General features: G+C 68.6%; 101 protein-coding genes (1 of these 101 cut by a window edge). 63 read left to right on the forward strand and 38 right to left on the reverse strand.

Features of this window, described 5'->3' with window-relative positions; translation table 11 throughout:
* Positions 1–2 precede the first annotated feature (2 nt).
* The 6 genes from QSJ95_RS09345 (at position 3) to QSJ95_RS09370 (ending at position 5,652) form a co-directional block, all read left to right on the forward strand.
* Positions 3–923: an electron transfer flavoprotein subunit alpha/FixB family protein gene (locus QSJ95_RS09345; protein WP_285641872.1), complete on the forward strand. Its 921-nt coding sequence runs from the start codon at positions 3–5 to the stop codon at positions 921–923.
* 76 nt (positions 924–999) lie between these two features.
* Entirely contained in the window at positions 1,000–2,250 is a 1,251-nt protein-coding gene (locus QSJ95_RS09350; RefSeq protein ID WP_285641874.1) for an OprD family porin, read from the forward strand.
* A 234-nt stretch (positions 2,251–2,484) separates the two neighbouring features.
* Positions 2,485–3,015: an iron transporter gene (locus tag QSJ95_RS09355; RefSeq protein WP_009623170.1), complete on the forward strand. Its 531-nt coding sequence runs from the start codon at positions 2,485–2,487 to the stop codon at positions 3,013–3,015.
* Positions 3,016–3,075: 60 nt separating this feature from the next.
* Entirely contained in the window at positions 3,076–3,402 is a 327-nt protein-coding gene (locus QSJ95_RS09360; protein WP_058071771.1) for a cupredoxin domain-containing protein, read from the forward strand.
* Between the two features lie 13 nt (positions 3,403–3,415).
* The gene (locus QSJ95_RS09365) at positions 3,416–4,267 is read left to right on the forward strand and encodes an FTR1 family iron permease (protein ID WP_061562074.1); all 852 of its coding nucleotides are present in this window, start codon (positions 3,416–3,418) and stop codon (positions 4,265–4,267) included.
* On the forward strand, positions 4,264–5,652 hold the full coding sequence (locus QSJ95_RS09370; protein WP_285641879.1) for a 4Fe-4S binding protein: 1,389 nt from the start codon (positions 4,264–4,266) through the stop codon (positions 5,650–5,652). Before QSJ95_RS09365 ends, QSJ95_RS09370 begins: the two co-directional genes overlap by 4 nt.
* A gap of 118 nt (positions 5,653–5,770) precedes the next feature.
* On the opposite strand, the gene QSJ95_RS09375 is transcribed toward QSJ95_RS09370, so the two are convergent.
* The 6 genes from QSJ95_RS09375 to mhpA (QSJ95_RS09400) all read right to left on the reverse strand — a co-directional run bounded on the left by QSJ95_RS09375 (position 5,771) and on the right by mhpA (QSJ95_RS09400) (position 11,900).
* A complete protein-coding gene (locus QSJ95_RS09375; RefSeq protein WP_285641880.1) occupies positions 5,771–6,595 on the reverse strand; it encodes a SphA family protein in 825 nt (274 codons plus the stop codon).
* Between the two features lie 69 nt (positions 6,596–6,664).
* Complete coding sequence (gene thmT / locus QSJ95_RS09380; protein ID WP_009623158.1) at positions 6,665–6,859, reverse strand: 2-hydroxymuconate tautomerase; 195 nt, start codon at positions 6,857–6,859, stop codon at positions 6,665–6,667.
* Positions 6,860–6,974: 115 nt separating this feature from the next.
* Positions 6,975–8,219: an MFS transporter gene (locus QSJ95_RS09385; protein WP_064585029.1), complete on the reverse strand. Its 1,245-nt coding sequence runs from the start codon at positions 8,217–8,219 to the stop codon at positions 6,975–6,977.
* A gap of 92 nt (positions 8,220–8,311) precedes the next feature.
* A complete protein-coding gene (locus tag QSJ95_RS09390; RefSeq protein ID WP_285641882.1) occupies positions 8,312–9,151 on the reverse strand; it encodes an intradiol ring-cleavage dioxygenase in 840 nt (279 codons plus the stop codon).
* Between the two features lie 44 nt (positions 9,152–9,195).
* Positions 9,196–10,251: a maleylacetate reductase gene (locus tag QSJ95_RS09395; protein ID WP_285641883.1), complete on the reverse strand. Its 1,056-nt coding sequence runs from the start codon at positions 10,249–10,251 to the stop codon at positions 9,196–9,198.
* Positions 10,252–10,271: 20 nt separating this feature from the next.
* Entirely contained in the window at positions 10,272–11,900 is a 1,629-nt protein-coding gene (gene mhpA, locus QSJ95_RS09400; RefSeq protein ID WP_043318400.1) for a bifunctional 3-(3-hydroxy-phenyl)propionate/3-hydroxycinnamic acid hydroxylase MhpA, read from the reverse strand.
* A 295-nt stretch (positions 11,901–12,195) separates the two neighbouring features.
* Here mhpA (QSJ95_RS09400) and QSJ95_RS09405 point away from each other — a divergent pair, with 295 nt between their 5' ends.
* Positions 12,196–13,827: a sigma-54-dependent Fis family transcriptional regulator gene (locus QSJ95_RS09405; RefSeq protein ID WP_285641884.1), complete on the forward strand. Its 1,632-nt coding sequence runs from the start codon at positions 12,196–12,198 to the stop codon at positions 13,825–13,827.
* A gap of 66 nt (positions 13,828–13,893) precedes the next feature.
* On the opposite strand, the gene QSJ95_RS09410 is transcribed toward QSJ95_RS09405, so the two are convergent.
* Positions 13,894–14,334 carry a hypothetical protein gene (locus tag QSJ95_RS09410; protein ID WP_285642304.1) on the reverse strand — a complete coding sequence of 147 codons (441 nt, stop codon included), beginning with the start codon at positions 14,332–14,334 and terminating at the stop codon, positions 13,894–13,896.
* Here QSJ95_RS09410 and QSJ95_RS09415 point away from each other — a divergent pair.
* Positions 14,225–15,502: a putative porin gene (locus QSJ95_RS09415; protein WP_285641885.1), complete on the forward strand. Its 1,278-nt coding sequence runs from the start codon at positions 14,225–14,227 to the stop codon at positions 15,500–15,502. The two genes, QSJ95_RS09410 and QSJ95_RS09415, sit on opposite strands and share 110 nt — an antisense overlap.
* 1,096 nt (positions 15,503–16,598) lie before the next feature.
* Here the strand turns inward: QSJ95_RS09415 and QSJ95_RS09420 are convergent.
* Genes QSJ95_RS09420 through cydP form a run of 5 tightly spaced genes read right to left on the reverse strand, consistent with a single transcriptional unit; the run spans position 16,599 to position 19,938 of the window.
* Positions 16,599–16,898: a cyd operon YbgE family protein gene (locus tag QSJ95_RS09420; RefSeq protein WP_285641886.1), complete on the reverse strand. Its 300-nt coding sequence runs from the start codon at positions 16,896–16,898 to the stop codon at positions 16,599–16,601.
* The gene (cydX, locus tag QSJ95_RS09425) at positions 16,879–16,995 is read right to left on the reverse strand and encodes a cytochrome bd-I oxidase subunit CydX (RefSeq protein WP_009623142.1); all 117 of its coding nucleotides are present in this window, start codon (positions 16,993–16,995) and stop codon (positions 16,879–16,881) included. Before cydX ends, QSJ95_RS09420 begins: the two co-directional genes overlap by 20 nt.
* A 12-nt stretch (positions 16,996–17,007) precedes the next feature.
* Positions 17,008–18,144: a cytochrome d ubiquinol oxidase subunit II gene (gene cydB / locus QSJ95_RS09430; RefSeq protein ID WP_253410678.1), complete on the reverse strand. Its 1,137-nt coding sequence runs from the start codon at positions 18,142–18,144 to the stop codon at positions 17,008–17,010.
* Positions 18,145–18,154: 10 nt separating this feature from the next.
* The gene (locus QSJ95_RS09435; RefSeq protein WP_285641889.1) at positions 18,155–19,729 is read right to left on the reverse strand and encodes a cytochrome ubiquinol oxidase subunit I; all 1,575 of its coding nucleotides are present in this window, start codon (positions 19,727–19,729) and stop codon (positions 18,155–18,157) included.
* The gene (cydP, locus tag QSJ95_RS09440; protein ID WP_285641890.1) at positions 19,729–19,938 is read right to left on the reverse strand and encodes a cytochrome oxidase putative small subunit CydP; all 210 of its coding nucleotides are present in this window, start codon (positions 19,936–19,938) and stop codon (positions 19,729–19,731) included. Before cydP ends, QSJ95_RS09435 begins: the two co-directional genes overlap by 1 nt.
* Positions 19,939–20,120: 182 nt before the next feature.
* Between cydP and QSJ95_RS09445 the strand changes: the two genes are divergently transcribed.
* Positions 20,121–20,318: a YgaP family membrane protein gene (locus tag QSJ95_RS09445; protein ID WP_043272038.1), complete on the forward strand. Its 198-nt coding sequence runs from the start codon at positions 20,121–20,123 to the stop codon at positions 20,316–20,318.
* Positions 20,319–20,502: 184 nt separating this feature from the next.
* Positions 20,503–20,736 (forward strand): metal-sensing transcriptional repressor, encoded by a 234-nt coding sequence (locus tag QSJ95_RS09450; RefSeq protein WP_009623131.1) that lies wholly within the window; start codon positions 20,503–20,505, stop codon positions 20,734–20,736.
* A 20-nt stretch (positions 20,737–20,756) separates the two neighbouring features.
* On the opposite strand, the gene QSJ95_RS09455 is transcribed toward QSJ95_RS09450, so the two are convergent.
* The 3 genes from QSJ95_RS09455 to QSJ95_RS09465 all read right to left on the reverse strand — a co-directional run bounded on the left by QSJ95_RS09455 (position 20,757) and on the right by QSJ95_RS09465 (position 24,266).
* Complete coding sequence (locus tag QSJ95_RS09455; protein WP_009623129.1) at positions 20,757–21,551, reverse strand: sulfite exporter TauE/SafE family protein; 795 nt, start codon at positions 21,549–21,551, stop codon at positions 20,757–20,759.
* Positions 21,552–21,561: 10 nt separating this feature from the next.
* Positions 21,562–23,244 carry a bifunctional protein tyrosine phosphatase family protein/NAD(P)/FAD-dependent oxidoreductase gene (locus QSJ95_RS09460; protein WP_285641894.1) on the reverse strand — a complete coding sequence of 561 codons (1,683 nt, stop codon included), beginning with the start codon at positions 23,242–23,244 and terminating at the stop codon, positions 21,562–21,564.
* An 83-nt stretch (positions 23,245–23,327) separates the two neighbouring features.
* A complete protein-coding gene (locus QSJ95_RS09465) occupies positions 23,328–24,266 on the reverse strand; it encodes an MBL fold metallo-hydrolase (RefSeq protein WP_058070481.1) in 939 nt (312 codons plus the stop codon).
* 148 nt (positions 24,267–24,414) lie between these two features.
* Here QSJ95_RS09465 and QSJ95_RS09470 point away from each other — a divergent pair, with 148 nt between their 5' ends.
* Both QSJ95_RS09470 and QSJ95_RS09475 read left to right on the forward strand, forming a co-directional pair.
* The gene (locus QSJ95_RS09470) at positions 24,415–25,065 is read left to right on the forward strand and encodes a peroxiredoxin (protein WP_024128674.1); all 651 of its coding nucleotides are present in this window, start codon (positions 24,415–24,417) and stop codon (positions 25,063–25,065) included.
* Positions 25,062–25,460 (forward strand): ArsR/SmtB family transcription factor, encoded by a 399-nt coding sequence (locus QSJ95_RS09475; protein WP_009623122.1) that lies wholly within the window; start codon positions 25,062–25,064, stop codon positions 25,458–25,460. Before QSJ95_RS09470 ends, QSJ95_RS09475 begins: the two co-directional genes overlap by 4 nt.
* Before the next feature lie 45 nt (positions 25,461–25,505).
* On the opposite strand, the gene QSJ95_RS09480 is transcribed toward QSJ95_RS09475, so the two are convergent.
* Positions 25,506–26,273 carry an IclR family transcriptional regulator gene (locus tag QSJ95_RS09480; RefSeq protein ID WP_043318360.1) on the reverse strand — a complete coding sequence of 256 codons (768 nt, stop codon included), beginning with the start codon at positions 26,271–26,273 and terminating at the stop codon, positions 25,506–25,508.
* Between the two features lie 220 nt (positions 26,274–26,493).
* Here QSJ95_RS09480 and QSJ95_RS09485 point away from each other — a divergent pair, with 220 nt between their 5' ends.
* The 4 genes from QSJ95_RS09485 to QSJ95_RS09500 are packed head-to-tail and all read left to right on the forward strand — an operon-like array spanning position 26,494 to position 33,215.
* Entirely contained in the window at positions 26,494–27,621 is a 1,128-nt protein-coding gene (locus QSJ95_RS09485; RefSeq protein WP_285641899.1) for an efflux RND transporter periplasmic adaptor subunit, read from the forward strand.
* A 39-nt stretch (positions 27,622–27,660) separates the two neighbouring features.
* Complete coding sequence (locus QSJ95_RS09490; protein ID WP_043318362.1) at positions 27,661–30,795, forward strand: efflux RND transporter permease subunit; 3,135 nt, start codon at positions 27,661–27,663, stop codon at positions 30,793–30,795.
* A complete protein-coding gene (locus tag QSJ95_RS09495; RefSeq protein WP_285641914.1) occupies positions 30,792–32,189 on the forward strand; it encodes an efflux transporter outer membrane subunit in 1,398 nt (465 codons plus the stop codon). The genes QSJ95_RS09490 and QSJ95_RS09495 overlap by 4 nt, the downstream gene beginning before the upstream one ends.
* 33 nt (positions 32,190–32,222) lie before the next feature.
* Entirely contained in the window at positions 32,223–33,215 is a 993-nt protein-coding gene (locus QSJ95_RS09500; RefSeq protein WP_285641916.1) for a LysR family transcriptional regulator, read from the forward strand.
* Here QSJ95_RS09500 and QSJ95_RS09505 read toward each other — a convergent pair.
* Entirely contained in the window at positions 33,194–33,955 is a 762-nt protein-coding gene (locus QSJ95_RS09505; RefSeq protein WP_009623114.1) for a TetR/AcrR family transcriptional regulator, read from the reverse strand. The two genes, QSJ95_RS09500 and QSJ95_RS09505, sit on opposite strands and share 22 nt — an antisense overlap.
* 481 nt (positions 33,956–34,436) lie before the next feature.
* Here QSJ95_RS09505 and QSJ95_RS09510 point away from each other — a divergent pair, with 481 nt between their 5' ends.
* The 8 genes from QSJ95_RS09510 (at position 34,437) to QSJ95_RS09545 (ending at position 43,558) form a co-directional block, all read left to right on the forward strand.
* Positions 34,437–35,651: an acyl-CoA dehydrogenase family protein gene (locus QSJ95_RS09510; RefSeq protein WP_051879091.1), complete on the forward strand. Its 1,215-nt coding sequence runs from the start codon at positions 34,437–34,439 to the stop codon at positions 35,649–35,651.
* A 16-nt stretch (positions 35,652–35,667) separates the two neighbouring features.
* A complete protein-coding gene (locus tag QSJ95_RS09515) occupies positions 35,668–36,174 on the forward strand; it encodes a flavin reductase family protein (protein WP_009623110.1) in 507 nt (168 codons plus the stop codon).
* A gap of 101 nt (positions 36,175–36,275) precedes the next feature.
* The gene (mdeB, locus tag QSJ95_RS09520; protein ID WP_285641920.1) at positions 36,276–38,936 is read left to right on the forward strand and encodes an alpha-ketoglutarate dehydrogenase; all 2,661 of its coding nucleotides are present in this window, start codon (positions 36,276–36,278) and stop codon (positions 38,934–38,936) included.
* Positions 38,937–38,948: 12 nt separating this feature from the next.
* Positions 38,949–40,235 carry a dihydrolipoyllysine-residue acetyltransferase gene (aceF, locus tag QSJ95_RS09525; protein ID WP_285641923.1) on the forward strand — a complete coding sequence of 429 codons (1,287 nt, stop codon included), beginning with the start codon at positions 38,949–38,951 and terminating at the stop codon, positions 40,233–40,235.
* A 23-nt stretch (positions 40,236–40,258) separates the two neighbouring features.
* A complete protein-coding gene (locus QSJ95_RS09530; RefSeq protein ID WP_043272027.1) occupies positions 40,259–40,837 on the forward strand; it encodes a VOC family protein in 579 nt (192 codons plus the stop codon).
* A gap of 10 nt (positions 40,838–40,847) precedes the next feature.
* Entirely contained in the window at positions 40,848–41,732 is an 885-nt protein-coding gene (locus tag QSJ95_RS09535; protein WP_058070472.1) for a fumarylacetoacetate hydrolase family protein, read from the forward strand.
* Positions 41,722–42,099, forward strand: a complete 378-nt coding sequence (locus QSJ95_RS09540; protein ID WP_043318371.1) for a nuclear transport factor 2 family protein — start codon at positions 41,722–41,724, stop codon at positions 42,097–42,099. The genes QSJ95_RS09535 and QSJ95_RS09540 overlap by 11 nt, the downstream gene beginning before the upstream one ends.
* 97 nt (positions 42,100–42,196) lie before the next feature.
* Complete coding sequence (locus tag QSJ95_RS09545) at positions 42,197–43,558, forward strand: outer membrane beta-barrel protein (protein WP_285641930.1); 1,362 nt, start codon at positions 42,197–42,199, stop codon at positions 43,556–43,558.
* 60 nt (positions 43,559–43,618) lie between these two features.
* On the opposite strand, the gene QSJ95_RS09550 is transcribed toward QSJ95_RS09545, so the two are convergent.
* Complete coding sequence (locus QSJ95_RS09550) at positions 43,619–44,497, reverse strand: alpha/beta hydrolase (RefSeq protein ID WP_267852930.1); 879 nt, start codon at positions 44,495–44,497, stop codon at positions 43,619–43,621.
* Positions 44,498–44,556: 59 nt separating this feature from the next.
* Complete coding sequence (locus QSJ95_RS09555; protein ID WP_009623091.1) at positions 44,557–45,132, reverse strand: nuclear transport factor 2 family protein; 576 nt, start codon at positions 45,130–45,132, stop codon at positions 44,557–44,559.
* A 107-nt stretch (positions 45,133–45,239) separates the two neighbouring features.
* Here QSJ95_RS09555 and QSJ95_RS09560 point away from each other — a divergent pair, with 107 nt between their 5' ends.
* Positions 45,240–46,130, forward strand: coding sequence for a LysR substrate-binding domain-containing protein (locus QSJ95_RS09560; RefSeq protein ID WP_058070469.1), 891 nt, complete (start codon positions 45,240–45,242; stop codon positions 46,128–46,130).
* 12 nt (positions 46,131–46,142) lie between these two features.
* Here the strand turns inward: QSJ95_RS09560 and QSJ95_RS09565 are convergent, their stop codons facing one another.
* Entirely contained in the window at positions 46,143–46,304 is a 162-nt protein-coding gene (locus QSJ95_RS09565) for an FCD domain-containing protein (protein WP_009623085.1), read from the reverse strand.
* A gap of 46 nt (positions 46,305–46,350) precedes the next feature.
* On the opposite strand from QSJ95_RS09565, the gene QSJ95_RS09570 reads away from it, so the two are divergent.
* A complete protein-coding gene (locus tag QSJ95_RS09570) occupies positions 46,351–46,485 on the forward strand; it encodes a hypothetical protein (protein WP_024128678.1) in 135 nt (44 codons plus the stop codon).
* A gap of 79 nt (positions 46,486–46,564) precedes the next feature.
* On the opposite strand, the gene QSJ95_RS09575 is transcribed toward QSJ95_RS09570, so the two are convergent.
* Together QSJ95_RS09575 and QSJ95_RS09580 are read right to left on the reverse strand one after the other, a co-directional pair.
* On the reverse strand, positions 46,565–47,365 hold the full coding sequence (locus QSJ95_RS09575) for a TetR/AcrR family transcriptional regulator (protein WP_134163417.1): 801 nt from the start codon (positions 47,363–47,365) through the stop codon (positions 46,565–46,567).
* Positions 47,366–47,456: 91 nt separating this feature from the next.
* Positions 47,457–47,945, reverse strand: coding sequence for a flavin reductase (locus QSJ95_RS09580; protein ID WP_009623080.1), 489 nt, complete (start codon positions 47,943–47,945; stop codon positions 47,457–47,459).
* A gap of 728 nt (positions 47,946–48,673) precedes the next feature.
* Here QSJ95_RS09580 and QSJ95_RS09585 point away from each other — a divergent pair.
* From QSJ95_RS09585 to QSJ95_RS09630, 10 genes are all read left to right on the forward strand, one after another.
* Complete coding sequence (locus QSJ95_RS09585; RefSeq protein ID WP_281686497.1) at positions 48,674–49,618, forward strand: catechol 2,3-dioxygenase; 945 nt, start codon at positions 48,674–48,676, stop codon at positions 49,616–49,618.
* Between the two features lie 78 nt (positions 49,619–49,696).
* Entirely contained in the window at positions 49,697–50,524 is an 828-nt protein-coding gene (locus QSJ95_RS09590; protein WP_009623076.1) for an alpha/beta fold hydrolase, read from the forward strand.
* A 79-nt stretch (positions 50,525–50,603) separates the two neighbouring features.
* Positions 50,604–51,839 carry an LLM class flavin-dependent oxidoreductase gene (locus QSJ95_RS09595; RefSeq protein WP_009623074.1) on the forward strand — a complete coding sequence of 412 codons (1,236 nt, stop codon included), beginning with the start codon at positions 50,604–50,606 and terminating at the stop codon, positions 51,837–51,839.
* A gap of 31 nt (positions 51,840–51,870) precedes the next feature.
* Entirely contained in the window at positions 51,871–52,677 is an 807-nt protein-coding gene (locus QSJ95_RS09600; RefSeq protein ID WP_009623073.1) for an alpha/beta fold hydrolase, read from the forward strand.
* A gap of 78 nt (positions 52,678–52,755) precedes the next feature.
* Positions 52,756–53,550, forward strand: a complete 795-nt coding sequence (mhpD, locus tag QSJ95_RS09605; RefSeq protein WP_285641943.1) for a 2-keto-4-pentenoate hydratase — start codon at positions 52,756–52,758, stop codon at positions 53,548–53,550.
* Between the two features lie 128 nt (positions 53,551–53,678).
* The gene (locus tag QSJ95_RS09610; RefSeq protein ID WP_285641945.1) at positions 53,679–54,611 is read left to right on the forward strand and encodes an acetaldehyde dehydrogenase (acetylating); all 933 of its coding nucleotides are present in this window, start codon (positions 53,679–53,681) and stop codon (positions 54,609–54,611) included.
* Entirely contained in the window at positions 54,608–55,621 is a 1,014-nt protein-coding gene (gene mhpE / locus QSJ95_RS09615) for a 4-hydroxy-2-oxovalerate aldolase (protein WP_009619332.1), read from the forward strand. The genes QSJ95_RS09610 and mhpE overlap by 4 nt, the downstream gene beginning before the upstream one ends.
* A gap of 338 nt (positions 55,622–55,959) precedes the next feature.
* Positions 55,960–56,700, forward strand: coding sequence for an SDR family NAD(P)-dependent oxidoreductase (locus QSJ95_RS09620; RefSeq protein ID WP_009623069.1), 741 nt, complete (start codon positions 55,960–55,962; stop codon positions 56,698–56,700).
* Positions 56,697–57,785, forward strand: a complete 1,089-nt coding sequence (locus tag QSJ95_RS09625) for a zinc-binding dehydrogenase (RefSeq protein WP_285641956.1) — start codon at positions 56,697–56,699, stop codon at positions 57,783–57,785. The genes QSJ95_RS09620 and QSJ95_RS09625 overlap by 4 nt, the downstream gene beginning before the upstream one ends.
* Before the next feature lie 102 nt (positions 57,786–57,887).
* A complete protein-coding gene (locus tag QSJ95_RS09630; protein ID WP_009623060.1) occupies positions 57,888–58,775 on the forward strand; it encodes a SphA family protein in 888 nt (295 codons plus the stop codon).
* Positions 58,776–58,823: 48 nt separating this feature from the next.
* Here QSJ95_RS09630 and QSJ95_RS09635 read toward each other — a convergent pair whose 3' ends face one another.
* A complete protein-coding gene (locus QSJ95_RS09635; RefSeq protein WP_043272022.1) occupies positions 58,824–59,528 on the reverse strand; it encodes a GntR family transcriptional regulator in 705 nt (234 codons plus the stop codon).
* Positions 59,529–59,700: 172 nt separating this feature from the next.
* Here QSJ95_RS09635 and QSJ95_RS09640 point away from each other — a divergent pair, with 172 nt between their 5' ends.
* The 8 genes from QSJ95_RS09640 (at position 59,701) to QSJ95_RS09675 (ending at position 69,453) form a co-directional block, all read left to right on the forward strand.
* Positions 59,701–60,534 (forward strand): fumarylacetoacetate hydrolase family protein, encoded by an 834-nt coding sequence (locus QSJ95_RS09640; protein ID WP_285641959.1) that lies wholly within the window; start codon positions 59,701–59,703, stop codon positions 60,532–60,534.
* Between the two features lie 75 nt (positions 60,535–60,609).
* Complete coding sequence (locus QSJ95_RS09645) at positions 60,610–61,530, forward strand: VOC family protein (protein ID WP_285641961.1); 921 nt, start codon at positions 60,610–60,612, stop codon at positions 61,528–61,530.
* Between the two features lie 105 nt (positions 61,531–61,635).
* The gene (mhpA, locus tag QSJ95_RS09650) at positions 61,636–63,267 is read left to right on the forward strand and encodes a bifunctional 3-(3-hydroxy-phenyl)propionate/3-hydroxycinnamic acid hydroxylase MhpA (protein WP_285641963.1); all 1,632 of its coding nucleotides are present in this window, start codon (positions 61,636–61,638) and stop codon (positions 63,265–63,267) included.
* Positions 63,268–63,332: 65 nt separating this feature from the next.
* Positions 63,333–64,685: an outer membrane beta-barrel protein gene (locus QSJ95_RS09655; protein WP_285641964.1), complete on the forward strand. Its 1,353-nt coding sequence runs from the start codon at positions 63,333–63,335 to the stop codon at positions 64,683–64,685.
* Between the two features lie 30 nt (positions 64,686–64,715).
* Positions 64,716–65,960, forward strand: a complete 1,245-nt coding sequence (locus QSJ95_RS09660) for an MFS transporter (protein WP_058070461.1) — start codon at positions 64,716–64,718, stop codon at positions 65,958–65,960.
* A 229-nt stretch (positions 65,961–66,189) separates the two neighbouring features.
* Positions 66,190–66,963, forward strand: a complete 774-nt coding sequence (locus QSJ95_RS09665) for an ABC transporter ATP-binding protein (protein WP_285641967.1) — start codon at positions 66,190–66,192, stop codon at positions 66,961–66,963.
* A gap of 42 nt (positions 66,964–67,005) precedes the next feature.
* Complete coding sequence (locus tag QSJ95_RS09670; protein WP_285641969.1) at positions 67,006–67,965, forward strand: quinone oxidoreductase family protein; 960 nt, start codon at positions 67,006–67,008, stop codon at positions 67,963–67,965.
* A gap of 657 nt (positions 67,966–68,622) precedes the next feature.
* Positions 68,623–69,453: an SDR family NAD(P)-dependent oxidoreductase gene (locus QSJ95_RS09675; RefSeq protein WP_052267898.1), complete on the forward strand. Its 831-nt coding sequence runs from the start codon at positions 68,623–68,625 to the stop codon at positions 69,451–69,453.
* Positions 69,454–69,489: 36 nt separating this feature from the next.
* Here the strand turns inward: QSJ95_RS09675 and QSJ95_RS09680 are convergent, their stop codons facing one another.
* Positions 69,490–70,086 (reverse strand): TetR/AcrR family transcriptional regulator, encoded by a 597-nt coding sequence (locus tag QSJ95_RS09680; RefSeq protein ID WP_285641976.1) that lies wholly within the window; start codon positions 70,084–70,086, stop codon positions 69,490–69,492.
* Positions 70,087–70,255: 169 nt separating this feature from the next.
* Between QSJ95_RS09680 and QSJ95_RS09685 the strand changes: the two genes are divergently transcribed.
* The 4 genes from QSJ95_RS09685 (at position 70,256) to QSJ95_RS09700 (ending at position 76,571) form a co-directional block, all read left to right on the forward strand.
* Positions 70,256–71,740 (forward strand): flavin-containing monooxygenase, encoded by a 1,485-nt coding sequence (locus tag QSJ95_RS09685; RefSeq protein ID WP_285641978.1) that lies wholly within the window; start codon positions 70,256–70,258, stop codon positions 71,738–71,740.
* An 82-nt stretch (positions 71,741–71,822) separates the two neighbouring features.
* Complete coding sequence (locus QSJ95_RS09690; protein WP_058070455.1) at positions 71,823–73,268, forward strand: aldehyde dehydrogenase family protein; 1,446 nt, start codon at positions 71,823–71,825, stop codon at positions 73,266–73,268.
* A gap of 104 nt (positions 73,269–73,372) precedes the next feature.
* Entirely contained in the window at positions 73,373–75,184 is a 1,812-nt protein-coding gene (locus QSJ95_RS09695) for a DUF1302 domain-containing protein (protein WP_064582774.1), read from the forward strand.
* Positions 75,185–75,197: 13 nt separating this feature from the next.
* Positions 75,198–76,571, forward strand: coding sequence for a DUF1329 domain-containing protein (locus QSJ95_RS09700; protein WP_009623036.1), 1,374 nt, complete (start codon positions 75,198–75,200; stop codon positions 76,569–76,571).
* Between the two features lie 66 nt (positions 76,572–76,637).
* Here the strand turns inward: QSJ95_RS09700 and QSJ95_RS09705 are convergent, their stop codons facing one another.
* Positions 76,638–77,537 carry a LysR family transcriptional regulator gene (locus QSJ95_RS09705; RefSeq protein ID WP_285641985.1) on the reverse strand — a complete coding sequence of 300 codons (900 nt, stop codon included), beginning with the start codon at positions 77,535–77,537 and terminating at the stop codon, positions 76,638–76,640.
* A 153-nt stretch (positions 77,538–77,690) separates the two neighbouring features.
* Here QSJ95_RS09705 and QSJ95_RS09710 point away from each other — a divergent pair, with 153 nt between their 5' ends.
* From QSJ95_RS09710 to QSJ95_RS09760, 11 genes are all read left to right on the forward strand, one after another.
* Positions 77,691–78,344, forward strand: a complete 654-nt coding sequence (locus QSJ95_RS09710; RefSeq protein ID WP_285641987.1) for an NADPH-dependent F420 reductase — start codon at positions 77,691–77,693, stop codon at positions 78,342–78,344.
* A gap of 71 nt (positions 78,345–78,415) precedes the next feature.
* Positions 78,416–79,495 (forward strand): AraC family transcriptional regulator, encoded by a 1,080-nt coding sequence (locus QSJ95_RS09715; RefSeq protein WP_161796256.1) that lies wholly within the window; start codon positions 78,416–78,418, stop codon positions 79,493–79,495.
* 163 nt (positions 79,496–79,658) lie between these two features.
* A complete protein-coding gene (locus tag QSJ95_RS09720; RefSeq protein ID WP_285641990.1) occupies positions 79,659–81,464 on the forward strand; it encodes a DUF1302 domain-containing protein in 1,806 nt (601 codons plus the stop codon).
* 10 nt (positions 81,465–81,474) lie between these two features.
* On the forward strand, positions 81,475–82,842 hold the full coding sequence (locus tag QSJ95_RS09725; protein ID WP_285641992.1) for a DUF1329 domain-containing protein: 1,368 nt from the start codon (positions 81,475–81,477) through the stop codon (positions 82,840–82,842).
* Positions 82,843–82,852: 10 nt separating this feature from the next.
* The gene (locus QSJ95_RS09730; RefSeq protein ID WP_285641993.1) at positions 82,853–83,845 is read left to right on the forward strand and encodes an Ldh family oxidoreductase; all 993 of its coding nucleotides are present in this window, start codon (positions 82,853–82,855) and stop codon (positions 83,843–83,845) included.
* 567 nt (positions 83,846–84,412) lie between these two features.
* On the forward strand, positions 84,413–85,474 hold the full coding sequence (locus QSJ95_RS09735) for an LLM class flavin-dependent oxidoreductase (protein WP_197674138.1): 1,062 nt from the start codon (positions 84,413–84,415) through the stop codon (positions 85,472–85,474).
* Entirely contained in the window at positions 85,471–86,421 is a 951-nt protein-coding gene (locus QSJ95_RS09740; protein ID WP_009623025.1) for a hydroxymethylglutaryl-CoA lyase-like TIM-barrel protein, read from the forward strand. Before QSJ95_RS09735 ends, QSJ95_RS09740 begins: the two co-directional genes overlap by 4 nt.
* A 111-nt stretch (positions 86,422–86,532) precedes the next feature.
* Complete coding sequence (locus QSJ95_RS09745) at positions 86,533–88,140, forward strand: AMP-binding protein (protein WP_285641997.1); 1,608 nt, start codon at positions 86,533–86,535, stop codon at positions 88,138–88,140.
* A gap of 61 nt (positions 88,141–88,201) precedes the next feature.
* Positions 88,202–89,314 carry a flavin reductase gene (locus QSJ95_RS09750; RefSeq protein WP_267852919.1) on the forward strand — a complete coding sequence of 371 codons (1,113 nt, stop codon included), beginning with the start codon at positions 88,202–88,204 and terminating at the stop codon, positions 89,312–89,314.
* A gap of 46 nt (positions 89,315–89,360) precedes the next feature.
* Positions 89,361–90,701, forward strand: a complete 1,341-nt coding sequence (locus QSJ95_RS09755; RefSeq protein ID WP_058490104.1) for a spinster family MFS transporter — start codon at positions 89,361–89,363, stop codon at positions 90,699–90,701.
* 115 nt (positions 90,702–90,816) lie between these two features.
* Positions 90,817–91,494 carry a TetR/AcrR family transcriptional regulator gene (locus QSJ95_RS09760; RefSeq protein WP_285642003.1) on the forward strand — a complete coding sequence of 226 codons (678 nt, stop codon included), beginning with the start codon at positions 90,817–90,819 and terminating at the stop codon, positions 91,492–91,494.
* A gap of 51 nt (positions 91,495–91,545) precedes the next feature.
* Here QSJ95_RS09760 and QSJ95_RS09765 read toward each other — a convergent pair whose 3' ends face one another.
* The 8 genes from QSJ95_RS09765 to QSJ95_RS09800 form a co-directional block, all read right to left on the reverse strand.
* Positions 91,546–92,412 carry a fumarylacetoacetate hydrolase family protein gene (locus tag QSJ95_RS09765; protein ID WP_285642004.1) on the reverse strand — a complete coding sequence of 289 codons (867 nt, stop codon included), beginning with the start codon at positions 92,410–92,412 and terminating at the stop codon, positions 91,546–91,548.
* 64 nt (positions 92,413–92,476) lie between these two features.
* Positions 92,477–93,406, reverse strand: a complete 930-nt coding sequence (locus QSJ95_RS09770) for a VOC family protein (RefSeq protein ID WP_285642006.1) — start codon at positions 93,404–93,406, stop codon at positions 92,477–92,479.
* Between the two features lie 40 nt (positions 93,407–93,446).
* Positions 93,447–93,962, reverse strand: coding sequence for a flavin reductase family protein (locus QSJ95_RS09775; RefSeq protein WP_285642007.1), 516 nt, complete (start codon positions 93,960–93,962; stop codon positions 93,447–93,449).
* A 25-nt stretch (positions 93,963–93,987) separates the two neighbouring features.
* Positions 93,988–95,208: an acyl-CoA dehydrogenase family protein gene (locus QSJ95_RS09780; RefSeq protein WP_285642009.1), complete on the reverse strand. Its 1,221-nt coding sequence runs from the start codon at positions 95,206–95,208 to the stop codon at positions 93,988–93,990.
* 648 nt (positions 95,209–95,856) lie between these two features.
* Positions 95,857–97,215, reverse strand: a complete 1,359-nt coding sequence (locus QSJ95_RS09785) for a DUF1329 domain-containing protein (RefSeq protein ID WP_285642010.1) — start codon at positions 97,213–97,215, stop codon at positions 95,857–95,859.
* Between the two features lie 14 nt (positions 97,216–97,229).
* On the reverse strand, positions 97,230–99,116 hold the full coding sequence (locus tag QSJ95_RS09790) for a DUF1302 domain-containing protein (protein WP_285642012.1): 1,887 nt from the start codon (positions 99,114–99,116) through the stop codon (positions 97,230–97,232).
* Between the two features lie 3 nt (positions 99,117–99,119).
* Entirely contained in the window at positions 99,120–99,305 is a 186-nt protein-coding gene (locus tag QSJ95_RS09795) for a hypothetical protein (protein WP_134163419.1), read from the reverse strand.
* Positions 99,306–99,490: 185 nt separating this feature from the next.
* Complete coding sequence (locus QSJ95_RS09800; protein ID WP_285642014.1) at positions 99,491–101,377, reverse strand: acyl-CoA synthetase; 1,887 nt, start codon at positions 101,375–101,377, stop codon at positions 99,491–99,493.
* 219 nt (positions 101,378–101,596) lie between these two features.
* Between QSJ95_RS09800 and QSJ95_RS09805 the strand changes: the two genes are divergently transcribed.
* Together QSJ95_RS09805 and QSJ95_RS09810 are read left to right on the forward strand one after the other, a co-directional pair.
* Entirely contained in the window at positions 101,597–102,259 is a 663-nt protein-coding gene (locus QSJ95_RS09805) for a TetR/AcrR family transcriptional regulator (RefSeq protein WP_043271983.1), read from the forward strand.
* Positions 102,260–102,342: 83 nt separating this feature from the next.
* Positions 102,343–102,567 (forward strand): hypothetical protein, encoded by a 225-nt coding sequence (locus QSJ95_RS09810; protein ID WP_285642016.1) that lies wholly within the window; start codon positions 102,343–102,345, stop codon positions 102,565–102,567.
* A gap of 215 nt (positions 102,568–102,782) precedes the next feature.
* On the opposite strand, the gene QSJ95_RS09815 is transcribed toward QSJ95_RS09810, so the two are convergent.
* The 3 genes from QSJ95_RS09815 to QSJ95_RS09825 form a co-directional block, all read right to left on the reverse strand.
* Positions 102,783–103,985, reverse strand: coding sequence for an NAD(P)/FAD-dependent oxidoreductase (locus QSJ95_RS09815; protein ID WP_285642018.1), 1,203 nt, complete (start codon positions 103,983–103,985; stop codon positions 102,783–102,785).
* A 198-nt stretch (positions 103,986–104,183) separates the two neighbouring features.
* Positions 104,184–104,555, reverse strand: a complete 372-nt coding sequence (locus tag QSJ95_RS09820; protein ID WP_285642020.1) for a response regulator transcription factor — start codon at positions 104,553–104,555, stop codon at positions 104,184–104,186.
* 196 nt (positions 104,556–104,751) lie between these two features.
* The gene (locus QSJ95_RS09825; RefSeq protein WP_285642022.1) at positions 104,752–105,777 is read right to left on the reverse strand and encodes a GlxA family transcriptional regulator; all 1,026 of its coding nucleotides are present in this window, start codon (positions 105,775–105,777) and stop codon (positions 104,752–104,754) included.
* A 238-nt stretch (positions 105,778–106,015) separates the two neighbouring features.
* On the opposite strand from QSJ95_RS09825, the gene QSJ95_RS09830 reads away from it, so the two are divergent.
* Positions 106,016–106,690: a response regulator transcription factor gene (locus QSJ95_RS09830; RefSeq protein WP_276215348.1), complete on the forward strand. Its 675-nt coding sequence runs from the start codon at positions 106,016–106,018 to the stop codon at positions 106,688–106,690.
* Positions 106,691–106,712: 22 nt separating this feature from the next.
* Positions 106,713–111,839, forward strand: a complete 5,127-nt coding sequence (locus QSJ95_RS09835; RefSeq protein ID WP_285642027.1) for a trifunctional serine/threonine-protein kinase/ATP-binding protein/sensor histidine kinase — start codon at positions 106,713–106,715, stop codon at positions 111,837–111,839.
* Here the strand turns inward: QSJ95_RS09835 and QSJ95_RS09840 are convergent.
* The gene (locus tag QSJ95_RS09840; protein ID WP_285642028.1) at positions 111,825–112,574 is read right to left on the reverse strand and encodes an SDR family NAD(P)-dependent oxidoreductase; all 750 of its coding nucleotides are present in this window, start codon (positions 112,572–112,574) and stop codon (positions 111,825–111,827) included. The two genes, QSJ95_RS09835 and QSJ95_RS09840, sit on opposite strands and share 15 nt — an antisense overlap.
* Positions 112,562–112,864 carry the 3' portion of a MerR family transcriptional regulator gene (locus QSJ95_RS09845; protein WP_058491015.1) on the reverse strand. 120 nt of this gene lie beyond the right edge of the window, so only the last 303 of its 423 coding nucleotides appear in the window; its start codon lies off the right edge, out of view; the stop codon is at positions 112,562–112,564. The genes QSJ95_RS09840 and QSJ95_RS09845 overlap by 13 nt, the downstream gene beginning before the upstream one ends.

Raw genomic sequence — 112,864 nt, forward strand, 5'->3', positions numbered from 1 at the left:
TCCTGGTAATCGCTGAGCACAACAACGGCGTCCTGGGCGCTGCCACCCTGAACACCGTCGCTGCCGCGCAGAAGATCGGTGGCGATGTCGCCGTGCTGGTCGCCGGCCAGAACGTCGGCGCCGTGGCCGAAGCCGCCGCCAAGATCGCGGGCGTTGCCAAGGTGCTGGTCGCCGACAACGCCGCCTACGCCCACCAACTGCCGGAGAACGTCGCTCCGCTGGTGGCCGACCTCGGCAAGGGCTACAGTCACATCCTGGCCGCCGCCACCACCAACGGCAAGAACTACCTGCCGCGCGTCGCCGCGCTGCTGGATGTCGACCAGATTTCCGAGATCGTCGAGGTGCTCGGCGCCGACACCTTCGAGCGCCCGATCTACGCCGGCAACGCCATCGCCACCGTGCAGTCCTCGGCGCCGATCAAGGTCATCAGCGTACGCACCACCGGCTTCGATGCGGCGAGTGCCGAAGGCGGCAGTGCCAGCATCGAGGCGCTGGGCGAGGTCTTCGATGCCCGCAGCTCGACTTTCATTGGCGAAGAGCTGGCCAAGTCCGACCGCCCGGAGCTGACCGCCGCGAAGATCGTGGTCTCCGGTGGCCGCGGCATGGGCAACGGCGACAACTTCAAGCTGCTCTACGCCCTGGCCGACAAGCTGGGTGCAGCGGTGGGTGCTTCCCGCGCCGCGGTCGACGCCGGCTTCGTGCCGAACGACATGCAGGTCGGCCAGACCGGCAAGATAGTCGCGCCGCAGCTCTACATCGCGGTGGGCATCTCCGGCGCCATCCAGCACCTGGCGGGCATGAAGGACTCCAAGGTCATCGTGGCCATCAACAAGGACGAAGAGGCGCCGATCTTCCAGGTCGCCGACTACGGCCTGGTGGGCGATCTGTTCGAACTCGTACCGGAGCTGGAAAAGGCCGTCTGAGCCCCAGTCCACCCCTTGCCGGGCCGGAATCCGCCGGCCCGGCGTTTCGCCAACACCCTGCGAAGAAACAACAACAATGACTATTCGTCGACTCCCTGTGCTGGTCTCCGGACTGGCGCTGCTGCCCCCGTTCGCCCATGCCGAGTTCCTGGCCGACAGCAAGGCCAGCCTGGAAATGCGCAACTTCTACTTCAACCGCGACTACCGCCAGAGCGGCGCCAAACAGTCCTACTCGGAGGAGTGGGCCCAGGGCTTCCTGCTGCGCTACGAGTCCGGCTACACCGACGGCACCGTCGGCGTGGGCGTCGATGCCCTGGGCCTGCTGGGCTTCAAGCTCGACTCCAGCCCCGACCGCTCCGGCTCCGGGCTGCTGCCGTATTCCGCCAGCAGCGGGCGCGCCGCCGACGACTACAGCGACCTCGGCCTGACCGCCAAGCTGCGCGTCTCCCGCAGCACCCTGAAAGTCGGCACCCTGCTGCCCAAGCTGCCGGTGGTGCAGTACAACGACACCCGCCTGCTGCCGCAGACCTTCCAGGGCGCGCTGGTGGAGTCCAAGGAGCTCGACGACCTCGACCTGCAGGCCGGCCAGCTGCGCCAGGTCAAGCAGCGCGACTCGTCCAACGCCGAGGACCTCAGCGTCACCCGCGGCAACAAGCGCAACATCGACGCCGGCAGCCACCTCAGCAGCGACCGCTTCAACCTGGCCGGCGGCACCTACCGCTGGAGCGAGCGCCTGAGCACCAGCTACCACTACGCCAATCTCGAGGACCTCTACCGCCAGCACTACCTGGGCCTGGTGCACGTGCTGCCGATCGCCGCCGGCCAGTCGCTGAAGTCCGACCTCCGCTGGGCGCGCTCCACCGACGACCGCGGCAGCAACGTCGACAACCGCGCGCTCAACGCGATGTTCACCTACAGGCTCGACAACCACGCCTTCGGCCTGGGCTACCAGCGCATGTCCGGCGACACCGGCTTCGCCTACCTGACCGGCACCGATCCGTACCTGGTCAACTACGTGCAGATCGGCGACTTCGCCAACAAGGACGAACGCTCCTGGCAACTGCGCTACGACTACAACTTCGCCGCCCTCGGCCTGCCCGGCCTGAGCCTGATGACGCGCTACCTGCGCGGCGACAACGTCGACCTGCTCAACGGCCAGGGTGACGGCAAGGAGTGGGAGCGCGACACCGACATCGGCTACGTGGTGCAGGACGGGGCGCTGAAGAACCTCGGCTTCAAGGTGCGCAACAGCACCTTCCGCAGCAGCTTCGGCAACGACCTGGACGAGACGCGGCTGATCGTCAGCTACACCTTGCCGCTCTGGTAGGGCAGGGCCGGCCGAAAGGGGAGCGCCGCCTGGTGCTCCCTCTTCTGCGCCGGGCTGGCCTATCGGCAATCAACGCCGTGAGCGTGGAAGTGGACAGCCCTGGTCTTCCTGTCCTCGCCGCGCAGGTTTGCGGATTTACTTCAGGAATTCTTGATACAAATCATTCTCAATGGCGTCGTTTGGTCCCTAAATGCGAGCTCGCGATTCCTCATCTGTCGAGCCAAGGAGAAGACCATGCGAATCAACCGCGCCGTTCCCGTGATACTGGCGCTCGCCGCCCCGTTCGCGGCGGCCAAGGAGTACCCCATCGGCGCGCCGCAGGCCTGCGGCGGGATGGAGATCGGCGCGGTGTACCTGCAGCCGATCGAGATGGACCCGCCCGGGATGATGCGCGCCGCCGCGCAGTCCGACGTACACCTTGAGGCCGACATCGCCGCCACCGCCGACAACCCCAACGGCTTCCAGGAAGGCAGCTGGATTCCCTACCTGCGGGTGGCCTACGAGTTGCGCAAGGACGGCAGCGACCAGGTCCTCAAGGGCGACTTCCACGGCATGGTGGCCAGCGACGGCCCGCACTACGGCGACAACATCAAGCTGCTCGGCCCGGGCAAGTACCACCTGACCTACACCATCCTGCCGCCGTCGGAGGCCTCCATGTTCGGCCGCCACGTCGACAAGGAAACCGGCGTGGCGCCCTGGTTCGAGACCTGCAAGGTGGAATACGACTTCACCTACGCCGGCATCGGCAAGAAAGGCGGCTATTGATGCGCGGGCCGCACCCGTTGCGGGTGCGGCGTTACCTTCCCCGAGAGTCGCGAGGCCGTCATGTTGCGCTCGTTCTTCTGCCTGCTGGCACTGTCGTTCGCCGTTGCCGCGCAGGCAGCGCCGCTCCCCACCTATGAGTTGACCATCAAGGATGGCCACTTCACCCCCCAGACCCTGGAAGTACCCGCCGGGCAGCGCTTCAAGGTCGTGGTGCGCAACGCCGGCAGCGGGCCGGCCGAGTTCGAGAGCACGCCGCTGCGGGTGGAGAAGGTGCTCTCGCCGGGCGTCACCTCGTTCGTGGTGATCCACCCCCTGCGTCCCGGCCGCTATCCCTTCTTCGACGAATTCCACATGGACCTGCCGCAAGGCGAGATCGTGGCGCACTGACCGGGAGCCAAGCATGCTGCAATCCTTGTTCATCGTCTGGCGCGAGAGCGTCGAGGCGCTGCTGGTCGTCGGCATCCTGCATGCCTGGCTCTGCCATCGCCCGGAGCCGGCGCGTGGCCTGCGCATGCTCTGGAGCGGGGTAGGGCTGGGCGTCGTGCTGGCCTGCTCGCTGGCCGCGCTGTTCATGCTCGCCGGGGAGTGGCTGGCGGGGCCGTCCGGCGAATGGTTCCAGGCCGCCATGGTGCTCTGCGCCAGCCTGCTGATCCTGCAGATGGTGGTGTGGATGCACCGCCATGGGCGCGGCATGAAGCGCCAGCTGGAGCGGGACGCCGAGCGCAGCATCGCCGAGGATGGCGGCTGGGGCGTGCTGCTGCTGGCGATGCTGGCGGTGGCCCGCGAAGGCAGCGAGACGGTGGTGTTCCTCTACGGCATCGGCGCGCAGCAGGGGGCGGACTGGACCTGGTTCGCCCTGGGCGGCGTGCTCGGCTTCCTGCTGGCGCTGGCCACCTACGCCGCGTTGCAGTGGTCCTCGCGGATACTCACCTGGCGGCGCTTCTTCCGCGTCAGCGAAGTCCTCCTGCTGCTGCTCGGCGGCGCCCTGCTGATGGCGGCGCTGGACCGGGTGGCGGGGCAGGTCATGGCGCTAGACCTGCCCGAATGGTGCTACGGGCTGTTCGGCGATCCGCTCTGGGACACCTCCGCCTGGCTCAGCGACGGCCACGGCCTGGGCGCAGCCCTGGCCGGCTTCGCCGGTTACCGCGCCGCGCCCTCGCTGCTGGCGGTGCTGCTGTTGCCGGCCTACTGGGCGCTGGCGAGCTACCTGTGCCGGCGCGGTGAGCGCCGTGTCGAGACCCAACTGGCATGAACGGCGCGCCTTCCCTCTCGTTGGCCCGGTCGTTGGCCCGGCTGGGGGACGGCATGCGCCGGCATGCCGGGCTGATCCGCGCCCTGCAATGGGCCGTGGTGCTGTTCTACGCGGTGCTGCTGATCGTCCCGGCCTGCCTGGACCTGCCGCCGGCCCAGGCGCGCATGCTGGACAACCTGGCGGTGTTCGCGCAGTTCGTGTTCTGGGGCATCTGGTGGCCCTTCGTGCTGCTGTCGATGCTGCTGTTCGGGCGGCTCTGGTGCGGGCTGTTCTGCCCCGAGGGCGCGCTCAGCGAATGGGCGAGCCGGCACGGCCGCGGGCGCGGCGTGCCGCGCTGGATGCGCTGGGGCGGCTGGCCGTTCCTGGCCTTCTGCCTGACCACCCTGTACGGGCAACTGGTCAGCGTCTACGACTACGCGCTGCCGGCGCTGCTGATCCTCGGCGGCTCGACCCTGGCGGCGATGCTGGTGGGCTTCCTCTACGGCCGCGGCAAGCGCGTCTGGTGCCGCTACCTGTGCCCGGTCAGCGGCGTGTTCAACCTGCTCGCGCGGCTGGCGCCGGTGCACTTCCGCGTCGACGAGGCGCGCTGGCTGGCCAATGCCGGGCCGCACCTGCCGACGCCCAACTGCGCCCCGCTGATCGACATCCGCCGCATGACCGGCTGCGCCGACTGCCATTCCTGCGGCCGCTGCAGCGGCCAGCGCGGCGCCGTGGCCCTGAGCCCGCGCTGGCCGAACGAGGAAATCGTCGTCCACGGCCAGCGCACGGAAAGCCCCTGGCCGGCGCGCCTGCTGCTGTTCGGGGTGATCGGCCTGGCCATGGGCGCCTTCAACTGGACGCTCAGCCCCTGGTTCATCGCGCTCAAGCAGACGAGTGCGGAGTGGCTGGTGGAGCGGGGCATCCTCTGGCCGCTGGAGGCCAACGCGCCCTGGTGGGTGCTGACGCATTACCCGCAGAACAACGACCTCTTCACCTGGCTCGACGGCGGCGTGCTGGTCTTCTACGTGCTGGCCTGGGCGCTGCTCATGGGCACCTGGCTGACGGCGCTGCTGCGCCTGGCCGGCAAGCTGTCGGGGAAAGGGCAGGGGCTGCATGGGCACCTGGCCCAGGCGCTGATTCCCCTGGGCGGCTGCGGGCTGTTCCTGGGGCTTTCGGCCACCACCGTGAAACTGCTGCGCTACGAAGGGCTGGCCCTCGGCTGGGTGCAGCCGGCGCGGGCCCTGCTGCTGGCGGGCGCCTGTGCCTGGGCGCTGTGGCTGGGCTGGCGGATCCTCCGCCGCCGCGGCGTCGCGCCCCTGCGCCAGCCAGCCGCGCTGGCCTGCCTGGCGCTGGCCTGCGTGCCGGTGCTGGGCGGCTGGTGGTTGATGTTCTGGGGGTGGAGCTGAGGCGGCGAGGCTGAATCCTGATGTAGTTGGGGCTTCCCCTCTGCCGGGGACATGCACGCTTCGGCGATGGCGATGGAAACCTCCGGAGCGGCAACGCCCGCCGCCCCGGAGGCCCGGTTCAGAACGCCTTGGTCAGCACGGCCCGCAACAGGTAGCCCTTGAAGTCGTCGTTGACCGCGTATTCCTGGTAGGCCGCCAGGTTCAGGCCGACGCCCGCGGCCGGCCAGAAGTAGCCGCCCTCCAGGCCGGCCGCGTGCCTTTGCGCGTCGCCGTCGCCCAGTTGCCACTGGTCGTAGCCGACGAGGCCGACTTTCAGGCCGTTGTCCAGGCGCTTGGCGAGGCCCCATTCGACCAGGAACGTGTCTTCCACGTCAGAGTCGTCCGCGGCTTCGTAGCGGCTGAGGACGCTCAGGCTGAGGTCCTTGCGCTCGGTCAGGTAGAGGTTGCCGCCCAGGGTGAGCATCAGTTCGGAATAGCCCAGCCCGGGGTCGGCCGGCCGGTCGTCCTGGCCGGTGGGCGACCAGAACCCGGCGCCCGCCACGGCGTCCCAGCGCTGGCCATGCCAGCCGATGACGCTGCCGGCGTAGATGTCGCCCACGCCCCAGGCCGAGTCGTCGACGGCTCCCGACGCCAGGTGCAGGTCGGTGTGGGTCACCGGGACTATGGTCTCGAAGGTCAGGTCGCCGCCCAGGACCTTCTGCCCGGTGACCCAGACCAGGCGGTTGGCCAGGGCGTCGACGCGCACGTCGCTGTCGGGGACGGCGTCGTGCCGGTCGGCCTGGTAGTGCACGGCGTAGCCGCGGTAGTACACGCCGGGAGGCGGCACGACGGCGCCGTCGATGCCTTCGACGCCAGGGCTGTAATGGCCCCCGGCCAGGGCGGAGAGGGGCAGCAGCAGGGCCAGGGTTGCGGGAGCGAGGTTCTTGTTCTTGGTAATGCTCATGGTGTCTTCCGGTAGGTCGGCAGGGTGGGTGTGGTCAACGCCGGGTTGCTTCGCGGGGGACTGCCGCTTTCACTGGCTTTCCGACTTCAGCCTGGATTGGCCGCCGACGCCGTAGTGCTGCCTGGCCATGTCGCTGAGGATGATCCGCACCGCGTCCCGCGGGACCGCCAGGGCGCGGTGGCAGGCTTCGGTGACTTCGTGGATCAGTTGCTCCTTCTGCTCGTCCGTGCGGCCTTCGACGAGGTGGATGCTGATGATGGGCATGGGGCTTTTTTCCTCTCTGGGGGTGGGTTCCGCCCTTTCTGGCGGATGAGCGAAGCCGTGGGTCCTGCCGGTATGCAGGCGGGGCCCCGGTGTGGTTTCGGGCGTCAGGCGGAGGTCAGGTCGCTTCGAGGCCGGCACCGATGCGCAGCGGCGCCGTCTCCTTGAGGCAGAGTGTCACCAGCAGCCCGCAGGCCATGGCGCCGAGCGCCAGCAGGGGCGTGTGCTGGATGCCGTGGTGGTTGGCGACGTAGCCCGCCAGGCCGGGGGCGATGCCGCCGCCGAAGATTTCGCCGATGCCGACGACGAAACCCGAGGCGGTGGACATGAGCGTCGCCGGCACCGATTCGGTGGTGGCCGGCCCCACGGTCAGGCAGATCAGCCCGAAGTCGAAGAAGACCGTGAAGAACAGGGTGAGGAACAGGCGGGAGGTATCCGCGCCGGTGTTGATCAGCAGGTACAGCGAGGCCACCCCGCAGAGCACCGACAGCACCATCACCGGCTTGCGGCCGATGCGGTCGGACAGGCTGGGCAGGACGATGGTGCCGACGGCGCCGCCGAAGCCGATGGCGGAGAGCACGTAGCCCATCTGCGCCAGGCTGAGCCCCAGGTAGTCGAGCAGGTAGTTGGGCAGGAACGCCCCCAGCACCACGAGGACGGTCAGCCAGCACATCATGCCGAGGATGTTCAGCGGCACGTTGCGGCTCTTGAAGACGTCGCGCCAGTGATGGCGGCCGGCGTCGTGGGTGCTGGTGTGTTCCGCGGCCGTGGCCGCGTCGGTGTTGCGCAGCACCTTGTACAGCAGGTAGCCGACGATCAACCCGGGGAGCATCACCATGGCGAACACCCAGTGCCAGTCGAACAGGTGCAGCAGCTGGGTGGCCAGCAGCGGGGCGAGCGCCAGGCCGAAGAGCGGCATCGCGGCCTGCTGGATGCCCAGGTTCAGGCCGTGGCGGCTGGGCCTCGAGGCCTCCAGCGTGGCGACGATGCTGGCCGGCGTGTAGGCGCCCTCGGCCGCGCCTATGACCGCGCGGATCAGCATCAGGCTGACCAGGCCGGTGGCCAGGCCGCTGCAGCCGGCCAGCAGGGAGAAGAGGATGACCGCGGGGATGATCACCGCGCGGTGGCCGAGGCGGTCGGACAGCTTGCCCATGAACAGGGACGAGCAGCCCCAGGTCACGGCCAGGATGCCGGTTATCAGGCCGAGGTCCTGATAGTCCAGGCCCAGGTCCTTCATCATGACCGGGAAGAGCGGCATGATCATGAAACGGTCGATGCTGACCAGGCCGAAGCCGAGCGCCAGCAGCAGGACGGCTTTCCACTCGTACGAGGTATCGGGGCGATTGCCCAGGGTATCTTTCATGTTTTCGTCCACTGTTGTTCTTGTAATAGGAACGTGCCGGTACCACGGGGTGCACGCCTGGCCGGCACTTTGGGTTGGTACTGCGTCGTCGGTCAGTCGGGGGCCAGTACGAAGTCGAACCTGGCCGTCCAGCGGGTGGCGCCGCCCGGGTTCGCCTCGAATATCTGGATGAGGGATTGCTTCACGCCGAACACCGTGTCGGAGGCCAGGTACGCGTCGCCGGACACGAAGGTGTGCGTCACCAGGCGCTGGTAGCCCTCGGCCCCCACCATGAAATGCATGTGGGCGGGGCGCCAGGGGTGCCGCCCCAGGCGCGCCAGCAACTGGCCGACCGGGCCGTCGTCGGGGATCGGGTAGGGCACTGGCTTGATGCCGCGGAAGCGGTAGCGCCCGTCGGCGCCGGTGACGAAGCGGCCACGGTTGTTCCACTCCGGTTGCAGCCCGGGTTGCTGCACGTCGTAGTAGCCCTCGGCGTTGTCCGACCACACGTCCAGCACGGCGCCGGCGATGGGCTGGCCCTGCAGGTCGAGGACGCGGCCTTCGTACAGGCAGCTTTCACCTTTCTCGTCCAGGGAGATGGTGTCGCCCATGGCGCGGATGGGCGCGTTCTCCACGTGGAAGGGGCCGAACACCGTGCTCTCGGTCGCGCCGGGCGGGCGCCGGTGGTTGATGGCGTCCACCAGCATGGAGACGCCCAGGGTGTCGCTGAGCAGGATGAATTCCTGGCGGCGGTCGGAGCAGAGCTGCCCCGTCCTGGTCAGGAAGTCGATCGCCAGTTCCCATTCGGCCTCGGTCAGCTCCACCTCGCGGACGAAGCTGTGCAAGTGCTCGACCAGCGAAGCCATGACGGTACGCAGGCGCGGGTCGATGGCATCCCCCATGCGTGCGTTGACGGTCTTCGCCGACGCTGCCTCGGTAAAGTATTCGATCATCTTGTTCACCTTGATGCTTTCGTGTGGCCGCCGGGGCGGTGCGCTCATTCCGGCCGCAGGCCAGCCCAGGCCCGTTGCAGGAGCGCGCGGATGGCCTCGCGCTCGACCGGTCGGGGGTTCCAGTACGGGTTGGTCACGGCCAGGTCCGCGGCGCGGTCCAGGTCGCTTTCGCGCAGGCCCAGGTCCTGCAGCGCCAGGGGCGCGCCCAGCTGCCCGGCGAAGTCGTGGAGGCCGCCGCCGAGGTCGCCGCCGAACAGTTCGGCCGCCGGCTGCAGGGCCTCGGCCGCGGCCTGCTGGTTGTAGGCGGCGGTGTGGGGCAGCATGACCGCGTGGGTTTCGGCGTGGGGCAGGTTGAAGCTGCCGCCCAGGGTGTGGCAGAGCTTGTGGTGCAGGGCCATGCCGATGCTGCCCAGCACCGTGCCGCACAGCCAGGCGCCATACAGGGCCGAGCTGCGCGCGGCGATGTCCTCCGGCTGCCGGACCACGCCGGGCAGGGCCTGCTTCAGCGCCCGGATGCCTTCCACCGCCATCAGCGAGGTGATGGGGTTGCGGTTGCGCGCATACAGCCCCTCCACGGCGTGGGCCATGGCGTTGAGGGCGCTGGTGATGCTCATGGGCACGGGCAGCCCGAGGGTCAGCTGCGGGTCGTAGATCACCACTTCGGGGAGGATCGACGGCGCGCTCACCGTGGTCTTCACACCGTTTTCCGTCTGCCCGAGGATGGGCGTCACCTCGGAGCCGGCGTAGGTCGTCGGGATCACCACCTGGGGGGCGTCGTTGCGGTAGGCGATGGCCTTGCCCAGGCCGATGGTGGAGCCGCCGCCCAGGGCCACGACGCTGTCCGCGCCCAGCTCGGCATAGCGCGCCAGCGCCGCCTCGGTCACCTCTACGGGGGTGTGCATGGTGGCCTGGGCGAAGACGCCGACGCCCAGCCCGCCAAGGCTGTCGAGCAGCCGCTCGGCGTCCGCCTGTTGCGCGGGCGTCGAGAGCAGCAGGGCGCGCCGGCAACCCAGGGCCTCCAGTTCCGCGGCCGCGCGCAGGGAACTGCCGGCGCCGAAGACCACGCGGGCGGGGTTTTGGGTATAGAGAAATTCGTGCATCAGGATGGACTCCGTGTCGGTCAGGCGAAGGCGGCGGTCGCTTCGCGGGAAGCGGCCTGGAGGTGCGTCAGGTGAAGCTGCCCCAGCAGGTCGTCCAGCTGGCGCTGCAGCGCCTCGGCCGAGCCGGCGCTGGCGGCGACGTAGAAGTCCGGGCGAATCACCAGGTAGCGGGCGCCGAGCTGTTCCAGCCAGGCGGCATAGGTGCCTTCGGCGTCTTCCAGGTCGCAATGGCTGCCCGGGCGGCCGAGGGTGACGAAGCGTGCGCCCAGGTGTTCCAGCGCCTGCAACTGATGGGAGGGCAGGGCCTGGCGGGGCGATTGCTCGAAACCGATGACCAGCCAGCCGCGGCCGGCGAGGTCGTCGAAGCGCCCGCGCCGCTCGCCCGCGCGGACGATGCCCTGCACCGAGAGTTCGCCGGCGTGGGCCGCGTCCTTGCACCAGATGCCTGGGCCCAGCGCCGCCTTGTCGGTGGGCACCGGCGTGCGGCCGGAGGCCTCCAGTTCCGCCTTCATGCGCCGGTCGCGCTCGGCGGCTTCCTGCGGGTCGGTGATGCAGATGATGCGCCCCAGCTCCATGGAGAACTCGATGTAGTGCTTGGCATGTTCGCGGCGTTCGCTGGTGTAGCTGTCCAGCACCGCCTCGCCCAGGGTGCCGTCGAGGATGGCGTCCAGGCGCCAGGCCAGGGCGACGGCGTCGCGCAGGCCGGCGCACATGCCCTCGCCGGCGAAGGGCGGCATCAGGTGCGCGGCATCGCCGGCGATCAGGCCGCGGCCGTTGCGCCAGGACTCCGCCCAGCAGGCCTGGAAGCGGTACACGGCGCTGCGTTCCAGCGTCGCGTTGGCCGCCGTCAGGCCCCAGGGCTGCATCAGGCTCCAGGCGTTTTCCGGGCTGGCCAGCGCCTCTGCCGACTCGCCGGGCAGCGCCATGAACTCCCAGCGCAGGCGGCCGGGGCCGCCCGGCACTATGGTGGTGGGGCGCCTGGGATCGCACAGCTGCCAGTGCACCGGGTCCAGCACCTGTTCCTGGTGCGGGATCATGTCGAGGATCAGCCAGTCGTAGAAGAAGCCGCGGTCAGTGAGGCTCAGGCCCAGCGCCTTGCGCACGAAGCTGTTGGCGCCATCGGCGCCCACGACGTAGCGGGCGCGGATGCGGCTGGGCGCGTCCGGCGCATCGCCAATGCCGCCGAGGCAGATGCCCTGGTCATCCTGCTGCAGTTCGTTGGCTTCCCAGCCACGGATCAGGCGGATGTTCGCGATGCCCTCGGCGATGCCCAGCAGGCGCCTTTCCAGGCCGGGCTGGTTGAACCAGTAGCGCACCCGCCAGCCGGAGGCCGAGGTGCTTTTCCAGTCGACGATCTGCAGGTCTTCGCCGGCGGCGTTGCGCCAGTAGTAGAGCTCGTCGTGGTAGTTGATCGCCGGGTCGTTGTCAGAGTCGATACCCAGGCCCGCGAGTATCCTGGCGATCTCATGGTCGAAGGTCACGGCGCGGGGGCGGTCGTAGGGTTGCGGCCAGCGCTCCACCAGGGTGACGCGGTGGCCCTTGCGGCCCAGCAGAATGGCCAGCAGGGTGCCGACGGGGCCGGCCCCGACGATGGCCACGTCCGCGTCGTAGCGCGCTTCGCCGGCGTTGTCGGCGGGTAAACCAGGCATGCTCATTGTCATTGTTCTCGCTCTCCGGATACCGGGCCGCCACGCCCGGCATCGCCATCTTGTTATCGGGTAGCCCTCCGTGGTGGGCAGGGCGCGGCGTCCCGTCCGTCCCCAGCGCATTGCGCTTGAGAGGGCAATGGCAAGCGGCATGCCAATGGTTCGTTGATTTTGTTTTCTTCAGGATAAACAGAGGCTTAAAGGATTTTTCGGCACCTTTGGCGGCAAGGCTGGATTGCCGCGGAATTAACGTGTTTGTTAATTTCGAATTCACTAATAACAAAAATGTTGAGATGCCATGGGTGCCCGCAGCTTCCCCCAGGACCTGCTCCGTCAGTTCCGCATGCAGCCCGAAAAGGGCCAGATCTGGATCGGCCAGCAACGCGCATTCCTCATGCAGCTGTCCGCCTTCGCCGCCTTCCGCCGTGAGTTGATCGCCGAGATCGGCGTGGCCCATTCGCGCCGCCTGCTGGCCCGCATGGGCTATGCGACGGGCTCCAGCGACGCCGGGCTGGCGCGCCAGCTGCGTGGCGACGAGAGCGACCACGCCTTCATGGCGGGGCCGCTGCTGCATGCGCTGGAAGGGGTGACGCAGGTGGAGACCTTGCGCATGGAGGTGGACGTGGAGTCCGGCCACCACTATGTCGAGCAGATCTGGCACGACTCCTTCGAGGCCAGCGCCCACCTGGCGCACCTGCCGCCTTCCGCCGAGCCGGTCTGCTGGATGCAGGTCGGCCACGCCTCCGGCTTCAACAGCGCCTTCTTCGGCCGCACGGTGCTGTTCCGCGAGGTGGAGTGCCGCGGCATGGGCCACGCGCACTGCCGGATCATCGGCAAGCCGCTGGAGGAGTGGGGCCCGGACGGCGATCAGCTGGAGCTGTTCGGCTCCACCGACTACATCAACGCTTCGCTGAACGACCCCGTGCTGGACGAGGCCCTGGCGGTTTCCGACCTGATCGGCGCGGACCCGAGCTTCCTCGCCACCTGCCGGCGCATCGAGAAGATCGCCACGCGCGACGTCACCGTGCTGTTCCAGGGCGAGACCGGCGTAGGCAAGGAACGCTTCGCCCGCCTGCTGCACCAGCTCAGCCACCGCGCGGACAAGCCCTTCGTCGCCGTCAACTGCGCGGCCCTGCCGGAAACCCTCATCGAGTCGGAGCTGTTCGGCGTGGAGAAGGGCGCCTTCACCGGCGCCCACCGCAGCCGGCCGGGACGCTTCGAGCAGGCCGACGGCGGCACCCTGTTCCTCGACGAGATCGGCACCCTGACCTCGGTGGCCCAGGAGAAGCTGCTGCGCGTGCTGCAGCAACGCGAGGTCGACCGGCTGGGCGGCGATGCGCCGCGCCCCGTCGACATCCGCGTCATCGCCGCCACCAACGCGGACCTGGAGAAGGACGTCCAGCAGGGCCGTTTCCGCGAGGACCTGTACTACCGCATCAACGTCGTCCCCATCCACATCCCCGCGCTACGCGAGCGGCGCAACGACATCCCCTTGCTGATCCGCTACTTCATCAAGCGCTTCTCCACCCAGCACCAGCGCACCATCAAGGGCCTCTCGCGCGCGGCCGTGCGGGCGCTGCTGGAATACCACTATCCCGGCAACGTGCGCGAGCTGGAGAACATCATCGAGCGAGGCGTGGTCCTGGCCGACGACAACGAGCCCATCGGCCTGAGCGACCTGTTTCTGTCCCCGGCGCGGGAGGCGGAAGCCCGGCCGGCCTTCGAGGCCCCGCAGCAGCGGCAGCGGATCATCGAGCAGTGGCTGGACGAGCACACGCTGGAGGAGCTGATCGAGGCTTTGGTGAAGCGTGCCCTGGGCCGGGCCGGCGGCAATGTCGCCGGCGCCGCGCGGCTGCTGGGCATCACCCGCCGGCAGTTGGAGCACCGCCTGAAGACGCGCCAGCCTGGCGACGCCGGTATGGCGGATTGATCGCCCGGCCCCCTTCGGCAACGAGGCCGAAGGGGGCCCGGGATCGCTGAATTCTGGTTGCTCTATTCAGAGAGTCGATCGAACTTTCATTCGACCGAAAACAGCAGGGTTCTTCACTTTTAAAATGCTAGGTATTTCCCGCCCGGCAATATAGCCGTCGCGCGTAAAAACACCCTCGCCAAATAGTATATGAATCCGCAATCCATAAGGGCTGCAGGGCCTCTTGATGTTCTGCTGGTTCATGTTCCTCCTTCGCTTGAAACCATTCTGCAATATTCGAAAAACAAGAATCGGCCCCGGTTTGGGGACAAGGTATTCGCCGGTGGCGGAGAACTTTGTGGGAACCGAATTAATTGGGTGGCAGTTGCCGCCTTTATCGGATTTCAGGAGATTCTTGATGCGTAGTATTTCTGCACTGGGCGGAATGGGGGTTTGTGCCGGGGCATTGCTCGTTCTGAGTGTGCCGGCGCAGGCGGGGGTCGATGCCAGGCTGTTGGAAATGCTCAAGGCCAATGGCTCGATCAGCGCCGCCCAGTACACCGAACTCACGGCCGAGCTGGACAGGGAGAACCAGGCGGCCGCGGAGCAGGCCAAGGCGAAGAAGGAGCAGATGAGCGCCTTCGAGCAGAGCATCGCCTGGGCCGCCAGGACCCAGGTGAAGGGCGATGTCCGCGTGCGCCAGGAAACCGTGCATGCGCAGAACAGCGGCAGCAAGGGCGACCAGAACCGCCAGCGCATCCGCGCGCGGGTCGGCTTCTACAGCCAGATCAACCCGCAGGTGGACACCGGCATCCGCATCGCCACCGGCAGCGGCGACGATGCCCGTTCCACCAACCAGAGCATGGACAACTACTTCGACAAGAAGCAGCTGTGGCTGGACCAGGCCTACATCGACTTCCACCCCGCGGCGGTGAAGAACCTGCACCTGATCGGCGGCAAGATGAACCAGCCGTGGGTCAGCGCAGGCGATGTCATCTGGGACGGCGACATCAACCCCGAAGGCTTCGCCGCCACCTACAAATACCCGCTGGGCGGCAGCGCCGAGCTGTTCGGCAGCGCCGGCTACTTCAACCTGAAGGACAACGTCGACGGCGAAGGCTACGCCTTCCAGCATGACCTGCGCCTGTACAGCGGCCAGTTCGGCGCCCGCTTCGCGCCCATCGACGGCATCAAGGCGACCCTCGGGGCGAGCCTCTACGCCTACGACAACGACACCGACAGTGCCTGCGGCTCGGCCACCACGACGCCGTGCCAGCTTTCCGCCAACGGCAACACCACCGGGGACTTCCGCCTCTACGAAGGCTTCGGCCAGCTGGACTTCGGCAACCTGCCGGTTCCGCTTTCGCTTTATGGGCAATACGTGGTCAACCAGGCGACCGATAGCAACGAAGATACGGCCTGGCTGACCGGCGCGAAGACCAAGGTGGGTGACTTCAGCTTCGACTACAACTATCGCGATGTGCAGCGTAATGCGGTGGTCGGGGCATTTACCGATTCGGACTTCGCCAATGGTTACACCGCATCTCGTGGTCACAAGTTCAAGGTTGCCTACGATATCGACAAGAACTTCGCCCTGGGTGCCACTTATTTCATGGCCAGGTCGGATGCCGCCAGTGGTTCGCGTAAAGATGCGGATATCGATACGTTGCAACTGGATCTGGAGGCTAAGTTCTAGGCTAGTTGCGGATTTAAAGATTTTTCGAAGTATCAGTTGATACCGCGCGCTCCCTATATCGAGGGTTGTCCATTGACTTCATTCAAGCCACCTTGAGTTCGTGAATGCCGGCTTCGGCCGTCCGATTCATTCCCCTTGGCCGCCACGACGACCCCATGCGTCGTGGCGGCTTTTTCATGGGGGATCGGAGAGCTTTGCGTAGGAGCAACTGCCTTGCGCCGAGGTGCTCTTCGTAGGATGGCGTTGAGCTTGCGAAACCCATGCGGTTGCGGTGATGGGTATCGCTTCGCTCAACGCCATCCTACGAAAAGCCGTGCTTCCTGGAACCGTAGGGTCCTGCCCGCGATTTCGCGCGCAGGGCGCGCTCCTACATGGGGCACGGTGCCGGGGCCGCCCGTAGCGGATCTCATCCGCGAATCGCGCTTGCGAATGGTGTGTGCCTGCGGCTTTGGGTGTTGGGCTTTGGAGCGCCCTCTCCCCAGCCCTCGGCTGCGCGCCCCGCCCTGAAGGGAGAGGGGGCTTGTCCGTGCCGAGAAAGGTAATGGTTCCTGCCGGAAACTGCCGAGATTGCCGGCTAACGCCATAACATCAAACCCTGCCCAACGGTCCCCTCTCCCTTCAGGGAGAGGGTTAGGGAGAGGGGCTCTTAGACCTGTCACCAATGTTCCGGCCCGCAGCCGAAAATCGCGGACAAGGTCCGCTCCTACATGGGCACGGTGCCGGGGCAGCTTGTCTTACCCGCCATGCGAGGCGCTTTTCGTAGGATGGGTTGAGCGAAGCGATACCCATCACCATGGCCCGATGGGTATCGCAAGCTCAACCCATCCTACGACGGCCGGAACGCCGGAGCCGGGGCCAACGGCGGATAACGCCCGGGGCGTTATGCGCCCTACGCTGCGATGGGGGAGCGCCCGAGGGTGGGATAACTCGCCGGCGTCCATGTCCGGCCCCCTCGGGCGCTCGGTTCCACTATGTTTTCGCCGGAGGCCGGAAACGAATGACCTGGGTCAAGGCTTCCGGACTGTTTCCATGCGCGATGACCGCACCGTTCAACTGTTGTTCAGGTTTGGCCTGGCGCTTTCGAAGTGAGCCGGCCTCAACTCGTCCGCGCGTAGAGCAGCAGGCCATAGCCCAGCAGCATCAGCGGCCAGGCCACGGGCGGGCCGAACAGCAGCGCCCAGAGCCGGCCGCGCGGGTCGAAGCCCACGCCGTGGACGAAGCTGCCGCTTACGCCGAGCATCACCAGCATCAGCAGGCCGTGGCTGTAGCCGCCGTTGGCGTCGAGCATCAGCGCCGGGTGGATCAGCAGCACCAGCGCCAGCGGCGCCGCCAGCAGCAACGACAGCGCGCGGCTCCAGCGGCGGCGCAGGGCGCGCTCAGGACTGGCGGCGGTCATCGCTGTCCAGGTCCTGGGTGGTTTCCAGCCAGAGGGCGTTGATGATGCCGAAGCTGCAGGCCAGCAGCACGCCGAGAATCCAGGTGAAGTACCACATGCTTGTCGCTCCTCAGTAGAGTCCGTGGGGGTTGGCGTCGATGTGCCCGCGGTTCAGCCGGCCCCACATGCGCACGTAGCCCCAGAGCGTGTAGCAGAGGATCAGCGGCACGAAGATGCAGGCCACGGCGAACATGATGCCGAGGGTCTTGTGGCTGGACACCGCGTCCCACAGCGTCAGGCTGGCCGCCGGGTTCTCGCTGGAGGGGAAGACGAAGGGGAACAGCGCGAAGCCGGCGGTGCAGAGCGTGCCGACGATGGCCAGGGCGCTGCCGAGGAAGGCCAGGCCGCCCCTGTTGCCGCTGGCGCTGGCCAGGGCGAGCAGCCCGCCGAGGATGCCCAGCGCCGGGGCGAGCATGGTCAGCGGCTGCTTGTGGTAGTTGGCCAGCCAGCCGGCGTTGTCCAGCGTCACCTGCTTGTGCAGCGGGTTGAGCACGGCGTTGCCGTCCACCGCCGAGGCCAGGCTGAAGCCGTGCATGCCCAGGCTGAGCCATAGCCCGGCGCCGATGAAGGCCGCCAGGTACACCAGCGCGCACAGTTGCGCGGCGCGGCGCGAGCGTTCGGCCAGTTCGCCGTCGGTGCGCAGCATCAGCCAGGCGCCGCCGTGCAGGCAGAGCATGCTCAGGCTGACCACCCCGGCGAGCAGGGCGAAGGGGTTGAGTAGGGCAAAGAACGAACCGCTGTAGGTCGGCCGCATCATTTCGTCGAGGTTGAACGGCAGGCCCAGGAACAGGTTGCCGAAGGCCACGCCGAACACCAGCGCCGGGACGCAGCCGCCGACGAACAGCGCCCAGTCCCAGGCCGCGCGCCAGCGCGGGTTCTCCAGCTTGCTGCGGTAGTCGAAGCCCACCGGCCGGCAGAACAGCGCGAACAGCACCAGCAGCATGGCCCAGTAGAGCCCGGAGAAGGCGGTGGCGTAGACCATCGGCCAGGCGGCGAAGAGCGCGCCGCCGGCGGTGATGAACCACACCTGGTTGCCGTCCCAGTGCGGGGCGATGGTGTTGATCGCCACGCGGCGCTCGTGGTCGTCCCGGGCGACGAAGGGCAGCAGCGCCATGGCGCCCATGTCGAAGCCGTCGGTGAGGGCGAAGCCGATCAGCAGCACACCGATCAGCACCCACCAGGTGATCTTCAGGGTTTCGTAGTCCATGGCGGGCTCCTCAGGCAATGGCCGGGCGCTGCGCGGCGCCCTGCTCGAAGTGGTAGCGGCCGGTGTGCAGGCTCGACGGGCCGAGGCGGGCGAACTTGATCATCAGGTACAGCTCCACCACCAGCAGCAGGCTGTAGAAGGCCACCAGCGCGATCAGCGAGCCCCACAGGTCGTGGGTGCCCAGGCTGGAGGCGGACAGGTGCACCGGCAGCACCTCGCCGATGGACCAGGGCTGGCGGCCGTGCTCGGCGACGTACCAGCCGGTCTGCGCGGCGATCCACGGCAGCGGCAGGCTCAGCAGCGCCCACTTCAGCAGCCAGGGCTTGCGCTCCTCGTTCTTGCGCGCCGAGGCCCAGAAGGCGCAGGCGAACAGGGCGAGCATGAGGAAGCCGCAGGCGACCATGGCGCGGAAGCTGAAGAACAGCGTGAGCACGTCGGGGATGGTGTCCAGGGTGGCCAGGCGGATCTGCTCTTCGCTGGCGTCCACCACCTTGTCGGTGTACTTCTTCAGCAGCAGGCCGTAGCCCAGGTCCTGCTTCACATCATCGAAGGCGGCGAGGGTGGCCGCGGAGGTGTCGCCGCCGCGCAGCCGCTCCAGCAGCGCGTAGGCCTGCATGCCGTTGCGGATGCGCGCCTCGTGCTGCACCAGCAGGTCCTTGATGCCGGTGACCTCCTTGTCCAGCGAGCGGGTGGCGATGACGCCCAGCGCAAAGGGAATCTTGATCGCATAGTGGGTGCGCATCTGCTCCTGGTCGGGGATGCCGAACAGGGTGAAGCCGGCCGGCGCCTGCTCGGTGTTCCACTCGGCCTCGATGGCGGCCAGCTTGGTCTTCTGCACGTCGCCGATCTCGTAGCCGGATTCGTCGCCGAGGATGATCACCGAGAGGATCGAGGCCAGGCCGAAGGCCGAGGCGATGGCGAAGGAGCGGCGGGCGAAGCCCTGGTCGCGCTTCTTCAGCAGGTAGTAGCTGGAGATGGCCAGGACGAAGACCGCCCCGGTGACGTAGCCGGCGGCCACGGTGTGGACGAACTTGACCTGGGCCACCGGGTTGAATAGCAGCGCGCCGAAGTCGGTCAGTTCCATGCGCATGGTCTGGAAATTGAACTCCGCGCCCACCGGGTTCTGCATCCAGCCGTTGGCGATCAGGATCCACAGCGCCGAGAGGTTCGAGCCCAGCGCCACCAGCCAGGTCACGCTCAGGTGCTGGACCTTGGACAGGCGATCCCAGCCGAAGAAGAACAGGCCGATGAAGGTGGATTCGAGGAAGAACGCCATCAGCCCCTCGATGGCCAGGGGCGCGCCGAAGATGTCGCCGACGTAGTGGGAGTAGTAGGCCCAGTTGGTGCCGAACTGGAACTCCATGGTCAGCCCGGTGGTGACGCCGAGGGCGAAGTTGATGCCGAACAGCTTGCCCCAGAACTGCGTCATGTCCTTGTACACCTGCTTGCCGGTCATCACGTAGACCGACTCCATGATCGCCAGCAGGAAGGCGAGGCCCAGCGTCAGGGGCACGAACAGGAAGTGGTACATCGCCGTCATCGCGAACTGCAGGCGTGACAGGTCGACTACGGCTTCGGAAATCATCACGGGGACTCCTTGGCGGGGGATGAGGTGGGGGTGGATACGGGGTCGGGGGTGCCCAGCAGGTGCGCGCTGACCTGCCGTTCGCCCCCGGCGGGAAGGGTGGGGTGGTCGAACCAGATGGCCTTGATGGCCAGGAGCAGGGCCAGCTTGATCAGCAGGATGGCCGCCAGTTCCTTCACCAGCTTCGGGTAGCGGATTGACGCACTCACTTGTGCACCTCCGGAGCGACTGCTGTAATACCCCATAGGGTATGTTGAAAATGCCCTTGCAATGAGAGGGCAGATTGACGCAGCAGGCGCACGGACCTTCGTCCGGCGCCCGACCCGGCAAGCCGGCCGCTCATCTTCACCGCGCTGGATGGCCAGCGCGGGACCTGACCAAGGAGATCGTCATGAAAGCGAATGTCGGGACCATCGATCGCGTTGTGCGCATCGTCGTGGGGCTGCTGCTGATCGGGCTGAGCCTCGCCGGCGTGATCGGCTGGTGGGGGTGGATCGGCGTGGTGCCGCTGGCCACCGGCATCTTCCGTTTCTGCCCGGCCTATCCGCTGCTGGGCATCAGCACCTGCGGGAGCTGCAAGCGCTCCTGAGGCCGGGCGCGGGCCATGCCCGGCGGCTGCCGCGCCGCCGGGCTGGCTGTGCCCGCCGAACAACGCTACCCTCACGCCCGGGCGCCGGGTTGCCGTGGATGGGAACCCCATGGAGCCTTCACCTCGGGATGTGCGTTGGAAGGTACACGTGAGCAGAAAAAGCGATATCACCCCCCAGGAAGCGATGCTCAACCGCCTGGCCCGGGTCGAGGGCCAGATACGCGGGTTGCAGGCCATGATCCGCCGGGGCGAGGAGTGCGAGACCATCGCGCTGCAGTTCCGCGCGGCGCGCAAGGCCCTGGAAAAGGCCTACCAGGAACTGCTCGCCTGCCTGCTGGAAGAGGCGTTCGAGGACCAGGAGCAGGACGCGGCGCAGACGCTGCAGCGGGTCCGGGCGATCTTCACGAAATACACCTGAGCGGTGCGCAGCCCTGCCGTTCATATGACGCCCAGCGCCCCCAGGCTGCGGTAGAGCATGTACAGCGCGGTAGCGCCGATCATCGCTGCCGACACCAGGTTCAGGGTGCCCTGGCTGCGCGACAGGCGCGTCGCCAGCCAGGCGCCGCACAGCCCGCCGGCCACCCCGCCGCCGATGAACACCACCGCCAGCGGCCAGTCCACCAGGCCCGAGCGCGCGTAGTTGAGCGCGGTGGTCAGGCCGAAGGCGGTCACCGCCACCAGCGAACTGCCCACGGCGAAGAGGATCGGCATGCGCGTGGCGGCCATCAGGCCGGGCACGATGAGGAAGCCGCCGCCGATGCCGAAGAACCCCGACAGGGCGCCGGCCAGGCCGCCGAATGCCGCCAGCCGCGGGGCGTTGCCGCGGCCCAGGGCCACCGCGGCGTCGCCCTCGCTGTCGCGCCCGCGCAGCATCAGCGCCGCCACCACCAGCATCAGCAGGGCGAACAGCGCCAGCAGCTTCTGGCCGTCGAAGGCCTTGCCCAGGGACGAGCCGAAGAAGGCGCCGACCACCCCGACCAGCGCGAACAGCGAGGCGCAGGGCCATTTCACGTTGCCGCGGCGGGCATGGTTGAGCAGGTTGGCGGCGGCGTTGGCGGCCACCGCCAGGGCGCTGGTGCCGATGGCGACGTGGGGGTTGTCGACGCCGACCAGGTAGACCATCAGCGGCACGGCGAGGATCGAGCCGCCCCCGCCGACCAGGCCGAGGGTGAAGCCCACCAGCGATCCGGCGGCGGCGCCGAGCAGGTACTGCAACAGGCTGAGGGTCGGCATCGCGGCTTCCTCAGGCGGATTGTCCGGCGCGGCGCCGGCCGGGCGCGCAGAGCCACTCGCGGCCCTTGAGCATGGCGTTCCAGTAGATGCCCGGCAGCGCCTCGGACTTCAGGTGCCAGGCCAGGCGCGACGGCTTGCGGCCATCGAGCAGCCAGCGCGGGAAGGTGGGCAGCAGCTTGCCGCCGTAGCCGAACTCGGCGAGCACGATCTTGCCGCGCTCCACGGTCAGCGGGCAGGAGCCGTAGCCGTCGTAGGCCGCCGTCAGGGGCTGGCCGTCGAGGCAGGCGAGGGCGTTGTGCGCCACCACCGGGGCCTGCTTGCGCGCCGCCGCGGCGGTCTTGGCGTTGGGCGCGGCGCTGGCGTCGCCGAGGGCGAAGACGTTGGCGAAGCGCGCATGGCGCAAGGTCACCGGGTCGACGTCGATCCAGCCGCCGTCGCCGGCCAGCGGGCTGCTGCGGATGAAGTCCGGAGCGGTCTGCGGCGGGCACACGTGGAGCATGTCGAACTCGCGCACTTCCTCGTGGCGCTGGCCGTCGGCATCGGTGCGGGCGAAGGTGGCGGTGCGCGCCGGGCCGTCGACGGCCGCCAGGGTCGAGCCGAAGTTGAGCTGGGCGCGGTAGCGCTCGACGTACTCCATCAATGCCGGCACATAGTCCGCCACGCCGAACAGCGCGGCGCCGGCGGTGTGGAACTGGATGTCGATGCCGTCCAGGCGGCCACCGCGCAGCCAGTGGTCGGCGGACAGGTACATGGCCTTCTGCGGCGCGCCGGCGCACTTGATCGGCATCGGCGGCTGGGTGAAGAGCGCGCGGCCGCGGTGCAGGCCGCGCACCAGCTGCCAGGTGTAGGGCGCCAGGTCGAAGCGGTAGTTGGAAGTCACGCCGTTGCGCCCCAGGGTGTCGGCCAGGCCGGGGATGGCGTTCCAGTCCAGCTTCAGGCCGGGCGCCAGGATCAGCACGCGGTACTTCAGGCTGGCGCCGTTGGCCAGGATCACCCGGTCGTCCTGGGGCGCGAAGGCCGCCGCGGCGGAGCGTTCCCAGGCCACGCAGTCGGGGATCAGCGCCGCCATCGGGCGCACCGTGCGGTCCTGGGTGAAGACGCCGGCGCCGACCATGGTCCAGCCCGGCTGGTAGTAGTGCTCCGTGGCCGGCTCGACCATGCAGATGCTCAGGTTCTGGCGGCGCTTGAGCAGGCTGGCGCAGGTGGCCAGGCCGGCGGCGCCGGCGCCGATTACCACCAGGTCATAGGTGGGCTCGCCGCGCCCCGGACGGGGGCTGGCGGCGGCCTGCAGGCGCGGGCGCAGCTGGCCGAGGTCGAAGCCGGCCCGGGCGGCGCGGGCGAGTATGTCGTCCAGGGGCCGTTGCCCTGCCTGGGACAGCGCCCAGAGGGTGGCCGAGCGGGTGCCGGTGCGGCAGTAGGCGAGCACCGGGCCGGGCAACTGCTCCAGGGCGGCGGTGAAGGCATGGACGTCGGCGTCGCCGATGGCGCCGCTGATCACCGGCAGGTAGGCGAATTCCAGGCCCTGGGCGGCGGCGGCCGCGGCCATGGCCTGGCTGCCCGGCTGGTCGTCGGCCTCGCCGTCGGGGCGGTTGCAGACCAGGCTGCGGATGCCGGCGGCGGCCAGGGCGGAAAGGTCTTCGGGGTTCAGTTGCGGGGCGACGCAAAAGCCATCGTCCAGGGGCAGACGTTGCATGGCGGATTCCTCTTCTTCTTTCGGCGGCGCAAGGCAAGGGGAGGGCGGCGGGACAGCGGCCGTCATGGCCCGCCGTCGGCGGCTCAGAGCAGGTTCAGCGGCAGCTTGAGGTAGCGCACGCCGTTGTCTTCCGGCTCCGGCAGGTGGCCGCCGCGCATGTTCACCTGCACCGAGGGCAGCATCAGGCGCGGCATCGGCAGGGTGGCGTCGCGGGCGTCGCGCATGGCGACGAACGCGGCCTCGCTCACGCCGTCGTGGACGTGGATGTTGCCGGCGCGCTGCGCGCCGATGCTGGTTTCCCAGGCGTAGTGGTCGCGGCCGGGGGCCTTGTAGTCGTGGCAGAGGAACACCCGCGCCGGCTGCGGCAGGCCGAGCAGCCGGCGGATGGAGCGGAACAGCGTGGCGCTGTCGCCGCCGGGGAAGTCGCAGCGCGCGGTGCCGTAGTCGGGCATGAACAGGGTGTCGCCGGGGAACACCGCATCGCCGATCACGTAGGCCATACAGGCCGGGGTATGCCCGGGCACGTGCAGGGCGATGGCCTGCAGGTTGCCGATGCGGAAACTTTCGCCATCCGCGAAAAGATGGTCGAACTGGCTGCCGTCGCGGGCGAAGGCGCTGCCGGCGTTGAAGATCTTGCCGAAGGTCTGCTGCACCCGGGTGATCCGCTCGCCGATCGCCAGGCGCCCGCCCAGGCGCTCCTGCAGCAGCGGCGCGGCGGACAGGTGGTCGGCATGGGCGTGGGTCTCCAGCAGCCAGGACACCCGCAGGTCGTTGGCCTGGACGAACTCCACCAGGGCCTGGGCCGACTCCTGGTGGGTGCGGCCGCTGGCCTGGTCGAAGTCGAGCACGCTGTCGATGATGGCGCAGGCGTTGCTGGTGGGGTCGCGCACCACATGGCTGACGGTGAAGGTGGCTTCGTCGAAGAACGAGGTGACCTGCGGGGCGGGGGCGCGGCCGCTGGTGGCGTCGTCGACCAGTGCGCTGGCGGCGGCCAGGGCGGCATCGGCGTGGAGGGCGGACATGGGGGACGTCTCCTGCGACATTGACCTAAATCATGCTTACACTATTTCTTTAATAGTGCAATTATGAAAACGTCGAAGTGTCGCCGTCGACGCTACCGGGCCGGGGCGGTAGCATGACGGGCCTGTTCAGCCGAGGATCTGGATCACCGTGGAAGCCAATGCCTGTTCCGCTCCCTCCATGCCGCCGCTGCGCCAGAACGACCGTGCGCCGGAGTTCCGCGCCCGCACCACCCGCGGCGACGTCGCCCTGAGCGACTACCGCGGCCGCTGGCTGCTGCTGTTCTCCCACCCGGCGGACTTCACCCCGGTGTGCACCAGCGAATTCATCGCCTTCGCCCGCGCCAAGCCGCGCTTCGACGCACTGGGCTGCGAGCTGCTGGCGCTGTCGGTGGACGGCCTCTACTCGCACCTGGCGTGGATACGCGACATCCACGAACGCTTCGGCGTGGCCATCGACTTCCCGATCATCGAAGACCCCTCCATGGCCATCGCCCGCGGCTACGGCATGGTCGGCCCCGACGCGGTGGACAGCTCCACCACCCGGGTCAGCTACGTGATCGACCCGGAGGGCATCATCCGCGCCCTGAGCTGGTACCCGATGAACGTCGGTCGCTCGGTGGAGGAGCTGTTGCGCCTGGTCGCGGCGCTGCAGGCCAGCGACCGGCACGCCGCCTCCACCCCGGAGGGCTGGCAGCCCGGCGGCGCGCTGCTGGAGCCGGTGGCCCTGGATGCCCATGAGGCGTTGCAGGTCGAGCCCGGCCCGGACGAAACCTGGTACTACCGCTGGAAGAAACCATGAAGGCGCCGGCCGACGAGGGCCTGGAAGCCCTGAAGGAACGCGCCAACGACGCCGCCGAACTGCTGCGCCTGCTGGCCAACCCGACGCGCCTGCTGCTGCTCTGCCAGATCGCCCGTGGCGAATGCTCCGTGGCGGAACTGGAACGCGACCTCGGCCTGCGCCAGCCCGGCCTGTCGCAGCAACTGGCGGAACTGCGGCAGAACCAGTTGGTGAAGACCCGCCGCGAGTCCCGCTCGATCTACTACAGCCTGGCCGACGCCCGCGTGCAGGTGCTGCTGGAAGCGCTGCACGAGGCGCTGTGCGGCGATCCGCAGTTGCAGCAGGCGGCCCGGCTCCCCGCCAGGGCGACACCGGCGCCCGGGGAGAGCGCACGCTTCGCCCGTATCGAGCGTTAGGCCTGCCGCCATACCGCCGCGCGCAGCGGCGGTCACTTCTTCTGGCTACATCCCCGCCTGCCGGCTGATTTCCGTCTTGCACACCTCCAGCGCTTCGCGGAAGTAGGCCTCGCGAGCCTGGAAGCGCGTACTGGGCGCCACCACCGACACCGCGTGCGGCCCCATGAAAGTGGGGATCAGGATGCTGAGGGCGCTGATGCCCGGCGTGTGTTCCTCGACGTCCCGGGCCATGCCGCTGCGGCGGATGGCCCGCATTTCCGCGAGCAGCGCCGGCAGGTCGCGGGTGTGAGGGGTCAGCCTGGCCGGGGAGGGGCCCAGCCACTGGGCGATGCTGTCGTCGTCCAGGGTGGACAGCAGCACCTTGCCGTCGGCCGTGGCATGCATGGGCAGCGAGTGCCCCATGGGGATCACCACGCGCAACTCGGTCTCTGCGATCACGCGGTCGATCACGTGGGTCTGGCGGGCGCGGATGCAGGACAGCGCCACGGTTTCCTGCAGGGCGTCGCAGAGTCGTTCCAGGGAGTGCCGGGCCACCGAGATGATGTCGCTGTGGGCCTGGTGGATCAGTTGCCCCAGCGCCGGGCCCAGGCGGTAGCCCGTGCCGGGGCGGATCGCCTCCACCAGCGCCTCGGCCTCCAGCGCGCCGATGATGCGCTGCACCGTCGAACGCGGCAGCCCGACGGCCTGGGCGATGGCCGCCAGGCTCAGGCCCTGGGGCTGCGCGCCCAGCGCGCGCATGATGGCGCTGGCCCGGGCGATCACCTGGATGCCGCCGCCGCGCGACTCTTCCGGCATGTCTTTCTCTTCGCTCATCTCGTTCCTCGAAGCTCTGCATCGCCGCATGCGCCGTGGCGACCGGCGGAGTGTACAGCCTTGCCGCGCGCTCGGCAGGAGCTGTGAATTCAGTTGTACCATATTGCGATACAGATAATCGTATTGTGGTACACTGCCGCCTCGCCCGATCCGACCCCGCCGTTGGCGGAAGTCCTCCGCGCGGCCATTCGGGCATTGGCGGCATGTCCAAGGAGAAACCATGAAAGTCAGAGCTTTGCGGAGCCTCGGGGCCCTGTTGTCGACGGCGCTGGTGCTGGCGGCGTGCGAAAAGACCGAGCAGAAGGTGGAGGCTGCGGCCCCCGAGGTGGGCGTGGTCGAACTCAAGGCGCAGGACGTCCTGCTCAGCGGCGACCTGCCCGGGCGCACCGCGCCCTACCGCGTGGCCGAAGTGCGGCCGCAGGTCAGCGGGATCATCCAGAAGCGCCTGTTCGCCGAAGGCAGCGTGGTGAAGAAGGGCCAGCAGCTCTACCAGATCGACCCGGCGCTGTACCAGGCCGCGGTGGACAAGGCCCAGGCCACCCGCGACAGCGCGCGCAACCTGGCGCAGCGCTACCAGCGCCTGCTGGAGACCCGCGCCATCAGCCGCCAGCAGTTCGATGATGCGCAAGCGGCCTGGAAGCAGGCCGAGGCCGAGCTGAAGACCGCCCGCATCAACCTGGAGTACACCCGCGTGCTGGCGCCCATCGGCGGGCGCATCAGCCGTTCCAACGTCACCGAGGGCGCGCTGGTGAACGCCGGCCAGGCCCAGGAGCTGGCCTCGATCAACCAGCTCGACCCCATCTACGTCGACGTCAACCAGGCCGCCACCGACATGCTGCGGCTGCGCCGCGAGCTGGATTCCGGGCAACTGAGCATGGCCGGCCCGGGCCAGGTGCAGGTGCACCTGAGCCTGGAGGACGGCTCGCGCTACCCGCTGCCCGGGGTGCTGAAGTTCTCCGAGGTGACGGTGGAGCCGAGCACCGGCGCGGTGACCCTGCGCGCGGTGTTCCCCAATCCGGACGGCCTCCTGCTGCCGGGCATGTTCGTCCACGGCTCCCTGGCCGAGGGCATGCGCCGCCAGGCGCTGCTGGTGCCGCAGCAGGGCATCAGCCGCGACCTCAAGGGCGAGGCCACCGCCTGGGTGGTGGGCGAGGGCGACAAGGCCGAGCTGCGCCAGGTGCGGGTGTTGCGCACCCTGGGCAACCAGTGGCTGGTGGAGTCGGGCCTGGCCGCCGGCGAGCGCGTCGTCACCGAGGGCGTGCAGCGCGTGCGCCCCGGCGCCGTGCTCAAGCCGGTGGCGGCGAACAACGTCGCGCCCGTGCAGACCCTCGCCAGCTCCCACGAATAGAACTGCCCCGGCCTAGCCGCAATCTTCCGGTAATTCCCAATGGCATCCTTCTTCATCAACCGGCCGATCTTCGCCTGGGTGATCGCGATCGTGATCATGCTGGCGGGTGGGCTTTCCATCCTCAAGCTGCCGGTCAACCAGTACCCGAACATCGCCGCGCCGGCGATCATCACCACTGTCACCTATCCCGGCGCCTCGGCGCAGACGGTGCAGGACACCGTGGTGCAACCCATCGAGCAGCAGCTGAACAACCTCGACGGGCTGCGCTACATCTCCTCGGAGAGCAACGCCGACGGCAGCACCAACATCATCGTCACCTTCGACCAGGGCACCGACCCGGACATCGCCCAGGTACAGGTGCAGAACAAGCTTCAGCTGGCCACCCCGCTGCTGCCCGAAGAGGTGCAGAAGCAGGGGCTGCGGGTGGCCAAGTACCAGATCAACTTCATGCTCATCGTCGGCCTGTATTCCGAGGACGGCAGCATGGACGACTTCGACATCGGCAACTACATCGCCTCCAACCTCAAGGACCCGATCACCCGCACCAAGGGCGTCGGCGACTTCCTGCTGCTGGGCGCGCAGTACGCCATGCGCATCTGGGTCGACCCGCAGAAGCTGCTCAGCTACCAGTTGACGCCGCAGGACGTGATCGACGCCGTGCGCGCGGAGAACGTGCAGGTATCCTCCGGCGCCCTCGGCGGCCTGCCGACGCACCAGGGCGTGCAGCTGAACGCCACCGTGCTGGGCATGTCGCGGATGACCACCGCGGCGCAGTTCCGCGAGATCCTCCTGAAGGTCAACCCGGACGGCTCCCAGGTGCGCCTGAAGGACGTGGCCGAGGTCGGCCTGGGCTCGGAGAACTTCTCCATCTCCGGCACCTACAACGGCAAACCGGCGGCGGCCATCGCCCTGCGCCTGGCCACCGGGGCCAACCTGCTGGACACCGTCAAGCGCGTGCACGAGACCGTGGCCGAGCTGGAGCCCTATTTCCCCAAGGGCCTGAAGGTGGTCTACCCATACGACACCTCGCCCGTGGTCAGCGCCTCCATTCATGAGGTGGTCAAGACGCTGTTCGAAGGCATCCTCCTGGTGTTCCTGGTGATGTACCTGTTCATGCAGAACCTGCGCGCCACGCTGATCCCCACCCTGGCGGTGCCGGTGGTGCTGCTGGGGACCTTCGGCGTGCTGGCGGCCTGCGGCTTCACCATCAACACCCTGACCATGTTCGGCATGGTCCTGGCCATCGGCCTGCTGGTGGACGACGCCATCGTGGTGGTGGAAAACGTCGAGCGGGTGATGGTGGAGGAGGGGCTCTCGCCCCGGGAGGCCACGCGCAAGTCCATGGGACAGATCCAGGGCGCCCTGGTGGGCATCGCCATGGTGCTTTCGGCGGTGTTCGTGCCCATGGCCTTCTTCGGCGGCGCCACCGGCATCATCTACCGGCAGTTCTCGGTCACCATCGTCTCGGCCATGGCCCTGTCGGTGCTGGTGGCGATGATCTTCACCCCGGCGCTGTGCGCCACCCTGCTCAAACCGGTGCATGGCCACCACGAGAAGAAGGGCTTCTTCGGCTGGTTCAACCGCAGCTTCGACCGCGGCGCCGAGCGCTACAAGACCGGCGTGGACGCCATCGCCCGGCGCAAGGGGCTGTTCCTGGGCATCTATGGGCTGATCGTAGTTGCGCTGGTGTGGCTGTTCCCGCAGATTCCCAGCGCCTTCCTGCCCGACGAGGACCAGGGCAACATGGTGGTGCAGGTGCAGATGCCGAGCAACGCCAGCGCTGCCCGTACCCAGGTGGTGCTGGACGAGATCCGCGACTACCTGCTGCACGACGAGGCCGGGCTGATCGACTCCGCGTACACGGTGAGCGGCTTCAACTTCGCCGGCCGCGGGCAGAACTCCGGGATGCTCTTCATCGGCCTGAAGCCGTGGGGGGAGCGTAGCGGCCGCGACGACACCAGCATCTTCGCCCTGGCCCAGCGCCTGCAGGCGCGGATCGCGCAGATCAAGGACGGCACCGCCATCGCCATCGTGCCGCCGGCGATCCTGGAGATGGGCAACGCCACCGGCTTCGACCTGTTCCTCCAGGACCGCGTCGGCCTGGGCCACGAGAAGCTCATGCAGGCCCGCGACAGGTTCCTCGAACTGGCCGCCGCCGACCCGGTGCTGAAAAACGTGCGGCCCAACGGCATGAACGACGAGCCGCAGTACCAGGTGGTGATCGACAAGGAAAAGGCCCGCGCGCTGCAGGTCAGCATCAGCGACATCAACGCCACCATGAGCACCGCCTGGGGCTCGGCCTACGTCAACGACTTCGTCGACCGCGGACGGGTGAAGAAGGTCTACGTGCAGGGCGCCATCGACTCGCGCATCTCGCCCGAGGACTTCGCCAAGTGGTACGTGCGCAACGCCCGTGGCGAGATGGTCAAGTTCTCCGCCTTCGCCTCCGGCTACTGGACCTACGGCTCGCCCAAGCTGGAACGCTACAACGGCGTGCCAGCGGTGGAAATCCAGGGCGAGCCGGCCCCCGGCTACAGTTCCGGCGACGCCATGCAGGCGGTGGCGCGCATCGTCGCCCAACTGCCCGACGGCATCGGCCTGCAGTTCACCGGCATCTCCTACGAGGAGCGCCTGTCCGGCTCCCAGGCGCCGGCGCTGTACGCCATCTCGGTGCTGATCGTGTTCCTCTGCCTGGCGGCCCTCTACGAAAGCTGGACGGTGCCCCTGGCGGTGATCATGGTGGTGCCGCTGGGCGTCATCGGCGCGGTGCTGGCCACCCTCGGCCGCGGCCTGGCCAACGACGTGTTCTTCCAGGTCGGCCTGCTGACCACCGTGGGCCTGTCGGCGAAGAACGCCATTCTCATCGTCGAGTTCGCCAAGGCGCTGCACGAGCAGGGCATGCCGCTGCTGAAGGCGGCTTCGGAGGCGGCGCGCCTGCGCCTGCGGCCGATCATCATGACCTCGCTGGCCTTCGTCCTCGGTGTGCTGCCGCTGGCCATCTCCCATGGGCCGGGCTCCGGCAGCCAGCACTCGATCGGCACCGGGGTGGTCGGCGGCATGCTCACCGCGACCTTCCTGGCGGTGTTCTTCGTGCCGATGTTCTACGTGCTGATCACCCGCCTGTTCAGCCGCAAGGCGAAACCACTCGACGCCCAGCAGGGAGAACACGCATGAATCAGCTGAAATGGCGGGCGATGCTCAGCGTCGCCCTGGCGGTGGGCGCGCTCGGCGGCTGCTCGCTGATCCCCGACTACCAGCGCCCGGAAAGCCCGGTCGCGCAGGATTGGGCCGCGCCCCGGGCCGGCGCGGCGCAGGCGCTGCTGCCCTGGCAGGGCTTCTTCAAGGACGAACAGCTCAAGGCCCTGGTCGCCGATGCCCTGGAAAACAACCGCGACCTGCGCGTGGCCGTGCTGAACATCGAGAAGGCGCGGGCGCAGTACCGCATCAGCCGCGCCGACCTGTTGCCCTCGGTGGATGCCGGCATCTCCGGCAACGGCCAGCGCACCCCGGCGGACCTGTCCAGCAGCGGCCGCACGGAGACCACCCACCGCTACGACGCCGGGGTGGGCATCGCCTCCTATGAACTGGACTTCTTCGGCCGGATACGCAGCCTCAACGAACAGGCGCTGCAGACCTACCTGCAGACGGTGGAGGCGCAGCGCAGCGCGCGCATCGCCCTGGTCGCCGAGGTAGCCACGGCCTACTACCAGTTGCAGGCGGACCTGCAGTCCCTGGCCATCGCCCGGCAGACCCTGGAAAGCCAGCGGCAGAGCTACGCCACCATCCGCAGCAGCTACGCCGCGGAAGTCGCCACCGAGCTGGACCTGAGCCAGGCGGAAAGCACGGTGCGGGCCGCCGAGGCCAGCCAGGCGCAGTACCGGCGCCTGGTGGCGCAGGACCGCAACGCCCTGGTGCTGCTGGTGGGCAGGCCGCTGGATGCGCAGCGGCTGCGCCAGGCGGCGCCGCAGGCGCTGGCGCTGGACGAGGCGCTGCCGGTGGGCCTGCCCTCGGAGGTGCTGACCCAGCGCCCGGATATCCTCGCCGCCGAGCACGCGCTCAAGGCCGCCAACGCCAACATAGGCGCGGCGCGCGCGGCCTTCTTCCCGCGCATCGGCCTGACCGCCTCGGCCGGTTCGGCCAGCGCCGAGCTGGGCCAGCTGTTCGCCGGCGGGCAGGGCGCCTGGAGCTTCGTGCCGTCGATCAGCCTGCCGATCTTCGACGGCGGCCGCAACCGGGCCAACCTCGACGTGGCCAAGGTCCAGGCCTCCATCGAAGTGGCCAACTACCAGAAGGCCATCCAGGTGGCCTTCCGCGAGGTGGCCGACGGCCTGGCCGCGCGCGGCACCCTGCAGGAGCAGGTGCGCGCCCAGGCGCTGCTGGTGAAGGCCAACGCCCACTCCTACGACCTGGCCCGGGCCCGCTACGAGCAGGGCGTGGACACCTACCTCAACTCCCTGGACGCGCAGCGCAGCCTGTTCGCCGCGCAGCAGGAACTGGTGGCCACCGAACTGGCCCGCCAGCAGAACCTGGTGGCGCTGTACAAGGCCCTCGGCGGGGGCGACAGATGAGGGCCGCGGCGCGCGCCGCCGGGGAGTAGGGCCATGGACCTCTTGCAAGGCATGCAGGCCTTCGTGCGGGTGGTGGAGAGCGGCAGCTTCAGCCAGGCCGCCCGCGCCCTCGACATGTCGCCGTCGAAGGTCTCGCGGCTGATCGCAGGCCTGGAGGAGCAGCTGCGCGCGCGCCTGCTGCAACGCACCACCCGCAGCGTGGCGGTGACCGAGGCCGGCCGGCGCTACTTCAAGCGCTGCAAGGGCATCCTCGGCGAGATCGACGACGCCGCCGCCGAGGCCGCCGGCTCGCTATCGCGGGCCAGCGGGCGGCTGCGCCTGCACGCGGTGACCGAGTTCGGCCTGGAGCACCTGACACCGCTGATCGCCGCGTACCGCGAGCGCTACCCGGAGGTGTCCATCGACCTGTCGCTGACCCAGGACACCCCGGCGCTGCTGGAGGAGGGCCTGGACGTGCTGGTCACCCTGTCCCGCGGGCTGCCCGACTCGGCCTTCGTCGCCCAGCGCCTGGGGCGGGTGTTCAGCGTGCTCTGCGCCGCGCCCGGGTACCTGCACCGCCACGGGGTGCCGAGGTGCCCGGAAGACCTGCGCGAACACCGCTGCCTGATGCTGGCCGACCCGCTGTTTCCCGATGGCTGGTACTTCAGCGAGCAGGCCGAGGAGGCGCCTTTCGCCTTCGAGGACGTGCTGCGCGTCAACCTCCCCGAGGCGGCCTGCCTGGCCGCCGCCTCGGGCATGGGCGTGTGCCTGCTGCCGGGCTTCGTCGCCGCCCGCGCGTTGCGCGAAGGGCGGCTGCTGCGGGTCCTGCCACAGCTGCGCCTGCACGGCCGCGACGTCTTCGCCCTGTATTCCTCGCGGCGCTTCCTCGACGCCAAGATCCGCACCTGGGTCGAGTTCCCCAAGGCGCAACTGCCACAGGCCTTCGCCAGCGACCTGGCGGTGCTCGACGACCCGCGCTACTGGGCCCGCCCGCGGCCGCGCCTGGCCGGGTGCGGCGGTGAGGCTCAGGCCCCGTTGCGACGATAGGCGAGGAACTCGCGGCCCTCGCGCGAGTTGAGGTTCAGCGACCACACCGGGCGCGGCAGGTCCAGCGCGCCGGAGCCCCAGTCTTGCAGGTAGGTCAGCGAGAAGTCCACGCCGCGCCGGCAGGTGGCCGCGTCGTAGCCGAGGCTGGCCATGGCCATGTGCACGCAGGCGTCGACGTACTCGTTGACCTTCTCCACCCCCTGCAGGATGGTCTGGATGCACAGGGCCGAGGCGCCCATGAGGAAGTCGGTGGCGGCGTCGAGGCGCTCGAAGTGCAGTTCGCCGGCGGCGCGCCCGCCCTCCAGGTCGCGGCCCATGTACTCGGCCACCAGCGCGTGGTGCGGCCAGACGTCGACGCGGGTGACGAAGCCGGCCCACTTGCGGTCCAGCAGGGCGCGCACCAGGAACACCCGGAAACCCACCGAGATGCGCTTCCACGGCTCCTGGAGGATGTCGTAGAGCGGCAGGATGTCGGTGGTCATCTGGTTGCTCAGGTCCTGGCCGAGGGCGACCAGCACCTGGTCCAGGGAGTCGAAGTAGCGGTAGAAGGTGCCGCGCGAGACCTTGGCCTCGCGGATCACGTCGTCGATCACCGGCGTGGCCGAGCCGGGCTCGGCGAATACCCGCATCGCCGCGTCGAGCAGGCGCGTGCGCATCAGCAGGCGTTTCTTCTCCGCCATCTTCGGGCGGTGGTCGGGGTTGGCCCGTCCGCGGGGGGAGGGCTGTTGGTCGTCGGACACGGACTTCATCTCCGGGAGTGACAAAATGTCATTGTTAAAAACTATGCCGATAGTCGGGTGAATAAATTTATTTGATCGCACCCCTTGTACGAGCGGGGCGTCTGTCCTACATTGCTGACCAATGTCGGAATGACAAGTATGTTCAGTCTATAACGTATTCGTCGCTCTGGCGCTTTCGTCATAAAAACAACAGGAGACGAAAAATGATCCGTAACGCCTTGCCACCCCGCCTGTCCCGCCCGCTTCCTCCGCCGCCGCGCCGCAAGCGCCCGCGCGCCTGATATTTCCCGCATCCCTAGCCACTCCGGGTAACCGTATGCCTTCGGGGCCGCCAAGGTCCTGAGCGCCGACGCCTGCCCGCGAGGAATCCGTTGCCGTCCACTGCGCCCTGGCGCCACGGCCGGCGGGATTCGTTCGCCCAGAACAAATAAATGACATTTTAGTCATTGTGACATACAAGGTCGAAGCCATGAAAGAAGCGATGAAAGTGTCCGACGTAAGCGTGCTGCCGCTGGCCGAGCAGCGTCCCTCCCTGCAGGAGCTGGTCAAGCGCGCCGAAGCGCTGCAGCCGCTGCTGCGCAAGAATGCTGCGGAGTCGGAGAGGAATCGCCGCGCCGCCGAGGAGAACATCCAGGCCATGCGCGACGCCGGGCTGTTCCGGCTGATGGTGCCCAAGCGTTTCGGCGGCCACGAAGGCACCCTGCGCTCGCACCTGGAAGTGTCCGCGGCGCTCGCCGAAGGCTGCGGCGGCACCGCCTGGGTGGCCGCGCTGACCAACGTCTGCGCCTGGTTCACCAGCCTGTTCAGCGAGCGCGCGCAGAACGAAGTGTTCGGCGCCAACCCCGACGCCCGCGTGTCCGGCGTGTTCAATGCCTCGCCCAACACCCGCCGCGTCGAGGGTGGCCTGATCGTCTCCGGCAAGTGGTACTTCTCCTCCGGCAGCCTGCACGCCGACTGGGCCGCCGTGGGCGCCGAGGAGCGCGACGCCAACGGCGCACTGGTGGCCCAGTACCTGGCGCTGATCCCGCGCGAACAGTTCTGCATCGAAGACACCTGGTTCACCACCGGCATGCGCGCCTCGGGCAGCAACTGCATCGTCGCCGAGGAGGTGTTCGTGCCCGACCACCGCCTGCTGAACATGGGCGCGGCCATCGAGGGCGACTACCCCACCGAATTCAAGGACGAGGCCAGCTACCGTCCGCTGTTCGTGCCCTTCGCCGCGCTGATCCTCAACGGCCCGCAGCTGGGCCTGGGCCGCGCCGCGCTGAAGTACGTGATCGACAACGCGCCGCGCCGCGCCATCGCCTACACCTCGTTCGAGAAGCAGACCGACTCGGTGCTGTTCCAGGCCCAGGTCGCCGAGGCCGCGCTGAAGATCGACAGCGCCGAGCTGCGCGCCTTCCGCGCCGTCGACGAGATCGACGCCGCCGCGCGCGAGGGCCGCAAGCTCGACGCCACCACCCGCGCGCGCATCCGCGCCGACGTCGGCCTGGTCAACAGCCACATCACCGACGCCATCAACATCCTGCTCACTGCCCACGGCGCCGGCAGCTTCGCCGAGAGCAGCCCGATGCAGCGCTGGTGGCGCGACTCCAACACCGCCGCGCGGCACGCCGTGGCCCTGCCGAGCATCGGCCTGGAGCTGTACGGCAAGGCGCTGCTGGGCTTGGAAAACACCGTCACCCCGCTGATCTGACCGGGAGGGCAACCCCATGGATCCCAAACTCCTGCGTACGGTGATGGGCCAGTTCGCCACCGGCGTCACCGTGATCACCTACCTCGCCGACGGCGAGCCGGCCGGCATGACCGCCAACGCCTTCATGTCGGTGTCGCTGGAGCCGCCGCTGATCCTCGTCTCGGTGCGCAACGCCTCGCGCTTCAACCAGTGGGTGAAGGAGGGCGTGCGCTACGGCGTGAACTTCCTCGCCGAGACCCAGCGCCCGCTGAGCGCGCACTTCGGCGGGCGCCCGGAGGAGGGGCTGGAACTGCCGTTCTGCCAGCACCAGGACACCCCGCTGCTGGACGGCAGCCTGGTGCAGCTGGTGGCGCGCACGGTGGACGTGCACCCGGCCGGCGACCACCAGCTGTACATCGGCGAGGTGGAGCACCTGCGCATCGGCGAGCAGCGCAAGCCGCTGCTGTTCTACAGCGGCCGCTACCACCAGATGCACGCCCGCTCGCCGGGCGCCGAGTGGAACGGTTGCCGCGAAGGCTGGTAGGCCCGCGCACCGACGATTGACCGCGCGAACGCCACGGCGCCCCCGGCAGGGGGCGCCCGGGGGCGGCTCGCGCCTGCGAAACCCTGATCGAGCGAAGAACCATGACAGCCAGGATCACCGAATCACCCCGCGAGCGCGCCGAACAGGACAGCGACCGCCAGGAAACCCACGAATGGCTCGACGCCCTGGAGGCCGTGGCGCGCAGCGCCGGCGGCGAGCGCGTCGACTTCCTCCTGCAGCGCCTGGCCGAGCATGCCAGCCACCTGGGCGTGCGCCCCTCGGCGCACCCCTATTCGCTGTACCAGAACAGCATCCCCCTGGAGCAGCAGCCGGCCTTCCCCGGCGACCTGGCCATGGAGGAACGCATCACCTCGATCATCCGCTGGAACGCCCTGGCCATGGTGGCGCGGGCCAACAAGGCCTACGGCGAGCTGGGCGGCCACATCGCCAGCTACGCCTCGGCGGCGGAGATCTTCGAGGTCGGCTTCAACCACTTCTTCCGCGCCGACAGCGCCGCCGGCAAGGGCGACCTGGTGTACTTCCAGCCGCACTCGGCGCCCGGCGTCTACGCCCGCGCCTTCCTCGAAGGGCGCCTGGGCGAGGAACAGCTGCAGCGCTACCGCCAGGAAGTGGACGGCGGCGGCCTGTGTTCCTACCCGCACCCCTGGCTGATGCCGGACTTCTGGCAGTTCCCCACCGGCTCCATGGGCATCGGCCCGATCAGCGCCATCTACCAGGCGCGCTTCCTCCGCTACCTGGAGCACCGCGGCATCGCCGACACCGCGCAGCGCCACGTCTGGGGCGTGTTCGGCGACGGCGAGATGGACGAGCCGGAATCCCTCGCCGCGCTGTCCCTGGCCGCCCGCGAGAAGCTCGACAACCTGACCTTCGTGATCAACTGCAACCTGCAGCGCCTGGACGGCCCGGTGCGCGGCAACGGGCAGATCATCCAGGAACTGGAAGCGCTGTTCAGCGGCGCCGGCTGGAACGTGATCAAGGTGATCTGGGGCTCGGACTGGGACGCGCTGTTCGCCCGCGACCGCAACCACGTGCTGCTGCGCCGCTTCGCCCACACCGTGGATGGCCAGTACCAGACCCTCGGCGCCAACGACGGCAACTACAACCGCGCGCACTTCTTCGACCTCGACCCGGAATTGCAGGCGCTGGTCTCGCACATGAGCCCCGAGGAGATCGACGGCCTGCGCCGCGGCGGCCACGACTTCCGCAAGCTGCACGCCGCCTTCGCCGCCGCCAAGGCGCACGACGGCCGGCCGACGGTGATCCTGGCCAAGACCAAGAAGGGTTTCGGCATGGGCCAGGCCGGCGAGTCGCGCAACACCTCGCACCAGCAGAAGAAACTCGACATCGACGCGCTCAAGGCCTTCCGCGACCGCTTCGCCCTGCCGCTGGACGACGCCGCCCTGGAAGAGATGCGCTTCTACAAGCCGGCCGAGGACAGCGCCGAGCTGCGCTACCTGCGCGAGCGCCGCGAGGCTCTGGGCGGCTACCTGCCGCGCCGCGTCGGCCAGGCCGAACCCCTGGCGCTGCCGGCGCTGGAGAGCTACGCGCAGTTCGCCCTGCAACCGGACGAGCGCGAAAGCTCGACCACCACCGCGGTGGTGCGGCTGTTCTCCAACCTGCTCAAGGACAAGCAGCTGGGCCCGCGCATCGTGCCGATCGTGGCCGACGAGGCGCGCACCTTCGGCATGGCCAACCTGTTCCGCCAGATCGGCATCTACTCGCCGGCCGGCCAGCTCTACGAGCCGGAAGACGCCGGGGCGATGCTCTACTACAAGGAAGCGCGCGACGGCCAGCTGCTGGAAGAAGGCATCACCGAGGCCGGGGCGATCTCCTCCTGGGTCGCGGCGGCCACCTCCTACAGCGTCAACGGCGTGGCCATGCTGCCGTTCTACATCTACTACTCGATGTTCGGCTTCCAGCGCATCGGCGACCTCATCTGGGCCGCCGCCGACCAGCGCGCCCGTGGCTTCCTGATCGGCGCCACGGCCGGGCGCACCACCCTGGCCGGCGAGGGCCTGCAGCACCAGGACGGCACCAGCCAGCTGATCGCCTCCACCGTGCCCAACTGCCGCGCCTACGACCCGGCCTTCGCCGCCGAGGCGGCGGTGATCATCGACCACGGCGGCCGGCGCATGCTCGAAGAGCAGCACGACGAGTTCTACTACCTGACGGTGACCAACGAGAACTACGTGCAGGCGCCGCTGGACGCCGCGCAGCACGCCGACGTGATCAAGGGCATGCGCCTGTTCGGCACCCGCGGCGAGGGCGCGCCTGCGGTACGCCTGCTCGGCTCCGGGGCCATCCTGCGCGAGGTCATCGCCGCCGCCGAGCTGCTCGCCGAAGAGTGGGGCGTGGCCAGCGAGATATGGAGCGTCACCAGCTTCTCCGAACTGGCCCGCGAGGCCCGCGAGGTCGAACGCGAGCAACTGTTCGGCGAGCAGACCGAAGCGCGCAGCCACCTGCAAACCTGCCTGCCCGGCGCAGTGCCGGTGGTGGCCGCCAGCGACTACGTGCGCGGCTACGCGCAGCTGATCGCGCCCTACCTGCGGGCGCCGTACACCGCCCTGGGCACCGACGGCTTCGGCCGCAGCGACACCCGCCCGGCGCTGCGCCGCTTCTTCGAGCTGGACCGCCAGCACATCGCCCTGGCGGCGCTGGCCGGCATCGACCGCGACAAGCATGCCCAGGCCCGCGCGCGCTACGCCATCGACGGCGCCGCCGGCGCCCCCTGGAACCGTTGAGGAGTGAACGCCATGCAACAACTGATGGTTCCCGATATCGGCGACTTCAAGGACCTGCCGGTGGTGGAGGTGCTGATCAAGGCCGGCGATGTGGTCGCCGTGGAACAGCCGCTGATCGTGCTCGAATCCGACAAGGCGGTGATGGACGTGCCCAGCACCCTGTCCTGCACCATTCGCGAAGTGCTGATCAAGCCGGGCGACAAGGTCTCCCGGGGCAGCGTGATCGCCCATATCGAGCCGGCCGGGGAGGGCGCGGCTGCGCCTGTGGTCGCCGAAGCTGCGCCTGCGATTCCCGAGGCCGCGCCCGTCGTGGCGAAAGCCGAACCGGTGGCCGCCGCTCCCGCGCCCAGCGTGCAAGCTGCGCCGGCGCCCGTCGCTGAAGAAGTCCGCAAACCGCAACTGGCCCTGGCCGGCCCGGCGGTGCGCAAGCTGGCCCGCGAACTGGCGGTGGACCTCGACCAGGTGCCGGCCAGCGGCCCCAACGGCCGGGTGCTGCGCGAGGACGTGCTGGCCTTCGTCAAGGCCCAGCGCGAACAACCGGCGGCCGCCGCCAAACTCGGCGGCGGGCTCGACCTGCTGCCCTGGCCGCAGGTGGACTTCGCCCAGTTCGGCCACGTCGAGCGCCGCACGCTGTCGCGCATCAAGCGCATCTCGGCGGCCAACCTGCACCGCAACTGGGTGAGCATCCCCCACGTCACCAACCACAGCCAGGCCGACGTCACCGAGCTGGAAGCGCTGCGCGTGCAGCTCAACGGCGAGGCACGCGAAGGGCAGGCCAAGGTCACCCTGCTGGCCTTCCTGATCAAGGCCTGCGTGGCGGCGCTGCAACGCTTCCCGCAGTTCAACGTGAGCCTGGAGGGCGACGAAGTGGTGCAGAAGCACTACTTCCACATCGGCTTCGCCGCCGACACCCCCAACGGCCTGGTGGTGCCGGTGATCCGCGATGCCGAGCGCAAGGGCATCGCCGCGCTGGCACAGGAAATGGCCGAGCTCTCGCAACTGGCCCGCGCCGGCAAGCTGAGCCCGGCGCAGATGCAGGGCGGCTGTTTCTCCATCTCGTCCCTGGGCGGCATCGGCGGCGGCCACTTCACCCCGATCATCAACGCGCCGGAAGTGGCGATCCTCGGCGTCGGCCGCGCCGAGCTGCAACCGCGCTGGAACGGCAGCGCCTTCGAACCGCGCCTGCAACTGCCGCTGTCGCTGTCCTGGGACCACCGCGCGGTGGACGGCGCCGAGGCCGGGCGCTTCCTCGCCTACCTGGCGACCCTGCTCGGCGACTTCCGCCGGGTGCTGGTCTGAGTACGACAACAAGGAGAACCGAGATGACTGCTTCCCAAGCCACGCCCGCCGAACGCATCGTGCCGATGAAAATGGCCCACCTGGTGTTCCGCTGCGCCGACCGCAAGGCCATGGTCGACTGGTACCGCAAGCTGTTCCAGGCCGAACTGGTGTTCGAGGACGACATCCTCACCTTCATCACCTACGACGACGAGCACCACCGCCTGGCCTTCTTCAACATGCCGCACCTGCCGCCGAAGTCCGACGAGGTCACCGGCGTGCACCACATCGCCTACAGCTACGCCAGCATCGCCGACCTGCTCAACACCTACCTGCGCCTGAAGGAAGAGGGCATCCGCCCCTACTGGTGCATCAACCACGGGCCGACCACCTCGCTGTACTTCCGCGACCCGGAAGGCAACGACATCGAGCTGCAGGTGGACAACTTCGTCGAGGCCGCCGACGCCGCGGCCTTCTTCCACAGCGAAACCTTCGCCAACGACCCCATCGGCCTGGAGTTCGACCCGGACGCCATGGTCGAGCTGTGGCGCAGCGGCGCCAGCGACGCCGAGCTCTGCCGGCTGGGCACCGCCGCCACCGGCACCCGCACCGTACTGGGATAAGGAAACGACCATGAAACTCTGCACCTTCAAGACCCCCGGCGGCCTGGTGGGCGTCGGCATCGTCAGCGGCGAGGGCATCATCCGCGTCGCCGACCACCTGTCCGCCGCGCCGCGCGACATGGCCGGGCTGATCGGCGAATGGCAGCTCTGGCAGGAGCCGCTGCAGCGCCTGGCGCAGCTGCAGAAGGCGGACTTCGCCCTCGATGAGGTGACTCTCCTGGCCCCGGTGCCGCGCCCGGGCAAGATCCTCGGCATCGGCCTGAACTACGCCGACCACGTCGCCGAGTCGGGCATGGCCACGCCGGCCGACCAGCTGTGGTTCGCCATGATGAACACCGCGGCCAACGGCCCCTACGCGCCCATCGACCTGCCGCGGGTGTCGGAGCAGCTGGACTATGAGGCCGAGATGGTCTTCGTGATCGGCAAGCGCTGCCGCCACGTCAGCCGCGAGCAGGCGCGCGAAGCGATCTTCGGCTACTGCGTGGGCAACGACGTCAGCGTGCGCGACTGGCAACTGCGCACCTCGCAGTTCGTGCTCGGCAAGTCGTTCGACGGCCACGCGCCCTTCGGCCCCTGGCTGGTCACCCCGGACGAGCTGGGCAACCCGCACGAACTGGGCATCCGCTGCTTCGTCAACGACGAGAAGCGCCAGGACTCCAACACCCGCGAGCTGATCTTCGACTGCTACCAGCAGGTGGAGCACCTGTCCAAGGTGATGACCCTGGAGCCGGGCGACGTGATCTTCAGCGGCACCCCCGGCGGCGTCGGCGTGGGCTTCAAGCCGCCGCGCTGGCTGCGCGAGGGCGACCGGGTACGGGTGGAGATCGACGGCCTGGGCGCCATCGAGAACATCGTCCGCGCCGAGCGCGCGGCAGGAGACGGCCATGCACGCTGAAGCCATCCAGCAGGAAATCCTGCGTCTAGAGAGCGAGCGCTGCCGCGCCCTGGTGCAGCGCGACCTGCAAACCCTGGCGGCGCTGATGGACGACGCCCTGGTGCACGTCCACGCCACCGGCAAGGTGGACGACAAGGAGCAGTACCTGGAAATGGTCGCCAAACACATCGACTTCCTCAGCGTCGAGCGCAGCGACATGCGCGTGCGTGTGTTCGGCGACACCGCCATCGCCAGCGGCCGCCTGGAACAGGCCATCGTCCTGCGCGAGAGCGGCGAGGAGCGGCTGATGAAGGCCTACACCACCCAGGTGTGGCTGCGCGGGGAGGACGGCTGGCGCCAGTGCGCCTTCCAGGCCACCAACCTCTGACGGAGACCGATGCAAGTTCGCGGGCCGGCGACGGCCCGCGCCGGCAGGGACGCCGGAACCCACCCCACTGACAGAACAACAACAAGAGTCCACTTCCATGAACAACATCCGGGTGAAAGCGCTGGGTGCGGTGCTGGCCGCCTTCGCGATAATCGATTGCCACGCCGAGCCGGCCGGCGAGCCCGCCGAAGGCACGCTGTTCCGCAGCCTGTTCGGCGACGGCCTGCAACGCGACTACGGCATCACCACCTCCTTCCTGCTCGACATCGGCTACTCCCGCAACAACCGCTCCACCCACGACGAGCGTCGCGACGGCCTCAGCAACCTCCCCATCACCGGTTTTTCCGACGAAGGCTTCGAGCTGGGCAGCCTGCACCTGTTCGTCGACAAGCCGCTGAAGGCCAACTTCATCCCGCGCATCACCCCGCTGCCGGGCCCGGCTCCCGAGCAGGCGGATTTCGGTTTCACCTTCGAAGCCCTGTACGGGCGCAACGCCCAGTTCTCCCGGGCCTTCGGCTGGGACATGCACTGGGACGTCAATTCGCCCGGCGACGACGACACCGAGAAGGCCCGGCGCGACAGGCAGAACTTCGTCTCCATGCCCAACCTGGCCGCTACCGCCTACCTGCCCTATGGGCAGGGCTTCACCGTCATGGCGGGCATCTTCGGCCCGGCCTTCGGCTACGAGATTCCGCCGAACATCCGCCTGGCCCGCAACCCCTTCGCCAGCCGGACCTACGCCTTCGTCAGCAACCTGGTGACGGTCAGCGGCGTGATGGTGGGCACCCGTCTGCTCGACAGCCCGCATGGGCTGCTGGGGGTGGAACTCGGCGTGGCCCAGGGCTGGAGCAACCTGCGCGACAACAACGACGACAAGGCGCTGTTCGGTGCGCTGCGCTGGCGCACGCCCGACATGCAGACCTGGGTCGACTACGAGTTCATGCTGGGCAACCAGCAGAACGACAGCGTCAAGGACGTCCAGGCGCCGACCTCGCGGCTGATCTCCCCGGACGGCCAGCTCCGGCAGCAGCATTCGCTGAACGGCTGGCACCGCTTCGACGAGCGCTGGTCGATGGGCGCGGAGCTGGTCTACGGCCGCCAGGACGGCGACGGCAAGCCATCGACCGTGGACATCATCACCGGGCCGGGCTTCGATGGCGCCCATTGGTGGGGCGTCAACGCGGTGGTCACCTACCAGGTCAGGCCCGACCTGTCGTTCTCGGTGCGCGGCGAGCATTTCAGCGACCCGGACGGCTTCACGCTGTTCCCCACCAGCACCGCCCGCGGGGACTTCAACGCCATCACCAGCGGCTTCCGCTACGAAGTCAGCAAGAACCTCTCGCTGCGCCCGGAGCTGCGCTATGACTGGTTCGACGCCCGCGAACACGATCGCCCGTTCGGCAACGGCCGGGATCGCGACCAGTTGACGGCGATGGTGGAAGCGCTCCTGTACTTCTGACGATCAATGAAAGAAGCCCTGGCAGCTCGCGCTGCCAGGGCTTCGCTGCCGGCCCGGGACCTATGCGCGGGCGGCGCAGCGCCTGGCGAACGCCAGTTGCTGCAACTGGAAGGCCTCGCCCGAGCGGTGGAAATCGATGCAGTGGCCGGCGTCCCTGAACAGCGCCGCATCCATCTCCGGGCAGTTGACGAAGGCATCGGCGAAACGCTGGATGGTCGCCTCGTCCACCGGCCACAGCTGTTCGAACTCGGGCTGCCGATAGTGCACCGGCACCTTGACCTGCGCAGCCAGCCGGCCGACCTGCTTCGGCCAGTGCATGCCGATGTCGATCAGTTCGCTGCGCGGGGCAGGGGCGCTCGCCCCGTAGCTGGCCTGCGGCATGACGCCTTGCTCGTAGGTGCCCGGCGGGCCGAAGAAGAACCCGTCCATCGCCTCCGGCGGCACGCTGACCAGGGCCTGTTCCGCGGGCACCTGGTTCCACTTGTCCTTGGAGGCCGGCACCGGGTCGAGCCCGACGCCGGAGATGGCGATGCCCAGCAGCGGCCAGGACGGCTGGCGCGCGGCGATGGCGATGGTGATGGCCCCGCCGATCGAGTGGCCGACCAGGACGATGCCGCAGGCCTTGTGCGAATAGCTGTGCCACAGGCCATGGATGGCCGAGTCGAGAATCTCCGCGTTGTCCATGATGCTTGGCGCGTTGGCGGCATAGTCCACGCTCAGGCCGTAGCCCGGGCGGTCGATGGCGAAGATCGGCAGCTGTTGCGCCTGCGCCCGGTCCAGCAGCGAATAGCCCGCCACGTCGAAGTAGCGGGAGGAATAGGTGCCGCCGTGGATGGCGATGATCAGCGGATGCCGGTCCGGGCTTTCGGCCTCCGGTATCCGCCCGCGGCCGGACAGCGTGACGCCCAGCCCGCGGAAGACATAGTCCTGCTTGCACATGGTTTTTCGCTCCTCTTCTTGTTGTTGTGGTTTTCCGACCCTTTGGCGCCGGGCGAAGGCTAGGCGGCGAGCCAGGCCTGGGCCGCCTGCCGCATGGAGCGTTCCAGCTCGCTGCCGCGGGTGGCGAAGGTCCGGCCCAGCGGGAAGCCGCTTTTCTCCAGCAGGTAGGCCAGGGGCGCATACTCGCGCGGATAGCGCTCCAGCACCTGCGCCTCGACCGCCACCGGCCCGCGCGGGAAGCTGAAGCCGCCCATGTCGTAGATGCTCTGGCGCTTGAGCAGCTTCCACTGGCCGTCGCGTTTTTCCGCCAGGTCGTAGAAGCGGTTGTGCACGCTGCAGCCCAGGCCCAGGCGCACGTTCTCGGCGACTATCACCGCGTTGGTCTCGACGATGGCGCGCTCGCCGTTCATCTCCACCACCGGGGTGCCGATCAGGTGCTTGGTGCGCAGGTCGGAGGCGCCCATGCGCCGCGAGCCTTCGATGAAGTCGGAGAAGGGGCCTTCGAACCAGGTGACCTCGATCACCCCGTCCGGGTGGAACAGCCCGGCCAGGCGCTCCCATTGGCCGAGGTCGCGGTGGATCCAGCCGGTGATCAGGTCGGTGATCTGCAGACGGTCTTCCAGGTAACTGTGCATGGCGTGTTCTCTTGCTTGTGGGAAATCGCCTCAGCATCTTCCCGCGCGGTAGCGAACTCAAATAGATTGATCTGAACGATCAATCACTAATTATGAAGGATATGCCCATGGACCTGCGTCACCTGCGCTACTTCCTCGCCGTCGCCGAGGAAGGCCATTTCGGCCGCGCCGCCCAGCGCCTGCACATCGTGCAGTCGGCGCTGAGCATGCAGATACGCGCCCTGGAAGAGGAACTCGGCGGCCCGCTGTTCGTGCGCACCAGCCGCCGGGTGGAACTGACCGAGGCCGGGCGGATGCTGCGTGGCGAGGCCGAACGCACCCTGGCCCAGGCTGAACACGCCCAGCGCACGGTGCAGCGGGCGCTGCGCGGGGAGGTGGGCACGGTACGCATCGGCTTCGCCGGCAACGCCGTGTTCAGCGGCCGGCTGATGGCGGACGTGCGGGCCTTCCACGCCGTCTACCCGGAGGCCGAGGTGGTGCTGCGCGAACTGGCGCCGCACCTGCAGGTCGAGGCGATCCAGGCCGGCCAGCTGGACATCGGCTACGCCCCCAGCCACGGCGGGCAGATCGTCGACGACTCGCTGTGCTTCGAGCGCATCGGCACCTGGCCGCTGCTGGTGGCCATGCCCGACAGCCATCCGCTGGTCGATGCCCAGCCGCTGCAGGTGTCGATGCTCGGCGCGGAACCGCTGATCGTCTATGCCGCCCACGGCGCCGACGAGAACATGCTCGGCGGCCTGCGCCGGGCGCTGGGGCGCGAGCCCAAGGTGCACCGCACCAGCAGCACCCTCAGCGTGCTGGCGCTGGTGGCCGCCGGCATGGGCGTGGCGCTGGTGCCCGAGCCGCTGCTGCAGGTGCACATCCCGGGGGTGGCCTACCGCCGGCTCGGCGGCATGGAACCGCAGGCCGACCTGCTGCTGGTCAGCCGCAACGAGGAAACCGGCGGCGCCGTGCGCGCCTTCCTGGGCATCGCCCGCCAGGGGCTGGCCGGCGAGTGAGTCCGGGGCCGGTTAGCCCTTCAACGCCTCATGGGCCAGCACGCTGCGGGTGGTGGTCTCGTAGTGCTGCGCCAGCAGCGCGCAGGCCTTGTCCACGTCGCGCGCCAGGGCGGCGTCGAGCAGTTCGCGGTGTTCGCCGGGGACGTCGCGGCTGGCGCTGTCGTTGTAGTGCACCGCCCACGGCGACTACAACGCCCTCACCACCGGCCTGCGCTGGGACGTGACCGGCAGCCTCTCGCTGCGCCCGGAAGTCCGCTACGACTGGTTCGACCCCCGCGGCCACGACCGCCCTTACGGCAACGGCCGCGACCGCACGCGGCTGGGGACGATGGTCGAAGCGCTGTATTGCTTCTGAAGCCGATGCCCCGGCGGCGCCGGGGCATTCTATGGGCGCGCGGCAGGCTGCAGCCGTTACCGCGCGTGGAGTTCTGCGCTCACGCGGCCTTCTCGTTGAGCTCGAACAGGTCGGTTACGTAGGTGGGCAGTTCGACGTTGGCGATGGCCTTCGCCTCCGCCGGCGTCAGCCCATACATGCGCATGAAGCACTCGACGGTATTGTTCACCGTATTCGGCGCGGCCTCGCCTTCGAGCAGGCTGCGCATCGCGGCGATGAGCCCGGCAATGGTTATCTGCGCGGCGCTCTCGATGCAGTCCACGTTGAAGCGCCCCTGGGCGACCCCCTCGGCGATATCCGCTTTGGCCTGTTCGTTGAACGAGTCGCTCATGACCTTGTGGGTGCTGTGGGAGCGCACGATGAACCAGCCCCAGATTTCGTTCTGGATGGCCTTGGTGAGAAAGAGCTTCTGCACGTAGGCGATCGAAAGGGCCCTGTCCTGCTCCGCCTCGCCGATGGCGCCGATCACCTGTTCGATCTCGTGGTTCTTCTCGAGGAACAGGGCCGTGGCGATGTCTTCCTTGGAGTGGAAGTGGTTGTAGAAGGTGCCGAAGCCGACGTCGGCGCCGTTGGTGATGTCCTCGATGGTCATCTGTTCGAAACCCTTCACAGCGATCAGCCGCTGCACGGAATCAATCAGCTTCTTGCGCGTACGCATCTTCGACTTGAGCCCTCGCGGCATGCTCGCCGGCTTGGCATCTGCGGCCGCGGCCTCGACGGAGGGCGCGGAGGGCGCCTTGGGATCGGCTGGGCGGTTGTCGCTTTTCTTCATGAAAACCCCGGTCTTATCGTTTCTGCGCCGCGTGCGGTTCGGAGCCTGCACAAGGCGCGCATCGGTCACATGATGCCTCGATAGCGGGGATTATGGTATCGCCGCCGAAGGCTCGCCTGGTGGCGGCCTTCAGCGGCTGGGCAGGGTGCGGGCGCTTTTCCTAGGAGGCTTGCGCCAGGCGGTGGTACTGCCTTCTGAAGTACATGAGGCTTTCGTTGTGGGCGCCGAAGCGGATGGCCTCCACCTCGCAGATGAACACGCCGTGGGTACCGACTTCGTTGACCTCGACGATCCGGCAGTCGAAGGACACCAGGCTGTCGTCGAGCGCCGGCGAGGGGGTGTGCAAGGTGCTCCAGGCGACGGCCTCGAAGCGTTCCTCCAGGGCGATCTTCAGGGCGCCGCTGAAGGTCTGCGAGATGTCCTCCTGGCGGCCGTGCAGCACGTTGACGCAGGCAACGCCATTGCTGACAAAGCGCTCGTACTGGAAGCCGCCCTTGTTCATGCAGAACAGCAGGGTCGGCGGTGAGTCGGTCACGCTGCACACGGCGGAGGCGGTGAATCCGCCGAGGCCGGCGTCTCCGCCAGTGGTGATCACGTTCACGGCCGCGCCGAGATGGGTCATGGCTTCGCGAAAGCGGATGGCATCCATCTTTACCTCCATTGGCTCCAGGCGATGGCCATGGAGCGAGTCATTGTTCTTGTTTAAGTGATGAATAAATCAATACTGATTAAGTCATCACTTTTTAAGCTATCAGATCATTTCCGCGTTTGCCAGTACCGCTTGTGCGGTTGCGCGCGACCTCGAGCCGATGGCTCCCGGAGGGGCGCGGCAGGCTGATCCGGCCCTGGCAGGCACTGCGCCGCCGAGCCTTTGAAGGAAGGCGACCGACGGTGGCTCCAGCGGCGGTGGAAGGGTGTTGACAAAAGGCAGATGTGATTGCTTAATCGTAACTGATGATTAAATCAGTCATGATTAAGTAATCACTAGGCCGGCTCTGAACGCAGCGGACCGGTCGGGAGAATAAAAACAATGAGCATGCTTACTCGCCTGCCTGCCCCTTCACCGCTTTCGCTCCGCCCGATTGCGCGCACCCGCCGCGCCGGGCGGAGCCTACGAGAGCCTGCCGTTCGTTGCCCGGGCGCCATGGCCACAGCCAGTCGCCCGGCTGGCCGTTGCCGCGTCCGCCTACGCCTGCGGTCGCTGGCCAGGCCGCTTCCTCCGCCGCTTGGCTGAGCGACAGCAGCGCTTTCCGGACCGGTCCTGCCTGGCCTGAGCGGAAAGAACGCTTCCACACCTGATAGCCGTCATGCGCAAACAACCCGCGCGGGGTGCCCCTGCGCGCGTGCAAAACAACAATCGAGAAAAGAGAGGCTGATATGGGAATTCTCAGAGTGGGTCATGTCGATCTGAAGGTCAGCGACATCGACCAGGCGCTACATCACTACGTGGATATCATCGGCTTGACCGAGACCTCGCGTGACCAGCAGGGGCGTGTCTACCTGAAGGCCTGGGACGAGTGGGACGCCTACTCCCTGGTGCTGTCGCCCGCCGACGGGCCGGGGCTGAACCACATCGCCTACAAGGTCGAGCACGACAGCGACCTGAACGAGCTCGCCGAGAAGATCGGCAACCGTGGCGTGGAGGTGACCTGGAACGCCGAGGGCCATCTGCATGCGTGCGGCCGCTCCATAGGCTTCGACCTGCCCAGCGGCCATCGCATGTACCTGTATGCGGCCAAGGTGTTCATCGGCAAGGCCGTCGGCGCCGTGAACCCGCATCCCTGGCCGGACGGCCTGCGCGGGGCAGGGGTGCACTGGCTCGACCACGTGATGCTCACCTGCCCGGTGGACGAGAGCAAAGGCGTGAATACGGTCGTCGAGACCACCGCCTTCCTCATGCAGGTGCTGGGCTTCAACCTGGCGGAGCAGGTGGTGACGGATGCCGAGGCGAAAAACCAGTTCGCCACCTGGCTGTTCCGCGGCACCAAGGCCCACGACCTGGCGCTGGGCGCCGGCGCGAGGGCGGGGCTGCATCATATCGCCTTCTACCTGGAGGATTGGAATGCGGTGCTGCGGGGCGCCGATATCCTCGGCAAGCACAAGGTGCCGGTGGACGTGACGCCGCAACGCCATGCCATTACCCGCGGGCAGACCACCTACTTCTTCGACCCCAGCGGCAACCGGAACGAGATGTTCGCCGGCATGGGCTACTTCGCCCAGCCCGACATGCCGACCATCACCTGGCATGCCGAGGAAATCTGGCGGGGCATCTTCTTCCATGACGGAACGCCGCGCCCGGACTTCCTCGAAAACTACACCTGAGCGGAACTTTCCAGCACTTCAGACCCGCGACCGCCTGTTGTCGTGGTGGGCGGTCTTCATCCTACGGTTGGGCTTTTCATGAACATTGCTAATTCCCCCGAACAGGGGCGGACGATCGAGGCCGGTGGCATTTCGACCAATTATCACGATATGGGCGAAGGTCATCCGACCTTGTTCATTCACGGCTCCGGGCCGGGAGTGACCGCCTGGGCAAACTGGCGCCTGGTATTGCCGGTGCTGGCCACGCAGATGAGGGTCATCGCGCCGGATATCGTGGGCTTCGGCTATACGGAGCGCCCCGCGGGGATCCGTTACGGCCGGCAGGTCTGGGTCAAGCACCTGCTGGACTTCATCGACGCGCTCGGCCTGCAGAAGGTCAACCTGGTGGGCAACTCCTTCGGCGGTGCCCTGGCCCTGGCCATGGCCGCCGAACATCCGCAGCGGGTGAACAAGCTCGTGCTCATGGGCAGCGTTGGCGTCGACTTCGAACTGACCGCCGGGCTGGACGCGGTGTGGGGCTACCAACCGTCGATAGCGAACATGAAGGCGCTGCTGGAGATATTTGCCTTCAACCATGACCTGGTCAACGACGACCTGGCGCGCATGCGCTTCGAGGCCAGTGTCCGCCCGGGTTTCCAGGAAGCCTTCGCTTCCATGTTCCCGGAGCCCAGGCAGGCCTCCATCGACAAGTTGGCGGTGCCGGTGGAGCAGTTGGCGAACATCAGGCACCGGACATTGATCCTGCACGGCCAGGAAGACCGGGTCATTCCCGTGGAGAACAGCCACAAGTTGTTCGGCCTGTTGGAGAACGCCGAACTTCACGTGTTCAGGAAGTGCGGCCACTGGGTGCAGATCGAACATGCGGAGCGATTCGCTTCGTTGTTGAAGGGCTTTTTGTGCGCCTGACACGGGGCGCCTTCGATTCCTTATCCGACGCCCGAGTGGAAGCCAATCGCTACCCGCGTCATGAAATACGGAGTTATCCATGAAAATCAGCTATTTCCAGCAAGTGCCCTATCGCTCCCTGCCGGAAGACTTCGAGTCCAAGCATGAGTCGGTGGTCACCACGCCCTATCACGACCTCGTCACGCCGGAGGGCGTGCGCAGCGCCTTCAAGGATGCCCTGGACGAGATGATGTTCGCCGCGCGCTGCGGCTTCGACGGCATCGCCATCACCGAGCATGGCCAGAGCAGCTACGACATGATGCCCAACCCCGACCTGTTCCAGGCGGCGGTGGCCTACATGACCGAGCAGGAGGGGCTGGAAACGGCGATCTATCCCCTCGGCCGCTCGCTGGGCAAGACCCGCGAGCCGCTGCGCGTGGCCGAGGAACAGGCCATGCTCGACTGCATGTCCGGCGGCCGCCTGGTCTGCGGCTTCCCGATCGGCCTGGCCTACGATGCGAACTCCAACAACGGCGTGCCGCCGATGGAAACCCGGGAGCGCTTCGACGAGAACCTGGAGCTGATCCTGCGCGCCTGGCGCGAGCGCGAGCCGTTTTCGTTCAACGGCAAGTTCACCAAGCTCAGCAACGTGAACATCTGGCCGCGGCCGCTGCAGGACGCGCCCCATCCGCCGGTGTGGATCACCGCCATCGGCAATCCCAACACCATGAAGTTCATCCTGGAAAACAACTACGGCTTCAACTACTTCGGCTGGTTCGGCCCGAAGGTGACGGGCCGGAGGATCTTCGACCGCTTCCAGCAGATCGCCGAGGAACTGGGGAAACAGGTCAACCCCTATCAGGTCGGCTTCATGCAGATGGTCGCCGTGGCCGAGACGGACGCCGAAGCCGAACGGCTGTATGCCCGCCACGCCGAATACTTCTTCCGCAAGTCCCTGGGCGGCATCGGCATGAACCGCCTGGCGCTGCCGGGCGGCATCGACATCCGCGGGCTGGAGTTCATCTTCCGCGACCCGAAGGACTTCGGCATCTACGAAAAGATGCGCACCATCACCTTCAAGGAACTGGTCGAGTGCGGCGCCATCATCTGCGGCAGCCCCAGCACCGTCCGTGAGCGGATCAAGGAGTTCGCCAGCGATTTCCGCATCGGCAACCTGCACGCCATGTTGCAGTTCGGCTCCATGCCTACCGAGTTGGCCAGATACAACATCGAGTTGTTCGCCAAAGAGGTCAAACCGCACCTTTCCCAGCTCTGGAGCGAGCAGGGCTACCAGCATCACTGGTGGCCGCAGCGCCTCGGCGGAAAGCCGGCGTGAACAACCAAATTCAGTCTTCGGAGGCAATGCAATGAGCTCGATTCAGTACGTTCAAGTCAAGGCATGGGACGGGAAGGTTTCGGTACGTGTACGGGTGGCCGGCCAAGGTCCGGCGCTCGTCTACCTGCACTCGGCCGCCGGCCCGCTGTGGGACGCTTTCCTGGAGCGCCTGGCGGAGCAGTACACCGTCTATGCGCCCGAGTTTCCCGGCACTTCGCCCGACGATCCCTATGCCGTGAAGCATCTGGACGATCTCCAGGATGTGCTGCTGGTTTACGAAGAAGTCATCAGGAAGCTGCAGCTGGATCGCCCGGTCCTGGTGGGGCAGAGCTTCGGCGGCATGCTGGCGGCCGAGCTGGCCAGCGTGTTCCCACAACTGCCCTCGCGCCTGGTCATCCTCGATGCCGTCGGCCTGTGGCGTGACGATGCTCCGGTCGTCAACTGGAACGAGCTTCCCGCGTCCGACATGCCGGCGCTGCTGTTCCACGACCCGTCCATCGAAGTGGCCCGGAAGATGTTCGAGCTTCCGCAGGACCCCGAAGAGAAGGTCAAGGCGATGGCGGCCGGTGTCTGGGCGCTCGGCTGCACCGGCAAGTTCGTCTGGCCCATCGCGGATCGCGGTCTTTCCAAGCGCCTGCACCGCGTCGCCGCGCCGACGCTGATCGTCTGGGGCGAGCACGACCGGCTGGTTTCGGCGGTGTACGCGCAGGAGTTTGCGAAGCGGATAAGCGACAGCCGCGTCTGCATCGTCGCCGACGCGGGGCACATTCCGCAGATGGAGAACCTCGAAGCGACCCTCGGTGCAACCCTGGGTTTCCTGGCGGAGCAAGGGAAATAGCGCAGCGGGAGCAGGGAGCCCAATAGCCCCCTGGCCTGTCCATGTCCCTTTTCAACTTGCTGCAAGATGAGGTCAATCATGACGCCAAGAGGTCAGTCTCTGGAACGCCTGGCCGCGGACCTGCGCCGCGCGGAACAGCAGGGCGAGGCCATCGCGCCCTTGCGTGACGCCATCGGCGCGGAAAATGGCGCGGCCGCCTACGCCATCCAGCGCCTCAACATCGCCCACGCCCTGGCCGCCGGCCGCCGCCTGGTCGGCCGCAAGGTCGGCCTGACCAACCCCAAGGTGCAGGCCCAGCTGGGCGTGGACCAGCCGGACTTCGGCTGCCTGTTCGCCGATATGGCCTACGGCGACAACGAAACCGTGCCCTTCGACCGCGTGCTGCAACCGAAGATCGAGGCGGAAATCGCCCTGGTGCTGGAGCGCGACCTGCCCAGCGCCGACACCACTTTCGCCGACGTGTTGAACGCCACCGGCTGGGTGCTGCCGGCCCTGGAAATCGTCGGCAGCCGCATCGCCAACTGGAACATCCGCTTCGCCGACACCGTGGCCGACAACGCCTCCAGCGGCTGCTTCGTCCTCGGCGGCCCGGCCCGTCGCCTCGACGGCCTGGACCTGCGCGGCGCGGCCATGCGCATGACGCGCAACGGCGAGGAAGCCTCCGCCGGCAGTGGCGCCGAATGCCTGGGCCACCCGCTCAACGCAGCGGTGTGGCTGGCACGCACCCTGGCCCGCCTGGGCGACCCGCTGAAGGCTGGCGACATCGTCCTTACCGGCGCCCTCGGGCCCATGGTCGCGGTGAATGCGGGCGACCGTTTCGACGCCGAGATCGACGGCCTGGGCCGCGTCGGCGTGACCTTCAGCCAGAGCTAAGAGCCGAAAAAAGCGCTGGAGGCTGGAAGGCTGGACGAAAAAGCACCGACCTCCACCGTGGCAGAGACTGCTTGTCGTTCAGCCTCCAGCCTTCAGCGCTCTTAATCGAATGCTTTTCGAGGTATGCCATGAGCAACAAACGCAAAGTCGCCATCATCGGTTCCGGCAATATCGGCACCGATTTGATGATCAAAGTCCTGCGCAATGCGCAGCATCTGGAAATGGCCGCCATGGTCGGCATCGACCCGGCCTCCGACGGTCTGGCCCGCGCATCACGAATGGGCGTGGCCATCACCCACGAAGGCGTGGAGGGCCTGACCCGCCTGCCGATCTTCGACGAGATCGACTTCGTCTTTGATGCCACTTCAGCCGGCGCCCACGTGAAGAACGACGCGTTTCTGCGGGGCCACAAGCCCGGTCTTCGCGTGATCGACCTGACCCCGGCCGCAATCGGTCCGTATTGCGTGCCGGTGGTCAATCTGGAGCAGCATCTGCTGGCGTTGAACGTGAATATGGTGACCTGCGGTGGGCAGGCCACGATTCCGATGGTGGCTGCGGTGTCTCGTGTGGCGAAGGTCCACTACGCGGAAATCATCGCTTCCATCGCTTCGAAATCGGCTGGTCCTGGCACTCGCGCCAATATCGACGAGTTCACCGAGACCACCTCGAAAGCCATCGAGGTGATCGGTGGGGCGGCGAAGGGCAAGGCGATCATCATCATGAATCCGGCGGAGCCGCCGCTGATCATGCGCGATACCGTCTACGTACTCTCCGAAGCCGTAGACCAAGCCAAGGTCGAGGCCAGCATCGAGGAAATGGCCGCCGCCGTGCAGGCCTACGTCCCCGGCTATCGCCTGAAGCAGAAGGTGCAGTTCGACGAAGTCCGTGACCTGAACATTCCTGGCCATGGCCGCTTCTCCGGCCTGAAGACCTCCGTCTTCCTCGAAGTCGAAGGCGCCGCCCACTACCTGCCGGCCTACGCCGGCAACCTCGACATCATGACCTCTGCCGCGCTGGCCACCGCCGAGCGCATGGCGCAGGCAATGGAGGCTTCGGCATGAGCCAGAAACTCTATATCTCCGACGTGACCCTGCGTGACGGTATGCACGCGATCCGTCACCAGTACAGCCTGGAAGACGTGCGGGCCATCGCCGCCGCCCTCGACCTTGCCAAGGTGGACTCCATCGAAGTGGCCCATGGCGATGGTCTGCAAGGCTCGTCCTTCAACTATGGTTTCGGCGCCCACACCGATCTGGAATGGATCGAAGCGGCGGCGGACGTGGTGAAGCACGCGAAGATCGCCACCTTGCTGTTGCCGGGTATCGGCACCATCCACGACCTGAAGAACGCCTACAACGCCGGCGCCCGTGTGGTGCGCGTGGCCACCCATTGCACTGAAGCCGATGTGTCCAAGCAGCACATTGAATACGCCCGTGAGTTGGGTATGGACACGGTCGGCTTCCTGATGATGAGCCACATGCAGACGCCGGAAGGCCTCGCGCAGCAAGCCAAGCTGATGGAGAGCTACGGCGCCACCTGCATCTACGTCGTCGATTCTGGTGGCGCGATGAACATGGACGATATCCGCGCCCGCTTCCGCGCCGTGAAAGCCGTGCTCAAGCCGGAAACCGAAACCGGCATCCACGCCCACCACAACCTCAGCCTCGGCGTGGCCAACTCCATCGCCGCGGTGGAGGAGGGCTGCAACCGCATCGATGCCAGCCTGGCGGGCATGGGTGCGGGAGCGGGCAACGCGCCGCTGGAGGTGTTCATCGCCGCTGCCGACAAGCTCGGTTGGCACCATGGCACCGACCTGTATGCGCTGATGGACGCGGCGGACGACCTGGTACGCCCACTGCAGGACCGCCCGGTACGCGTCGATCGCGAAACCCTGGCTCTGGGCTATGCCGGCGTCTACTCCAGCTTCCTGCGCCACGCCGAAGTGGCCTCGGCCAAGTACGGCATCAAGGCGGTGGACATCCTCGTCGAGCTGGGCAAACGCCGCATGGTCGGCGGTCAGGAAGACATGATCGTCGACGTGGCCCTGGACCTGCTGGCCGCCCGCGCCTGACCTCGACCTCGACTGTAGGAGCAGGCCCTGCCTGCGATTCGCGCGCAGGGCGCGCTCCTACAGGGGAACGACGTGGCGGAGGCGCAGGAGAAACACCTCCGTAGGATGGGTTGAGCGAAGCGATACCCATCGCCATGCCCGATGGGTTTCGCAGGCTCAACCCATCCTACGAAAAGCACGCCATCGAATTGGTTAGGTAGCCAGGGAGACATGATCGCCGACGTCACCCCGGGCCTGCCGGGAACCGGGCAAGCGGGTTGACCCCGCAAGCCCATAGCCAATGCTTGCCGGGATCGCCTCCCGGCAGGTGGATCGAATCATCACAGGAGGCAGCAAACATGAAAACGCATTCCGGTCGCGTGGCGATCATCACCGGCGCATCGAAAGGGATCGGACGGACGCTGGCCGTCAGCTTTGCACAGCGGGGGGCCGACCTCGTCCTGCTGGACCTGGACGATTGCGCGCAGACGCAGTCCGAGGTCGAGGCCGAGGGCGTCAAGGCGATCAGCCTGGTCTGCAACGTCGCCGTGGAGGCGGATTGGCTGAAAGCGCGCGATGCAGTCAGCCAGGCATTCGGGCGTGCCGACATCCTGGTCAACAACGCCGGTATCTATCCGTTCGCCGTTCTGGAGGACCTGACGCCGGAGATCTACCGCCGCGTGCTCTCGGTGAACCTGGAGGGGCCGTTCCTCGGCGCGCGTGCCTTCGTGCCGCTGATGCAGAAGACCGGCTGGGGCCGCATCGTCAACATCTCGTCCGACTCCATCGGCACCAACCTCTGCGGCCTGAGCCACTACATGGCGAGCAAGATGGGGGTGATTGGCTTGACCCGCGGCCTGGCCAACGAGCTCGGCGAGAAGGGCATCACCGTCAACGCTGTCGCCCCCGCGATCACCCGGACGCCAGGTAGCAGCACTGTGCCGGACGAGGTCACCAGCTCGGTCTGGAACCAGCAGGCGATCCGCCGCTTCGCGGAGCCGCAGGACATCGTCGGGCCGATCCTGTTCCTGACCTCGGAGGATGCAGGTTTCGTGACCGGCCAGACCTTGGTTGTGGACGGTGGGATGTGGAAGCTATGAGCGCAAACCGTAAAAGCCGGGCCGTTGTATTGGAACGCCCCGAATCGCTGGTGCTGCATGAACTTCCTGTCCCGTCGCCATCTCCCGGCTCGGTCGTCGCGAAAGTCGAGTATGGCGGGGTATGCGGCAGCGATGTGCACATGACCAAGGGCGAGTTTCCGCTGCCCTATGCCATCGTCCTCGGCCACGAAGGTGTGGGCGTGGTCGAAGAACTGGGGGAGGGAATGACCCATGACTATGCCGGGGTACCCTTGAAGGCGGGCGACCGCATTTACTGGTGCCCCATCGCGCCGTGTCACAAATGCTGGTATTGCACCGTCGAAAAGGATTTTTCGTCCTGTACCAATGCAGCCTGGTTTGGCCCCATCGAGAAGCCGACGTGGGGTAGCTACGCGGACTATGTGACCTTGCCCGCGGGGGCGGCATTCTTCCGTATCCCCAATGAGACACCCAGCGAGGCCGTGATCGCCTTCGGTTGTGCGCTGCCTGCCGTCCTGCAGGGCATCGAGCGAGTTGGCGGAATTAAACCCCTGGACAATGTGGTGGTTCAGGGCTGCGGCCCGATCGGCCTTGCTGCGGTCATGATGGCCAGGCTCTCGGGGGCCGCGACGGTGACGGCGATAGATGGATCACCCCTGCGTCTGGCCCTGGCCGAGAAGTTCGGCGCGACCACGGTACTGGATCTGACCGCTACCTCGGCCGAAGAGCGCCTGGAGAGCATTCGCGCATATACCGGAGGGCGGGGAGCGGACGTCGTCATCGAAGGTGCTGGGCATCGCTCGGCCTTCCGGGAAGGACTTCAGCTCTGCGCGAGAAATGCTTCGTACCTGTTGATAGGACTATGGGCGAGCCAAGGCGAGCAGCCTTTCGATCCATCCCAGATTGTCCAGCGCAATCTAAGGATCATCGGTACCCAGTATGCGCAAGGCCGCCACTACCACGACGCGATGAAGATCGCAGCGCTGCATCACCAGGAGCTTCCGTTCGAGGCGCTGATTACTCATCGCTGTGGGCTCCAGGAGGCCGGGCAGGCGCTTGACCTAGTGACCTCGGGTAAAGCGGGGAAAGTCGTCATGCGGCCCTAGTCGGCCGACCCAACAGTTTTTTCAACTTGGCTGGTTACCGACCTGGTGGGTGTCTTCGCCCGCCACGGCCTCGGCCTGCCTGTCGAAACACAGGATTGGATAATGAATAACAAGAAACAAGTCCAACTCATCGCGGCGGCCGCCGCGTTGCTACCCCTGTATGCGAGTGCCGGCGGGCACTATGTTCCCGGCGTCGAGGGCCTTCAGGCCGCCAGTGCGCCTCCGCCAGGGTTGTACTACCTGGCGTATCTGGTGGACTACGACATGGACAGCTTCCGCGCCCCCGGCGGCGGCAGCGACCTGCCGGGGCACAACCGCGGCAGTGTGACAGCCGTGGCGAACCGGCTGATCTGGATCACCGACAAGAAGGTGCTGGGAGCGGACTTCGCGCTGGAAACGGTGGTGCCCGTCCTGCACACCTCGCTCAAGCTGGACGCCGCTGGCATCTCCGATTCGCGCACGGGGGTCGGCGATATCTACGCGGGCCCCGCGCTGGCCTGGCATGGCCGGCAATGGGATGCGGTGGCGGTCGCCGGCATTTGGTTCGACAACGGCAGCACCAGCGATCCCGCGTCGCCGGGCAAGGGCTTCAAGACCACGATGCTCTCGGGCGGCGCGACCTACTACTTCGACAACGCCAAGACGATCACCGCCTCGGGCCTCATGCGTTTCGAGCGCAACGGCGAAAACGACGCGGGCTTCAGGCCCGGCAACGAGCTCACGCTCGAGTGGGGGGTGGGCAAGAACCTGGGCAGGTTCCAGGCGGGGGTGGTCGGCTACAGCCAATGGCAGGTATCGGACGACAAGGGCAGGGGCGCGAGTACCGATCGATCTTCGCGTCATGCCATCGGTCTCGAGGTCGACTACCCGATCCCGGGCGCAGGCATGATCCTGAAGGGGGCGGCGTACCAGGAGGTCAGCGCGACCGCAGGTAGCGAGGCCTATCCGAAGGGATCGCTGCTGCGGCTCACGATCGTCAAGGCTTTCTGAGGCGCCCGCGCCCCGGCGGCGCCTGTCAGGCGCGGCCGGGGCCCGGGTTCAACCCTTCAACGCCTCATGGGCCAGCACGCTGCGGGTGGTGGTCTCGTAGTGCTGCGCCAGCAGCGCGCAGGCCTTGTCCACGTCGCGCGCCAGGGCGGCGTCGAGCAGTTCGCGGTGTTCGCCGGGGACGTCGCGGCTGGCGCTGTCGTTGTAGTGCACCGAGAGCATGCGGTAGCGCGCGGTCTGGTCGCGCAGCATGTGCGACAGGCGCCGCAGCCAGGGCGAGCGGCAGTTGGCGATCAGCGCCTCGTGGAAGGCCTCGTGGGCGTTCTCCCATTCCGGCTTCATCAGCCGTTCCGGGCCTTCGACGATGGGCAGGCGGTCCAGGCGGTGGTGGGCGGCGATCAGCCGGCTTTCCCACTCCAGGTCGCCATTGCGGATGGACTCGGCCAGGGCCTGGCATTCGATGAGCAGGCGGGTGTGGGTGATGTCGCGGATTTCCTCCGCGGAGATGCGCCCGACGCTGAAACCCTTCTGGTCCTCGGCGCTGACGAAACCACTGGCGGCCAGGCGCGACAGCGCCTCGCGCAGGGGGATGACGCCGGCGTCGTAGTGCTCGGCCAGCTCCTTCAGGCGCAGGCGGCTGCCTGGCGCCAGGCGGCCGTTGATGATGTCTTCGCGGACCCTGGCCTCCAGTTGCGAGGCCATGGTGCGCTTTTCCGAGACTTCGGGCTGCTGTGCCCAGCGTTCGGCTCGGTTCATGGGCTTTACCACGGGTGATGACGGATGAGGCAGATGATACACATGGCGGCCTTTTATCGATAATTCTGAAAAAATATATTTTATCGTTGACGGCATATTTTCCTCGGATTAGCTTAGGGCCCATACCGCACTGCCTGGCGGTCGTCACGAACCACAACAAGAGGTCAGCTCCATGCGCTACGTTCGCTTCACTCACCAAGGCCGCCCGGTACTGGGCGTGCGTACTGCCGAAGGCGTCCGGGTCCTCGGCGAGGAAACCCTGGAGTCGCTGCTGGAGCGCGGCGTGGACCTGGCCACCTACGGCGCCGAGGCGCAGGGGCCGCTGGTGGAGATCGGCGAGCAGGACTACCTGCCGCTGATGAAGAAGCCCGGCAAGATCGTCTGCGTCGGCCTGAACTACGCCGACCACACCAAGGAATCGCCCTACGCCCAGCCGGACTACCCGACGCTGTTCCCGCGCTTCAACAGCAGCCTGATCGCCCACAACCAGCCGCTGGTGCGCCCGCGCATCTCCGACACCCTGGACTACGAGGGCGAGATGGCCGTGGTGCTCAAGAGCGGCGGCCGGCACATTGCCAAGGAGCAGGCGCTGCAGCACGTGGCCGGCTACGCGCTGTTCAACGAGGGTTCGGTGCGCGAGTACCAGTTCAAGTCGCCGCAGTGGACCGTGGGCAAGAACTTCGACGACACCGGCGCCTTCGGCCCCGACCTTGTGACCGCCGACGAACTGCCGGCCGGCGGCAAGGGCCTGCTGCTGCAGACCCGCGTCAACGGCAAGGTGGTGCAATCGGCCAACACCGAGGACATGCTGTTCGACGTGGCCACCATCATTTCCACCCTCAGCGAGGCGGTGACCCTCGAAGCGGGCGACGTGATCGTCAGCGGCACCCCGGCCGGCGTCGGCTTCGGCATGGACCCGAAGGTCTACCTGAAGGCCGGCGACGTAGTGGAAGTGTCCATCGAAGGCATCGGCACCCTGGTCAACCCGGTGGTGGACGAAGCCTGACCCCGGGCATTCCCGGCCAGATCGAAGCCTCCCGCTCCGAGGCTTCGACGACAAGAACAACAAACGGAGGCGATCATGACTGTCACTCCCCGCAGTGTGCATTCGATCGATCATTACGCGCTGTTCGTGCCCTCGCTGGCCGAGGCGCGGACCTTCTTCGCCAGCTTCGGCCTGGAAGTCGGCGAAACCGCGGATGCCCTGGAACTGCGCGCCGCCGACGGCCACCGCTGGGCGCGGATGCTGCAGGGCCCGCGCAAGAGCCTGGCCTACCTGAGCTTCAACTGCTTCGCCGAGGACTACGAGGCCCTGCGCCAGCAGGCCGAGGTCGCCGGCGCGCGCTTCGAGGCCGGCGACGGCGAGGGTTTCTGGTTCCGCGACCCCGACGGCAACCTGCTGCAGGTCAGGGTCGGCGCCAAGCACATGCCCGACAGCAAGCACGCCGCGGCGCCGGTGCGGCCCGCCGTGCGCGGCGTCGGCACCCGCGACGAAGTGGCCCGGGTGCGCCCGCGGCGGCTGTCCCACGTGCTGCTGTTCAGCCCCGACGTGTCCCAGGCCGTCACCTTCTACGAGCGGGCCCTGGGCCTGCGGCTGTCCGACCATTCCCAGGACATCATCGCCTTCACCCACGCCCCGCACGGCTGCGACCACCACCTGGTGGCCTTCTGCAAGAGCGGCGCCAAGGGCTTCCACCACGCCGCCTGGGAAGTTGACGGCGTCGACGAGGTCGGCAACGGCGCCGAGCAGATGGCCAGCGCCGGCTATCGCGAGGGCTGGGGCACCGGGCGGCACTGCCTGGGCTCCAACTACTTCCACTACGTCCGCGACCCCTGGGGCTCGTTCTGCGAGTACTCGGCGGACATGGACTTCATCGACGCCGGCAGCCAGTGGCCGGCCGGCGACTTCCCGCCCGAGAACTCGCTGTACCTCTGGGGCCCCAGCGTCCCCGAGTACTTCGTCCTCAACACCGAGACGGACAGCGCGCCGGCCAAAAGCTAGCGCCCCCAGCGACGCAGGCCGCGCCCTCGTCCCGAACACTTTCCTGCCGCGCAGGGAGGCGGGGAGCGGCTTGCCCAAAACCCACCCGGTTTCAGGTCAGCACAGATGAACGAAAACAAGATCCATGACGTAGCCATCGTCGGCTACGGCCCGGTCGGCCAGACCCTCGCCATCCTCCTCGGCAAGATGGGCTACAGCGTCGCCGTGTACGAGCGCTGGCAGTCCCTCTACCCGCTGCCGCGCGCGGTGTTCCACGACCACGAGATCCGCCGCGTATTCCGCATGATGGGCCTGGAAGAGGAACTGCAGGAGATTTCCCAGCCCTCGGCCTGCTACCAGTGGTTCAACGCCGACTGGAAGGTGCTGGTGGAAATCGACTGGTCGGCCGAGTCGATCAGCGACGGCCCCTTCGGCTACCTGTTCAACCAGCCGGGCCTGGAGGCCATCCTCGACCGTCGGGCCAAGGCCATCGCCAACGTCGAGGTCCACCAGGGCTGGGAAGTGCTGGGGCTGAGCCAGGACGCGCAGGGCTGCGAGCTGCGCATGCAACGCACCCAGCGCGGCGACGCGGCGCAGGCCACCGAGCAGCGCAGCGTGCGCGCCCGCTACGTGATCGGCGCCGACGGCGCCAACAGTGCGGTGCGCCGCGAATGCGGCATCGACTGGCAGGACCTGGGCTTCCAGGAAGACTGGCTGGTGGTCGACCTGCAGCCCAAGCCCGGCGTCGAGCTGGACGTGCCGGACATCGGCCAGTGGTGCAACCCGGCGCGGCCGACCACCATGGTCCCCGGCGGCCCCGGCTACCGCCGCTGGGAATTCATGCGCCTGCCCCACGAGAGCATCGAGGACCTGCAGAGCACCGAGAAGGTCTGGGAACTGCTGGCGCCCTGGGTCACCCCGGACACCGCCAGCCTGGTGCGCCACGCCGTCTACCAGTTCCGCTCGCGCATCGCCCAGACCTGGCGCCACGGCCGCGTGCTGCTGGCCGGCGACGCCGCGCACCTGATGCCGCCGTTCATGGGCCAGGGCATGTGCTCGGGCATCCGCGACGCCTGGAACCTGTCCTGGCGCCTGGACCTGATCTTCCGCGGCATCTGCTCCGACAAGCTGCTGGACAGCTACACCCTGGAGCGCAAGCCGCAGATCCGCGCGGTGATCGACGCCTCGGTGGAAATGGGCAAGGTGGTCTGCGTGGCCGACCCGCAGAAGGCCGCCGAGCGCGACGCCGCCTTCCTCGCCGGCGAAGTGCCGCCGCTGCCGCCGTTCCCCGGCCTGGTCGACGGCGTGGTGCACAAGGACGAGCGCAACGGCCGCGCCCTGGGCCCGGCCGGCTGCCTGGGCGTGCACGGAGAGATCGAGCGCGACGAACACCGCCAGCGCTACGACGACGCCTTCGGCCGCGGATTCCACCTGCTGAGCATCGGCGACGACCCGCTGGCCGGGCTGGACGAGGCGCACAAGGCGCTGCTCGAACAGCTGGAAGTGAAGGCCGTGCGCCTGAGCGAGGACGGCGCGCCAGGCACCTGCCGCGACCTGTCCGGCAAGTACCACCAGTTCCTCCGCGCCGCCGGGCTGCAAGCCGTGCTGGTGCGCCCGGACTTCTACATCTACGGCGGCATCGGCCACGCCAGCGAACTGCCGCAACTGCTCGACGCGCTGCGCCGCGATCTGGCGCTGCAGCAGGGCCAGGGCGGCGCGCTGCGCGAGGCGCGGCGGCCGCTCGCCGCCCAGGTCTAGGTCCCTTCTGCCGCGGGGCACTCCCCCGCGGCACCCCTCTGAAAACAACAACAAGAGACAGAAGCATGCTCAACATCAAGGTGAAAACGCTTGGTGCGGTCCTGGCCGCCCTGGCGATCGTCGAATGCCATGCCGCCGAGGCGCCGGCGCCGGGGGAGGGCGCTCTGTTCAAGGGCCTCTTCGGCGACAGCCTGGAGCGCGACTACGGCATTACGGTTTCCGGCCTGCTGGACATCGCCTACGCGCGCAACAACCGCTCCACCCACGACGAACGCGAGGACGGCCTGAGCAACCTGCCGCTCACCGGCATGTCCGACGAGGGCCTGGAGTGGGGCAGCCTGCACCTGTTCGTCGACAAGGCGCTCAAGGGCACCTTCATGCCGCGCATCACCCCGTTGCCGGGGCCCAAGCCGGAGGACTTCGCCTTCGGTTTCACCTTCGAGGCCAACTACGGGCGCAACGCCCAGTTCGCCCGGACCTTCGGCTGGGACATGCACTGGAACATGAACGAGGACGACGCCGCCAAGGCGCAGAAGGACAAGGACCGCTTCCTCGCCATCCCCAACATCGCCGCCACCGCCTACGTGCCCTACGGCCCGGGCTTCAACTTCATGGCCGGGGTGTTCGGCCCGGCAATGGGCTACGAGATCCCGCCGAACATCCGCCAGGCGCGCAACCCCTTCGCCAGCAAGACCTACGCCTTCGTCAGCGAGCCGGGCACCGTCTCCGGGGTGCTGGTCGGCACCCGCCTGCTCAACGACGACAGCGGCATCCTCGGCCTGGAGCTGGGCGTGGTGCAGGGCTGGAACAACCTGCGCGACAACAACGACGGCAAGTCGCTGATGGGCGCCCTGCGCTGGCGCGCGCCGGACATGAACACCTGGCTCGACTACGAGTTCATCGTCGGCGACGAGCAGAACGACAGCTTCTCCGACGTCCAGGCGCCGACCGCGCGGCTGGTCGCCGACAGCGGCCAGCTCAAGCAGCAGCACTCGCTCAACGGCTGGCACAGGTTCGACGAGCGCTGGTCCATGGGCGCCGAGCTGGTCTACGGCCACCAGGCCGGCGACGGCAAGGCCTCCACCGTGGACGTGGTGAACGGCCCCGGCTTCGACGGCGCCCGCTGGTGGGGCGCCAATGCGGTAGTCACCTACCAGTACCGCCCGGACCTGTCCTTCTCCCTGCGCGGCGAGCATTTCAGCGACCCGGACGGCTTCATCCTGTTCCCCACCAGCACCGCCCGCGGCGACTACAACGCCCTCACCACCGGCCTGCGCTGGGACGTGACCGGCAACCTCTCGCTGCGCCCGGAAGTCCGCTACGACTGGTTCGACCCCCGCGACCACGACCGCCCCTACGGCAACGGCCGCGACCGCTCGCAACTCTCCACCATGGTCGAAGCGCTGTTCTACTTCTGACCGCCCGCCAACGTCCCGAGTACCCATGCCATGCACAACAACGACAACAAATGGAATGCGCGCTACGAATACACGGCCGTGGCCATGCTCGCCCTGGGCTTCGGCCTGGTCGGCCTGGACCGCTTCATCATCCTGCCGCTGTTCCCGGTGATGATGAGCGAGCTGCACCTGGACTATCAGGACCTGGGCAACATCTCGGCGGTCCTCGCCATCGCCTGGGGGATTTCCTCGATCTTCATGGGCCGCCTGTCCGACCGCATCGGCCGGCGCAAGGTGCTGATCCCCGCGGTGCTGCTGTTCTCCCTGCTGGCCGGGCTGTCCGGGCTGGCCAACGGCGTCGCCGCGCTGCTGCTGATCCGCGCGGTGATGGGCGTCTCCGAGGGCGCCTTCACGCCCACCGCCATCGCCGCCACCGCGGAGTCCTCGCACCCGTCGCGGCGCGGGCTGAACATCGGCATCCAGCAGGCCTTCTTCCCGATCCTCGGCCTGGGCCTGGCGCCGATCCTCGCCACCCAGCTGCTGCTGGTGCTGCCGTCCTGGCGCTGGGTGTTCGTGGTGGTGTCGCTGCCCGGCTTCCTGCTCGCCTGGTTCATGTACCGCCGCCTGCGCGAGACCCGCGCGCCGGCGGCCGCTGATGTGCCCCAGGAGCAGGGCCGCTGGCTGGACGCGCTGCGCTACCGCAACGTGCCGCTGAACATCCTCGGCATGTTCTGCATGCTCACCAGCCTGTTCGTGCTCAGCGTGATGATGCCCAACTACCTCACCGACTACCTGCACCTGGGCGTGCAGCAGATGGGCTTCGTCATGTCCGCCATCGGCCTGGGCGGCTTCATCGGCCAGCTGGTGCTGCCGGGGCTTTCCGACCGCCTGGGACGCAAGCCGGTGGTGCTGGGCAGCTTCGTCGCCACCGGTGCCTGCATCTGGCTGCTGATGCACACCGGGGCCGAGCCGCTGACGCTGTTCGCGCTGCTGTTCCTCACCACCTTCTTCAACTTCAGCATGATCTGCATGACCGTCGGCCCGCTCACCGGCGAGTCGGTGCCGCTGCCCCTGGTGTCCACCGCCACCGGGCTGGTGGTGGGCATCGGCGAGGTGTTCGGCGGCGGCGTGGCGCCGGCCCTGGCCGGCTACATCGCCCAGCACCACGGCATCCAGTACACCCTCTACCTGGCCCTGGGCGGCGTGGCGCTCGGCCTTGCCGCCGCCAGCCTGCTGCGCGAGACCGCGCCGCTGCGGCGCAAGGCGCCGGTCGGGCAGGCCGGAGACGTGGCCTGAAGCCGCTGGCCGTTACCGCCGACAGGATGTCGGCAGGGCGGAGCCGGGCCGACCGTCCCGGCTTCGTCCGCGTCATGCGCGGGATGCGCATGCCATCGCCGGCGCCATCCGCGCCGGCCGATGTTCCTTCCCTCGCGCAGGGCCTGGGCGGCGCCGGTCACGAGCCGGCGCCGCCCGGTGCCACCTGATGTAGTATCGGCATTCCCACGCCCGCGACGACGAACCCTTCATGATCGACATCCACAACGTCACCGCCTTCCAGCAGCAGACCCGCGTGCTCGACGGCTTTTCCCTGCACATCGACGATGGCGAGAAGGTCGCCATCCTCGGCCCCAACGGCGCCGGCAAGAGCACCCTGCTCAAGCTGATCAGCCGCGAGCTGTACCCGGTGGAGCGCGAGGGCAGCCACCTGCGGCTGTTCGGCAGCGACACCGTCAACCTCTGGGACCTGCGCAGCCGCATCGGCTTCATCTCCCAGGACCTGCAGGACGACTACACGCCCTACACCCAGGCCCTGGACGTGGTGGTCTCCGGCTTCTTCGGCTCGATCGGCGCCCACGGCCACCTGCAGCCCAGCGACGAGCAACTGGAGCAGGCCCGCGCGCTGCTGGCGGTGGTGGAGATGGCCGGCCACGAGCGGACCATGTTCCAGCGCCTGTCCACCGGGCAGAAGCGCCGCCTGCTGCTGGCCCGCGCGCTGGTCCACCGGCCGCGCGCGCTGATCCTCGACGAGCCGGCCAACGGCCTGGACATGGGCGCCAGCCTGGGCATGCTCAAGCTGCTGCGGCGCTTCTGCGGCGAGGCGCACGCCATGATCATCACCACCCACCACATCGACGAGGTCATCCCCGAGATCGAGCGCGTGGTGCTGCTGGACAAGGGCCGCGTCGTCGCCGACGGGCCCAAGGCCGAGGTGCTGACCAGCGCCCGGTTGTCCGACCTCTACCAGACCGAGCTGCGCATCGACGAGCAGGACGGCTGGTACCGCTGCTGGCACGCCTGAAGCCGGCATCCCGATTCCCCTGACCCACCGGAGTAGAAACCCATGAAAGCCGCCATCGTCCATGCCTTCGACCAGCCGCCGCGCTACGGCGAGTTCGAGGCGCAGCCAGCCGTCGCCGGCGAGGTGCTGGTGCGCGTGCGCGCCGCCGCCCTCAGCCAACTGGTGCGCGCCCAGGCCAGCGGCAAGCACTACAGCAGCCCCCGGAGCCTGCCGGCGGTGCCCGGCGTCGACGGCGTGGGCCTGCTGGAAGACGGCACCCGCGTGTACTTCGCCTTCCCCCGCGCGCCCCACGGCGCCATGGCCGAGACCGTGGCGGTGGACGCGCGCTACTGCGTGGCGGTGCCCGACGGCATCGACGACATCACCGCCGCGGCCATCGCCAACCCCGGCATGTCGTCCTGGGCGGCCTTGCAGGAACGCGCGCACTTCAAGCCCGGCGAAAGCGTGCTGGTCAACGGCGCCGCCGGCACCTCCGGGCGCCTGGCCATCCAGGTGGCCAGGCACCTGGGCGCCTCGCGGGTGATCGCCACCGCGCGCAACCCGGCGGTGGAGGCGGAGCTGCGAGCCCTGGGCGCGGACCAGTTCATCCGCCTGGACCAGCCGGCCGAGCAACTGACCGCCGAGCTGCGCGAGGAAATCCAGGGCCGCGGCATCGACGTGGTGCTGGACTACCTGTGGGGCCCGCCGGCGGCCTGCATCCTCGACGCCGCGGCCAGCCACGGCAGCGGCGAGGCCTCGCCGCGCCTGCGCTTCGTCAACATCGGCTCGCTCGCCGGGGCGAGCCTGCCGCTGAACGCCGGCGCGTTGCGCAGCTCCGGCCTGGAGCTGCTCGGCAGCGGCCTGGGCAGCGTCTCCAACGAAGGCCTGGTGCAGGTGATCGGCCAGTTGCTGCGGGCCATCGAGCCGGCCGGGCTGAAGGTGGACGCCGAGGCGGTGCCGCTGAGCGAGGTCGAGTCGGCCTGGCAGCGCAGCGCCGCCGAGCGCATCGTCTTCACCCTGTGATCGGGGAGCCGCGGGGGAGGAATACCATGCTTCCCGGTAACCTGTAGGAGCGGGCCCTGCCCGCGATTTCGCGCGCAGGGCGCGCTCCTACATTGGAATGGCGAGGGTGGGCAGTGTAGGAGCTGATCTCATCCGCGAATCGCGCCGGGACGACCGGCTATCGCGGACAAGGTCCGCTCCTACGCCCGTGCTTCTTGGAACCGTAGGGGCGGACTCCGTCCGCGATTCGGGCTTCCGGAAGCGTAGGGCGAATAACCGTTCGCGGTTATCCGCCGATACGCCGAGGCCATGGCCGTGTGCCCAGGCCAACCCTGGAGCGTCGTAGGATGGCGTTGAGCGAAGCGATACCCATCGCCACGACCGCATGGGTTTCGCCAAGGCTCAACCCATCCTACGAAAAGCGTTTCGGCGTAGTCGGCAAGACTGTGATCAGCGCTTCCCATCGGCAGGCACGTACACCACCCCGGCCATCAGCCGGGCAATCGCCAAGGTCGACCAGTACGACAACCGCGGCGAGCTGCGGCGGGTTTGACCTCTTGCACTTTTTAAGGTAATCACCTTAGGCGTGGGGCCCGTTGCGCCGTCCGCCGTGCCTTTGCGCATGGCCCGGGTGCGCAGCGGCGCCGTATGGCGAACGATCCTGAGGAGGATGCCGCGTTGTCGAAACTGGCCAGCTATTACAACAACAAGATCGCCGTGGTCACCGGTGCCGGCTCGGGTATCGGCCGGGCCATTGCCCAGCATCTGGGCGCGCTGGGCGCCCGGGTGTACTGCACCGACGTCGATGGCGCGGCGGCGCAGCGCGTCGCCGAGGGGTTGCCCAATGCCGCCGGCGAGGCGCTGGACGTCACCGACGCCGCGGCGCTGGCGGCCTTCGCCGAGCGCGTGTATGCCCGCGAGGGCAGGGTGGACCTGCTGTTCAACAATGCCGGCGTCGGCCATGCCGGGCGGGTGGAGGACACCGAGCTGGCCGACTGGCGCTGGGTCTTCGAGGTCAACCTGATGGGCGTGGTGCACGGCATCCACGCCTTTCTGCCGCGCATGCTGGCGCAGCCCGGGCGCGGGCACATCGTCAACACCGCCTCCGGCGCCGGGCTGATCCCGATGCCGCGCACCGCGCCCTACTGCGCCTCCAAACACGCGGTGGTCGGGCTGTCGCAGTCGCTGGCGGCGGAACTGGCCGGGCGCAACGTCGACGTCACCATCCTCTGCCCGGGCACCATCGACACCGCCATCATCCGCAACACCCGCATGCGCGGGGCCGGCGCCGAGCAGCGGCAGTCGCGGGCCGTCGAGTACTACGCGCGGCGCGGCGTGTCGCCCGACCGGGTGGCGGCGGACGTGCTCACGGACATCAGCAAGGGGCGGCTGTTCTGCGTCACCCCGCGCAGCGAGGTGGGCGTCGGCTGGCTGCTGCAGCGCCTGTCGCCGCGGCTGATGCAGCGGATCATGCGGGCGCGCATGGACAAGGTCGAGGCTGCGGACTGAGACGCCGGGCGCGGGGCCGGCGAGCGGCCCCGCGCGTCACTCGGCCTGCTCGCCGGCGGCCGCGCGGACGTCGCGCGAGCGCACCAGGTAGGGCTCGAACAGCGCCGCCATCTGGTTGTAGCCCCAGTTCAGGTGCTTGCGGGTGACGCGCACGATGCCGTGCCGCGAGTGCAGGTACTCGATCCAGTAGGTGGAGACGATCCAGGCGTTCTCCAGCAGCGCCTCCACCTGTTCCTCGCGCAGGTTCATGCGCCCGCTGCCGATCATCGCCAGCAGCTTGGCGCGGCCGTGGGCCTGGACCTCGTCGGAGAGCGTCTGCAGGCGCGGGCGCAGGCTGGGGTCGAGGCCGAACAGGGTCATGCTGTCGCGGTAGAAGAAGCGCCATTCCCACATCAGCTGGAACCACAGGTGCAGGTCGTCCTGCTGCGAGGCCACGCGCAGCTGCTCGGCGGCGAACTGCTCGAACAGCTCGCTGACGATGTCGGCCTTCTTCTTGAAGTAGTAGTACAGGTTGCCCTCGTTGATGCCCGCCGCCTCGGCGATGGCCGCGGTGGTCACGGCGGCCACGCCGCTGCCGTTGAACAGCTTGCGGCACGTGACCAGGATGCGCTCCCGGGTGTTCTGGCGCTTCATGGGCTTCACCTGTTCGGCGGTTGACATTGTAAGGTGTTCACCTTAGATTCGGTTTTAAGGTGCCTACCTTAAAGCAGGCGCCGGGGTTTTTGCATCTTAGCGACGCTTCACCGCATAAAAAAGCATCGTCCGGCAGCGCCGGGCGTACGACAACAGCGTGGAGATCCAGATGTCGGTCGAGCATTTCGATGTACTGGTGGTGGGCGCCGGGCTGTCCGGCATAGGCGCCGGCCATCACCTGAAGACGCGTTGCCCGCAGCGCAGCCTGGCGATCTTCGAGGCGCGCGAGTCCATCGGCGGCACCTGGGACCTGTTCCGCTACCCCGGCGTGCGCTCGGACTCGGACATGTTCACCCTCGGCTACAGCTTCCGCCCCTGGAAGGCCGGCAAGGCCATCGCCGACGGCGCCAGCATCCTCGAATACATCCGCGACACCGCGCGCGAGTCCGGCGTGGACCGGCACATCCGCTTCGGCCACCGCATCGTCTCGGCGGCCTGGTCATCGCCCCGCGCGCTGTGGCAGCTGCAGGTCGAGGTCGGCGGCCAGCTGCGCGGCTTCACCTGCAACTTCCTCTACCTGTGCAGCGGCTACTACCGCTACGACACCGGCCACCTGCCGGCCTTCCCCGGCATCGAGCGCTTCCAGGGGCGCCTGGTGCACCCCCAGCAATGGCCGCAGGACCTCGACTACCAGGGCAAGCGCATCGTCGTGGTGGGCAGCGGCGCCACCGCCGTGACCCTGGTGCCGAGCCTGGCCGGCGAGGCGGCCCACGTCACCATGCTGCAGCGCTCGCCGTCCTACGTGCTGTCGCTGCCGGACACCGATGCCCTGGCCGACGGCCTGCGCAAGGTGCTGCCGGAGAAACTGGCGCACAAGCTGGTGCGCGCCAAGAACGTGCTGCTGAGCCTGTTCCTCTACCGCCTCTGCCGGCACCGCCCGGCGCTGGCCAAGCGCATGATCCGCGGCGGCATGCGCCGCTACCTGGGCGCGGACTTCCCGCTCGACCCGCACTTCACGCCCAGCTACCAGCCCTGGGACCAGCGCCTGTGCCTGGTGCCCAACGGCGACCTGTTCCGCGCCCTGCGCAAGGGCAGCGCCTCGATCGTCACCGACCGCATCGAGGGCTTCAGCGAGCACGGCGTGCGCCTGGCCTCGGGCCAGGAGCTGGCGGCGGACATCCTGGTGGCCGCCACCGGCCTGGAGCTGGTGCCCTGCGGCGGCATCCGCTTCGAAGTCGACGGGCGCCCGGTGGCCGTCGGCGACACCTACAGCTACAAGGGCCTGATGATGTCCGGGCTGCCCAACGCGGCGGTCTGCGTCGGCTACACCCACCTGTCCTGGACGCTGCGCGCGGACCTCGCCTCCCTCTACGTCTGCCGCCTGCTGCGCTACATGGCGCGCAAGGGCTACAGCCACTGCGTAGCCCAGGCGGACGACCCGCGGATGCCCGCCGCGCCGCTGCTGGACCTGCAGTCCGGCTACATCCTGCGCGCCGCGCCGCTGTTCCCCAAGCAGGGCCCGGGCGCGCCCTGGCGGCAGAAGCAGAGCTACCTGGGCGACCTGCTGGACATGCGTTTCGGTCGCCTGGCCCAGCGCAACCTGAAGTTCCACCGCGCCACGCCGGCCGGGGAGGCCCTGCAACCCGGCACCTGAGCCGCGCCGCTGCGGCTTCCCGTGACGATGACCAGGGCCGGCGCCACAGCCGGGCCCGCTACCAGACTGCGAAGGAACGACCATGGCCTTTATCGAACGTGAAACTCCCGGCGCCGGCGACGCGGCGCAGATCGCCGAACTGCAGCGGCTGCTCGCCGCCCAGCGCCGCGCCTTCCTCGCCGAGCCGATGCCCAGCCTGGCCCAGCGCCTGGCGCTGCTCGGCACCCTGGCGAACATGTTGCTGGCCAACCGCACGCGCATCCAGGAGGCCATCGCCAGCGACTTCGGCAGCCACCCGAAGCAGTTCGCCGACCTGGTCGAGTGCCTGGGCGTGGCGGGGCGCGCGCAGTACGCCGCCGAGCACCTGGTGAGCTGGATGAAGCCCCAGGCGCGGGCCCTGGACCCTGCCTTGTACGGCAGCGCCAACGCCTATGTGCAGCCGCAGCCCAAGGGCGTGATCGGCAACATGGCGCCGTGGAACTTCCCCTTCGACATCGGCCTGGGGCCGGTGGTGGAGATGCTCGCCGCCGGCAACCGGGTGATCGTCAAGCCTTCCGACCTGGCCCCGGCCTGCAGCGAACTGTTGCTGGAGATGCTCGCCAGCCACTTCGACGCCGAGCAGCTCACCGCCGTGGCCGGCGGCCTCGACCTGGCCCGGGCCTTCGCCGAACAGCCCTGGGACCACCTGATGTACACCGGCAGCACCGAGGTCGGCCGCCAGGTGGCGGTGGCCGCGGCGCACAACCTGGTGCCGGTGACCCTGGAGCTGGGCGGCAAGTGCCCGGCGATCATCGCCCCCGGCGGCCTGGACGAAGCCGCGGTGGAGCAGATCGTCGGCTGCAAGACCATCAAGAACGGGCAGATGTGCGTGACCGTGGACTACGTGCTGGTCCACGAGGACGACCGCGAGCGTTTCGTCCAGATGATCGGCGCCTTGCTGGACAGCCGCCTGCCGGGCTATGCCAGCCGCGCCGACACCACCGGCATCATCAACGCGCGGCACCTGCAGCGCCTGCTTGGCTACCTCGACGACGCCCGCGCCAGGGGCGCCAGCCTGGTGCAGTTCGGCGGCGAGGCACAGCCGCAGGCGCGGCGCCTGCCCTTCACCCTGGCCCTGGACGTGGACGATGGCATGCAACTGATGCAGCGGGAGATCTTCGGCCCGATCCTGCCGGTGCTGACCTACCGCGAGCTGGACCAGGCCATCGCCTACGTCAACGTCCACGAGCGGCCGCTGGGCATCTACGTGTTCTCGGCCCACCCGGCCAGCGCCCACCGGGTGCTCGGCCGCACCGTTTCCGGAGGCGCCTGCATCAACTGCGCGGCGCTGCAGGCCGCGGTGCCCAGCCTGCCGTTCGGCGGCATCGGCAAGAGCGGCAGCGGGCGCCACCACGGCCATGAAGGCTTCCTCGAATTCTCCAACCTGCGCTCGGTGGTCGAGCGCGGCCAAGACGACCTGGTACGCGCCATGTTCGCCCCCTACGGCGAACTGGCCGACGCCCTGATCGCCGCTGCCACCGGCGGTTGAGGGGAGGGGTTCGCGCCGGCCCGGCGGGCCGCGCGGCACATGCCAACCCCGCCGCGGCCGGGCCGCGGCGGACGTGGATCGAGTCATCCATCAAGGAGCGCCAAATGATAAGAACAATAAGGTTCGCCGGCTTCAGCCCGAAGATACTGGCGGTGGTGGTGGGCGTCGGCGTCAGTGCCGAGGCCTCGGCGGTCAATTTCAACATCGGCGAGATCCAGGGGCAGTTCGACTCCTCGCTGTCCATCGGCGCCAGCTGGAGCACCCAGAGTCCCAAGCAGGACCTGATTGGCGCGGCCAACGGCGGCCACGGCTTCACCCAGACCAACGACGACGGCCGGCTGAACTTCAAGCAGGGCGAGACCTTCTCGAAGATCTTCAAGGGCATTCACGACCTGGAGCTGAAGTACGGCGACTTCGGCGTCTTCACCCGCGGCAAGTACTGGTACGACTTCGAGCTCAAGGACGAAAGCCGCCAGTGGAAGGACATCGACGACCACGGCCGCAAGGAGGGCGCCAAGTCCTCCGGCTTCCAGCTGCTCGACGCCTTCGGCTACTACAACTACAGCATCGCCGAGAAGCCCGGCAGCGTGCGCCTGGGCAAGCAGGTGGTGAGCTGGGGCGAGAGCACCTTCATCCTCAACTCGATCAACAGCATCAACCCCATCGACGTCGCCGCCTTCCGCCGCCCCGGCGCCGAGATCAAGGAAGGCCTGATCCCGGTGAACATGGCCTTCATCTCCCAGGGCCTGACCGACCAGCTGTCGATGGAAGCCTTCTACCAGCTGGAGTGGGACCAGACCGTCATCGACAACTGCGGCACCTTCTTCTCCACCACCGACGTGGCCGCCGACGGCTGCCGGAACAACTACAACATCCTCGACCCGGCCTCGGTCGCCGGCCTCAACGCGCCGGCGACCAAGGCCGTGCTCAACTCCCTGGGCGTCACCGTCACCCCCGAGGGCCTGATGGTGCCGCGCGGCGCCGACCGCGACGCGCGCGACTCCGGGCAGTGGGGCCTGGCCCTGCGCTGGCTGGGCGACAACACCGAGTACGGCGCCTACTTCATGAACTACCACAGCCGCACGCCCATCGTCAGCATGCAGAACGCCAACCGCGGCGACATCGGCAATGCCCTGCTGGCGCTTTCCAGCCCGGCCACCGCGGCGCTGGCCCAGCCGATCCTGCTCGGCCGCGGCAGCTACTTCCTCGAATACCCCGAGGACATCCGCCTGTACGGCCTGAGCTTCTCCACCACGCTGCCGACCGGCACCGCCTGGAGCGGCGAAATCAGCTACCGGCCGAACATGCCGCTGCAGACCAACACCACCGACCTCACCCCGTTGCTGGCCACCACCGTGGCCGGCGGCTTCGCCAGCGGCGGCGTGGCCGGCGCGCTGGGGGCGGCCGGGCAGGTCAGCCACGGCTACATCCGCAAGGAAGTCACCCAGGCGCAGACCACCTTCACCCAGTTCTTCGACCAGGTGATGGGCGCCGAGCGCCTGACCCTGGTGGGCGAGCTGGGCCTGACCTACGTCGGCGGCATGACCGACGACGTCGGCGAGCGCTACGGCCGCGACGCCGTCTACGGCGTGCCGGAAAACCCGGCGGCGGCCAGCCGCTACGGCAGCCACGGCTTCTACACCTCGTCGTCCTGGGGCTACCGCGCGCGGGCCATCTGGGACTATCCCAACGTCGTCGCCGGCATCAACCTCAAGCCCAACCTGGCCTGGTCCCACGACGTCGACGGCTACGGCCCGGTGTTCAACGAGGGCAGCAAGGCCGCCAGCATCGGCCTGGACGCCGACTACCAGAACACCTACACCGCCAGCCTTTCCTACACCAACTTCTTCGGCGGCGATTACAACACCATCAGCGACCGCGACTTCGTCGCGCTCAGCTTCGGCGTGAACTTCTGAGGAGGGAGCCTGCATGAACAAGCCCAAGATACAGTTGCACGGCATCGCCCTGGTCCTGAGCCTGCTGGCGGGCCACGCGCTGGCGGCGGCCACGCCGGACGAACTGGCCAAGCTCGGCACTTCGCTGACGCCGCTGGGCGCGGAGAAGGCCGGCAACGCCGACGGCAGCATCCCGGCCTGGACCGGCGGCCTCAAGCCCGACGCCGCGCCGGTGACCGCCAATGGCTTCCTCGGCGACCCCTACGCCGGCGAGCAGCCGCTGTTCACCATCACCGCGAAGAACCTCGAGCAGTACCGCGCGCGCCTGTCCGAGGGGCAGCTGGCGATGTTCCAGCGCTACCCGGACAGCTACCGCATGCCGGTGTACACCAGCCACCGCTCCAACGCGGTGCCCGAGGCGATCTACGCGGCGGCGAAGGTCAGCGCCCGGAAGACCCGCCTGATCCCCAGCGGCAACGGCCTGGAAGGCTTCACCGACAGCCGCTACTACGCCTTCCCCATCCCGCATGACGGCCTGGAAGTGGTGTGGAACCACATCACCCGCTACCGCGGCGGCAACCTGCGGCGCCTGTACGTGCAGGCCGCGCCGCAGGTCAACGGCAGCTACAGCCTGGTCAACTTCGAGGACGAGGTGGCCTTCCCCGACAAGATGCCCGACCTGCCGGCGGACACCGCCGCCAACGCGCTGCTGTACTTCAAGCAGCAGATCACCGCGCCGGCGCGCCTGGCCGGCAACGTGCTGCTGGTGCACGACTTCCTCGACCAGGTGAAGCAGCCGCGCATGGCCTGGATCTACAACGCCGGCCAGCGCCGCGTGCGCCGCGCCCCGCAGGTGGCCTACGACGGCCCCGGCACCGCCGCCGACGGCCTGCGCACCTCGGACAACTTCGACATGTACAACGGCGCGCCGGACCGCTACGACTGGAAGCTGATCGGCAAGAAGGAGCTGTACATCCCCTACAACAACTTCCGCCTGGCCGCGCCGACGGTGAAGTACGCCGACATCCTCAAGGCCGGCCACACCAACCCGGAGCTGGCGCGCTACGAACTGCACCGGGTGTGGGTGGTGGAGGCGACGCTGAAGAGCGGCGAGCGCAACATCTACGCCAAGCGCCGCTTCTACCTCGACGAGGACAGCTGGCAGATCGCGATGTCCGACCTCTACGACGGCCGCGGCCAGCTGTGGCGGGTCGGCCGCGCCATGCTGATGCCCTACTACCAGCGCGAAGTGCCGGCCTACGCCTTCGAGGAACTCGACGACCTGATCGCCGGGCGTTACATCGTCACCGGCCTGAGCAACGAGGAGAAGACCTTCGTGCAGTTCGACCTCAAGGCCTCGCCGGCCGACTTCACCCCCTCGGCGCTGCGCAGCACCGGGGTGCGCTGAAACCCGGCCACCGCCCTGTGCGCGTGAGCGGGCAGGGCGGTGGCGCCTTGCTCGCCAGCGTGGCGTTCAGGCTTGGCCGGCGCCAAGCTCCGCCACTACCTGGTCGACGAAGCTGCGCAGCTTCGGCGGCATGCGCCGGTCGCTGGCGTACAGCAGGTGCACCGGCCGCGCCGGCATCTGCAGCTGGGGGAACAGCCGCACCAGGCTGCCCCGGCGCAGGTCTTCGGCGAGCATCGCCTCGGCGCCGAGGAGGATGCCCAGGCCGTCGCGCGCCGCGGCTCGCTGGGCGCGCGCGTCGTTGACCTGGAAGCGGCTGCCGCGGGAGAAGTACTGCAGGCTTTCGCTGTCGAGCATCAGCCAGTCGCTGGCCGCCGCGGGCGATTGGAAGGTGAAGCCCAGGCACTGGTGCCGGGCCAGCTCGGCCGGGGCGTGTGGCGTGCCGTGCTCGGCCAGGTAGGCCGGCGAGGCGCAGGCCACCAGCCGGTAGGGCGCCAGCGGCCGGGCCACCAGGCTGGAGTCGCCCAGGGTGCCAATGCGGATGACCGCCTCGAAGCCGTCGTCGATCAGGTCCACCAGGCGGTCGTTGAGCGACAGTTCCACCTGCACCTCGGGGTGCGCGCGCAGGTAGCGGCCGAGCAGCGGCAGCAGGCAGTAGGTGCCGTAGGTCACCGGAGCGCTGATGCGCAGGCGCCCGCGCGGCACCGCGCTGTGGTTCAGGGCCAGGGCGTCGGCCGCTTCCGCCTCGGCCAGCACCAGCTTGCAGCGTTCGTAGTACTGCTGGCCGACCTCGGTGAGGCTCTGCCGGCGGGTGGTGCGGTTGAGCAGCTTGACGCCCAGGCGCTCCTCCAGTGCGCCGACGTGCTTGCCGACCATCTGCGAGGACATGCCCAGGGCCGCGGCGGCGGCGGAGAAGGAGCCGCTGTCGGCGGCCTTGACGAATACCGCCATGCTTTGCAGACGATCCATGATTCAAAACTCGCGATTCAAAACCAATGGTTTCGGCACTTGCAAATGGAGGCCGATTTTTCCGCCTCTGGGTTTCAAATAGCATCCTGGCTTCCGGGTCGGCTGGCAAGCGCCGGCCGGCCCTCATCGAGAACGGACAACAGGAGACAGGCGATGCGTATCGGAATCATCGGGGCGGGCTTCATCGGCCGCGCCCTGGCAGAGCTGGGCGTGAAGAACGGCTACGAGGTCATGCTCAGCAACTCCCGTGGCCCGCACACGCTGACCAGCACCATGATTTCCCTGGGCTGCCGGATCGGCAGCGTGGAGCAGGCCGCGGGCTTCGCCGACCTGCTGCTGCTGGCGATCCCCTTCGGCCGCTACCGCGAGCTGCCGGCGCAGGCCTTCGCCGGCAAGATCGTGCTGGACGCCAACAACTACTACCCGCAGCGCGACGGCCAGTTCGCCGAACTGGACAGCCAGGCGACCACCACCAGCGAACTGCTGGCGCAGCACCTGCAAGGCGCCCGGGTGGTCAAGGCGTTCAACGCCATCCTCGAACGCGACCTGGTGGCCGACGCGCGGCCCGCCGGCGCCGCCGACCGCCGCGCGCTGCCGATCGCCGGGGACGATGCGCAGGCCAAGCAGGCGGCCGCTGAACTGCACGAGCGCTTCGGCTACGACGTGGTCGACGCCGGCCCCCTGGCCGAGGGCTGGCGTTTCGAACGCGCCCGCCCGGCCTACTGCCGGCGCCTGGACAGCGCCGGCCTGCGCGCCGCGCTGGCCGATACCGGGCCCAACCAGGCCGAAGGCGCCTGGCGCAGCTGACGCGGCGCGGGGGAGGGCTCTGGCGCGGGGGATTCTGGTTTGCCCCGAGTGACTCCGATAGTATGGGCGGCATGCCCAAGAGTCCCTCCGCACCGCCCGCCGCCAGGCCCTCCCGGCCTGTTTCGCCGCAGGAAAAGATCGCTTTCGTACCGCTGCCCAGCTGGATCCAGGCAGCGGCGCGCTGCGGTTTCGCCATCGACCCCATCCTCCGCGAGATCGGCGTGCGGGTGGATGGCATCCGCCTCAACGAGGTCAGCATCAGCCTGGCCCAGTCCAGCCGGCTGATCGAGGCCTGCGTCGCCCGCTCCGAGGCGGCCAGGGCGCGTGGCGAGCATTTTCCCTTCGTCTTCGGCGAGTCCTTCGCCTTCGGCTCGATCCCCGAGATCGAGACCTACCTGGCCACCTGCACCACGCTGCGCAAGGCGCTGCGCGCGCTGGACTGGGTCAGCGAGCTGATGAGCCAGAGCCTGCGCATGACCCTGCACGAAAGCAGCCGCTACGCCCAGCTGCGCATCGACCTGGGCGACTACCAGGCCTGGCCGGCGCCGACGCGCTACTTCACCGAGGCCTGGCTGGCCTCGATGCTGCGCTTCACCCGCACGCTGATCGGCCGCAACGCCGTGGAACGCGTGCTGGTGCGCCATGCCGCGCCGGAGTATGGCGAACTCTATGCCCGCCACTTCGCTGCCGAAGTGCGTTTCGAGCAGCCCTGCAACGCCATCGTGCTGCCCCGCGAACTGCTCGACCAGCCGCTGTTCGGCGCCTTGCCCGAGCTGCATCGGCAGGCCGAGGTGAGCATCGAGCAACGGGTTTCCCGGCTGACCTCGCAGGTGGGCATCAGCGGCCAGCTGGAACGGCTCTTCGGCGAGCGCCCGGCCTTGCTCAGCCTGGGCATCGAGGGCAGCGCCGAGGAACTCGGCATGCAGGTGCGCACCCTGCAGCGGCGCCTGCAGAGCGAGGGCGAGAGCTTCGCCGCGCTGCAGGCGCGCCTGCGCTTCCGCCAGGCCAGCAAGCTGCTGCGCGAAACCGACCTGGACCTGGACAGCATCAGCGAACGCCTCGGTTTCTCCGAACGGCGCGCCTTCACCCGGGCCTTCAGCCGCTGGGCCGGCATGTCGCCCAGCGTCTTCCGGCGTTCGCAGAAGGGCTGAGGGCCCGGCTGGCAGCGACCGCCTTCGACTGTCGTCTTCGGTCCCCTGGGCGTCGCGGGCGGTCCTAGTTGCGCCCCGGGCCTGGCCCTATCGTTCTGCCACACCCCCGCCGGCCAGGCGGGCGGTGCCAGAACAATAAGAGGCCCAGCCTCAGGAGCGCCGAATGACAAGAACAAATCGGCAGGCCAACCTTGCGTCGCAGGTACTGACCTTCTCGGTCGTACTGGGATTGGCCGCCCCCGCCCATGCCTACAACTTCACCCTCGGCGAGATCGAAGGCCAGCTCGACTCCTCGCTTTCCTTCGGCGCCAGCTGGGGGACCTCGAAAATCGACAGGAACCTGGTCGGCATCAACAACGGCGGGCGCGGCCCGACCGCCACCGGCGACGATGGCCGCCTCAACTTCAAGCGCGGCGAAACCTTCTCGAAGATCTTCAAGGGCATCCACGACCTGGAACTGAAGTACGGCGACTACGGTGCGCTGCTGCGCGGCCGCTACTGGTACGACTTCGAACTCAAGGACGAAAACCGGCCCTGGAAGGACATCGACGACCACGGCCGCGACGAGGGCGCCAAGGCCTCCGGCGGCGAAATCCTCGACGCCTTCGTCTACCGCAACTACGACATCGGCGGGCAGCCCGGCGCGGTGCGCCTGGGCAAGCAGGTGGTGAGCTGGGGCGAGAGCACCTTCATCGCCAACGGCATCAACGCCATCAACCCGGTGGACGTTTCCGCCCTGCGCCGCCCCGGCGCCGAGGTCAAGGAAGCGCTGATCCCGGTGAACATGCTCTCGCTATCGCAGAGCCTCGGCGACTCGCTGAGCGTCGACGGCTTCTACCAGCTGGAATGGCAGAAGACCGTGGTCGACAACTGCGGCACCTTCTTCTCCAGCTCCGACGTGGTGGCCAAGGGCTGCAACGACAACAACCGCGTCGGCTCGCCGGCCATCGCGCCCCTGGAGCCCCTGGCGCGGGCCTTCGGCATCGGCTTCGACGTCGACGCCGAGGGCGTCGCCATCCCCCGCGGCAAGGACCGCGAGGCGCGCGACTCCGGGCAGTGGGGCCTGGCCCTGCGCTGGCAGACCGACAACGTCGAGTACGGCGGCTACTTCATCAACTACCACAGCCGCACGCCGTTCCTCTCCACCCGGACGCCCAGCGGCCTGCTCGCGGTGGCCGCCAACCCGGCCTTCAACGCTGCCGCAGGGCCCCTGGCCGGCGGCCTGCTGCAGAGCGCCGCGCTGGGCACCGGCCAGTATTTTCTCGAATACCCGGAAAACATCCGCCTCTACGGCCTGAGCTTCGCCACCACGCTGCCCACCGGCACCGCCTGGAGCGGCGAGATCAGCTACCGGCCCAACGCGCCGCTGCAGATCAACACCACCGACCTGCCGCGGGCGCTGCTCAACCCCATCAGCGGCGGCCTCGCCTCGCCAACCATCCCCACCAGCGAGGGCGCCTACAACCAGGGCTACCGGCGCAAGGAGATCACCCAACTGCAGACCACCTTCACCCACTTCTTCGACCAGGTGATGGGCGCCGAGCGCCTGACCCTGGTGGGCGAGGTGGCCTACGACCACGTCGGCGGCCTGGAGAGCACCCACGACCTGCGCTACGGCCGCGACCCCAACTTCGGCAGCGTCGACGACCCGGTGCAGCGCGCCGAGTTCGGCACCGCCGGCTTCGTCACCCGCGACTCCTGGGGCTACCGCGTGCGCGCGCTGTGGGACTACAACAACGTGTTCGCCGGGGTGAACCTCAAGCCCAACCTGGCCTGGTCCCAGGACGTCGACGGCTACGGCCCCAACGGGCAGTTCAACCAGGGCGCCAAGGCCGCCAGCGTCGGCCTGGACGCGGACTACCTGAATACCTATACGGCCAGCCTTTCCTACACCAACTTCTTCGACGGCAAGTACAACACCCAGGGCGATCGCGACTTCCTTGCGCTCAGCTTCGGCGTGAACTTCTGAGGAGCCACAGATGCGTGCAACAACCCGATGGTTCGCTTCCCTGACCCTTTCCCTGCTGGCCACCAGCGTGCTGGCCGCGGCCACCCCCGACGAGGCCGCCAAACTCGGTAGCAGCCTCACCCCGCTGGGCGCGGAGAAGGCCGGCAACGCCGACGGCAGCATCCCGGCGTGGACCGGCGGCCTGCCGACCGATGCCGCGCCGATCGCCGCCGGCGGCTTCGTCGGCGACCCCTATGCCGGCGAGAAGCCGCTGTTCGTGATCACCGCGCAGAACCTGCAGCAGTACCGCGGCAAACTCACCGAGGGCCAGCTGGCGCTGTTCCAGCGCTACCCGGACAGCTACCGCATCCCGGTGTACAGCAGCCACCGCAGCGCGGCGCTGCCGCAGAAGATCTACGACCTGGCCAAGATCAGCGCCCAGCGCACCAAGCTGGTGGAGGGCGGCAGCGGCCTGGCCGACTTCACCGACAGCCGCTATTACGCCTTCCCCATCCCGCACAACGGCCTGGAGGTGATCTGGAACCACATCACCCGCTACCGCGGCGGCACCTTGCGGCGCTCCATCGTGCAGGCGGCGCCGCAGACCAACGGCGAATACAGCCTGGTCAACTTCGAGGACGAGATCGCCATGCCCGACGGCCTGCCCGACCTGCCGGCGGACAAGGCGGCCAACCTGCTCTTCTACTACAAGCAGAAGGTCACCGCGCCGGCGCGCCTGGCCGGCAACGTGTCGCTGGTGGCCGAGACCATCGACCAGGTCAAGGAGCCGCGCCTGGCCTGGGTCTACAACGCCGGCCAGCGCCGCGTGCGGCGCGCCCCGCAGATCGCCTACGACGGCCCCGGCACCGCCGCCGATGGCCTGCGCACCTCGGACAACCTGGACATGTTCAACGGCGCGCCGGACCGCTACGAGTGGAAGCTGCTGGGCAAGCGGGAAATCTACATTCCCTACAACAACTACCGGCTGGCCTCGCCGCAGCTGAAATACGCCGACATCCTCAAGCCCGGGCACATCAACCAGGACCTGACGCGCTACGAGCTGCACCGCGTGTGGGTGGTGGAAGCGAGCCTGAAGAGCGGCGAGCGCAACATCTACGCCAAGCGCCGCTTCTACCTCGACGAGGACAGCTGGCAGATCGCCGAGTCGGAGCTCTACGACGGCCGCGGCCAGCTCTGGCGGGTGGGCGAGGCGCAGTTGTACCAGCAGTACGACAAGCAGATCCCGGTGTACGCCCTGGAAGCCTTGTATGACCTGATCGCCGGGCGCTACATCGCCATCGGCCTGGGCAACGAGGAAAAGGCGCCTGTGCAATACGGGATCGAGCTTTCGTCCAGCGACTTCAGCACCGCAGCACTGCGCAACGACGGCGTGCGCTAAGGGAGGCGATATGTTTCTGAGTATCCAGCAGGCCCGCGAACTGGCCGAAGCCGGCATGCGCGGTTGCGGCCACAGCGCCGAAGAGGCGAGGGTGATCGCCGACCACCTGATCGACTGCGAACTGCGCGGGCTGTCCTATGGCGGCCTGCCGCGGGCGCTGTCGATCATCGAGCGGATCGCCGCCAGCCCCACGCCGCCGCGGCCGATCCGCATCGAGCGGGAAAGCGCGGTGTCGGCGGCCATCGACGGCGGCGACCAGGTCGGCTACCTGGTTGCCCAGCGCGCCACCGACCTGGCTATCGCCAAGGCCCGCGACAGCGGCGTGGCCGTGGTCGGCGCCCGCCAGACCTGGTACACGGGGATGTTCTCCTACTACCTGGAACAGGTCACCGGCGCCGGCTTCGCCGGCATGATCGCCGGCAGCGGCGGGCACATAGTGGCGCCCCACGGCGGCACCGAAAAGCGCTTCGGCACCAACCCCATCGCCTTCGGCTTCCCCACCCCGACGGCGCCGATGATCTGGGACATCGGCACCTCCAGCGTGATGCTCGCCGAGGTGCTGCTGAAGCTGCGCCTGGGCGAGCAACTGGCGCCGGGCCTGGCCTTCGACGGGCAAGGCCAGCCGACCCGCGAACCGGCCGAAGCCCTGGCCGGCGCCTTCAGCGTCTGGGGCGGCCACAAGGGCTCGGGCCTGGCGCTGGTGGTGCAACTGCTGGGCATGCTCTGCGGCGCCGCGGCGGCCCCCGAGGGGCTGCGTGACTGCGGCTTCTTCCTGCTGGTGGTGGATCCCGGGTTGTTCGGCGAGCGGGAGGACTTCCGCCAGCGCGTGGGTGAGTACCTGGAAAGCCTGCGGGCGACCCGTCCGCTGGAGGAAGGTAGGCCGGTGAGGGTGCCGTTCGAGCGGTCGGCGGCGGAGCGTGAGCGGCGGCTGGCGGAGGGGCGTGTCGAGGTGGAGGAGGTGGTGTATCAGGCTCTGGTGAAGGCGGCTGGGACTGGAGGGTGAGGGAAGGGGAGTATGGTTTGGCGCTGGAGCGGTGTTGACGTCCGCAACCCTCTCCCCAGCCCTCTCCCTGAAGGGAGAGGGGGCCGTTCGGTGTGTGCGGGAAGTCAGCAGTTATCCTGATACTCCTGTCGCTCTTGAAACCTCCGTTGTTCCAGGATGACACCAAGCCCCAAATCCGCTCAGGACAGCCCCCTCTCCCTTTAGGGAGAGGGTTGGGGAGAGGGGCGGAGTCCACCCAGCACACCGCAACCACCGGCGAACACTTTCGCGAGCAAGCTCGCTCCTACAACTGCAGGAATACACCAACGTAGGATGGGTTGAGCGAAGCGATACCCATCGCCACGACCGCATGGGTTTCGCCAAGGCTCAACCCATCCTACGAAAAGCAGCGCACAAACGCCGTTTCCCACCCCTGGGAAACGGCGTTTTCATTTGCCCGCCATACCCTGCATCGAGAACCTTCCAGTCTGTCGTCTTCGGTCCCCTGTCCGTCGTGGCCTGTCCTATGGAGCCCCGCGGACGCGCCCTATAGTCGCCTCAAGCTCATCGCCGCTCCCCGTGGCGGCGATGCCCCATAACAACAACGAGGAACGGCAGCAGATGGTCAAGATATTCACCGTGGACAGTCCCTTCGAGAACAACGTCCCCAGCCCCGAGGCACTGGCGCGCCAGGCGCGCAAATGGGAGGCGGCGGAGGTCATCGACTACGTACTCTGCGGCTATTCGTCCCTGTGGCCGCACAACCTGGTGACTTCGCCGCTGCTGTTCGCCGAAAGCAGCCGCGTCAAGCTGATCGTCGCCCACCGCCCGGGGGTCATGCACCCGGCCGCCGCGGCGCGCTGCTTCGCCACCATGGACGTGATGTCCGGCGCGCGCCTGGCGATCAACTTCGTCACCGGCTCCTCGGACAAGGACGTGCACCGCGAGGGCGACTACGCCGACAAGGCCACCCGCTACGAGCGCGCCGGCGAGTACGTGGAAGTGATGAAGCGCTGCTGGAGCGAGCCGAAGTCCTTCGACTACCAGGGCGAGTTCTACCGCGCCGAGGCGGTGCGCCAGCTGCTGCGTCCGCTGAAGAACCACGTGCCGGTGTTCATGGGCGGCGACAGCGACGCGGCCATCGAATTCGGCGCCCGCCATGCCGACACCTACATGCTCTGGGGCGAGCCCCTGGCCGGCACCCGCGAGCGTATCGAGCGGGTGCTCGCCGCCGCCGAGAAGCATGGGCGCAAGCCGGAATTCTCGCTGAGCCTGCGGCTGTTCCTGGGCGACACCGACGAGGCCGCCTGGGCCGCCGCCCACGCCGCCGAGGACACCATCCTCGCCGCCCAGGGCAGCAACCGCTTCGCCCGCTCCAGCGCCGGCGACACCTCGGTGGGGCGCGAGCGCCAATTGTCGCTGACCAACGCCGACGTCCACGACGACTGCTTCTGGAGCGGGCTGGTCAAGCTGCTCGGCGGCTTCGCCAACTCGGCGGCGCTGGTCGGCACCCCGGACCGCGTCATGGCCACCCTCAAGCAGTACCACGCCCTGGGCATCGGCGCCTTCCTCTTCACCGGCGGCGCCGATGGCCTGTGGGAACCGTCGCTGAAGGACTTCCTGGTGCGCGTCAAGCAGGAGCTGCAATGAAGCCGGTGCGCCTTCGCGACATCTCGCCGCGCCTGGCCTTCCAGGCACGGCCGGCGAGCACCGCGCAGAAGATCGAGCTGGTCGACCGCCTGAGCGCGGCCGGGATGCGCGCCATCGAGGTGTCGTCCTTCGTCCACCCGAAGCTGGTGCCCGGGCTGGCCGACGCCGAGCAGGTGTTCGCCGGCGTGCAGCGCCGCGAGGGGCTGTCGCTGGAGTGCTGCGTGGGCAATCTCACCGGGCTCAAGCGCGCCATCGACGCTGGCGCCCACGTCGCCTGGTTCCTGCTGGCCGCCGACGAAGCCTTCGCCCGCGCCAACATCGGCCGCTCCATCGACGATTCCCTGCTTGAGCTTGAGAAGATGCGCGAGCTGGCCGAGGGCACCGGCACCGGCCTGGGCACCTATATCATCGCCGCCTTCGGCGGGCCCATCGGCCTGCCGCGCGGCCCGGCCAGCGTGCGGCCGCTGGCCGAGCGCCTGCTGGCCATGGGCGTCGAGCACTGGATCCTGGCCGACTCCTGCGGCTACGCGGCGCCGCCGCAGGTGCGCGCCATGGTCGAGTTCGCCGCCGGGCTCACCGGCATCGACCGGCTCAACGTGCAGGTCCACGACAGCCGCGGCATGGGCGTGGCCAACGTCGCCGAGCTGGCGCGCCTGGGCGTGGCCAACATCGACACCGCCCTGGCCGGCTCCGGCGGCCATCCGGCGGCGCCGGGGGCCTCGGTGGGTGGCGTCTGCACCGAGGACGCGGTGCAATTGCTGGAGCTGATGGGCGTGGACACCGGGCTGGACCTGGGCGCGCTGATCGACACGGCGAACTGGCTGGACGCTATCCTCGGCGCAGGCGAGAAGGGTTTCACCCGGCGCGTCGGCAAGGTACCGCTGGACCAGGCCGAGCTGGAAGCCTTCCGCAAGGCCCAGGGTACCTTCGACTGGGCCAGGCGATAGAACACAGGGCCTGCGTGCCCGGCCGCCAGGCGCCACAGAGCGCCGCCGGCCGGTAGCCCACGAAACATGCGCCCGGTATGCCGGGCCACCATAACAACAAGAGGCGAATCCATGAACGTGCATGACTTAGAGGACCTTGGCGGCGGCACCCTGACCGGCCTGCTGGCCCGGCGCGCCCGGCAGGCGCCGGACAACCCGGCGCTGCTGTTCGAGGGCCGCGAGTACAGCTATGCCGAGCTGAACCGCGAGGCCGACCGGCTCGGCTCGGCGCTGATGGCGCAGGGCCTGGGCAAGGGCGACGTGCTGGGCGTGTTCCTCGGCAACCGTCCGGAATACCTGTTCACCACCCTCGGCTCGTCCCGCGCCGGGCTGGTCAACGTGTCGATCAACAACGCCTACAAGGGCGAGTTCCTGCACTACGCCCTGGAGCATTCCGGGGTGCAGATACTCATTACCGACTCGCGCCTGGCCCAGGCCGTGGCCCAGCTCGACGAACTGCCGCCGACGCTGCGCACCCTGGTCCACCTCGGCGACGAAGCGCCAGGCATCGACGCGCCGGGGCTGCGGGTGCTGTCCTGGGCCGAGCTGCTCGCCGGCGCCAGCGACGCGCCGCAGTTCCCCCGCGTGGAATACCACGACATCGGCGCCATCAGCTTCACCTCCGGCACCACCGGCAAGAGCAAGGGCGTGGTCGCGCCGCACCTGCAGGGCGTGATCATGGCGCGGGAGACCGCCCAGGCCTTCGGCCTCACCCCGCGCGACCGGCTGTACACCTGCATGCCGCTGTTCCACGGCATGGCCCAGGTGACCACCTGCGCCGCGGCCATCTACGCCGGCGCCTGCATCATCCTGTCGCCGCGCTTCAGCGTCAGCAACCTGTGGAACGAGGTGCGCGAAGCCCGCGCCACCCAGTTCAACGCCCTGGGCTCGATGCTGCACATGCTGTTGTCCACGCCGCCGTCGCCGCGCGACCGCGAGCACGACGTGCAGCTGGTGTTCGCCGCGCCCGCGCCAGCCGAGGTGCTCTACCGCTTCGAGGCGCGCTTCGGCGTGCACGTGCTCGAAGGCTACGGCCAGACCGAGATCAAGAACGTCCTGTACAACCCGCGCCAGGGCCGCAAGGTCGGCTCGCTGGGCAAGCCGACCGCCTCGTCGATCCTGGAAATCCACGACGAGCAGGGCAACCGCCTGGCGCCCGGCCAGGTCGGCGAGATCGTCTACCGCCCGCGGCTGCCGCACATCATGCTCAGCCACTACCACCGCAACCCGACCGCGACCCTGGAAAAGATGGCCGGCCTGTGGTGGCACACCGGCGACCTGGGCTCGATGGACGAGGACGGCTTCTTCTACTTCCACGACCGCAAGTCCGACTCGCTGCGCCGGCGCGGCGAGAACATCTCCTCGATGGAGCTGGAGCGCGCCCTGGCGGCCTTCCCCGGGGTGGTGGACGCGGCGGCCATCGGCGTGCGCTCGGACCTGGGCGAGGACGAGGTGATGGTGGTGGTGGAGCACCACGCCCCGCAGGCGCTGGACTTCAGCGCGCTGTTCCAGCACTGCGTTCGGCAACTGCCGCGCTTCATGGTGCCGCGCTACTACCGCGTGGTGCAGGTGCTGCCGCGCACGCCCACCGGCAAGGTGCTCAAGGTCCCCCTGCGCGAAGCCGGGCTGACCGCCGACACCTGGGACCACGTCGCCGTCGGCCTCACGGTTCCGCGCTGAGCCGCGGCTTTCCTCTTCGATCTCGCGGCCGCCCGGCGCGGCCCCTTGCAGGTATGACGACATGACTCTCTCCGTCGCTCCCTTCGACCAGCGGCAACTGCGCGACGTCCTCGGCACCTTCGTCACCGGCGTCACCGTGGTCACCACCCGCGACGCCCGGGGCGTGGCCCACGGCGTCACCGCCAACTCCTTCAGCTCGGTGTCCCTCGACCCGCCGCTGGTGCTCTGGAGCCAGGCGCTGACCTCGCGCAGCTTCGAGGCCTTCCGCGACAGCCGGCATTTCGCGGTGAACATCCTGGCCCACGACCAGGTGGCGCTTTCCGGGCACTTCGCCAAGTCCCGCGAGGACAAGTTCGACGGCGTCGAGCACCATGACGGCCACGGCGGCGCGCCGGTGCTGGCCGGCGCGGCGGCGCACCTGGAGTGCGAGCAGGTGGCCGCCTATCCCAGCGGCGACCACCTGATCTACATCGGCCGGGTGCTGCGCATCGGCCACGCCAACCGCCGGCCGCTGGCCTTCGCCGGCGGCCGCTACATGCTGGCGCATTCCTGGGACCTGGAGGCTTCCTACCTGCAGTTCGAACAGGCCCCGGCCTTGCCGCCGCAGGCCCTGCGCAACGTTGTCGCGGCGCTGCCGGAGCTGGCCGCGAGCCTGGGCGAGCACAGCCTGTGCCTGGCGGCCTGGGGCAACCGCGGGCCGGTGGCGCTGCACTGGGAGGCGTCGCGCCAGCCGGTCAGCGAGCACCTGGTCAGCGGCCTGGTCATGCCGGTCACCCGCTCGGCCACCGGCCAGGCCTTCGCCGCCTTCCTGCCGGAGGCCTGGACCACGCCCTTCATCGAGGAGGAACTGCGCCAGTTCGCCGAGCCCGGGCAGGACCTCGATGCACGCCGCGAGCAGTTCCGCGCGGCCCTCGACGAGGTGCGCCGGCGCGGCCTGGCCCGCGAGCTGGGGCCGGCGCCGGCGCGTTTGCACAAAACCGCGGTGAATACTTTCAGCGCACCCATTCGCGACACGAATGGTGACATGATCATGGCGTTGACCTTGGCAGGCAGCCCGGCACGCCTGGGTGCAGACTGGGAGGGCGAGGTGCCCCGGCGCCTGCTCGCGGCCGCCGCCGAACTGTCCCGGCAACTCGGCCACCCGGCGGCGGGCTCCGCGGCCTTGCCGCGCTGAAGCCCGGCGTGCCGGTGTCCATGACAACAAGAACAAGGGAAACACCATGCAGCAGCACAGCCAGCAGGCGGACAATGCCTGGCGCATCCTCTTCCTGCTTTTCCTCGCCAACCTGTTCAATTTCTTCGACCGCACCATCCCGGCGATCCTGGTCGAGCCGATCCGCCACGAGTGGAACCTCAGCGACTTCCAGCTGGGCCTGGCCGGCACCGTGTTCACCCTGGTCTACGCCATCGCCGGCCTGCCCCTGGGGCGCATGGCCGACCGCGGCTCGCGCAGCCGCATCATGGGCTGGGGCCTGGCCGCCTGGAGCGGCCTGACCGCGCTCAACGGGCTGGCCTGGAACTACACCAGCTTCCTGCTCATCCGCATGGGCATCGGTGTCGGCGAGGCCAGCTACGGGCCGGCCGCCAGCTCGCTGATCGGCGACCTGTTCCCGGCCCACAAGCGCGCCCGCGCCATGGGCATCTTCATGCTCGGCCTGCCGCTGGGGCTGATCCTGGCGTTCTTCACCACCGGCGCCATCGTCAAGGCCTTCGACAGCTGGCGCGCGCCTTTCTTCATCGCCGCGGTGCCGGGGCTGCTGCTGGCGTTCTTCACCCTGCGCATCCGCGAGCCGGCACGTGGCGCGGCCGACGGCGTGGTCGCCGACAGCACGCCGGTGGCGCGCCCCATGCGCCGGGTGCTGGCGATCCGTACCTTCTGGTGGCTGATCCTCGCCGGGCTGGCGTTCAACTTCGCCAGCTACGCCTGCAACTCGTTCATGGTGCCGCTGCTGCAGCGCTACTTCCTGCTGCCGCTGGAGCAGGCGGGCATCGCGACCGGGCTGATCGTCGGCCTGACCGGACTGATCGGCCTCACCGCCGGCGGCTGGGTCGCCGACTACCTGCACCAGCGCAGCCGCAGCGGGCGCCTGCTGTTCGCCGCCTTCAGCATGCTGGTGGCCGCGCTGGCCACCGGCGGCGCCTTGCTCGCCGGGCGCATCGATACCGGCCTGTTCATCGCCGTGTTCGGCGTCGGCTGGCTGTTCTCCTACGCCTTCTTCACCTGCGTCTACACGGCGATCCAGGACGTCATCGAGCCGCGCCTGCGGGCCACCGCGATGGCCCTGTACTTCATCTTCCTCTACCTGCTCGGCGGCGGCCTGGGGCCGATCGTGGTGGGCCTGCTCTCCGACCACTTCTCGCACCTGGCGATGCTCGCCGCCGGCACCGGGCAGATGCGCGAGGAGTTCCGCGCCCTGGGCCTGCACGACGCCATGCTGCTGATTCCGGTGTCGCTGCTGCTGTGCATGCTGGCGCTGCTGATGGGGGCGCGCACCTACGCCGCCGATGCCCACCGGCAGAGCGCCGCGCTAAGCGAGGCCACGCCCCAGGGCGCCAGCTGAGGCCCGGTCGGCCGAGCGCCGCGGCCGACCAGCGCTCGGCCGGGCCACTGCTGTAGAGTACGCCTTCGCAAAGCTCCGCCCCGCGGAGCGCAAGGGCGTGATCGAAGGACGGCGCATGTCGAGCAGAAAGCCACACAACCAGCCCGGGGCGCCCGCGCCCCAAGCGGATGCCGGCGCGGCCACGCGCAACGCCAAGGCGCGCTCGCGCACCCGCGCCAAGCTGATCCGCGCGGCGCGCGAGGTCATGGGCCGGCAGGGCATCGAGGCCACCGCCATCGGCGAGATCACCGAGCGCGCCGAGCTGTCGCTGGGCTCGTTCTACAACTACTTCAGCAGCAAGGAAGCGATCGCCCGCGCGGTGTTCATCGAGGACGCCCTGGCCCTGGCGGACCTGCTGGACGCCGAGGCCGCGAACAGCCGCGACATCGTCGAGCAGGTCGGCCACAACATCCGCAGGACGCTGCACCATGCGCTGCACGACCCGGTGTGGGGCTGGTTCTTCATCCACTCGGCGCACAGCATCAACGACCTCGGCGCCACCCTCGGCAGCCGGCTGCTGCGGGACCTGCGCAGCGGCGCGCAGCAGGGATCGTTCGCCATTGCCGACGCGCAGGCCGCGGCCGACTGCATCATCGGCGGCTGCCTCTACCTGTTGCGGCAGATTCTCGAAGGCGAGCGGCAGGCCAGCGCCATCGACGGCGCGGTGGAGTTCTTCCTGCTCGGCCTGGGCGTTGCCGGGGAAGCGGCCGGGCGGGTGGCGCACCGGCCGTTGGCGGCGGGTTCCAGCGCCTGAGGCTGGACGAAAGGAACCCCGCGCGGCTTGTGGCTGCGCGGGGTGGGGCGGTCAGCGCGGTTCGGCGATGACGCGGTTCTCGATGTGGCCGATACCGTCGATCTCCACGCGCATCACATCGCCGACGGCGAGGAAGCGCGGCGGGTCCATGGCCAGGCCGATGCCGGCCGGGGTGCCGGTGATCAGGATGTCGCCGGGCTGCAGGGTCATCACCTGGCTGAGGTAGGCGATCTGCCTGGCGACGCTGTAGGTCATCTTCGACGTCGAGGATTCCTGGCGCGTCTCGCCGTTGACCTGCAGGCGGATGTTCAGCGCCTGCGGGTCGGCGATTTCGTCGGCGGTGACGATCCACGGGCCGATCGGGCCGTGGGTGTCGAAGGACTTGCCGAGCGTCCAGGTCGGGCTCTTGGCCTGCCAGTCGCGGGCGCTGACGTCGTTGGCGACGAAGTAGCCGGCGACGTGTTCCAGGGCCTGTTCCTCATCGATGTAGCGCCCCGGCTTGCCGATCACCACGCCCAGCTCGGCCTCGTAGTCCATGCGCTCGCACACGGCGGGGTAGTGCACGTCGTCGAACGGGCCGGTGATGCAGGAGACCTGCTTGCTGAACCACACCTGGGAGGTGGGGATGGGCACGCCGGCGCGGCGCGCCTCGGCTTCGTGGTCCTTGTAGTTCATGCCCAGGGCCATGAACTTGGACGGCCGCAGGATGGGCGCGCCCAGGCGCACCTCTTCCAGCGCCAGGCGGTTGCCGGCGTGGCCCTGCAGGGTGCGCGCGGCTTCCAGGGCCGCGGGCGAGGCGAGCAGGTCGGCGACGTCGCGGGCGCCGGCGGGCAGCACTTCGGACAGGTCGATCAGGTACCGGCCCTCGACCTTGCCCAGGGAGGTGCGGCCGTTGTGGCTGTAGCGTGCGAGTTTCATGGGGTTTCCTCTTGTGCGTTGCCGCCCCGGGCGCTGGCCGGGGCAGGGCTGGGGTGGGGACGGCTCAGTTCAGGAAGTCCGGCGACAGCGGCGGCGCCCATTGCGCGAAGGCGTCCGGCGTGAGCGGCTCGTGGGTGGTGGGCGTGGCGTCGTTGACCAGGTCGCCGTCGGTCCAGTGCTCGATCTTGTTGCCGAAGGGGTCGCGCCAGTAGTCGAACACCTGGCTGCCCTGGATGTGCCGGCCGATGCCCCAGGCGTGCTGGCGCTCGCGGGCCAGCAGGTGCTGGTTGCCGCGCACCAGGTCGTCCCAGTCCAGCACCTCGAAGGCGCTGTGGTCGAAGTCGCGCTCCTGGCTGCCGATGTTGACCAGCGCCACGGTGTGGTGGTCGGTGTAGCGCTCGCCCAGGCCGCAATGCAGGAAGGCGGCGACCATGTTTTCCGGCGCCTGCGCGTAGTAGCTGTCGGAAATCCGCAGGCCCAGCACCTTCTGGTAGAAGTCCATCATGGCCGGGAAGTCGACGGTCTTGAGCACCACGTGGCCCAGGCGCATGACGTGCGAGGGGCCGGCCGGCACCCGTGCGGCCTGGCCCAGGCGCGGGCGCTGCTGGGCGTTGTTCAGGCGCAGCGCGGCGCGGGTGGGGGCGGCCTGGACCACTTCGCCGCCGTGCAGCAGGTCGACGCGGAAGCCGTCGGGGTCGGCGAGGGTGACGATGGAGCCGGCGCCCAGTTCGTCGTTGTCACGCACCTGGGTGCCGAACTCGGCGGCGATGCGCTGCAGGTCGGCCAGCTCCTGGGCGATGAAGCCGATGCCCAGGGCCTGGCGCGGGCCCAGCTGGGAGATGTGCAGCGGGTAGCCGCCGGCGTAGGAGCCCATGTACAGGGCGGTGTCGGTCCTGCGCTGTCGGCGCATGCCGAAGTCCTCGAGGAAGGCGGCCTGGGCGTCCAGGTCCGGGACCTGGTAGCGGACGTAAGCGATGTCGCGCACGCTGATCATGTTTGTGCACTCTTGTTGTCGTTCGTGAAGGAAAGGCGGCTCAGCCGAAGTCGTGCCAGCAGTGGCTGGGGTCCAGGGCATGCAACTGCTTGTAGGCGCCGGAGAAGAACAGCAGCGGGCGGCCATCGGACTCCTCGATGGCCTCGACGTCGGCCGTGTAGATCAGGTGGTCGCCGCCGGGGTGCACGGCGTTGGCGCGCACCGCCAGCTGCACCAGCGCGCCCTGCAGCAGCGGGGTGCCGCGGTGCTCGCCGAAGGCGACCTGGCAAGCCGCATCCGGGCGGCCGCCGAAGTGCCGGCTCAGCGCCTCGTGCTCCTCGTGCAGGAAGGCGATGCCGAAGCCGTCGCCGGGCTTCACGCTGCCGGCGAAGCGCGATTCCTTGCGGATCGACACCAGCACCATCGGCGGGTCCACCGAGAGCGACATGAAGGCGTTGGCGGTCATGCCCGCCGGCTGCCCCTCGTGCTGGTAGGTGATGACGGTGACGCCGGTGGCGAACTTGCCCATCACCCGGCGAAAGCGCTTGGCATCGAGTGCCGCTGTCTGCATGTCCATGGGCTTCTCCTGGCTGGCCACGGGTTCAGATGAAGGGCGTGCCCGGTTCCATGCCGCAGAGGATGCGGCCGTAGGTCTCGAAGTTGGTGGCCGGGGTGACGATGCCGTGCAGCGAGGCGATGCGCGCGTCCTGCCAGAGGCGGTTGAAGGGGTTGCCCACCGCCGCCAGGGAGCCGCCGGAGGCGGTGGCCAGCATGTCCACGGCTTCCCACAGCAGCTTCTCGGCGAAGCCGACGTCGCGGCGCACCCGGGCGCGGTCGAGGAACTCCATGTAGCGGCCGTCGCGGGCGCAGGCGTCCAGCGCATCGGCGTGCTTCTCCAGGATGGCGCGCGCGCCCTCCAGCTTGGCCGAGGCCTCGCCGAGCATCAGGTGGGTGACCGGCGCCTCGGCCTGCTTGGTGTACCAGCTGTACTGGATGCCGCGGCGCGGCAGGCCTTCGAGGAAGGTTTCCAGGGCGGCGACGCCCAGGCCCAGGGCCGGGAAGGCGAGGATGATCGCCAGCATCGGCATGCAGGCGACGCTGTACAGCGGCTCGTCCGCCAAGTGCCTGGACTCGTAGTCGCCGGTGATGGCCTTACTCACCGAGGTGACCCGCGAATCCGGCACGAAGACGTTGCTCACCGAGACGCTGGAGCTACCGCTGCCGGAAATGCCGATCACGTTCCAGTCGTCGAGGATCTTCACCTGCGAGGTGGGGACCAGCGACACGCCCTGGTCGATCACGTTGCCGGCGGCGTCGACGATGGGGATGCCCAGCAGGTCCCAGTTGGCGTGGTAGATGCCGGAGTTGAAGCCCCACAGGCCTTCCTCGATCAGGTAGCCGCCCTCGACCCTCCTCACCACCGCCTTGCGCGGCGAGAGCACGCCGACCACGCGGGCCTTGGGCCCGTCGCCGAACAGCTCCTCGGCGGCGCGCTCGCCGAAGAAGGTCGCGGCGCTCCAGGTGCTGACGTTGGTCAGGGCGGTGACCCAGGCCACCGAGGCATCGGCCTTGCCCAGCTCGGCGACGACTTCCAGGAAGGTACGCACCGACACCGAGGGGCCGCCGTACTTGCGCGGCGTGGTCATGCTCAGCAGGCCGCCGGCCTCGAGGTCGGCGATGGTCTCGGCGGGCAGCCGGCCGAGGGCGGCGGTTTCCCTGGCGCGGGCTTTGAGGGTGGGGATCAGCGAGGCGGCGTAGGCACGCAGGTCGTCGGCGCTGCGCTCGGTTCTGGCGGGTGTTGCGGCATAGGCGATGGTGCTCATGGAAATACCTTTGTCTTGTCGATTGTTATCAAGGCTCTTCTGCGCCTCCCCCGGCTGAGCTGGGAGGGGAGGTGGTTTGATACTAGCATCAAATTTGAAGGATATTCAAAAAATAAAATCAACGAGATGAAGGTGGAGGTTGGAGGGTGTGTGGTGGGTGGCTGGTGTGGCTTTTCGTAGGGGCTTGCTCGCGAACGGGGCTCGCCGGTGGCTTCGGTGTTTTGGATTAACTCCGCTCCCTCTCCCTAACCCTCGGCTGCGCGCCCCGCCCTGAAGGGAGGGGGGACCGTTCGGAGTGGACTGGCTTTCCCGAGTTAGCCGGCAAGCGCGGTGGTTTCCGGCTGGAACCATTCCTTCTCTCGGCACGGACTAGCCCCCTCTCCCTTCAGGGAGAGGGCTGGGGAGAGGGTGTTCTTGGTCCTGGCGCCGAAGCCCCCGGAAGCCTCGTTCGCGAGCTTGCTCGCTCCTACGAAAAGCAACCTCTGCCGCGGTGCACGAAGTCCTCGATGCCTTCCCGGGGATGTCTGCGCGCCGCTGCGGCGCCCGTGCCGGCGGCGGAAAAAAAGCAGCCACCTGGGTGGCTGCAAGGCGTTGCGTCAGGAGTTGCAGGGGCAGGCCGGGGCCCGCCCATGCCCGGGGGCGGCGTGCTCAGCGCACGCCGGCATTCCTCAGCGCGGTCGGGGTGAAGTCGGCGGCCACCGCCTTCACGCCGAACTCGATGGCGTTGCGTTCCTGGTTGCGCATGCCCGAGGCGATGTAGCGGCCGTTCTGCAGGTCGTACAGGGTTTCCACCGCCAGCCACGGCACCTTCACGTCGTAGAAGGGTTCCATGTGGCCCTCGGCGACGCGCCACAGGTTGCCGCGGCCGTCGTAGTGGTCGGCCAGGGCGATCTGCCAGGAGTCCTCGTCGACGAAGTACACGCGCTTGGCGTAGATGTGCCGGGCGCCGGGCTTCAGGTTGGCCTCCACCACCCACACGCGGTGCAGCTCGTAGCGGGTCAGGTCGGGGTTGAGATGGCCGGCCTTGATCACGTCGGTGTACTGCTTGCCGGGCGCGTCCAGGGCGAAGGCGTTGTAGGGGATGTACATCTCGCGCTTGCCCAGCAGTTTCCAGGTGTAGCGGTCCTGGGCGCCGTTGTACAAGTCGAAGTTGTCGCCCACGCGCTGGCCCTCGGAGGCCGGGTAGGGGCCATCGTAGGCCACCTGCGGGGCGCGTCGCACGCGGCGCTGGCCGGCGTTGTAGATCCACGCCTGGCGCGGCTCGGCGACCTGGTCGATGGTCTCGTGCACCAGCAGCACGTCACCGGCCAGGCGCGCCGGCGCGGTCACCGCTTCCTTGTAGTAGAAGAGCACGTTGCCGGGGTTGCCCGGGTCGAACTCCTTGAGCTGGTCGCGGTAGGTGAACTGCAGCTGGAAGAACACCGGGGTGAAGCCGCCGTCCTTGTCCGGGGTGGCCTGCACGCTCAGGCGCTTGACGCTGCCGCCGCGGTAGCGGGTGGTGTGGTTCCACATCACTTCCTGGGCGTTCTGCGGGATGGGGAAGGGGTAGGCGGTGAGGAAGTCGGCCAGGCCGTTGCCGTCCTTGACCATCTTCGCGTGCAGGGCGTTGGCCTTGGCGTCGTTGTAGATGGCATCGGGCAGCGAGACGCTGCGGTGGCTCGGGTACACCGGCATGCGGTAGCTGTCCGGGTAGCGCTTGAACATCGCCAACTGGCCGGGGCTGAGCTTGTCCTTGTACTTGTCGACGTTCTTCGCGTCGATGACGAACAGCGGCTTCTCCGCCGCGTAGGGGTTGCTCAGGAAGCCCGCGCCGTCCTTGCTGCCGGCGTTGCTGGGCAGGCCGCCGGTCCATTCGGGAATGCTGCCGTCGGCGTTGCCGGCGCGCTCGGCGCCCAGCGGGGTGAGGCGCTTGCCCAGCTCCGCGGCCTGTTCCGGGGAGACGGCGGCGAGGGCGCTGCCGGCCAGCAGCGAAAGGCCGAGGGTGGTGCCTTTGATCAGGTGGTTCATGAGGGGACTCCGGCTCAGAAGGACATGCCGACGCTGAAGGCGACGAAGTCGCGATCGACGTTGGTGTTGTAGCGGCCATCGAAGAAATCGGTGACCGACAGGCTGGCGCTGTAGGTGTTGCGGTAGTCGGCGTCGATGCCGAGGCTGACGGCCTTGCTGCCTTCGTTGAAGCCCGGCTCCGGCGCGTAGCCTTCGACGTCGTGGGACCAGGCGATGTTGGGCTTGAGCGTCACCGACGGGATCAGGTTGCTGTACTCCCAGATGGCGCGCATGCGATAGCCCCAGGAGAAGTCGGTGGTGAAGCCGTGGCTGTTGCAGTTGCGCGCGGTCGCCGGGCTGTTGGAGGCCTGGCACAGGCTGTTGTCGGGGTACAGCGCGCCCTGGCCGAACACCGGGTCGCGGCCGTAGCGCAGGCCGCCCTTGCCTTCGAGGTTGCCGACGTGGACCGCGCCGACCTCGCCGATCAGCGTCACCCGGTCGGCGCCCATCACCTGGTCGAAGAACTGCACGGCGGTGACTTGCGCCTGGGTCACCGGCTTGCGCTGGTAGCCCTGGATCAGTGCATCGTCGGCCACCGGATAGGCGCCCGAGGACAGCAGCGGGGAGAGGGCGGGAATGCCGCTGGAGGCCGACACCTGGTCCACCGCGTTGAGCTGCAGCGGCATGTTCGGCCGGTAGCTGATCTCGCCGGACAGCGCCGTGCCGGTGGGCAGGGTGGTGGCGAAGCTCAGGCCGTAGAGGCGGATGTCCTCGGGGTAGGTGACCTGGTACCTGGAGGTGCCCAGGCGGTAGGCCACCGCCAGGTCGTTCAGCGCAGGTCCCAGGGCGCCGGCGCAGGCGCCGGGGTCGCCGATACCGAGGTTGCCGCATAGCTGCGGGACGAAGTTGAGGTTGTCGGCGTTGGGGCTGGAGTAGGAATTAACGTAGGGCTGGCGGCTGTGGTAGTTGATGAAGTAGGCGCCGAACTCGGTGTCCAGGCTCGGCACCATCCAGCGCAGCGCCACGCCGAACTGGCCGCTGTCGCGCGCGTCGTCGTCGCCCAGGCGCGGCACCACGATGCCCTGGCGGCTGAGGTTGATGCCGAAGGGGGTGAGCGCCGCCATGGCCGCCGGGTTGCCGGTCAGGTTCGGGCCCACCGGCACGCCGTTGCAGCCGTCGGGGACGAAGTCGTTCTGCGAGAAGAAGGTGCCGCAGTTGTCGATCACCGTCTGCTGCCAGCCGAGCTGGTAGAAGCCCTCGGCGGAGAGGTTGTCGGTGATGGCCTGGGACAGGTAGAACATGTTCACCGGGATCAGGCCTTCCTTGATCTCGGCGCCGGGGCGGCGGAACGCCGAGACGTCCACCGGGTTGATGCTGTTGATGCCGCCCTGGATGAAGGTGCTTTCGCCCCAGCTGACCACCTGCCGGCCCAGGCGCACGGTGCCGGGCAGGTCGGCGATCATGTAGTTGTGGTAGAGGAAGGCATCGAGCAGTTGCCCGCCGGAGGACTTGGCGCCTTCCTCGCGGCCGTGGTCGTCGATGTCCCGGACGAGGCGGTGCTCGTCCTTGAGCTCGAAGTCGTACCAGTACTTGCCGCGGACGAACACGCCGCTGTCGCCGTATTTCAGTTCCAGTTCGTGCAGGCCCTTGAAGATCTTCGAGAAGGTCTCGCCCTTCTTGAAGTTCAGGCGGCCGTCGTCGGTGCCGGTGGCGAGGCCCTTGCCGCCGTTGTTCTCGCCGACCAGCCTGGAGTCGGCGCCGCGCAGGGCCCAGCTGGCGCCCAGGCTGAAGGTGCTGTCGAACTGGCCTTCGATCTCGCCGGCATTGAAGGTCACGCCGTAGGCCGGAACGGCCAGGCTGCCGGCCAGGCCGAGCGCCAGGGGCACGCAGGCGCGGTGCCGGAACATGGGTTTGTGGTTCATGACTCATACCTTTTTGTTGTTGTGTGGCATGCAGTGCACTTTTTTCGGGGCAGACAGGTCCCCTGCGAGGAACGCGGCGTTCTTCGCGGCGGCGACGTGAAAGGTTCCCTTGCTCGAGAAAATCCGGAAGCGGCAGGCACTGGGCTCATCCAGGGCAATGGCTGTACCAGGCGCGCTGCGCGGCGCCATGCATAGCCTCTGCCGGAGAGGGCTTCCTATTGATTCTTATTGTGTTTTTCCGTGGTCTGGGCCCTCGCTCGGTCGGTTGCGGTCAAACTTCGCTGGCGCCTTGCTGGCGACTTGCATCAACTCCCCGGCTTTCCCGCCGGGGCGGTTGGCGAAAATTCGTCAGTGCGCAAGCAAGGCGCGGTCGTTCATGGCAGGCATTCGACCTGGAAGGCGTAGCGCCCCAGCGCCGCGGCCAGGTCGTGGCGGTCCGGGCCCTGGAGCCGGGCGAGGGTGCCGCGGCGGCCGTCCTGGATGACTTCCACTTCAACCGCGTAGCCGGCCTGGGCGGCCTCCTGGCGCACCACGCGCTCGATCTCGCGGCGTTGCAGGGCGGGCTTGAACAGCTTGCCCACCGGCGTCACCGGCAGGCTGGCGAGAATCTCGATGCGCTTGGGCACCGCGGCGCGTTCGCTGACGTGGCGGGCGGCGAAGGCCAGCAGCTCCTCGCTGTCGGCCCGGGCGCCCTGCACCAGTTGCACGTAGGCCACCGGCACCTCGCCGGCATAGGCGTCCGGGCTGCCCACCGCGGCCGCCAGGGCCACCGCCGGGTGCCCCTGCAGGGCCTCCTCGATCTGCTTGGGATCGATGTTGTGGCCGCCGCGGATGATCAGTTCCTTCTTGCGCCCGGTGAGCCAGAAGTAGCCCTCGGCATCCAGGCGCCCGAGATCGCCGCTGTTCAGCCAGCGCTGGCCGTCGATGTCCAGCCACACGCCACGGTTGTGCGCCTCGTCCAGGTAGCCGGCGAACAGGTTGGGCCCGCGCAGGACGATGGCGCCCACTTCATCCACCTCGGCGTCGCGCAGGTAGCGGCCGTCGTCGTCGAGGACCACCGCGCGCATCGGCTGGTAGGGCAGGCGCAGGCCGATGGAGCCGATGCGCCGCTCGCCGTCGGGCAGGTTGCAGGACGACACGCAGGTGCCCTCGGTCAGCCCGTAGCCTTCGAGGATGCGCACGCCGCTGACGCGCTCGAACTCGCGGAACAGCTCCACCGGCATGGGCGCGGCGCCGCACAGCGCGTAGTCCAGGCTGGAGATGTCGGCATCGCCCACCGGCTGCTGCAGCAGCGTGGCGTAGACGGTGGGCACGCCGGAGAAGAAGGTGATCCGGTAGTGCTCGACGATCCGCCAGAAGCGCGCGAGCAACCCGGCGCTGCGGTAGCCCTGGGGCGTGCCGAGGATGACGTGGCCGCCCTGCAGCCAGGGGCGCAGCCCGGTCACCAGTTGGGCGTTCACGTGGAACAGCGGCAGGCCGCAGAAGTAGCGCTCGTTGGCTGGGTCGCCGGCCAGCACGGCGCCCAGCGCCCAGGCGTCGAAGACCTCGGCGCCGTGGGTGCGCACGGCGATCTTCGGCAGGCCGGTGGTGCCGCCTGTACAGAAGTACGAGGACGGGTCTGTGGCCTGGATGACGCGGCCGCTGGCCAGGCGGTCGGCCGGCTGTTCCGCCAGCAGGCCATGCAGGTCGTGGACGTTGCGGCCCTGGCGTTGCCGCTCGACATGCTCGCGCAAGGCCTGGGCGCGCTCGGCGTCGAGGTAGGGCGCGGTGCTCACCCAGACCACTTCGCGCAGCGCCGGCAACTGGTCCAGGTGCGGGGCGAGGCGCTCCCAGGTGTCCTGCCCCGGCGTCGGTTCCAGGGTCACCAGCACCTTGGCGTTGGCCGCGCGCAGCAGGTCGGCCATCTGCGCGCCATCCAGCAGCGGGTTGATCGGCATGACGATGCCCGCCGCCTCGCCGCCCCAGGTGCAGAAATGGGTTTCCGGCAGGTTCGGCAGCACCAGTGCCACCACGTCGGCCGGGCCGACGCCCAGCGCATGTAGGGCATTGGCCGTGCGGGTGATGCGGGCGAACAGTTCGGCATGGCTCCAGTGCCAGGCCTGCTGGTAATGTTCGGCATCGAAGAAGAAGCTCAGCGCCGGGGCCTCCGGGCTGCGTTGCGCGCTGCGCTGCAGGGCCGCGTAGGTGTTCTGCGGCAGGTCGTGGGCGGCGAGCGGGGTGCGTTCCAGGTGTTCGATGTCGGCCAGGTTGCGCAGGATCATGCGGCGTACCCTCCGGCGGCGACGTGGCTGCCGGCAGATGCCGGCAGGCGGGAGCGAAGGGCACTGGGGCTGCACGCAAAGGCAATGCGTTGTTGGATGGGCATCGGGGCCGGCTCCATTGTTATTGTTTGGAAGCGTTAATTGAAGGTATTTCAGAAATGAAAGATTTTCAATACCTGGCCTGTCCGCTATTCTTCGTGGCAAGCAAACGGAGCATCTATGGCCATAGGCAAACGAGACAGGACACGCAGCAAACTGCTGATCGCGGCCCAGGAACTGGCCCTCGAAGGCGGGGCGGGCGCCCTGACGGTCTACAACCTGACCGAGCGGGCCGAGATGGCCCCCGGCACCTTCTACAACTACTACCGGACCCGCGAGGACGTGCTGGACGACGTCTTCGAATTGCTGGTCATGGCCGCCCGCCAGGCCGTCGTCGAGGTCACCGAGGGGATGACGGACCTGCGCGCCATAGTCGCCACCTCCGTGCGCCAGACCTTGCGCATGGCCGCGCCGGGGCACGCCGTCGGCCATCTGCTGTTCGACGCCAACCTACCCACCCAGCACTTCATCCTGGGCGTGCGGCAGTTCTTCCGGCGCGACCTGGAGAACGGCATGGACAACGGCGCCTTTCACGTCAGCAACGAGTCCGCGGTGATCGCGATGGTTTCCGGCAGTTCCTACGGCGTGATGCAGGAGATCTACCAGGGCCGGCTGCCCATGGAGATGATCGAGGATGTCGCCGAGCTGACCCTCGGCCTGCTGGGCGTGGAAGCCTCCGTTGCCGCGGCCCAGGCCCGTCTGCCCATCGATTTCAGGGCGCCGCCGAAGCTGCCGCTGATCGCCACCGAACTGCTCCCGCCGCTGGGCGCCGCGGCGCGCTAGCGGCGGCGGGGCTGCTTCCGTCGTATTGCCCGCAGGCCCGCGGGCATCGAGAATGCAGCCTTCCGAGCCAGAGGTGAGCGGCCATGATCCTGCGCGGTATGGCACAGATGCATATCGACGACCTGCCCCCCGGGTTCCAGTCGCTGGTCCGCGGGCTGGCGGATGGGGAGCCGTTGGGATTCGTCTGGGTGGTGTTCTACCAGGGGCGTATTTTCGGGGCCTATCCCTGCTCGGACCAGGCGTTGCGCAAGGTGACCGAGATCGAGCATTGCATCAGTGAGGACGAGGTGCCGAGCGCGCAGGGGTGAGGGCTGGTTTTCGACATTCGCCTGATCGCGGATGAATCCGCTCCTACGTCTCCAGGGAAGCACGGCTTTTCGCAGGATGGCGTTGAGCGAAGCGATACCCATCGCCACGGCAGCATGGGTATCGCAAGCTCAACCCATCCTACAATTCCAGGCCACGCCGGACGCCCCGGCGGCGCATAACCGCGAACGGTTATGCGCCCTACGCGTTCAGGGTGTCAGGCCACCGGGATAAGCGGATCGGCCGCCGCCAGGGCGATGCTGCGGTCGGCTGCCGGCGGGTAGATCCACAGGGTGTTGATCTGCGTCTTCAGCTCCTTGGCCTGCTCGCCCAGCAGCTTGACCTGGCGGTCCCAGCCCTCGGTGTACACCGCGCCCCAGGCGCCCAGGTCCAGGCAGGTCACGTACTTGGGCTGGCGGTAGGGGGTGGGCGGCACGCCCAGCAGGTCGGCGGCGGCGTTGTTGCCGGCGTGGCGGCCCAGGGAGATGGCGTGCTGGCAGGACATCACCGCGTGGTTGCCGAGGTCGTCGGTGGCGGCGTAGGCGACGTCGCCGGCGGCGAACACCTTGGCCTGGCCGCGCACCTTGAGGTTGCCGTCCACGTGCAGGCGGCCCAGGGCGTCGCGTTCGCCGCTCAGTTGCCCGGTCAGCGGGCTGGCGCGCAGGCCGCCGGTCCAGATGACCGTGTGGCTGTCGATGCGACGGCCGTCGGCCAGGCTCACGCCGTCGGCGTCCACCGCAGCGACGCTGGCATCGGGCACCCATTCGATGCCCAGCTTTGTGGAGGCTTCGATGATCGACGGGCGGATGCCTTCGCCCAGGGCGGCGGCCACCTGCGCGCCGCGGTCGACGACTATCACGCGGATGTCCTGCTCCGCGCCCAGCGCTTCGCGCAGGCGCGCCGGCATTTCGGTGGCGGTCTCGATGCCGGTGAAGCCGCCGCCGACCACCACCACGGTGTTGCGCGCCGGGCTGGCGGGGCGGTTGCGCAGGGCCTTGAGGTGCGCTTCCAGGCGCGCCGCGGACTCGATCTGGTCGACGTCGAAGGCGTGGCTGTCCAGGCCCGGCACCGGCGGCCGGGCGAGCTGGCTGCCGGTGGCCAGCACCAGGCGGTCGTAGCCCAGCTCGCCCTGGCGGCCGGCGGCGTCGCGGTAGCCGACGCTCTGCGCCTGCTCGTCGATGCGCTCGGCGCTGCCCTGGACGAAGCGGATGCCCACGGTGTCGAACAGCGCGTCCAGCGGGGCGAACATGCGGCCCACGTCGGGTTCGTAGAAGCGCGGGCGGATGCGCAGCTCCGCCTGGGGCGCGAGGAGGCTGATCTGCACGTCGTGACGCTCGTGTCGGTCCAGCAGGCGTGCCGCGCTCAAGGCGCTCCAGAGCCCACCGAAGCCTGCGCCCACCACCAGAATCTGCTGTTTCATGATTTGCTCCCGAATATACGTAGTGATGAATGACCTTGAAGTTTCGGCTCCAAGCCCGGCGTGACTGTCGAGTCGTCCGCTGTGGAATTCATGCTATTCGGGGAAGTTGCGCCGCACACTTCTACATGGGGTTCGCGGAATAGTGCGTTGGTCTGGCGGATATATACCCAGGTATCGACAGGACTTGCCGGGGAAGTTTCAGCGCGGCTGGCGCAGGGCGGTTTCGATGCACGCGAGCAGGCGCTCGGCGTCGAACGGCTTGGGCAGGCAGGCGAGCGGGGCGGGGACCGCCTCGGGGTAGGCGGTGATGAAGATGACGGGAATGCGCAGGCCCATGGCGATGAGCCTTGCGTGCAGCTGCAGGCCGCTCATGCCGGGCATCTGCACGTCGGACACCAGGCACTGCGCCTCGCCGGGCTCTCCGGCGGCGAGGAAGTCCAGGGCGCTGGAATGACTGCGCACGCGATAGCCGCTGGCGCGCAGCAGGCTCTCCAGCGCCGCGCGCACGGAGTCATCGTCGTCGACCACGGCAATCACGGCCGTATGGCGACTCGGGGGTTCTTGGGCCATCTGGAATTGCTCGTGGCGGTATCTGTCGAGACTTCAAGATACGCCAGCGAACAAGGCGAAGAAGTATACCTGGGTATAGTCCGGCGAGACCTGGGTATGGGTTCTTGCAAACTTCCGTCGAGGCACTTTCCGCAACTTGGCAACTTGCCTTGATCGATGAAGGGCAAGTTCATGGATACGAATACGAGGGCAGCACTCAGGCCTCACGGGTAAAGCGGCTGCGATAGTCGCGCGGGGCGATCGACAGGTGGCGCTGGAAGGTGACGCGCATCCGCTCCTCGTTGCCGAAGCCGCATTGCCGGGCGATCTGCTCGATGCTCTGCGTCGAGTGCTCCAGCAGGCGCCGGGCGGCCTCCAGGCGGAACAGCTCGATGGCCCGGGCCGGGGTGCGGCCGGTGCGCTGCTTGTAGACCCGCGAGAAATTGCGCGGGCTCATCCGCACGCGCTCGGCCAGTTGCTCCACCGTGAGGCTGCGCTCGCCCAGGTGCTCGGCCAGCCACAGGTGCAACTCGTCGAACAGCGGGCTGTCCGCGGCCTGGGACTGCAGCAGGGTGCTGTACTGCGCCTGGCCGCCGGGGCGCTTGAGGTACACCACCAGTTCGCGGGCCACGGCCATGGCCACCTCGCGGCCGCAGTCGGCTTCCACCAGCGCCAGGGCCAGGTCGATGCCGGCGCTCACGCCCGCCGAGGTCCAGGTTTCGCCCTGCTGGATGAAGATCGCGTCGGCGTCCACTTCCACCTCCGGGAAGCGCTGGCGCAGGGCGTCGCACAGGGCCCAGTGGGTGGCGGCGCGGCGGCCGTCGAGCAGGCCGGCGCGGGCCAGCAGGAAGGCGCCGCTGCACACCGAGGCGACGCGCCGGATGCGCGGCGCGGCGGCGCTGATCCAGGCTGCCAGCTCGGCGTGGCTGTCCAGCGTGTGGCAGATGTCCGGGGCGCCGGGCACCACCAGGGTGTCGGCCGCCACGGCGTGCGGCGGCGGCAGGCGCGTGCTGTCCACCGCCAGGCCTTCCACGGTGCGCACCAGGCCGCCGGCCAGGCTCGCGGTGTGCAGGCGGTAGCCGGGCAGGCCGCGTTCGGCCAGTGCCTTGGAGGCGGCCCAGAACACCGTCTGGGCGCCGCTGAGGTCGAGCAGGCCCATGTCCGGGTAGGCCACGAACAGCACCTCGCGCGGGCCGTTGCCGGGCAACGCATTCTGGGGGTTGTCGCTTGGGGGGACGCTCATTGCCAACACTGCCATGCCGATTCCAACCAGCAGCGAGATACCGCCTGCGGCGGCGCTTGGCAAGCCCGGCGCCGGCGCTGGCCGATAACCTGGGATTTCTGTCCTGGCGAGCGGGCGCGGCGGCGCGCTAACTTCGTCCGGATGCCGGGCGTCCCGCCGCGTTGTCGGAGGCGCCGTGGTGGACTAGTTTTTTCAGTCGTATGCCAGGCGCGGCGTCGGTCGCAGGAGAGCAAGCCGGATGAATTCGTGGTCGCAATCGGGGGCGCAGCAGGGTAGCGCCAAGCCCAGGGAGCCGGTGGTCTACGTGGTCGACGACGACGAGTCGATGCGCCTGGCGCTGTCCGGGCTGCTGCGCTCCATCGGCCTGCGCGTGGAGACCTTCGAGTCCCCCGCGGACTTCCTCGCCTTCCCCCGCGACGACGCCCCCAGCTGCCTGGTGCTCGACGTGCGCCTGCGCGGCGAAAGCGGCCTGGCCTTCCAGGAACAGGTGGAGAAGCACGGCCTGCGCATGCCCATCGTGTTCATGACCGGCCACGGCGACATCGCCATGACCGTCAAGGCCATGAAGGCCGGCGCGGTCGACTTCCTCGCCAAGCCGTTCCGCGACCAGGACATGCTTGACGCCGTGGCCAACGCCCTGGCCAAGGACGCCGAACGGCTCGCCGCCGAGCGCTCCAGCGCCGGGCTGCGCGAGGCCTACGCCGCGCTCACCCCCCGCGAGCGGGAGGTGATGGGCTACGTGGTGGCCGGCCTGATGAACAAGCAGATCGCCGCCGAGCTGAACCTCAGCGAGGTGACGGTGAAGGTCCACCGCGGGCAGCTGATGCGCAAGCTGGCAGCGCGCTCGGTGGCGGACCTGGTGCGCAAGTCCGAGGCCCTGGGCATCGCGCCGCAGACGCGCCGGGCCCCCTGAGCGGGCGCGGCGTGGAGCGCGGATGAGCGATAGACGACAGGTTCTCTGGGACGACGGCGAGCGGGTGTTCAGCCGTGGCCGGCATCCGCGCCAGGAGGGGCTCGGTGTGCTGCTCGCGCGCCCGGCCGGCGAGCCGCCGCAGCCCGCCAGCGTCGAGCGCCTGGCCCACGAGTTCGGCCTGAAGGACGAACTGGACGGCGCCTGGGCGGTGCGCCCGCTGGAGCTGCTGCGCGAGGGCGGGCGCAGCCTGCTGGTGCTGGAGGACCCCGGCGGCGAGCCGCTGTCCGCGCAACTGGGCGCGCCCATGGAGACCGGCCGCTTCCTGCAGCTGGCCGTGGGCATCAGCGCGGCCCTGGGCCACCTGCACCAGCGCGGCCTGGTGCACAAGGACCTGAAGCCGCCGCACATCCTGGTCGACTGCGCCGACGGCCGCGTGCGCCTCACAGGTTTCGGCCTGGCCTCGTGGCTGCCGCGCGAACGCCAGGCGCCGGAGCCGCCGGAAACCATCGCCGGCACCCTGGCCTACATGGCGCCCGAGCAGACCGGGCGGATGAACCGCTCGATCGACTCGCGCAGCGACCTCTACGCCCTGGGCATCACCCTCTACCAGATGCTCACCGGCGACCTGCCGTTCGCCGCCAGCGAGGCCATGGAGTGGGTGCACTGCCACATCGCGCGCCAGGCGGTGCCGCCCACGGCGCGGGTGGCGAGCATCCCCGCGCCGCTGTCGCAGCTGGTCATGAAGCTGCTGGCCAAGACCGCCGAGGAGCGCTACCAGAGCGCCGCCGGGCTGGAGCACGACCTGCGCCGCTGCCTGACGAGCTGGCAGCGCAACGGGCGCATCGACGACTTCCCGCTGGACGGGCACAGCGTGCCGGAGCGCCTGCTGATCCCCGAGAAGCTCTACGGCCGCGAACGCGAGGTCGGCACCCTGGTGGCCGCCTTCGAACGCATAGTCGCGGGCGATGCGCCGGGGCTGGTGCTGGTGTCCGGCTACTCCGGCATCGGCAAGTCCTCGGTGGTCAACGAGCTGCACAAGCTGCTGGTGCCGCCGCGCGGGCTGTTCGCCTCCGGCAAGTTCGACCAGTACAAGCGCAACATCCCGTACTCCACCCTGGTGCAGGCCTTCCAGGGCCTGGTGCGCATGCTCCTGGGCAAGAACGACCGCGAGCTGGCGCGCTGGCGCCAGGCCCTGCTGCAGGCGCTGGGCGCCAATGCGCGGGTGATGACCGAGCTGATCCCGGAGCTGAAGCTGATCATCGGCGAGCCGCCGCCGCTGCCGGCGCTGGAACCGCAGCAGGCGCAGCGCCGCTTCCTGCTGGTGCTCAAGCGCTTCATCGGCGTGTTCGCCCGGCCGGAACACCCGCTGGCGCTGTTCCTCGACGACCTGCAATGGCTGGATGCGGCCACCCTCGACCTGCTGGAAGACCTGCTGACCAGCGACGACCTGCGCCACCTGATGCTGCTCGGCGCCTACCGCAGCAACGAGGTGGACGACGCCCACCCCCTGCGCACCACGCTGCGCAAGGTCGGCAAGGCGCAGGTGCGCATCGACGAGATCCGCCTGGCGCCGCTGGGCCGCGGCCACGTCGAACAGCTGATCGCCGAGGCCCTGCACGGCGCGCCGGCGCACATCCGCCCGCTGGCGCAGCTGGTGCACGACAAGACCGCCGGCAACCCGTTCTTCGTCATCCAGTTCCTCCAGGCCCTGGCCGAGGAGGGCCTGCTGGCCTTCGAGGCGCAGGCGCGGCAGTGGCGCTGGGACCTCGGGCGCATCCAGGCGATGGGCTACACCGACAACGTCGTCGACCTGATGCTCGACAAGCTGGCGCGCCTGCCGGCGCAGACCCAGGAGGTGCTGCAGCAGCTGGCCTGCCTGGGCAACCGCGCCGAGGCCGCGACCCTGGGCAGCGTGCTGGCGCTATCGCGCAGCCAGTTGCAGCGGGCCCTGTGGGACGCCATCCGCCAGGAACTGGTGGAGCGCGGGGAGGGCGCCTACGCCTTCGCCCACGACCGTATCCACGAAGCGGCCTACCTGTTGATCCCCCAGGCCGAGCGCGCCGCGGCGCACCTGCGGATCGGCCGCCTGCTGGCCGAGCAGACGCCGCCGCAGGCGCGCGAAGAGGCGATCTTCGAGATCGTCGGCCAGCTCAACCGCGGCGCCGCGCTGATCGCCGAGCCGGCCGAGCGCGAGCGCCTGGCCGGGTTCAACCTGCTCGCCGGGCAGCGGGCCAAGGCCTCGACCGCCTATGCCTCGGCGCTGGCCTATTTCGCCCGCGGCGTGGAGCTGCTGGACGAGGCGAGCTGGCAGGGCCGCCACGAACTGCTGTTCGCCCTGGAGTCCGGCCGCGCCGAATGCGAGTTCGCCACCGGCCAGGTGGCCCAGGCCGAGCAGCGCCTGCGGATGCTCTCCGGGCGCGCCGCGACGACCGTGCAGCGCGCCTGGGTGGCCTGCCTGCAGGTGGACGTCTACCTGATCCTCGACCGCCGCGACGATGCCGTGGCGGTCTGCCTGGACTTCCTCCGCCACGTGGGCATCGACTGGCCGGCCCACCCGGACGACGCCACGGTGCAGGCCGAGTACGAGCGCATCCGCGCCCAGCTCGGCACGCGGCCCATCGACACGCTCATCGACCTGCCGCCGATGCGCGAGCCGCTCGCCCTGGCCACCATCGAGGCGCTGACCACGCTGTTCTCGCCGGCCCTGCACACCGACGGCAACCTGGCCTGCCTGACCATCTGCAAGGCCATCAACCTGAGCCTGGAACACGGCAACGGCGACGCCTCCTGCGTGGCCTACGCCAACATCCCGCGGGTCGCCGGGCGGCGCTTCGGCGACTACCAGGCCGGCTTCCAGTTCGGCCGGCTCGGCTGCGAACTCGTCGAACGCCGCCGCCTGGAACGCTACGAGGCGCGCACCTACCTGTCGTTCTCGCTGTTCGCCCAGCGCTGGGTGCAGCCGGTGCGCGCCTGCGAGGAGCAGCTGCGCCGCGTGTTCGACAGCGCCAACCGCACCGGCGACCTGCCGTTCGGCGCCTTTGCCTGCAACAGCCTGGTGTCCAACCTGCTGTTCAGCGGCGAGCCGCTGCCCGAACTGCAGGCCGAGGCGGAACGCGGCCTGGCCTACGCCGGCAAGGTCGGCTTCGGCCTGGTGATCGACTTCCTCGACAACCAGCTCGCGCTGATCCGTACCCTGCGCGGCCTGGCCCCGCGCTTCGGCCACCTCGACCAGGGCGGCTTCCGCGAGGCGGATACCGAGGCGCGCCTGGCCGGCGCCTCGCGGGTGTACAGCTGCTGGTACTGGATCCGCAAGCTGCAGGCGCGCTACTTCGCCGGCGAGTACGCGGCGGCGCTGGAGGCCTCGGCCCAGGCGCAGCCGTTGCTGTGGACTTCCCACGCGTTCATCGAGGAGGGCGAGTACTGCTTCTTCGATGCGCTCGCCCATGCCGCGCTGTGCGATGCCGCCTCGCCGGACGATAGCCGCCTGGACGCAATAGCCGCGCACCGGGACGAACTGCGGGTATGGGCCGACCTCTGCCCGGCTAACTTCAGCTGCCACGTCCTGCTGCTGGAGGCCGAACTCGCCCGCCTGCAGGGCCGCGTGGCCGACGCCGAGCTGCATTACGAGCAGGCCATCCGCGCCGCCCAGGACGACGGCTTCCTCCAGGTGGAGGCGCTGGCCAACGAACTGGCGGCCGCCTGCTACGCCGCGCGCGGGCTCGACAGGGTGGCCCGCGTCTACCTGCAGGGCGCGTATGCCTGCTACCGGCGCTGGGGCGCCGAGGGCAAGCTGCGGCAGCTGGAGGCGCGGCATCCCTTCCTCGGCGAGCAGGCGCCGGCGCCGGGCCCCACCGCCACCATGGCCGCCCCGGTGGAGCAGCTGGACCTGGCCACCGTGCTCAAGGTGCTGCAGACCACCTCCGGCGAAATCGTGCTGGAGCGGCTGGTGGACAGCGTCATGCGCACCGCCCTCGAACAGGCCGGCGCCGAGCGCGGCGTGCTGGTGCTCCAGGGCGCCGAGGGGCCGCGCATCGTGGCGCAGGTGACGGTCGACGACGACGCGCCGCGCCTGCAACTGCGCGACGAGCCGCTGAGCGAGGCGCTGCTGCCGGAGGCGCTGCTCTACCAGGTGCTGCGCACCGGCGAGAGCCTGGCGCTGGACGACGCCCTGGCCGAGGCGGCATACGCCAGCTCGCCCTACGTGCGCAACCGCCAGGCGCGCTCCATCCTCTGCCTGCCGCTGATGAACCAGGGGCAGCTCAGCGGCGCCCTGTACCTGGAGAACAACCTGACAGCCCGCGCCTTCAGCCCGGCGCGCACCGCCGTGCTCAAGCTGGTGGCCTCGCAGGCTGCCGCCTCGCTGGAGAACGCCCGGCTGTACCGCGACCTCGCCGAACGCGAGCGACGCTACCGCGAGGTGCAGGGCGAACTGGCCCACGCCAACCGCGTGGCGACCATGGGCCAGCTCACCGCGTCCATCGCCCACGAGGTCAACCAGCCGATTGCCGCGACCATCACCAACGCCTACGCGGCGCAGCGCTGGCTGGGCGCGCAGCCGCCGGACCTGGGCGAGGTGGGGCAGGGGCTCGAACGCATCGTCAAGGACGCCAACCGCGCCGCGGACGTGCTCAAGCGCATCCGCGGGCTGCTGCGCAAGGCGCCGTCGCAGAAGAGCGCGCTGGACATCAACGAGGCGATCCTGGAAATGGTCGAGTTCACCCGCGGCCAGGCCGCCAAGGGCGGCGCCACGGTGCGTACGCGGCTGGCCGAGGGCCTGCCGCCGGTGGAGGGCGACCGGGTGGAACTGCAGCAGGTGCTGCTCAACCTGATCATCAACGCCATCGAGGCCATGGGCGAGGTCGACGACGGCGTGCGCCGGCTGGACATCGAGACGGCGCCGGACGGCGCAGGCGGCGTGCGGGTGAGCGTCAGCGACACCGGGCCGGGCTTCGCCGCCCAGGACGCCGGGCAGGTCTTCGCGCCTTTCTACACCACCAAGCCCAGCGGCCTGGGCATGGGCCTGTCGATCTGCCGCTCGATCATCGAGGCTCATGGCGGGCAGCTGCAGGCCCTGGCCAACCCGCCGCGTGGCGCGTTGGTCCGCTTCGACCTGCGGGGCTGCCCGGGCCAGGCCCTAGAGCTGCGATAGGCCGCCGTCCACGCACAGGTCGACGCCGGTGACGAAGCTGCTGTCGTCCGAGGCGAGGAACAGCGCGGCGTTCGCCAGCTCCTCGGGGCGGCCGAGCCGGCCCAGGGGAATCAGGCCCGTCACCTGCCTTTCGAAGGCGGCGAACTGCTCGTCGCCGATGCCCATCTTGCCGATGATCGGCGTCAGCACCGGGCCCGGGCTCAGGCAATTGACGCGGATGTTGCGCAGCCTGAGCTCCCCCGCCCAGCTGCGCGCGAAGGAGCGGACGGCGGCCTTGGTGGCGGCGTACACCACATGGGCGTCCAGGGCCTTGAGGTGGGCGATGGACGACACCAGCACGATGGAGCTGCCGTCGCGCAGCAGCGGCAGGGCCTTCTGGATGCTGTAGAAGACGCCTTTGACGTTGATGTCGAACTGCTCGTCGAACTGCGCCTCGTCCACCTGTTCGCCCGCGGCGGGGCGGATGATGCCGGCATTGGCGACCAGCACGTCGAGCCGCCCGTACAGCTGGCCGATACGCTGGTACAGCGCGTCGATATCGGCCAGCCGGCTGGCGTCGGCGCAGATGCCCAGGGCGTTGCCGCCGATCTGCCCGACGGCCTCGTCCAGCACCTGGCGGCGTCGCCCGGTGATCACCACCGTCGCGCCCTCCCGGGCGAACCGCTGCGCGGTGGCCAGGCCGATGCCGCTGTTGCCGCCCGTCACGAGCGCGATCTTGTCATTCAGCTTTCCCATCGTTCCTCCAACGTCGTTGCCGAGTGAGTTTGCGTGGGGGATTGCCATGCAGGATCGGCCGGCAGCGGCAGGTAGCGCCCGATCTTCTCCGCCAGCTTCGCGCGGCGATCGGCGAGCCGGGCCTGGAGCGCGTCCAGCGCCTGGAGCTTCTCCAGGTGCCGCTGCAGGCAGGCGAGGAAGCCTTCGCTGTCTTCCTCCTCCTCCAGGTAGTGCAACAGGCCGTGGATCTGCCGGGTGCTGAAGCCGCACTCGATCAGTTCGCGTATCCAGCGCACGCGCTGCACCATGGC

Source organism: Pseudomonas sp. NBRC 100443 (assembly GCF_030268185.1).
Classification (GTDB): domain Bacteria; phylum Pseudomonadota; class Gammaproteobacteria; order Pseudomonadales; family Pseudomonadaceae; genus Pseudomonas; species Pseudomonas citronellolis.

Coding starts and splice junctions, on each gene's coding strand:
- QSJ95_RS09350 (WP_285641874.1), top strand. CDS start 1,000: ATGACTATTCGTCGACTCCCTGTGCTGGTCTCCGGACTGGCGCTGCTG.
- QSJ95_RS09355 (WP_009623170.1), top strand. CDS start 2,485: ATGCGAATCAACCGCGCCGTTCCCGTGATACTGGCGCTCGCCGCCCCG.
- QSJ95_RS09360 (WP_058071771.1), top strand. CDS start 3,076: ATGTTGCGCTCGTTCTTCTGCCTGCTGGCACTGTCGTTCGCCGTTGCC.
- QSJ95_RS09365 (WP_061562074.1), top strand. CDS start 3,416: ATGCTGCAATCCTTGTTCATCGTCTGGCGCGAGAGCGTCGAGGCGCTG.
- QSJ95_RS09370 (WP_285641879.1), top strand. CDS start 4,264: ATGAACGGCGCGCCTTCCCTCTCGTTGGCCCGGTCGTTGGCCCGGCTG.
- QSJ95_RS09375 (WP_285641880.1), bottom strand. CDS start 6,595: ATGAGCATTACCAAGAACAAGAACCTCGCTCCCGCAACCCTGGCCCTG.
- thmT (WP_009623158.1), bottom strand. CDS start 6,859: ATGCCCATCATCAGCATCCACCTCGTCGAAGGCCGCACGGACGAGCAG.
- QSJ95_RS09385 (WP_064585029.1), bottom strand. CDS start 8,219: ATGAAAGATACCCTGGGCAATCGCCCCGATACCTCGTACGAGTGGAAA.
- QSJ95_RS09390 (WP_285641882.1), bottom strand. CDS start 9,151: ATGATCGAATACTTTACCGAGGCAGCGTCGGCGAAGACCGTCAACGCA.
- QSJ95_RS09395 (WP_285641883.1), bottom strand. CDS start 10,251: ATGCACGAATTTCTCTATACCCAAAACCCCGCCCGCGTGGTCTTCGGC.
- mhpA (WP_043318400.1), bottom strand. CDS start 11,900: ATGCCTGGTTTACCCGCCGACAACGCCGGCGAAGCGCGCTACGACGCG.
- QSJ95_RS09405 (WP_285641884.1), top strand. CDS start 12,196: ATGGGTGCCCGCAGCTTCCCCCAGGACCTGCTCCGTCAGTTCCGCATG.
- QSJ95_RS09415 (WP_285641885.1), top strand. CDS start 14,225: ATGCGTAGTATTTCTGCACTGGGCGGAATGGGGGTTTGTGCCGGGGCA.
- QSJ95_RS09420 (WP_285641886.1), bottom strand. CDS start 16,898: ATGACCGCCGCCAGTCCTGAGCGCGCCCTGCGCCGCCGCTGGAGCCGC.
- cydX (WP_009623142.1), bottom strand. CDS start 16,995: ATGTGGTACTTCACCTGGATTCTCGGCGTGCTGCTGGCCTGCAGCTTC.
- cydB (WP_253410678.1), bottom strand. CDS start 18,144: ATGGACTACGAAACCCTGAAGATCACCTGGTGGGTGCTGATCGGTGTG.
- QSJ95_RS09435 (WP_285641889.1), bottom strand. CDS start 19,729: ATGATTTCCGAAGCCGTAGTCGACCTGTCACGCCTGCAGTTCGCGATG.
- QSJ95_RS09445 (WP_043272038.1), top strand. CDS start 20,121: ATGAAAGCGAATGTCGGGACCATCGATCGCGTTGTGCGCATCGTCGTG.
- QSJ95_RS09450 (WP_009623131.1), top strand. CDS start 20,503: ATGCTCAACCGCCTGGCCCGGGTCGAGGGCCAGATACGCGGGTTGCAG.
- QSJ95_RS09455 (WP_009623129.1), bottom strand. CDS start 21,551: ATGCCGACCCTCAGCCTGTTGCAGTACCTGCTCGGCGCCGCCGCCGGA.
- QSJ95_RS09460 (WP_285641894.1), bottom strand. CDS start 23,244: ATGCAACGTCTGCCCCTGGACGATGGCTTTTGCGTCGCCCCGCAACTG.
- QSJ95_RS09465 (WP_058070481.1), bottom strand. CDS start 24,266: ATGTCCGCCCTCCACGCCGATGCCGCCCTGGCCGCCGCCAGCGCACTG.
- QSJ95_RS09475 (WP_009623122.1), top strand. CDS start 25,062: ATGAAGGCGCCGGCCGACGAGGGCCTGGAAGCCCTGAAGGAACGCGCC.
- QSJ95_RS09480 (WP_043318360.1), bottom strand. CDS start 26,273: ATGAGCGAAGAGAAAGACATGCCGGAAGAGTCGCGCGGCGGCGGCATC.
- QSJ95_RS09485 (WP_285641899.1), top strand. CDS start 26,494: ATGAAAGTCAGAGCTTTGCGGAGCCTCGGGGCCCTGTTGTCGACGGCG.
- QSJ95_RS09490 (WP_043318362.1), top strand. CDS start 27,661: ATGGCATCCTTCTTCATCAACCGGCCGATCTTCGCCTGGGTGATCGCG.
- QSJ95_RS09495 (WP_285641914.1), top strand. CDS start 30,792: ATGAATCAGCTGAAATGGCGGGCGATGCTCAGCGTCGCCCTGGCGGTG.
- QSJ95_RS09500 (WP_285641916.1), top strand. CDS start 32,223: ATGGACCTCTTGCAAGGCATGCAGGCCTTCGTGCGGGTGGTGGAGAGC.
- QSJ95_RS09510 (WP_051879091.1), top strand. CDS start 34,437: ATGAAAGTGTCCGACGTAAGCGTGCTGCCGCTGGCCGAGCAGCGTCCC.
- QSJ95_RS09515 (WP_009623110.1), top strand. CDS start 35,668: ATGGATCCCAAACTCCTGCGTACGGTGATGGGCCAGTTCGCCACCGGC.
- mdeB (WP_285641920.1), top strand. CDS start 36,276: ATGACAGCCAGGATCACCGAATCACCCCGCGAGCGCGCCGAACAGGAC.
- aceF (WP_285641923.1), top strand. CDS start 38,949: ATGCAACAACTGATGGTTCCCGATATCGGCGACTTCAAGGACCTGCCG.
- QSJ95_RS09530 (WP_043272027.1), top strand. CDS start 40,259: ATGACTGCTTCCCAAGCCACGCCCGCCGAACGCATCGTGCCGATGAAA.
- QSJ95_RS09535 (WP_058070472.1), top strand. CDS start 40,848: ATGAAACTCTGCACCTTCAAGACCCCCGGCGGCCTGGTGGGCGTCGGC.
- QSJ95_RS09540 (WP_043318371.1), top strand. CDS start 41,722: ATGCACGCTGAAGCCATCCAGCAGGAAATCCTGCGTCTAGAGAGCGAG.
- QSJ95_RS09545 (WP_285641930.1), top strand. CDS start 42,197: ATGAACAACATCCGGGTGAAAGCGCTGGGTGCGGTGCTGGCCGCCTTC.
- QSJ95_RS09550 (WP_267852930.1), bottom strand. CDS start 44,497: ATGTGCAAGCAGGACTATGTCTTCCGCGGGCTGGGCGTCACGCTGTCC.
- QSJ95_RS09555 (WP_009623091.1), bottom strand. CDS start 45,132: ATGCACAGTTACCTGGAAGACCGTCTGCAGATCACCGACCTGATCACC.
- QSJ95_RS09560 (WP_058070469.1), top strand. CDS start 45,240: ATGGACCTGCGTCACCTGCGCTACTTCCTCGCCGTCGCCGAGGAAGGC.
- QSJ95_RS09580 (WP_009623080.1), bottom strand. CDS start 47,945: ATGGATGCCATCCGCTTTCGCGAAGCCATGACCCATCTCGGCGCGGCC.
- QSJ95_RS09585 (WP_281686497.1), top strand. CDS start 48,674: ATGGGAATTCTCAGAGTGGGTCATGTCGATCTGAAGGTCAGCGACATC.
- QSJ95_RS09590 (WP_009623076.1), top strand. CDS start 49,697: ATGAACATTGCTAATTCCCCCGAACAGGGGCGGACGATCGAGGCCGGT.
- QSJ95_RS09595 (WP_009623074.1), top strand. CDS start 50,604: ATGAAAATCAGCTATTTCCAGCAAGTGCCCTATCGCTCCCTGCCGGAA.
- QSJ95_RS09600 (WP_009623073.1), top strand. CDS start 51,871: ATGAGCTCGATTCAGTACGTTCAAGTCAAGGCATGGGACGGGAAGGTT.
- mhpD (WP_285641943.1), top strand. CDS start 52,756: ATGACGCCAAGAGGTCAGTCTCTGGAACGCCTGGCCGCGGACCTGCGC.
- QSJ95_RS09610 (WP_285641945.1), top strand. CDS start 53,679: ATGAGCAACAAACGCAAAGTCGCCATCATCGGTTCCGGCAATATCGGC.
- mhpE (WP_009619332.1), top strand. CDS start 54,608: ATGAGCCAGAAACTCTATATCTCCGACGTGACCCTGCGTGACGGTATG.
- QSJ95_RS09620 (WP_009623069.1), top strand. CDS start 55,960: ATGAAAACGCATTCCGGTCGCGTGGCGATCATCACCGGCGCATCGAAA.
- QSJ95_RS09625 (WP_285641956.1), top strand. CDS start 56,697: ATGAGCGCAAACCGTAAAAGCCGGGCCGTTGTATTGGAACGCCCCGAA.
- QSJ95_RS09630 (WP_009623060.1), top strand. CDS start 57,888: ATGAATAACAAGAAACAAGTCCAACTCATCGCGGCGGCCGCCGCGTTG.
- QSJ95_RS09635 (WP_043272022.1), bottom strand. CDS start 59,528: ATGAACCGAGCCGAACGCTGGGCACAGCAGCCCGAAGTCTCGGAAAAG.
- QSJ95_RS09640 (WP_285641959.1), top strand. CDS start 59,701: ATGCGCTACGTTCGCTTCACTCACCAAGGCCGCCCGGTACTGGGCGTG.
- QSJ95_RS09645 (WP_285641961.1), top strand. CDS start 60,610: ATGACTGTCACTCCCCGCAGTGTGCATTCGATCGATCATTACGCGCTG.
- mhpA (WP_285641963.1), top strand. CDS start 61,636: ATGAACGAAAACAAGATCCATGACGTAGCCATCGTCGGCTACGGCCCG.
- QSJ95_RS09655 (WP_285641964.1), top strand. CDS start 63,333: ATGCTCAACATCAAGGTGAAAACGCTTGGTGCGGTCCTGGCCGCCCTG.
- QSJ95_RS09660 (WP_058070461.1), top strand. CDS start 64,716: ATGCACAACAACGACAACAAATGGAATGCGCGCTACGAATACACGGCC.
- QSJ95_RS09665 (WP_285641967.1), top strand. CDS start 66,190: ATGATCGACATCCACAACGTCACCGCCTTCCAGCAGCAGACCCGCGTG.
- QSJ95_RS09670 (WP_285641969.1), top strand. CDS start 67,006: ATGAAAGCCGCCATCGTCCATGCCTTCGACCAGCCGCCGCGCTACGGC.
- QSJ95_RS09680 (WP_285641976.1), bottom strand. CDS start 70,086: ATGAAGCGCCAGAACACCCGGGAGCGCATCCTGGTCACGTGCCGCAAG.
- QSJ95_RS09685 (WP_285641978.1), top strand. CDS start 70,256: ATGTCGGTCGAGCATTTCGATGTACTGGTGGTGGGCGCCGGGCTGTCC.
- QSJ95_RS09690 (WP_058070455.1), top strand. CDS start 71,823: ATGGCCTTTATCGAACGTGAAACTCCCGGCGCCGGCGACGCGGCGCAG.
- QSJ95_RS09695 (WP_064582774.1), top strand. CDS start 73,373: ATGATAAGAACAATAAGGTTCGCCGGCTTCAGCCCGAAGATACTGGCG.
- QSJ95_RS09700 (WP_009623036.1), top strand. CDS start 75,198: ATGAACAAGCCCAAGATACAGTTGCACGGCATCGCCCTGGTCCTGAGC.
- QSJ95_RS09705 (WP_285641985.1), bottom strand. CDS start 77,537: ATGGATCGTCTGCAAAGCATGGCGGTATTCGTCAAGGCCGCCGACAGC.
- QSJ95_RS09710 (WP_285641987.1), top strand. CDS start 77,691: ATGCGTATCGGAATCATCGGGGCGGGCTTCATCGGCCGCGCCCTGGCA.
- QSJ95_RS09715 (WP_161796256.1), top strand. CDS start 78,416: ATGCCCAAGAGTCCCTCCGCACCGCCCGCCGCCAGGCCCTCCCGGCCT.
- QSJ95_RS09720 (WP_285641990.1), top strand. CDS start 79,659: ATGACAAGAACAAATCGGCAGGCCAACCTTGCGTCGCAGGTACTGACC.
- QSJ95_RS09725 (WP_285641992.1), top strand. CDS start 81,475: ATGCGTGCAACAACCCGATGGTTCGCTTCCCTGACCCTTTCCCTGCTG.
- QSJ95_RS09730 (WP_285641993.1), top strand. CDS start 82,853: ATGTTTCTGAGTATCCAGCAGGCCCGCGAACTGGCCGAAGCCGGCATG.
- QSJ95_RS09735 (WP_197674138.1), top strand. CDS start 84,413: ATGCCCCATAACAACAACGAGGAACGGCAGCAGATGGTCAAGATATTC.
- QSJ95_RS09740 (WP_009623025.1), top strand. CDS start 85,471: ATGAAGCCGGTGCGCCTTCGCGACATCTCGCCGCGCCTGGCCTTCCAG.
- QSJ95_RS09745 (WP_285641997.1), top strand. CDS start 86,533: ATGAACGTGCATGACTTAGAGGACCTTGGCGGCGGCACCCTGACCGGC.
- QSJ95_RS09750 (WP_267852919.1), top strand. CDS start 88,202: ATGACTCTCTCCGTCGCTCCCTTCGACCAGCGGCAACTGCGCGACGTC.
- QSJ95_RS09755 (WP_058490104.1), top strand. CDS start 89,361: ATGCAGCAGCACAGCCAGCAGGCGGACAATGCCTGGCGCATCCTCTTC.
- QSJ95_RS09760 (WP_285642003.1), top strand. CDS start 90,817: ATGTCGAGCAGAAAGCCACACAACCAGCCCGGGGCGCCCGCGCCCCAA.
- QSJ95_RS09765 (WP_285642004.1), bottom strand. CDS start 92,412: ATGAAACTCGCACGCTACAGCCACAACGGCCGCACCTCCCTGGGCAAG.
- QSJ95_RS09770 (WP_285642006.1), bottom strand. CDS start 93,406: ATGATCAGCGTGCGCGACATCGCTTACGTCCGCTACCAGGTCCCGGAC.
- QSJ95_RS09775 (WP_285642007.1), bottom strand. CDS start 93,962: ATGGACATGCAGACAGCGGCACTCGATGCCAAGCGCTTTCGCCGGGTG.
- QSJ95_RS09780 (WP_285642009.1), bottom strand. CDS start 95,208: ATGAGCACCATCGCCTATGCCGCAACACCCGCCAGAACCGAGCGCAGC.
- QSJ95_RS09785 (WP_285642010.1), bottom strand. CDS start 97,215: ATGAACCACCTGATCAAAGGCACCACCCTCGGCCTTTCGCTGCTGGCC.
- QSJ95_RS09790 (WP_285642012.1), bottom strand. CDS start 99,116: ATGAACCACAAACCCATGTTCCGGCACCGCGCCTGCGTGCCCCTGGCG.
- QSJ95_RS09795 (WP_134163419.1), bottom strand. CDS start 99,305: ATGGCGCCGCGCAGCGCGCCTGGTACAGCCATTGCCCTGGATGAGCCC.
- QSJ95_RS09800 (WP_285642014.1), bottom strand. CDS start 101,377: ATGATCCTGCGCAACCTGGCCGACATCGAACACCTGGAACGCACCCCG.
- QSJ95_RS09805 (WP_043271983.1), top strand. CDS start 101,597: ATGGCCATAGGCAAACGAGACAGGACACGCAGCAAACTGCTGATCGCG.
- QSJ95_RS09810 (WP_285642016.1), top strand. CDS start 102,343: ATGATCCTGCGCGGTATGGCACAGATGCATATCGACGACCTGCCCCCC.
- QSJ95_RS09815 (WP_285642018.1), bottom strand. CDS start 103,985: ATGAAACAGCAGATTCTGGTGGTGGGCGCAGGCTTCGGTGGGCTCTGG.
- QSJ95_RS09820 (WP_285642020.1), bottom strand. CDS start 104,555: ATGGCCCAAGAACCCCCGAGTCGCCATACGGCCGTGATTGCCGTGGTC.
- QSJ95_RS09825 (WP_285642022.1), bottom strand. CDS start 105,777: ATGAGCGTCCCCCCAAGCGACAACCCCCAGAATGCGTTGCCCGGCAAC.
- QSJ95_RS09830 (WP_276215348.1), top strand. CDS start 106,016: ATGAATTCGTGGTCGCAATCGGGGGCGCAGCAGGGTAGCGCCAAGCCC.
- QSJ95_RS09835 (WP_285642027.1), top strand. CDS start 106,713: ATGAGCGATAGACGACAGGTTCTCTGGGACGACGGCGAGCGGGTGTTC.
- QSJ95_RS09840 (WP_285642028.1), bottom strand. CDS start 112,574: ATGGGAAAGCTGAATGACAAGATCGCGCTCGTGACGGGCGGCAACAGC.